The organism is Terriglobus albidus, from assembly GCF_025685425.1.
GTDB classification, from domain to species: Bacteria; Acidobacteriota; Terriglobia; order Terriglobales; family Acidobacteriaceae; genus Terriglobus; species Terriglobus albidus.
Genome location: NZ_JAGTAS010000057.1, coordinates 574,593 through 689,935, shown reverse-complemented (window position 1 = coordinate 689,935; position 115,343 = coordinate 574,593). Strand labels below are relative to the sequence as shown.

General features: G+C 57.2%; 85 protein-coding genes and 2 tRNA genes (2 of these 87 cut by a window edge). 51 read left to right on the top strand and 36 right to left on the bottom strand.

What is annotated here, in order from left to right; all coding sequences use genetic code 11:
* Positions 1–187: the 5' portion of a substrate-binding domain-containing protein gene (locus OHL21_RS19255; RefSeq protein ID WP_263418915.1), read on the bottom strand. The gene continues 974 nt to the left of window position 1, outside the view; 187 of the gene's 1,161 nt are visible here — the first part of the coding sequence; it begins with the start codon at positions 185–187; its stop codon lies beyond the left edge, outside the window.
* Between the two features lie 314 nt (positions 188–501).
* Between OHL21_RS19255 and OHL21_RS19250 the strand changes: the two genes are divergently transcribed.
* The 8 genes from OHL21_RS19250 (at position 502) to OHL21_RS19215 (ending at position 12,153) form a co-directional block, all read left to right on the top strand.
* On the top strand, positions 502–3,771 hold the full coding sequence (locus OHL21_RS19250) for a TonB-dependent receptor (RefSeq protein ID WP_263418914.1): 3,270 nt from the start codon (positions 502–504) through the stop codon (positions 3,769–3,771).
* A gap of 83 nt (positions 3,772–3,854) precedes the next feature.
* Positions 3,855–5,291, top strand: coding sequence for an arabinose isomerase (locus OHL21_RS19245; protein ID WP_263418913.1), 1,437 nt, complete (start codon positions 3,855–3,857; stop codon positions 5,289–5,291).
* Positions 5,292–5,441: 150 nt separating this feature from the next.
* Complete coding sequence (locus OHL21_RS19240) at positions 5,442–6,938, top strand: GH39 family glycosyl hydrolase (protein ID WP_263418912.1); 1,497 nt, start codon at positions 5,442–5,444, stop codon at positions 6,936–6,938.
* Positions 6,939–7,159: 221 nt separating this feature from the next.
* The gene (locus tag OHL21_RS19235) at positions 7,160–7,474 is read left to right on the top strand and encodes an L-rhamnose mutarotase (RefSeq protein ID WP_263418911.1); all 315 of its coding nucleotides are present in this window, start codon (positions 7,160–7,162) and stop codon (positions 7,472–7,474) included.
* Between the two features lie 152 nt (positions 7,475–7,626).
* Positions 7,627–7,821 (top strand): hypothetical protein, encoded by a 195-nt coding sequence (locus OHL21_RS19230; RefSeq protein ID WP_263418910.1) that lies wholly within the window; start codon positions 7,627–7,629, stop codon positions 7,819–7,821.
* Positions 7,822–7,958: 137 nt separating this feature from the next.
* On the top strand, positions 7,959–8,111 hold the full coding sequence (locus OHL21_RS19225) for a hypothetical protein (RefSeq protein ID WP_263418909.1): 153 nt from the start codon (positions 7,959–7,961) through the stop codon (positions 8,109–8,111).
* 252 nt (positions 8,112–8,363) lie between these two features.
* Positions 8,364–9,566 (top strand): S41 family peptidase, encoded by a 1,203-nt coding sequence (locus tag OHL21_RS19220; protein ID WP_263418908.1) that lies wholly within the window; start codon positions 8,364–8,366, stop codon positions 9,564–9,566.
* 73 nt (positions 9,567–9,639) lie between these two features.
* Entirely contained in the window at positions 9,640–12,153 is a 2,514-nt protein-coding gene (locus tag OHL21_RS19215) for a penicillin-binding protein 1A (RefSeq protein ID WP_317889995.1), read from the top strand.
* A 234-nt stretch (positions 12,154–12,387) separates the two neighbouring features.
* Here OHL21_RS19215 and OHL21_RS19210 read toward each other — a convergent pair whose 3' ends face one another.
* Together OHL21_RS19210 and OHL21_RS19205 are read right to left on the bottom strand one after the other, a co-directional pair.
* Positions 12,388–13,020, bottom strand: a complete 633-nt coding sequence (locus OHL21_RS19210; protein ID WP_263418907.1) for a hypothetical protein — start codon at positions 13,018–13,020, stop codon at positions 12,388–12,390.
* Between the two features lie 12 nt (positions 13,021–13,032).
* A complete protein-coding gene (locus OHL21_RS19205; protein WP_263418906.1) occupies positions 13,033–21,516 on the bottom strand; it encodes an MBG domain-containing protein in 8,484 nt (2,827 codons plus the stop codon).
* Positions 21,517–21,972: 456 nt separating this feature from the next.
* Between OHL21_RS19205 and OHL21_RS19200 the strand changes: the two genes are divergently transcribed.
* The 4 genes from OHL21_RS19200 to OHL21_RS19185 all read left to right on the top strand — a co-directional run bounded on the left by OHL21_RS19200 (position 21,973) and on the right by OHL21_RS19185 (position 30,644).
* Entirely contained in the window at positions 21,973–22,335 is a 363-nt protein-coding gene (locus OHL21_RS19200) for a penicillin-binding transpeptidase domain-containing protein (protein WP_399258952.1), read from the top strand.
* Positions 22,336–22,584: 249 nt separating this feature from the next.
* A complete protein-coding gene (locus OHL21_RS19195) occupies positions 22,585–23,385 on the top strand; it encodes a DUF4292 domain-containing protein (protein WP_263418905.1) in 801 nt (266 codons plus the stop codon).
* A gap of 10 nt (positions 23,386–23,395) precedes the next feature.
* On the top strand, positions 23,396–30,079 hold the full coding sequence (locus OHL21_RS19190; RefSeq protein WP_263418904.1) for an RHS repeat-associated core domain-containing protein: 6,684 nt from the start codon (positions 23,396–23,398) through the stop codon (positions 30,077–30,079).
* Positions 30,080–30,095: 16 nt separating this feature from the next.
* A complete protein-coding gene (locus OHL21_RS19185; protein WP_263418903.1) occupies positions 30,096–30,644 on the top strand; it encodes a hypothetical protein in 549 nt (182 codons plus the stop codon).
* 873 nt (positions 30,645–31,517) lie between these two features.
* Here OHL21_RS19185 and OHL21_RS19180 read toward each other — a convergent pair.
* The 4 genes from OHL21_RS19180 to ygfZ are packed head-to-tail and all read right to left on the bottom strand — an operon-like array spanning position 31,518 to position 34,888.
* Positions 31,518–32,471 (bottom strand): bifunctional riboflavin kinase/FAD synthetase, encoded by a 954-nt coding sequence (locus OHL21_RS19180; protein ID WP_263418902.1) that lies wholly within the window; start codon positions 32,469–32,471, stop codon positions 31,518–31,520.
* On the bottom strand, positions 32,468–33,274 hold the full coding sequence (locus OHL21_RS19175) for an MBL fold metallo-hydrolase (protein WP_263418901.1): 807 nt from the start codon (positions 33,272–33,274) through the stop codon (positions 32,468–32,470). Before OHL21_RS19175 ends, OHL21_RS19180 begins: the two co-directional genes overlap by 4 nt.
* A 2-nt stretch (positions 33,275–33,276) precedes the next feature.
* On the bottom strand, positions 33,277–33,900 hold the full coding sequence (locus OHL21_RS19170) for a DUF1844 domain-containing protein (protein ID WP_263418900.1): 624 nt from the start codon (positions 33,898–33,900) through the stop codon (positions 33,277–33,279).
* A gap of 7 nt (positions 33,901–33,907) precedes the next feature.
* Complete coding sequence (ygfZ, locus tag OHL21_RS19165) at positions 33,908–34,888, bottom strand: CAF17-like 4Fe-4S cluster assembly/insertion protein YgfZ (protein ID WP_263418899.1); 981 nt, start codon at positions 34,886–34,888, stop codon at positions 33,908–33,910.
* 56 nt (positions 34,889–34,944) lie between these two features.
* On the opposite strand from ygfZ, the gene OHL21_RS19160 reads away from it, so the two are divergent.
* The 7 genes from OHL21_RS19160 to mpl are packed head-to-tail and all read left to right on the top strand — an operon-like array spanning position 34,945 to position 43,148.
* A complete protein-coding gene (locus OHL21_RS19160; RefSeq protein ID WP_263418898.1) occupies positions 34,945–36,483 on the top strand; it encodes a hypothetical protein in 1,539 nt (512 codons plus the stop codon).
* Between the two features lie 5 nt (positions 36,484–36,488).
* A complete protein-coding gene (gene mtnP, locus OHL21_RS19155) occupies positions 36,489–37,352 on the top strand; it encodes an S-methyl-5'-thioadenosine phosphorylase (RefSeq protein ID WP_263418933.1) in 864 nt (287 codons plus the stop codon).
* A gap of 27 nt (positions 37,353–37,379) precedes the next feature.
* Positions 37,380–38,321: a PfkB family carbohydrate kinase gene (locus tag OHL21_RS19150; RefSeq protein WP_263418897.1), complete on the top strand. Its 942-nt coding sequence runs from the start codon at positions 37,380–37,382 to the stop codon at positions 38,319–38,321.
* Positions 38,305–39,990, top strand: coding sequence for an ArnT family glycosyltransferase (locus tag OHL21_RS19145; protein WP_263418896.1), 1,686 nt, complete (start codon positions 38,305–38,307; stop codon positions 39,988–39,990). Before OHL21_RS19150 ends, OHL21_RS19145 begins: the two co-directional genes overlap by 17 nt.
* A gap of 9 nt (positions 39,991–39,999) precedes the next feature.
* Positions 40,000–40,800 carry a diaminopimelate epimerase gene (dapF, locus tag OHL21_RS19140; RefSeq protein ID WP_263418895.1) on the top strand — a complete coding sequence of 267 codons (801 nt, stop codon included), beginning with the start codon at positions 40,000–40,002 and terminating at the stop codon, positions 40,798–40,800.
* A complete protein-coding gene (locus OHL21_RS19135; RefSeq protein WP_263418894.1) occupies positions 40,797–41,720 on the top strand; it encodes a S66 peptidase family protein in 924 nt (307 codons plus the stop codon). The genes dapF and OHL21_RS19135 overlap by 4 nt, the downstream gene beginning before the upstream one ends.
* The gene (gene mpl / locus OHL21_RS19130; RefSeq protein WP_263418893.1) at positions 41,721–43,148 is read left to right on the top strand and encodes a UDP-N-acetylmuramate:L-alanyl-gamma-D-glutamyl-meso-diaminopimelate ligase; all 1,428 of its coding nucleotides are present in this window, start codon (positions 41,721–41,723) and stop codon (positions 43,146–43,148) included.
* On the opposite strand, the gene OHL21_RS19125 is transcribed toward mpl, so the two are convergent.
* The 7 genes from OHL21_RS19125 to OHL21_RS19095 all read right to left on the bottom strand — a co-directional run bounded on the left by OHL21_RS19125 (position 43,141) and on the right by OHL21_RS19095 (position 48,776).
* Positions 43,141–43,875 carry an SPOR domain-containing protein gene (locus OHL21_RS19125; RefSeq protein WP_263418892.1) on the bottom strand — a complete coding sequence of 245 codons (735 nt, stop codon included), beginning with the start codon at positions 43,873–43,875 and terminating at the stop codon, positions 43,141–43,143. The two genes, mpl and OHL21_RS19125, sit on opposite strands and share 8 nt — an antisense overlap.
* A 98-nt stretch (positions 43,876–43,973) precedes the next feature.
* Complete coding sequence (locus OHL21_RS19120) at positions 43,974–44,630, bottom strand: hypothetical protein (protein ID WP_263418891.1); 657 nt, start codon at positions 44,628–44,630, stop codon at positions 43,974–43,976.
* Positions 44,631–44,663: 33 nt separating this feature from the next.
* Positions 44,664–45,083: a hypothetical protein gene (locus OHL21_RS19115; protein ID WP_263418890.1), complete on the bottom strand. Its 420-nt coding sequence runs from the start codon at positions 45,081–45,083 to the stop codon at positions 44,664–44,666.
* The gene (locus OHL21_RS19110) at positions 45,083–46,615 is read right to left on the bottom strand and encodes a tetratricopeptide repeat protein (RefSeq protein WP_263418889.1); all 1,533 of its coding nucleotides are present in this window, start codon (positions 46,613–46,615) and stop codon (positions 45,083–45,085) included. Before OHL21_RS19110 ends, OHL21_RS19115 begins: the two co-directional genes overlap by 1 nt.
* Before the next feature lie 152 nt (positions 46,616–46,767).
* Positions 46,768–48,354 (bottom strand): ArnT family glycosyltransferase, encoded by a 1,587-nt coding sequence (locus OHL21_RS19105; RefSeq protein WP_263418888.1) that lies wholly within the window; start codon positions 48,352–48,354, stop codon positions 46,768–46,770.
* Positions 48,355–48,666, bottom strand: coding sequence for a DUF3467 domain-containing protein (locus OHL21_RS19100; RefSeq protein ID WP_263418887.1), 312 nt, complete (start codon positions 48,664–48,666; stop codon positions 48,355–48,357). It abuts the gene before it with no gap.
* Positions 48,667–48,691: 25 nt separating this feature from the next.
* Positions 48,692–48,776: transfer RNA gene (locus OHL21_RS19095), tRNA-Leu, on the bottom strand.
* 231 nt (positions 48,777–49,007) lie between these two features.
* Here OHL21_RS19095 and OHL21_RS19090 point away from each other — a divergent pair.
* The gene (locus OHL21_RS19090) at positions 49,008–50,150 is read left to right on the top strand and encodes a phosphatidylinositol-specific phospholipase C1-like protein (protein ID WP_263418886.1); all 1,143 of its coding nucleotides are present in this window, start codon (positions 49,008–49,010) and stop codon (positions 50,148–50,150) included.
* Positions 50,151–50,248: 98 nt separating this feature from the next.
* Here OHL21_RS19090 and OHL21_RS19085 read toward each other — a convergent pair whose 3' ends face one another.
* Positions 50,249–51,970, bottom strand: coding sequence for a hypothetical protein (locus OHL21_RS19085; protein ID WP_263418885.1), 1,722 nt, complete (start codon positions 51,968–51,970; stop codon positions 50,249–50,251).
* A gap of 494 nt (positions 51,971–52,464) precedes the next feature.
* On the opposite strand from OHL21_RS19085, the gene OHL21_RS19080 reads away from it, so the two are divergent.
* Together OHL21_RS19080 and OHL21_RS19075 are read left to right on the top strand one after the other, a co-directional pair.
* Positions 52,465–55,806 (top strand): TonB-dependent receptor, encoded by a 3,342-nt coding sequence (locus OHL21_RS19080; RefSeq protein ID WP_263418884.1) that lies wholly within the window; start codon positions 52,465–52,467, stop codon positions 55,804–55,806.
* A 197-nt stretch (positions 55,807–56,003) separates the two neighbouring features.
* A complete protein-coding gene (locus tag OHL21_RS19075; RefSeq protein ID WP_263418883.1) occupies positions 56,004–57,062 on the top strand; it encodes an alpha/beta hydrolase in 1,059 nt (352 codons plus the stop codon).
* Between the two features lie 26 nt (positions 57,063–57,088).
* Here the strand turns inward: OHL21_RS19075 and OHL21_RS19070 are convergent, their stop codons facing one another.
* A complete protein-coding gene (locus OHL21_RS19070) occupies positions 57,089–58,453 on the bottom strand; it encodes a helix-turn-helix domain-containing protein (protein ID WP_263418882.1) in 1,365 nt (454 codons plus the stop codon).
* A 372-nt stretch (positions 58,454–58,825) separates the two neighbouring features.
* Here OHL21_RS19070 and OHL21_RS19065 point away from each other — a divergent pair, with 372 nt between their 5' ends.
* The 3 genes from OHL21_RS19065 to OHL21_RS19055 all read left to right on the top strand — a co-directional run bounded on the left by OHL21_RS19065 (position 58,826) and on the right by OHL21_RS19055 (position 64,286).
* The gene (locus tag OHL21_RS19065; RefSeq protein WP_263418881.1) at positions 58,826–60,172 is read left to right on the top strand and encodes a glycoside hydrolase family 27 protein; all 1,347 of its coding nucleotides are present in this window, start codon (positions 58,826–58,828) and stop codon (positions 60,170–60,172) included.
* A gap of 176 nt (positions 60,173–60,348) precedes the next feature.
* Entirely contained in the window at positions 60,349–62,304 is a 1,956-nt protein-coding gene (locus OHL21_RS19060; RefSeq protein WP_263418880.1) for a PAS domain-containing protein, read from the top strand.
* A complete protein-coding gene (locus OHL21_RS19055) occupies positions 62,301–64,286 on the top strand; it encodes an ATP-binding response regulator (protein WP_263418879.1) in 1,986 nt (661 codons plus the stop codon). Before OHL21_RS19060 ends, OHL21_RS19055 begins: the two co-directional genes overlap by 4 nt.
* 307 nt (positions 64,287–64,593) lie before the next feature.
* On the opposite strand, the gene OHL21_RS19050 is transcribed toward OHL21_RS19055, so the two are convergent.
* Positions 64,594–65,079 carry a DinB family protein gene (locus tag OHL21_RS19050; protein ID WP_263418878.1) on the bottom strand — a complete coding sequence of 162 codons (486 nt, stop codon included), beginning with the start codon at positions 65,077–65,079 and terminating at the stop codon, positions 64,594–64,596.
* Between the two features lie 95 nt (positions 65,080–65,174).
* Between OHL21_RS19050 and OHL21_RS19045 the strand changes: the two genes are divergently transcribed.
* A complete protein-coding gene (locus OHL21_RS19045) occupies positions 65,175–66,134 on the top strand; it encodes a helix-turn-helix transcriptional regulator (RefSeq protein WP_263418877.1) in 960 nt (319 codons plus the stop codon).
* 124 nt (positions 66,135–66,258) lie between these two features.
* On the opposite strand, the gene OHL21_RS19040 is transcribed toward OHL21_RS19045, so the two are convergent.
* Positions 66,259–66,459, bottom strand: coding sequence for a hypothetical protein (locus tag OHL21_RS19040; RefSeq protein ID WP_263418876.1), 201 nt, complete (start codon positions 66,457–66,459; stop codon positions 66,259–66,261).
* Between OHL21_RS19040 and OHL21_RS19035 the strand changes: the two genes are divergently transcribed.
* From OHL21_RS19035 to OHL21_RS19005, 7 genes are all read left to right on the top strand, one after another.
* The gene (locus tag OHL21_RS19035; protein WP_263418875.1) at positions 66,458–67,057 is read left to right on the top strand and encodes an RNA polymerase sigma factor; all 600 of its coding nucleotides are present in this window, start codon (positions 66,458–66,460) and stop codon (positions 67,055–67,057) included. The two genes, OHL21_RS19040 and OHL21_RS19035, sit on opposite strands and share 2 nt — an antisense overlap.
* Entirely contained in the window at positions 67,054–67,638 is a 585-nt protein-coding gene (locus OHL21_RS19030; protein WP_263418874.1) for a hypothetical protein, read from the top strand. The genes OHL21_RS19035 and OHL21_RS19030 overlap by 4 nt, the downstream gene beginning before the upstream one ends.
* 26 nt (positions 67,639–67,664) lie before the next feature.
* On the top strand, positions 67,665–68,426 hold the full coding sequence (locus OHL21_RS19025) for a DUF4412 domain-containing protein (protein WP_263418873.1): 762 nt from the start codon (positions 67,665–67,667) through the stop codon (positions 68,424–68,426).
* A 287-nt stretch (positions 68,427–68,713) separates the two neighbouring features.
* Positions 68,714–69,202: an Hsp20/alpha crystallin family protein gene (locus tag OHL21_RS19020; RefSeq protein WP_263418872.1), complete on the top strand. Its 489-nt coding sequence runs from the start codon at positions 68,714–68,716 to the stop codon at positions 69,200–69,202.
* A gap of 221 nt (positions 69,203–69,423) precedes the next feature.
* On the top strand, positions 69,424–70,173 hold the full coding sequence (locus tag OHL21_RS19015; protein WP_263418871.1) for a BON domain-containing protein: 750 nt from the start codon (positions 69,424–69,426) through the stop codon (positions 70,171–70,173).
* A complete protein-coding gene (locus OHL21_RS19010; RefSeq protein WP_263418870.1) occupies positions 70,160–70,615 on the top strand; it encodes a hypothetical protein in 456 nt (151 codons plus the stop codon). The genes OHL21_RS19015 and OHL21_RS19010 overlap by 14 nt, the downstream gene beginning before the upstream one ends.
* 158 nt (positions 70,616–70,773) lie before the next feature.
* The gene (locus tag OHL21_RS19005; protein ID WP_263418869.1) at positions 70,774–71,508 is read left to right on the top strand and encodes a YqjF family protein; all 735 of its coding nucleotides are present in this window, start codon (positions 70,774–70,776) and stop codon (positions 71,506–71,508) included.
* An 8-nt stretch (positions 71,509–71,516) separates the two neighbouring features.
* Here OHL21_RS19005 and OHL21_RS19000 read toward each other — a convergent pair whose 3' ends face one another.
* The 5 genes from OHL21_RS19000 to OHL21_RS18980 all read right to left on the bottom strand — a co-directional run bounded on the left by OHL21_RS19000 (position 71,517) and on the right by OHL21_RS18980 (position 76,063).
* Positions 71,517–71,960: a DUF421 domain-containing protein gene (locus tag OHL21_RS19000; protein WP_263418868.1), complete on the bottom strand. Its 444-nt coding sequence runs from the start codon at positions 71,958–71,960 to the stop codon at positions 71,517–71,519.
* A gap of 6 nt (positions 71,961–71,966) precedes the next feature.
* The gene (locus OHL21_RS18995) at positions 71,967–72,524 is read right to left on the bottom strand and encodes a hypothetical protein (protein ID WP_263418867.1); all 558 of its coding nucleotides are present in this window, start codon (positions 72,522–72,524) and stop codon (positions 71,967–71,969) included.
* Between the two features lie 239 nt (positions 72,525–72,763).
* Positions 72,764–73,567, bottom strand: a complete 804-nt coding sequence (locus tag OHL21_RS18990; protein ID WP_263418866.1) for a 3-keto-disaccharide hydrolase — start codon at positions 73,565–73,567, stop codon at positions 72,764–72,766.
* Between the two features lie 145 nt (positions 73,568–73,712).
* Entirely contained in the window at positions 73,713–75,284 is a 1,572-nt protein-coding gene (locus OHL21_RS18985; protein WP_263418865.1) for an acido-empty-quinoprotein group A, read from the bottom strand.
* On the bottom strand, positions 75,281–76,063 hold the full coding sequence (locus OHL21_RS18980) for a c-type cytochrome (protein ID WP_263418864.1): 783 nt from the start codon (positions 76,061–76,063) through the stop codon (positions 75,281–75,283). The genes OHL21_RS18985 and OHL21_RS18980 overlap by 4 nt, the downstream gene beginning before the upstream one ends.
* 52 nt (positions 76,064–76,115) lie before the next feature.
* Between OHL21_RS18980 and OHL21_RS18975 the strand changes: the two genes are divergently transcribed.
* Positions 76,116–76,991, top strand: coding sequence for a TIM barrel protein (locus OHL21_RS18975; RefSeq protein ID WP_263418863.1), 876 nt, complete (start codon positions 76,116–76,118; stop codon positions 76,989–76,991).
* 88 nt (positions 76,992–77,079) lie between these two features.
* Here the strand turns inward: OHL21_RS18975 and OHL21_RS18970 are convergent, their stop codons facing one another.
* Positions 77,080–78,237 carry a ComEC/Rec2 family competence protein gene (locus OHL21_RS18970; protein WP_263418862.1) on the bottom strand — a complete coding sequence of 386 codons (1,158 nt, stop codon included), beginning with the start codon at positions 78,235–78,237 and terminating at the stop codon, positions 77,080–77,082.
* Positions 78,238–78,596: 359 nt separating this feature from the next.
* Here OHL21_RS18970 and OHL21_RS18965 point away from each other — a divergent pair, with 359 nt between their 5' ends.
* From OHL21_RS18965 to OHL21_RS18955, 3 genes are all read left to right on the top strand, one after another.
* Positions 78,597–82,220: a TonB-dependent receptor gene (locus tag OHL21_RS18965; RefSeq protein WP_263418861.1), complete on the top strand. Its 3,624-nt coding sequence runs from the start codon at positions 78,597–78,599 to the stop codon at positions 82,218–82,220.
* A gap of 16 nt (positions 82,221–82,236) precedes the next feature.
* A complete protein-coding gene (locus OHL21_RS18960) occupies positions 82,237–83,685 on the top strand; it encodes a sulfatase-like hydrolase/transferase (protein WP_263418860.1) in 1,449 nt (482 codons plus the stop codon).
* Between the two features lie 91 nt (positions 83,686–83,776).
* The gene (locus OHL21_RS18955) at positions 83,777–85,111 is read left to right on the top strand and encodes an APC family permease (RefSeq protein WP_263418859.1); all 1,335 of its coding nucleotides are present in this window, start codon (positions 83,777–83,779) and stop codon (positions 85,109–85,111) included.
* Positions 85,112–85,484: 373 nt separating this feature from the next.
* Here the strand turns inward: OHL21_RS18955 and OHL21_RS18950 are convergent, their stop codons facing one another.
* From OHL21_RS18950 to OHL21_RS18935, 4 genes are all read right to left on the bottom strand, one after another.
* Positions 85,485–86,006, bottom strand: a complete 522-nt coding sequence (locus OHL21_RS18950; RefSeq protein ID WP_263418858.1) for a GNAT family N-acetyltransferase — start codon at positions 86,004–86,006, stop codon at positions 85,485–85,487.
* Between the two features lie 77 nt (positions 86,007–86,083).
* Complete coding sequence (locus OHL21_RS18945; protein WP_263418857.1) at positions 86,084–87,016, bottom strand: DMT family transporter; 933 nt, start codon at positions 87,014–87,016, stop codon at positions 86,084–86,086.
* Positions 87,007–88,455, bottom strand: coding sequence for a GHMP family kinase ATP-binding protein (locus tag OHL21_RS18940; RefSeq protein WP_263418856.1), 1,449 nt, complete (start codon positions 88,453–88,455; stop codon positions 87,007–87,009). The genes OHL21_RS18945 and OHL21_RS18940 overlap by 10 nt, the downstream gene beginning before the upstream one ends.
* A gap of 43 nt (positions 88,456–88,498) precedes the next feature.
* A complete protein-coding gene (locus tag OHL21_RS18935; RefSeq protein WP_263418855.1) occupies positions 88,499–89,263 on the bottom strand; it encodes a DeoR/GlpR family DNA-binding transcription regulator in 765 nt (254 codons plus the stop codon).
* Positions 89,264–89,528: 265 nt separating this feature from the next.
* On the opposite strand from OHL21_RS18935, the gene OHL21_RS18930 reads away from it, so the two are divergent.
* A complete protein-coding gene (locus OHL21_RS18930) occupies positions 89,529–92,891 on the top strand; it encodes a TonB-dependent receptor (RefSeq protein ID WP_263418854.1) in 3,363 nt (1,120 codons plus the stop codon).
* Between the two features lie 41 nt (positions 92,892–92,932).
* Positions 92,933–93,751: a glycerophosphodiester phosphodiesterase gene (locus OHL21_RS18925; RefSeq protein ID WP_263418853.1), complete on the top strand. Its 819-nt coding sequence runs from the start codon at positions 92,933–92,935 to the stop codon at positions 93,749–93,751.
* Between the two features lie 279 nt (positions 93,752–94,030).
* On the opposite strand, the gene OHL21_RS24640 is transcribed toward OHL21_RS18925, so the two are convergent.
* On the bottom strand, positions 94,031–95,149 hold the full coding sequence (locus tag OHL21_RS24640; protein WP_263418852.1) for a hypothetical protein: 1,119 nt from the start codon (positions 95,147–95,149) through the stop codon (positions 94,031–94,033).
* 508 nt (positions 95,150–95,657) lie between these two features.
* Entirely contained in the window at positions 95,658–97,355 is a 1,698-nt protein-coding gene (locus OHL21_RS18915) for a sugar porter family MFS transporter (RefSeq protein WP_263418851.1), read from the bottom strand.
* A gap of 189 nt (positions 97,356–97,544) precedes the next feature.
* Between OHL21_RS18915 and OHL21_RS18910 the strand changes: the two genes are divergently transcribed.
* The 3 genes from OHL21_RS18910 (at position 97,545) to OHL21_RS18900 (ending at position 100,642) form a co-directional block, all read left to right on the top strand.
* Positions 97,545–98,591, top strand: a complete 1,047-nt coding sequence (locus OHL21_RS18910; RefSeq protein ID WP_263418850.1) for an SIS domain-containing protein — start codon at positions 97,545–97,547, stop codon at positions 98,589–98,591.
* 2 nt (positions 98,592–98,593) lie between these two features.
* Entirely contained in the window at positions 98,594–99,532 is a 939-nt protein-coding gene (locus OHL21_RS18905) for a carbohydrate kinase family protein (protein WP_263418849.1), read from the top strand.
* A 63-nt stretch (positions 99,533–99,595) separates the two neighbouring features.
* Positions 99,596–100,642: an amidohydrolase family protein gene (locus OHL21_RS18900; protein ID WP_263418848.1), complete on the top strand. Its 1,047-nt coding sequence runs from the start codon at positions 99,596–99,598 to the stop codon at positions 100,640–100,642.
* 125 nt (positions 100,643–100,767) lie between these two features.
* Here OHL21_RS18900 and agaR read toward each other — a convergent pair whose 3' ends face one another.
* Entirely contained in the window at positions 100,768–101,559 is a 792-nt protein-coding gene (gene agaR, locus OHL21_RS18895; protein WP_263418847.1) for a transcriptional repressor AgaR, read from the bottom strand.
* Positions 101,560–101,888: 329 nt separating this feature from the next.
* Between agaR and OHL21_RS18890 the strand changes: the two genes are divergently transcribed.
* Together OHL21_RS18890 and OHL21_RS18885 are read left to right on the top strand one after the other, a co-directional pair.
* Positions 101,889–102,902, top strand: a complete 1,014-nt coding sequence (locus OHL21_RS18890; protein WP_263418846.1) for a carboxypeptidase-like regulatory domain-containing protein — start codon at positions 101,889–101,891, stop codon at positions 102,900–102,902.
* A gap of 246 nt (positions 102,903–103,148) precedes the next feature.
* The gene (locus OHL21_RS18885) at positions 103,149–103,622 is read left to right on the top strand and encodes a DinB family protein (protein WP_263418845.1); all 474 of its coding nucleotides are present in this window, start codon (positions 103,149–103,151) and stop codon (positions 103,620–103,622) included.
* Between the two features lie 162 nt (positions 103,623–103,784).
* Here OHL21_RS18885 and OHL21_RS18880 read toward each other — a convergent pair.
* A tRNA-Met gene (locus OHL21_RS18880) sits at positions 103,785–103,861 on the bottom strand.
* A 150-nt stretch (positions 103,862–104,011) separates the two neighbouring features.
* Between OHL21_RS18880 and OHL21_RS18875 the strand changes: the two genes are divergently transcribed.
* The 4 genes from OHL21_RS18875 (at position 104,012) to lysA (ending at position 107,841) form a co-directional block, all read left to right on the top strand.
* Complete coding sequence (locus OHL21_RS18875) at positions 104,012–104,563, top strand: hypothetical protein (protein ID WP_263418844.1); 552 nt, start codon at positions 104,012–104,014, stop codon at positions 104,561–104,563.
* A 129-nt stretch (positions 104,564–104,692) separates the two neighbouring features.
* Positions 104,693–106,060, top strand: a complete 1,368-nt coding sequence (locus tag OHL21_RS18870) for a BON domain-containing protein (RefSeq protein WP_263418843.1) — start codon at positions 104,693–104,695, stop codon at positions 106,058–106,060.
* Between the two features lie 123 nt (positions 106,061–106,183).
* On the top strand, positions 106,184–106,519 hold the full coding sequence (locus tag OHL21_RS18865) for a PspC domain-containing protein (RefSeq protein WP_263418842.1): 336 nt from the start codon (positions 106,184–106,186) through the stop codon (positions 106,517–106,519).
* Positions 106,520–106,524: 5 nt separating this feature from the next.
* Complete coding sequence (gene lysA / locus OHL21_RS18860; RefSeq protein WP_263418932.1) at positions 106,525–107,841, top strand: diaminopimelate decarboxylase; 1,317 nt, start codon at positions 106,525–106,527, stop codon at positions 107,839–107,841.
* A gap of 157 nt (positions 107,842–107,998) precedes the next feature.
* Here the strand turns inward: lysA and OHL21_RS18855 are convergent, their stop codons facing one another.
* Positions 107,999–109,423: an APC family permease gene (locus tag OHL21_RS18855; protein WP_263418841.1), complete on the bottom strand. Its 1,425-nt coding sequence runs from the start codon at positions 109,421–109,423 to the stop codon at positions 107,999–108,001.
* A 143-nt stretch (positions 109,424–109,566) separates the two neighbouring features.
* Here OHL21_RS18855 and OHL21_RS18850 point away from each other — a divergent pair, with 143 nt between their 5' ends.
* Entirely contained in the window at positions 109,567–110,595 is a 1,029-nt protein-coding gene (locus tag OHL21_RS18850) for a metallophosphoesterase (protein WP_263418840.1), read from the top strand.
* Positions 110,596–110,876: 281 nt separating this feature from the next.
* On the opposite strand, the gene OHL21_RS18845 is transcribed toward OHL21_RS18850, so the two are convergent.
* The 3 genes from OHL21_RS18845 to OHL21_RS18835 all read right to left on the bottom strand — a co-directional run bounded on the left by OHL21_RS18845 (position 110,877) and on the right by OHL21_RS18835 (position 113,859).
* Complete coding sequence (locus OHL21_RS18845; protein ID WP_263418839.1) at positions 110,877–111,515, bottom strand: LysE family translocator; 639 nt, start codon at positions 111,513–111,515, stop codon at positions 110,877–110,879.
* Positions 111,516–111,533: 18 nt separating this feature from the next.
* A complete protein-coding gene (locus tag OHL21_RS18840; RefSeq protein WP_263418838.1) occupies positions 111,534–112,169 on the bottom strand; it encodes a LysE family translocator in 636 nt (211 codons plus the stop codon).
* 91 nt (positions 112,170–112,260) lie between these two features.
* Positions 112,261–113,859: an ArnT family glycosyltransferase gene (locus OHL21_RS18835; RefSeq protein ID WP_263418837.1), complete on the bottom strand. Its 1,599-nt coding sequence runs from the start codon at positions 113,857–113,859 to the stop codon at positions 112,261–112,263.
* 74 nt (positions 113,860–113,933) lie between these two features.
* On the opposite strand from OHL21_RS18835, the gene ypfJ reads away from it, so the two are divergent.
* Both ypfJ and OHL21_RS18825 read left to right on the top strand, forming a co-directional pair.
* Positions 113,934–114,839 (top strand): KPN_02809 family neutral zinc metallopeptidase, encoded by a 906-nt coding sequence (gene ypfJ, locus OHL21_RS18830; RefSeq protein WP_263418836.1) that lies wholly within the window; start codon positions 113,934–113,936, stop codon positions 114,837–114,839.
* 25 nt (positions 114,840–114,864) lie between these two features.
* Positions 114,865–115,343, top strand: partial view of an SGNH/GDSL hydrolase family protein gene (locus OHL21_RS18825; protein ID WP_263418835.1) — the 5' portion only. Its footprint extends 361 nt past the window's final position; the window shows 479 of its 840 coding nt (coding positions 1–479); it begins with the start codon at positions 114,865–114,867; the stop codon falls past the right edge of the window.

Here is a 115,343-nt window from a genome sequence, read left to right as displayed (position 1 = left end):
TCATGCCGCACGCAACCAGCGTGGACAGCAGCCGATAGGCACTTGGCCGTGGGAGAGCCGTACTCCTGCAGACGGCGTCGAGGCTTACGTCGGCCGAGGATTGTTGAAGGTATTTCAGAATCTCGCAGGCGCGTACGACCGATTGGACAGCACCATTGCGCGTGGTGGGTTCGTGTTTAGGGGACATGGAAGTTCTTCCGCAATGCAAAATATCATTTTGCGAAACGAAACCGCCAGTGGGAGGTGTTGCATCAGAAAATCAGCTGAAAATTGCCCGATTTTGAATTTCGTAAATTTCACAATGTGAAATTCATGCCCCGCCAGACTTTCCTTTGGTGCAGTAAAGATTTGCATGGCTAGGATGTTCGCCATTCTCAGGTCTACCGCATGTCATGCCTGAGCCAGGAGGCGAACATGTTTCAGAAAAATCAGCATTGCTTCGAGATCTTCAGGCCATGGAGACGCGTGAATTTCGTGCAGCAGGTCAGGATGGTTGGCTGTTTGTCCCTATGTCTTCTCTCGCTGGTTCTGGCTTTGCCATGCGTTGCGCAGTCGACAACTGGCGACATCATCGCGTCCGCCACGGACCCATCCGGCGCGATGGTCCCCGATACGAGTCTTGTGCTTACCCAGTTGGAGACGGGGCAGCAGACGGTCCTGAAGACCGATGCGAACGGGCTTGCCGTGTTCAGCTCGTTGAGGCCTGGCAACTATAAGCTTGTCGCCAGCCGCGACGGTTTCCGCAAGGCAGAGCTGAACGGCATCACTGTCGTCATTGGGCAGCGTACCAATCTGGAAGTTCATCTGCAGGTCGGCGACAACAGTGAGTCCGTCACCGTATCGGCGACCCAGGCTGCGATGCTCAATTCGGAGAGTGCTGCTGTTGGGCAGGTCATCAATCAAAACAGCATCCAGACGTTGCCGTTGAATGGCCGCAACTTTGTGCAGCTCACACAACTCACTACAGGAGCAGCGCCGATCGGCAACGGTAATTCACCCGCCACCACATGGACCGGCCGCAGCGATACGACGATCTCTATTGCGGGCCTGCGGGAGAGTGACACCAGCTTTCTGGTGAATGGCATCGAAACGCGTAATTCGCGCTTTGGCAACACGGGAATCCGGCCATCAGTGGACGCAATCCAGGAGTTTCGCGTGCAGCGCACGACCTTTGGTGCGGAGTTCGGCCATGCCGCCTCCATCGTGAATACGGAACTTCTGGCGGGTGCGAATCCATTTCATCTGGTGCTATTCGCGCTCAATCGCAATCGTGCCTATGCTGCGAATACCTACTTCGCGAAGCAGGGAGGGCTCTCTCAGCCCGCGCTGAACCAAAATAACTTTGGCGCAACCTTCAGCGGGCCGGTATGGATTCCGAAGCTCTACAACGGACGGAACCGCACGTTCTTCATGTTCAACTTCGAAGGCTTCCGTCTCATTCAGGGGCAGACATTGACGGGACTTTATCCTTCCTTCGCGCAGCTTCAAGGAAACCTGGCTGACGATAGTGCAGGCACCGGACTCTTTCCGACCTCGTCAGCGTTCTGTGCTGCTAGTCCAGGGTCCGGCAAATGTGTGAACATCATTAATCCTCAGACAGGCCAACCGTTCACCGGGAATGTCATCCCATCCAATCAATTGGATGGGACGGCGATGAAGGCCTTGCAGTTCATCCCCAGGCCAAACCTTACTGTGGGCGGCGGTGTGGGCTTTCCCAGCTATAACACTGTTGCTTCGCCGCGGAACACGCAGACAATCAACCAGTACAACGCCCGGCTCGATCATCGCTTCTCAGATCGCGACAGTCTGTATGCCACATGGTCGAATAGCAATGACAATCTGTTCAACGCTGCAATCAACCCGCTGGGCGGCAATGCCGTTCCGCTCAACGATCATCTTTGGACAGCTACCTATGTGCACACCTTCAGGCCAACGCTCGTGAACGAGTTCCGCTTCGGAGTGAATGACTCTGCGACCTTCCGTAACTCTGAGGGAGCCTACGGGCCGAATTATGCTGGTGTTTTATTTGGCCTTCCATATGCCAACAATGAGAATCCGGCGACGTATGGTGTGCCTGTCTTCGGTATCGCCGGCTTTGGGCCGGTGGGTTCTATTGCTGAGGTGATTGGAGCAGACGATAAGTATTACCAAGTCTCCGACAATCTGACGTGGACGCATGGCAAGCTGACGTCAATGAATGGTCTGCAGTACCTTCATGAGAACTTTACGCAGATCACTGACTTTGCATCGAATCCAACTCTGGCCTACAGCAATGGGTACTCCACGCGAAACGCGGCAGGGCAACGTGTGAGCAGCATCGGTTTGAGTGACTTTCTGCTTGGCCTGCCATATGAGGTTACGGCCGCCAGTGGCGACTCGACTCAATATCTGCACAGCTCCTACTATGGTTTTTATTCGCAGAATAACTGGAAGGTCTTGCCTTCGTTGACGGTCAATCTTGGCATTCGTTATGAGTATGCCGGTTCGCCGATCGAGTCTCGCAACCGCAGCCAGTTTTTCGATACCGCTACCGGGCAGTTTGCCTATGCGGGCTCTTCGATCCGGCGGTCGATCGTCAAGCCTGACTTCAATAATTTTGCTCCGCGTGTCGGCTTCGCGTGGAGACCGTCCTTCCTGCCCAACACTGTAATTCGCGGAGGTGTGGGAACGTACTACGCAACGGACAACTTCAACGAAGAGCAGTTCAAGAATCAGGGAAGTCCCTTCTATACCTCGCGCAGCAACACACCCAGTACGTCGACGCCGGTATCGATCTTCAATCCCTTCGCTGGGACGTCGACGGCATTTCCGCCTGCCCATGCAAATATCTTCACGCTGGACCAGAACAACCGGACTCCCTATATCAACCAGTGGGGGCTGGATATCCAGCAAGCGTTCGCTTCGGACTATCTGTTGGAACTCGAATATGCCGGCTCCAGCGGTCAGAAGCTGGCGCAGCGCAAGAACGCAAATATCGGAGCAATTGACACGACAGGAACTATCCCGCTCGCTTCGCGCAAACCGTTTCCTCAGTATGGCTTCATCCTGGTGAGCAGCAACTATGGGCGCTCAAACTATAACGCCCTTACCGCCAAGCTGGAGAAGCGGATGAGCCATGGCAACTCGTTCCTCGTGGCATATACCTACTCCAAAGCCATTGATATCGGTATCACCGATGACTTCTCGGCACTGTCGCGTGACTTCTTCCGTTATGACCGCGGCGTCTCCGATTATCATGTGCCGCATCGCCTGGTCGCCAGCTATACCTATCAACTGCCGTTCGGCCGCGGTCAGCGCCTCTTCAACAGCGCGCCCCTGGGCGTGGAGTATCTGATTGGCGGCTGGCAGTTGAACGGCATTACAACGTTCAGCTCCGGGCAGTACAACACGCCTACGCTGGCCGGCGACAATCTGAATATTGGTGACTTCAGCCAGTCTCGGCCGGATGTTGTGGGTAATGTCAGTGCCGGTAGACATGCACCTACGCAGTGGTTCAACGCTGCTGCCTTTTCAAAGCCGAGTTATGGCACTCCAGGTAATGCGGGTAGAAATTCGCTGGAGCAACCGGGCTATCAGAACTGGGATGCCAGTCTCTTCAAATCGCTTCCGCTGGGTGAGCGCGCCAGCTTCCAGCTCCGCATGGAGGCGTTCAACGTCTTCAACCACACCCAGTTCGGGCACGCCAGCACCTCGCTCGGACCGGGATTCGGAGCCATTACGTCCACGCGAGCAGCGCGGATCGTACAGATCGGAGGGCGGCTTGTGTTCTAGACGGGTGTCTCTCTTCAATTTGGTTGCGCAACAGAATAAGGTGGCAACGGTACGAATTCTCCCCGAAGTACGGAGGACACACATTGCAGCGTTTTGATACTCAGCTTCGCGTCGGCTTGATCGGTCTTGGCCTGGACAGCTACTGGCCGCAATTCGAAGGTCTGAAGCAACGTCTGGAAGGTTATCTGGATCTGGTTTCGAAAAAGATAGAGGAGAGCGGCCGCAGGTCGATTTTGCTGGGACTGATTGATACACCGGAGAAGGCGGTGGACGCGGGGCATGCCTGCAGGAGGGAAGACATCGACATCCTGCTGGTCTATGTCACGACGTACGCGCTCTCTTCTACGGTGCTGCCGGTTATTCAGCGGGCGAAGGTGCCCGTCATCCTGCTCAATCTGGTTCCCGCGGCGGCGATTGACTATGTGAAGTTCAATCGTCTTGGCGATCGTACTGCGATGACTGGGGAATGGCTGGCCTTTTGTTCAGCCTGCCCCGTGCCTGAGATCGCCAACGTCCTGCGCCGTCTCGATATTCCATTTCAGCAGGTCACCGGCATGCTCGAGAACGATCCTCAGTGCTGGAACGACCTTGAAGGATGGTTAAAGGCAGCCGACGTGGTGAAGGTAATGAATCATTGCCGGCTGGGCCTCATGGGACATTACTACAGCGGCATGCTCGACATCGCGACGGATCTCGCCCAGGTAAGCGGCCGTTTTGGGACGCTGATTCATATCTTCGAGGTCGATGAGCTAAGCGCGATCCGGCGAGGCGTTACGCCACCAGAGATTGAGAAGAAAGTCGCTGACTTCCATGATTTCTTTGCACTTGATGAGGATTGTCCTCCGGACGAGTTGACCCGCGCCGCAACCACGGCGGCCGCGCTGGATCAGCTCGTGCGCCGTAAGGGACTCGACATGCTGGCGTACTACTACAGCGGTTCCGGAATACCTGAGAACGAGAACACCATGAGCTCCATCATTCTTGGTACGTCCATGCTGACGGGCAGGGGCGTTCCTGTTGCGGGCGAGTACGAGGTGAAGAATGTCCTCGCCATGAAAATTCTGGACGAGCTTGGCGCCGGAGGATCGTTTACCGAGTATTACGCCATGGACTTCACTGACGATCTCGTCCTGATGGGACACGATGGCCCAGGACATCCACGTATTGCCCAGGACAGAATCCGCGTGCGTCCGTTGCCCGTGTACCACGGGAAAGTGGGACGCGGTCTCTCCGTAGAGATGGCGGTGAAGCATGGGCCGGTCACGCTGCTCTCTGTTGTGGAGGATATGCAGCATGGCTTCCGTCTTCTGGTTGCGGAAGGTGAGAGCGTGCCCGGTCCCATTCTCGAGATCGGCAACACCAACAGCCGCTACCGATTCCCGATCGGCGCTCGCGGATTTTCTGAGGCATGGAATGCCCAGGGGCCGGCACATCACTGCGCGATCGGTATTGGTCATTTAGGAAATCAACTTCGAAAGCTGGCAGCCCTGATGAACCTTGGTTTTCACCAGGTCTGTTAGAGCATTTTCCCTGTTGCTGGGTATACCGGAAGAGGAGTGCAGCAGCGTTTTCATTACGGAAAAAGCCCATAGATGCGGAAGCCCTAGACCACACCTACAGGGAAATTGCTCTAGGTGCTTCCTTAATAAGAGTCACGAACAGGAGGAATCATGAAGAATGCTTTTGCGGCCGCTGCCCTGATAACTGCTTTTGGCTGCGGCCTGCTGCACGCACAAGAGGCTACGGTCTCCGGCATCAAGATTGACTGGACAAAGACCACTGTTACATCGAACTCTACGCCTGCGTATCAGGTTGTGGTGAACCCCATGCTGGAGCGAGGAGCGAAGATGCACGATGGCAGTTTCAAAGCAATCGCCACCATTGGTGCGGACTACGTCCGCTATGTCCCATGGTTGCCGTATCCCAGGCTTGCCGTCGCGGAGCTTGAACCTCCGACGAAAGAGAAGACCTCGTGGGATTTCTCGCTGATCGATCCAATGGTGGAAGACCTGATGAAAGCTACGGCCGGACACTCGGTCATCATGAACTTCAGCACCATGCCGGCATGGCTATGGAAGACAGAGAAGCCGGTGACTTACCCCGCCGATCCGAACCAGGTCTATTGGGACTATACGCAGGGCACCGAAATCAAAGATCCGACTTATAAAGAGGCGGCTGACTATTATGTGCGTCTGCTCTCATGGTATGAGAAGGGCGGCTTTACCGACGAGAATGGCAAGTTCCACAAAAGCGACCACCACTACAAGTTTGCGTACTGGGAGTTGCTCAATGAGATCGATTTTGAGCATCACTGGACCCCCAAGGAGTACACCCGCTTCTTCGATGTTGTGACTACGGCGATGCGGAAGGTTGATCCGGATCTGAAGTTTGTCGCCTGTGCGTCGGCGATTCCGGCGAAGCACGGAGAGATGTTTCGCTACTTTCTCGACCCGAAGAACCATGCTCCGGGAACAACGATCGATTTCCTGAGCTATCACTTTTATGCTTCTCCGCCGAAGGGAGAGCCATTCGAAGCGATGCAGTACACCTTCTTCGACCAGGCGGACGGCTTCCTGAATACCGCGAGATATGTCGAGCAGATCAAACACGAGCTGTCGCCCGGTACGAAGACAGATTGGGACGAACTGGGAGCCATCTTGCCTGAGGATGATGCGAGCAATCATGGTGAGAAGACTCCGCAGGAGCCGGCGTTGTATTGGAACCTGACAAGTGCGATGTATGCCTATCTTTACATTGAAGCAGTCAACTTGGGTGTTGATGTTGTTGGGGAGTCTCAGCTGGTTGGATATCCGACACAGTTTCCGAGCGTGTCGATGATGAATTACAACACCTCCGAGCCCAATGCCCGCTTCTGGACGCTCAAACTGCTCAAAGATAACTTCGGGCCGGGTGATCATTTCGTAGCAACGTCGGGAGGGAACAGCGATATCGCCATTCAGGCGATTCAGACATCGAACGGCAAAAAGATCCTGCTGGTCAATAAGCGCCAGAAGGCAACAACGGTAGAACTCCCCCCGGGAACGGCGGTGCGGTCGATTACTTACACGGCTCCATTAACCGGCGATCATGCGGCTGGGACGGGAAAGCCGCAGGGGAATGCGGTCTCGCTTGAGCCCTTCGAAGTTGCTGTCGTCGCACTCCAGTGAGTCATCGGGCGGCTATCTCTGGGGAGATTAGAGCATTTTCCCTGTTGCTGGGAATCCCGGAAGTGGCGTGCAGCGGCGTTTTCATTGCGGAAAACGCCCCATAGCTGCGGATGCTCTGGATTACGCCTACAGGGAAATGCTCTAGCCGCCCGCGAGATACAATTTGCCTCGTCAGAGCTCAAATTCGAGTACTGACGACTACGAGAAGGTGACTTAAGTAAATGCAGCGTGTGTGTTTCACCTTGAAGCTTCGCGCCGACAGGTTGGATGAGTATATTGAGCGGCACAAGCATGTCTGGCCAGAGATGCAGGATGCTCTGCGCGCAACAGGATGGAAGAATTACTCACTGTTTCTTGGACCCGGAGCAACCCTGATCGGCTACGTCGAGGTCGAAGATTTCGCGAAGGCTGTAGAGGGAATGAAGGCCTTTGAGGTAAATGAGCGCTGGCAGGTTGAGATGCTGCCATTTTTTGAGGCGAGTGGTAAGGCGGATGACGCAATGCGCCCGCTTGTGGAAATCTTCCATCTCGATTAGAGCGTTTTCCGGGCAACAGGGAGATGCTTTAGTTATCTCGTCTCAACCGGAAGCGATCCAGCCGTACTTACGGCAATCCATGTTTTCACATAAGTTCAACATTATTTCGTTCCCGAGGTGCATAATAAAAAACCTGGTGGAGGTAGGGTCCCATGGCAAAACTGACAATCGAATTCGCAGGCTCCGTTCAGGTGCTTACATGTGAGTGCGGTTACAGTGCCGGCAGCATGCCGAAGGAGTGCCCCCGCTGCCATCGGCAATTTGATCGCGTAGAGATGTGGACTCCGCACGGTGAAGTGCTCACCGCTGCCTCTCTGCCGACGTCCTCGCATCTGCCTTCTCGATAACCCTGATTAATCCTGGCTAACGTCAGGTAATCCGAATCTAGTAGGTAAACGTTAACGGTAATTTGACCGTGAAAACGTTTTGTCCTTTTTCGGCCTGCATTTACCTTACGTGGATGGCGGCCGGGTACGAGGTACGAATGACGGTGGGCGAGTATATTGCTTCACTGCTTGAAGCCGAGGCAGAGAGCTTTTCGTTCAGTGAGGAAGAGGCGGAGTGCCTTCGAGATCTCGCCCGGCTTCACCGCGAGATGAAAGACGTGAAGGCCGTCCGCATCTGGCGCGAAGCTTAGAGCATTGTCCCTGTAGGTTGTGACTCGGCCGGTACAAGATATTGCTGAGTCCCATTTTGGCTCTTCGTAGCTCGCGAGTCTCTTATTTTCAGCGATTTGCGGCTCCAGACTTAAACCATTCTGGAGGTCGCATGGAGAAAATTCTGGTTTCCTCGGGGCCATGTAGCGGGAGTATGCTATTTCTACCCCGCGGCGTCTAACAGCCAAGCGCGCGGTCAGCTCGTATCGTTTTTTGCCGGAGAAGGTTCCCTAATGCCCCGTATCCCTAAGATTTTGCTCCTCCTTGCCTCAGTCGCACTGGTGTTGACTGTCTTCCTGGGCGCGAACGCCACCGGCGTAAGCGCGGCCAGCGACCCGCAGGAGAATGCTTACCGGCAGATCAATGTTTACAGCGAAGTTCTGAGCCATATTCAGTCGGACTACGTGGAAGAGCCGAATATTCCGTCCGTGACCAACGGCGCGCTGCGCGGACTGGCGGAATCGCTGGATTCAGAGTCCGGCTACCTCTCGCCGGAAGAGAACAAGTCCTACAAGACATTAAAGGGAGGCAAGGCGCAGGTTGGGATTAACGTTTCCAAGCGCTACGGCTATGCCACCATCGTCAGCGTGGTGCCGAACAGCCCAGCGGACAAGGCTAATCTGAATGACGGCGACATCATCGAGTCCATTGGTGACAAGTCGACTCACGAGCTCTCCCTGGCTTCCATCGAGATGATGCTGCGCGGTGAGCCCGGCACGACGGTGACCATCTCTGTCGTTCGTCCTCGCAAGGCGGCTCCGGACAAGGTTGACCTCACCCGCGCCATCACGCCGCTGGCTCCGGTGGCGGAGACACTCTACGAGAACTCGACGATTCTGTACCTCAAGCCCGGCATCCTGGACCACGATCATGTCTCGCAGATTGAGGGCAAGCTGAAGGGCCTGAACAAGGGTGGCAACAAGAAGCTGCTCCTGGATCTGCGTAATGTTGCCGATGGCGACATGGCTGAAGCGCAGCGTCTGGCAAATATGTTGCTGAAGTCCGGGACCATCAGCGTGCTGGAAGGGCAGAAGTTCCCCAAGCAGACTGTTACGGCCGATCCCTCGAAGACCGTCGCGGAGAAGGCGCCTGTGGTGATTCTGGTCAACCGGGGTACCGCTGGTGCAGCCGAACTGGTAACGGCGGCGTTGCAGGATAACAAGCGTGCCGAGGTTGTCGGCGAGAAGACCTTCGGCATCGGCAGCCAGCAAAAGACCTTTGACCTGCCGGATGGCGGAGCTCTTATCCTGTCGGTGGCCAAGTACGCCACGCCCGCGGGCAAGAAGATTGAGGATGACGGCGTGACTCCCGGTGTCCTGGTTGCCGGCGCCATCGATGATGGTGACGACGATAATGCCGCCGCTCCGGCGCGCAAGGACCAGGTGGACGATCAGCTCTCAAAGGCGTTGGAGATCCTTAAGAACAAAGCCGCTTAGATGAGTGCCTGTGTTATCACGGGCGGCATCCCCCATTTCTATGGGATGATCTCCCATAGGCAGTGCTACGTCCGTGAACTCCATCTTTACTGAAGACCCGCGGCAGACACGCCGGCCGAACCTGCGGACGCGTCGCGTCGCTGCGCGTACACGCGCTGTCATCCGGCGTAGCGCCTTTATCGGTCTGTTGGGCATCTCCGCCCTGTTCGGATCTCTCTGCGGCCTGATGCTGGTTTACTCCGTTGACCTGCCGCAGATGCAGGATCTGGAGCGGTATCGTCCCAACACGACGACGGAACTCTACGACATTCACGGCAAGCAGTTTGGCTCCTTCTCGCTGGAACGGCGTGTCGTTGTGCCATACAGCGAGTTCCCGCCCGTTCTGCGCAAGGCCATCCTCTCGATCGAAGACAAGAGCTTCGAGAGCAACTGGGGCGTGAACCTGTTCCGCGCTATCGGCGCGGCGTACCGCGATCTGCATAGCAAGGGCCGAGCGCAGGGAGCCAGTACGCTGACCATGCAACTGGCGCGTAACCTCTTCCTTTCACCGGAGAAGACCTTCAGCCGTAAAGCGCAGGAGGTTCTCCTGACGCTGCAGATCGAGCGCCACTTTACCAAGGAACAGATCTTCGCGCTGTACGCCAACCAGATCTACCTCGGCCGCGGCACCTATGGATTCGAGGCAGGCGCACAGTATTACTTCTCCAAACACGTCCATGAACTAACGCTGCCTGAGGCAGCGTTGCTGGCCGCTCTGCCCAAGGGGCCGGAGTATTACTCTCCGGTGCGGCATCCAGAGCGGGCGCTGAAACGCCGCAACCTGGTGCTAAGCGAGATGCGGCAGGATGGATGGATTACTGAGGCAGAAGAGGCTCGGGCCAAAGAAGCTCCGTTGGGGTTGAAGATCGAAGCTCCCGCCAACTCGGTCGCGCCGTACTTTGTGGAAGAGGTGCGCCGCCAGCTCGAACAGCAGTTCGGCGCGGAAGAGGTGCATGGAGCCGGCCTGCGCGTCTACACGACACTGGATTATGACCTGCAAGTGGCTGCCAACCGCGCGGTACTCAATGGTGCGGCTTCCTATGAACGCCGTCACGGTTGGAAGAACCGTGTACAGAACATCATTTTTGCCGGCCAGGATCCCGCAACCTATGTGCATCCCGACTGGACGATGCCTGTCGAGAAGGACGCGTACTTCCATGCTCTGGTAACGGATGTGAGCGAGAAGGAGATCCGGGTACGGATCGGCCAGCGTGAAGCCTATCTCGAGCCCGCCGACTGGGCATGGACGCAACTCAAGACCGGCGACGCTCTGCTGAAGAAGGGCGATATCGCTTATGTCCGCATTCTGGCAACCGAAGGGGAGAAGGGAATCCACGCCGCGTTGGAACAGGATTCCGGAGCACAGGCCTCCTTGATGGCTATGGACAACTCGAATGGCGAGGTGCTCGCGATGGTGGGCGGCCGCGACTTCGCCCTGTCACAGTTCAATCGTGCGACCCAGGCGGAGCGCCAGGTGGGCTCTTCGTTCAAGCCATATGTCTATACCGCAGCGGTCGAGGCCGGCACCAAGCCGACGGACCACGTGCTTGACGTTCCAACGACCTTCTCCACACCGAGCGGACCGTATGCGCCGCACAACTACGAACCCGACTACAAGGGCTCAATGACCGTGTTGGAAGCCTTCGCGGAGAGCCGTAATATTCCGGCTCTGCGGCTGGCGCATCAGGTTGGCATCCAGAAGGTCATCGATGTCGCCCAGCGCTTCGGTGTCACCTCGAAGATTCCGGCGTTTCTTCCGGTCGCAATCGGCGCTGCGGATATGAAGCTCTTTGATCAGGTGGGAGCCTACGCTGTCTTTCCGAACGATGGCATCCGCGTTGAGCCGCATTACATTCGCCGCGTTACTGCCTCAGATGGTCTGCCGATGGACGAGCCTGCACCGAAGGTGAGCGAGGTCACTTCCGTGGAGACGGCTCGCACCATGATGACGCTGCTCAGGCAGGTCACCATCTCCGGTACAGGAGCAGCAGCATCACAACTGCATCATGCTCTTGGTGGCAAGACAGGAACAACGAATAACTATACGGATGCCTGGTTTCTGGGCTTCTCTCCGTCAGTGACCTGCGGTGTCTGGATCGGGTATGACGATCGTCAGTCACTGGGAGAGAAAGAGACCGGCGCCCGCGCTGCGCTACCCATCTGGATGGAGTTCATGAAGGTGGCGATTGCCGGCAAGCCGGACGAGCAGTTCGCCACTGGCGGCGAGAAGAAGCAGCTCGAAGTAACGGTAAACTCCGACGCCCGCTCGGTGACCGAAGAGCAGAAGAAGAAAGAGGCGGAAGAAGAAAGCGACGAGGACCGGACCTCGGAGACGATCAAGCCTGTGGATCGTGCGCCGGCTCCGAAGATTCCGTCTCCGCCACCGACGCAGAACCCGGCCGAGACGCCGAACCAGCAGCAGCCTGCATCGCCGAATCCGGCGCCGCAGAACAATGTGCCGAAACCAGTACCAGTGCCGGGCCTGCCATCGCAATCGCCGTCAGCGGCTCCGGCGTCGCCTGCTCCGGCGAAGCCTACAGAGCCGTAGGATTTGGTTTGTATCCCGAAGCGTAAGCGGAGAAATCTGCTTTTCTGCCTTGGGTATCCAGACGGAGATAGATAAGAAGCAGGATTGCTTCGGCATGATGTTCCTGTGTCCAACCATCCTTTCCGTGAGATGGGAAGAAAAGGGCGCAAACTGCCAAAGCTCGCTCAACGCCTTTAGGAGAACTGCTCTAGTCGTTTCGGATAGCAGACCGGGCAGGAACGCTCGAGGCGATAGTTATTCAAGTTTGCAGCGCGATTCGACGCTCCAGAAATCAGTTCCAATACCAAGTTGCTTGTATATGGATCTCGTCATTCGCGCCGAGTAATTGCTGCTCAAGCGTTCTATCTTGCCCGCATCTGTGTACTGAACAAACGAAAATGGAACGGCCTGCAATATGGCGTGATCCTGGCCGTAAAGCACGAGCGTGTATTTACAGAGCAAAAACTTGTAGGAGAGTGAATCCGGATTGTTCTCAAGGATGCGGTGCGGGATAGCATCGACACTATAGCGGAATGTTCCGCTGTCCAATCCTGGATCCGCAATCCATTCTGTCGTCAAGGCGAAGGTCGTCGGAGGCAGTTCCGCCAGTTGAACAATGTCTTTGCTGCCTCGCTTTTTAGAGCGTGCTAGTTGAGCATCTTCGGTCGTTATGGAAAATGCGAAGAACCGCCAGTCAAGGCCAAAAAACAGCAAGATTGCAACAGGCAGGAGCAGCCCAATCCTCGGAGCCTTTCCAAGCCATTGGCGAATACGAGCATTGTTCACAGGGCCATTGGTATAGCACCATATAGAAGTGATTGAGGGCAGATAGCCGATCTTTTTGCTGTTGGCCGAGATTGGCATTGTTCGCGAGACGAGTGAACGCATCTTGATCCTCCACTATTTCGGCAATCCGTATTGGAAGAGGATGGTTGATCCGTCATTTAGCCCAATCGAATAGACGTAGGTCTTCTGTATTGAGAGCGGTTTAGTGCTTATGTTGAAGACCCATTGCTGAGCCGTCGGATCCCATCTAAAGCTGGTGTCTGGTGTCGTGGAAGTAACGGCTTCTTCTACAGTGGTTGTCACCGTACCGCCAATAATTTGGACCAGATTGAAGCTCGTCACCACTCCTGAAGCACCGATGGAGTGCCCTGTGCTGTCACATACGCGGAATTTCGCCGGAACAGTACTTCCTTGCTTGAATGTGCTGCTTCCGTCCGCATTGATCGGCTGCAGGATCGAGTGTCCCAGGTCGCCCAGGCAGGCGCCTGTCGAATAGTTGACGTTGATGGAGACCGTGGCGGTCGCTGCGTTGTAGTTGATCGTTGAAGCAGCATCAACGCGCAGCTGGCGGGTTCCGACACCTAGAACCGTTCCCGCTGCCGGCGTATAGGTAAGTGCTCCAGGTGCGGTTCCACCTTGCACACCGGTGACGGTGGCATTGAGCTGCGTGTTGCTCAGGCTTGTGCCGAAGACGATGGGAGCTGGTGCACTCCACGAGATCTGCTGGTTAGCCTTGGCGATCGTCGCTGTCGTTGTAGCTGTGGAATTTACGGCGTAGTTTCCAGCATCGACACCTGAGAGGTAAAGACCCACAGCAGTGACGGTCTTGCCTACGCCGGCATTGCTATCGCTGAACGTTGCCGTCCCTCCTGTATAGTTCACCGCATCGTTGGAGAGAATGCCGCTCAGCGTACGAGTGGCGATCGAAGCAGTGTTTGTGCCGTCGTATGTTTTGTCCGATGCTGTGATCGAACCGGCGATCGTCAAAGGACTAATCGTCCCACTCGCATTGTGGAAGACAACAGAGTAGTTGTGTCCGCTGTTTCCATCTGCGATGACGATCGAGGGAAGCAGCGAACGAATTCCCACTTTTTTGCTGTCGAAGACCTGAGAGTAAGTGGCGTTGTCTCCTGTTGCAAGCGATCCTGCCGTGATCGAAGGAGATTTGGATGATGTGGTCGTTGCGTCATATGTCTTGCTGTCTGACACCCCCGTCACTTCGATTGCCCGTGGCGTTATATCTGCAGTTGTCGATGCGGTGGTATTTCCCAAGTCATAGTTCCCGACGTCGACGCCTGAGATGGAGATTCCGGTTACGGTCACTGTCTTCCCGGAGCCTGCATTCTGGTCGCTGAAGGTCGCACTTGCCCAGGCTTCGGTCAACAGGTTTCCTTCGACGCGGTTATCGCTTAGGGTGACCGACGCCGAGGTTGTGCCATCGTATGTTTTGTTGGCTGCCGTTGCTGTGACGGTCAAGATGCGCTTGTTGATGGTGAACGCAGCCGTGTTGTAGGTGATGGTGTAGTTGTCCAGCACAGCAGCCGGGTTCAGAACGGCGCTGATGGTGTACGGTCCGCCGGCAACCGTCTCGCCCGCGGCGCGGGTATAGGTTGCCGTCACACAGTCCGCAGCCAGGAAGCCGGTTAGTGTTCCAGTGAGGGCCGGGTCGGCCGTTCCGTAGGTCTTGCTGGCTGCATTCGGAGTCACCAAGGCAACTGCCTTGTTGATGGCGAACTCTGCGGTGCCGTAGGTGATGTTGTAGTTACCCAGCACGGCAGCCGGGCTCAGCGAGGCGCTGATGGTGTACGGACCACCGGCGACGGTTTCGCCTGTCGCACGGCTGTAGGTCGCGGTCACGCCGTCTGCGGCCAGGAAGCCGGTTAGGGTTCCCGTCAGAGTTGGATCGGCCGTTCCGTAGGTTTTGCTGCCAGCGTTCGGCACTACTGACGCGAGCGCCTTGTTGATGGTGAAATCTGCCGTGTTGGAGGTGATGCTGTAGTTGCCCAGTACAGACGCAGGACTCAGCACAGCACTGATGGTGTACGGCCCACCTGCGACGCTCTCTCCTGCGGCACGGCTGTAGGTTGCCGTCACTCCGTCCGAGGCCAGGAAGCCCGTTAGGGTTCCCGTCAGAGCCGGGTCAGCCGTTCCATAGGTTTTGCTGGCAGTGTTCGGGGTCACCGAGGCTACGGCCTTATTGATGGTGAACTCCGCGGTGTTGGAAGTGATGGCGTAGTTACTCAGTACACCGGCCGGACTCAGCGTGGCGCTGATGATATACGGTCCACCGGCCACAGTCTCGCCTGCGGCGCGGCTATAAACGGCTGTCACCCCGTCCGAGGCCAGGAAGCCGGTTAAGGTTCCGGTCAGGGTCGGATCGGTCGTCCCGTAGGTTTTGCTGGCAGAGTTTGGGGTTACTGACGCCACTGCCTTGTTGATGGTGAACGCAGCCGTGTTGTAAGTGATGGTGTAGTTACTAAGCACACCTGCAGGACTCAGCACAGTACTGATGGTGTACGGCCCGCCAGCTACGGTTTCGCCAGCTCCACGGCTATAGATTGCCGTCACGCCGTCTGCAGCCAGGAAGCCGGTTAAGGTTCCGGTCAGGACCGGATCGGCCGTCCCGTAGGTTTTGCTCTCAGCGTTCGGAGTCACCGAGGCGGCTGCCTTGTTGATAGTGAACTCCGCCGTATTGTAGGTAATGGTGTAGTTGCTCAGCACAGCTGCAGGGCTTAGCGCGGCGCTGATGGTGTATGGTCCCCCTGCTACAGTCTCACCAGGCGCACGACTGTAGGTCGCCGTCACTCCATCTCCAGCCAGGAAGCCGGTCAACGTTCCTGTCAGTATCGGGTCCGCCATTCCGTAGGTCTTGCCCGCAGCGTTCGGAGTTACAGAGGCTAGGGCCTTGTTGATGATGAACGCACCCGTGTTGTAAGTGATGGTGTAGTTGCCCAGCACACCTGCAGGGCTCAGCACAGCACTGATGGTGTACGGCCCGCCAGCTACGCTTTCGCCAGCCGCACGGCTATAGACTGCAGTGACGCCGTCGGCAGCCAGGAAGCCTGTTAAAGTTCCGCTCAGGGCCGGATCCGCAGTTCCGTAGGTTTTGCTGGCGGAGTTTGGGGTCACTGACGCCACTGCCTTATTGATGATGAACGCAGCAGTGTTGTAGGTGATGCTGTAGTTACTAAGCACAGACGCAGGGCTCAAAGCAGCACTAATGTTGTACGGTCCACCGGCGACGGTTTCGCCTGCCGCACGACTATAGGTCGCCGTCACGCCGTCTGCAGCAAGGAATCCGGTTAGGGTTCCGGTCAGGGTCGGATCGGCCGTCCCGTAGGTTTTGCTGGCAGAGTTTGGGGTTACTGACGCCACTGCCTTGTTGATGATGAACGCAGCCGTGTTGTAAGTGATGGTGTAGTTACTAAGCACACCTGCAGGACTCAGCACTGTACTGATGGTGTACGGCCCGCCAGCTACGGTTTCGCCAGCCCCACGGCTATAGACTGCCGTCACGCCGTCTGCAGCGAGGAAGCCGGTTAGCGTTCCTGTCAGAGTCGGGTCCGCTGTTCCGTAGGTCTTGCTGGCGGCGTTCGGAGTCACCGATGCGACCGCCTTGTTGATGATGAATTCCGCTGTGTTGTAAGTGATGGCGTAGTTGCCCAGCACAGTTGCAGGGCTCAGCACAGCAGTGATGGTGTACGGCCCGCCGGCTACAGTCTCGCCTGCCGCACGACTATAGGTCGCCGTCACGCCGTCTGCAGCAAGGAATCCGGTTAGGGTTCCGGTCAGGGGCGGATCGGCCGTCCCGTAGGTCTTGCTGGCGGCGTTCGGAGTCACCGATGCGACTGCCTTGTTGATGGTGAAGGCAGCCGTGTTGTAAGTGATGTTGTAGTTGCCCAGCACACCTGCCGGGCTCAACACCGCAGTGATGGTGTACGGCCCGCCGGCCACAGTCTCACCAGCCGTACGGCTATAGGTCGCCGTCACGCCGTCTGCAGCAAGGAAGCCGGTTAGCGTTCCTGTCAGAGTCGGGTCCGCTGTCCCGTAGGTCTTGCTGGCCGCGTTCGGGGTCACTGACGCCACTGCCTTGTTGATGATGAATTCCGCTGTATTGTAAGTGATGGCGTAGTTGCCCAGCACAGTTGCAGGGCTCAACACCGCGCTGATGGTGTACGGTCCACCGGCCACAGTCTCACCAGCCGCACGGCTATAGATTGCCGTCACGCCGTCTGCAGCAAGGAAGCCGGTTAGCGTTCCTGTCAGAGTTGGGTCCGCTGTTCCGTAGGTCTTGCTGGCCGCGTTCGGAGTCACCGACGCGACCGCCTTGTTGATGGTGAACGCAGCCGTGTTATAGGTGATGGTGTAGTTGCCCAGCACAGATGCAGGGCTCAACACCGCGCTGATGGTGTACGGTCCACCGGCCACAGTCTCACCAGCCGTACGGCTATAGGTTGCCGTCACGCCGTCTGCAGCAAGGAAGCCGGTTAGCGTTCCTGTCAGAGTCGGGTCCGCTGTTCCGTAGGTCTTGCTGGCCGCGTTCGGAGTCACCGATGCGACCGCCTTGTTGATGGTGAACGCAGCCGTGTTATAGGTGATGGTGTAGTTGCCCAACACAGATGCAGGGCTCAACACCGCGCTGATGGTGTACGGTCCACCTGCCACAGTCTCACCAGCCGCACGGCTGTAGGTTGCTGTTACGCTGTCCGAGGCCAGGAAGCCAGTGAGGGCGCCTGTCAGGGCCGGATCGGCTGTTCCGTAGGTCTTAGTGGCCGCGTTCGGGGTTACTGACGCGACCGCCTTGTTGATGGTGAAGGCAGCCGTGTTATAGGTGATGGTGTAATTGCCCAGCACACCTGCCGGACTCAACACGGCAGTTATGGTGTACGGCCCGCCGGCCACAGTCTCACCAGCCGTACGGCTATAGGTCGCCGTCACGCCGTCTGCAGCAAGGAAGCCGGTTAGCGTTCCTGTCAGGGCCGGGTCCGTCGTTCCGTAGGTCTTGCTCGCGGCGTTCGGCGTTACTGACGCAACTGCCTTGTTGATGGTGAATTCAGCCGTGTTGTAGGTGATGGTGTAGTTACTCAGCACAGATGCTGGGCTCAGCACCGCAGAGATGCTGTACGGTCCACCTGCCACGGTCTCACCCGCCGCACGGCTATAGGTCGCGGTCACTCCGTCTGCAGCCAGGAAGCCGGTTAAGGTTCCGCTCAGGGCCGGATCTGCCGTTCCGTAAGTCTTGTTGGCGGCGTTTGCAGTCACCGAGGCGACTGCCTTGTTGATAGTAAATTCCGCCGTGTTGTAGGTGATGGTGTAGTTGCTCAACACTGCAACTGGGCTCAGAGCGGCGCTGATCGTATACGGTCCCCCGGCCACGGTCTCACCAGCGGCACGGCTGTAGGTCGCCGTCACGCCGTCTGCAGCGAGGAAGCCGGTTAGGGTTCCGGTCAGGGCCGGGTCCGTGGTTCCGTAGGTCTTGCTGGTGGCGTTCGGAGTCACCGAAGCGACTGCCTTGTTGATGGTGAATTCAGCCGTGTTGTAGGTGATGGTGTAGTTGCTCAACACTGCAGCAGGGCTCAGCACCGCGCTGATGCTGTACGGCCCCCCGGCCACTGTCTCGCCTGCCGCACGGCTGTAGGTCGCCGTCACGCTGTCCGCAGCCACAAACCCGCTCAGGGTTCCGCTCAGGGCCGGATCTGCTGTTCCGTAGGTCTTGCTCGCGGCGTTCGGGGTTACTGACGCAACCGCCTTGTTGATGGTCAAGGTGCCATTTACAAAGCTGAAGCTATAGTTTGCGGCAGCGAGGGTGCCGGTTGCCGCAGTAATGGTGTAGGTGCCAGCATTCATCGGGGTTGCCGGACTGGTGCTAAGCGATGCGCTGCCTGTGACCAGGCTCTGAGATTCGCCATTGACGAAGCCCGTGATCGTGCTCGTGTAGGCAGGAACCGCAGCCCCGTACACCGTGTTTAGATCGTTGGCAGTCACCGTCAACGTCGCTTTGCTTATGGTGAGTTTGGTGCTGGTGTCCGTGCTCGCAGTGAGATTCGCGTCCCCGGGATAGGAATAGCTGATCGTATACGGGCTTCCGGACACAGGAATGGTGTGAGTGTCGAAAGTCCCGCTAAAGCTCCCGCTGCTTCCAACGATAGTCATAGGAAGGGACGTGCCGTTGATCGTGACTGTAACCGTCTCCCCGCCTGCTGCAAACACTGTCTTTGTCGCATTCGCTACCTGGCCGGAGATCGAAATACTCGCCTGGCCATAGGTTATGGCAGCAGATGGAGGAACAAGAGAGCTGAATACTGCATTTCCTTTTACCAACTGCGCCACTGCGCTGGATGTACTTGTCGTGAAGTTAGTGTTGCCTGAGTACACAGCGGTAATGGAATGGTTCCCATCGGTGAGTGTCGTCGTTGAGTAGGTCGCGACTCCAGAACTGTCAGTCGTTCCGGTGCCTAAGGTGGCAGATCCATCCTTGAAGCTGACTATCGATCCGGGGGCTACGGGGCCCACGCCGGGTGAAGTAACAGTCACAGTCGCCGTGAACGTAACAGATTGCCCGGAGACGGAGGGGTTCAGCGAGGAAGTCAAAGCAGTCGTAGTGCTGGCTGCGTTTACCAGGTGCGAGGTTCCACTTGACGTGCTGGTGGCGAAGTTCGCGTCGCCGGAGTAAGTCGCTGTAATGTTCTTGGCGCCTGAACTCGTCGAAGCGAGATTGCAGGTGCCCGCGCTCACACTGGCAACACAGCTCACTAATCCATCGCTCACCGTGACGGTTCCGGTCGGCGTTCCGGAGCCGGCTGCAACGCTATAGGTCACCGGATACACTTGACCCACAACAGTTGCTGTCGCAAGAGCACCTGTGTTTGTGATCGTAGTCGTCGTGGCGGTCTTAGCTCGTACTACGAGGTTAGCCGTGGCGCTCGGATGGCTGCCTTGGCAGCCCGCGCTGGTGTTTGTGATGGATGCGGTAAAGGGATATGTGTTGGGCGTTAGACCGGCAGTTGTGGCGATAGTCAGTGTTGCGTTTACCGTATTGCCAGTGGAAGTTGCAGAGGCTGGACTGAATACACCACTCGCTCCAACCGGTAGTCCCGAGACAGCAAAGTCGAAAGAGCAAGCATTCGCATTGCCGTTGAACGTGAGACTTACGGCATACGTCGCGCTGCTTCCCACGACTACAGGATTTGGTGTTTGAGCCCCAACCGTGAACACCTGTGGGTTCGAATCCGTGAACCAGTTGAAAGCCTGTGCCTTCGAACCCGCTGCAGTTAATCCGAACGATACATTGAGGTCATGCTCGTCGGTAGCGTAACTGTCATTGGAAATGTTGCCGTTCGCATCCGCTATAGCCGAATATGGCCCATGAGTATCAATCAACGGCGACTCTAGCAGAGTAAGAGATACCGTTTCCCCGGGTATCCAGCCTGAACCGAAGATATGAACGGTTGACCCCGGCGGATAGTCTGAAGCGTCAGTTTTTACCGTCGGGAATCCATAGAATTCCGTACTGTCTAGATTGCTTCCCCCCACGACTACAACCGCACCATCGGTTTGCAACACACTGGCAGCTGCACCCTCTCTCGCGGAGTTCATCGCAGATGTTGTGACTACTGTCGAGTTCCAGGATTGATAGAGCTCGCTCGAAGAGAGCGGAGTGGAGGACAACGTTCCGCCCGTTATCAATACACTATTGTTATTGGGCAATAGCAGAGCAACATGACCGCTTCGAGCGGTGGCCAAATGCGCTGAAGCAACCGTCAGGGTGTTGGCTGCTGGATCGAAGATCTCCAGGGACGATAGATCGGCAGTACCATTGTTTCCGCCGGCCACCAGTACCGTTCCGTCAACGAGCGTAGTCGATGAATGGGATGAGCGGGCTATATTGAGCGCAGGACCCGGGCTTACAGCGTTGGTCGTGGGATCGTAGAGCTCTGTGGAAGCAAGCGCAATCGTCGACCCATCATTTGCGACGCTGCTACCGCCAGAGATCAGCACGCGGCCATCATGCAGTACAGAGGCGCTGTGAGACTTCCGCGCAGTCGTCAGGTAAGTCTGATACTGAAATGTCCCAGTAGCGGAAATAAATCTCTCAATGCTTGAGGTGGGCCCCGTTTCACGAACCCCACCCACAAGCAAAAGGTCTCCTCCCTTCAACTGGGACAGCGTAAACTGCGCCCTCGGTTCGACCATTGAAGACGGTACGGGGACCCAGGTATTTGTATTGGGATCGAAAAGCTCCGCGCTGTTCAAAACAGCCCCACCACTGGCGTACCCGCCTGCTACGAAAACACGGCCATCCTGCAACAGGATTGCGCTGTGGCCGTATCGCGCGGTGAGCATCGGTGGCGTAGTTACGATAGTTCCGTCGGTTTGGAGTACATCCGCGGTAGCCAGCGCGTTTCCGCTTCCATCCTTGCCGCCAACGATCAAAACGCGACCGTCATTCATCAGAGTGGCTGTAGCTCCGGTGCGGGGAGTGGAAAGAACTGCGCCGGCCCGCCAGGTACCGCTTGGAATCTGATCGGCGGCAGCCTTCAGATTGAGAACGCAAAGCAGGAAAAGCAGTGGCAATAAAACAAAGAGACGTACTTTCATCACACAAGAGTCCTGGCCGGCGTGGGATCACACAACGCCGACGTTTCTCGACGAAAGCAATCCGAACGCCATACATGGCCAGGTCAAGACCGCGAGCGGACCTTTCCTATTGGTAGGCCTCTTAATACAAGGCGGCGGCAACAGATAGGAACCCGTCGCGGAACTGAATGAGTTGCGGGGTTTGGCTAGGAAATCAGCCGTTGAGACACTTGCACGTTGATGTTCGTGAAGGTACTGGCGCCCGTACTTGACGGGCGATCTGGCTGCCAACAATAAAAAAGATGTATTCGAACCGAACTATCGGTTTCTCAACTCGGAAGGTAAACATCCGTATACGGCTGTCCACTTACCATTACAGTTGAGCTGCTTATGGCGGGTTACTTCCGTTACTTGCTCCAGGTAGAGTATGTACGCAATTGCACACTGCAGGTTCAGCCGACCATACGATCGTGATAGATCGAGTGGCGGAAGCACGAACAGGTCTTCTCTACTCCTGGCGGACCCTATACACCGCACAATTACGAGCCCAATTACAAAGGCTCAATGACCATGTTGGAGGCCTTCGTCGAGAGCCGTAATATTCTGGCTTTGCGGCTGGCGCACCAGCTTGGCATCCAGAAGGTCATCGATGTCGCCCAGCGCTTCGGTGTCACCTCGAAGATTCCGGCGTTTCTTCCAGTTGCGATCGGCGCCGCAGATATAAAGCTCTTTGATCAGGTGGGGGCCTACACTGTCTTTCTGAACGCCGTCAGCGGCTCCGGGCATTACCTGCTCCGGCGAAGCCTACAGAGCCATAGAATTTGGTTTGTCATTTCATAGCGTAGCGGAGAAATCTGCTTTTCTAGCTTGAGATTTGACTCGGAGATAGACGGCAAGCAGATCCCTGCAGGTAAAAACCTGGACTCGTGACCTATCTTTAGCGCAGCTCCATGTCTAGGTTAAGCTTGACAAACTACCCGTTGCCTTAGATTCTGGCATTGCCTTTCCTACATTGTGACTGGCAAGAGCGGCTATAGACCGCAGCAGTATTCTCTATTCTCCAAGGTCCTGATTTGAGAGGGACTGTGCATGTCGATCTGCTCTGGTAAGTGGCGCTCCTTCGGGGTCGTTAAGGTTTTTGTATGCATCATCACACTCTGCGGAAGCCCATGCGCCTATCCACAGGCTGGCCCGACTCCTCTACCTATTCCCGCAGCCACCGATAAGCTCGGGCGATATGATGCTGCAGCCGTTGCGGAGGTTCTGGCGCATCTCAAAGTGGTCGGCACTGCTCCCTGGACAGGGATGCAGGGAACAGGAACTATCACCTACGGAAGTGACCAGAATTCATATTCAGCTACTTTGACCATCGTCGGCAGCAGCAGATCCCGTCTCGATATACAGACTGCTACGGGATCTATCAGCACCCGAATCAACAGCCGTTTAGGCAATATTCAGCATCCTGATGGAAAAAGCTTTCCGCTCGCTCCTGAGATAGCAGCATCAGGAATCGTGCAGTTCGAGCTTCCACGCCTCGCTGACCTTCAGACCAGATCATCGGTCCTCGATCATGGCGTGACTGTCATTGACGGGATGAATCTGCATCGGGTGACAATCGAACAACCGCTTACCCCGAAGAAGAATATTGCAACTGATCTCTATTTCGACCCCGAGACACATCTCCTGGTCAAGACTGCGAATGCCATCCGGCCCGATGGATCTCAAAGTGAACTTCTGCGTGTCGTTACCTATGGAGACTATCGGGCGGTAGATGGCGTAATGGTTCCGTTCCTCTACAGGCAGGTTCTCGATGGGCAGAAGCAGTGGACGATTCAATTCTCGGAAGTCCAGCTCAATCCCAATCTCCAATCGAATTACTTCGAGTTCTAAGGACGCCACGATGAGAACCGTTCGTTTGTTTCTCTTTATCTTCCTGTGCCTGATTGCCGGTCATTCCTTTGCCCAGGACTATATCTATGCCATAGGCAATCCGGCATTCGCCGTCGATATTCCTGTCGAGAATGGGTTCATCAACATCACGAACGGAAATTTGCATATGGAATTTCCGCTTGCTACGCACAAACAGCGCGGTGCGCTGCAGCTTAATGAGCGGCTTGTCTACGATAGTCGCATTTGGAGAATTCTTCCGCCTGGTTCCAATCCTTATTACGGATTTTTCCCGAGCAATATCCCAAATGCTCCAGATCTTCAGGGAGGATGGAGGCTAGTCACAGGAGCCGAAACTGGCACCTTGACATATACGCTAGCCTCTCCGTCGACCTCCTATGCTTGTGCCGGGGGAATGGGCGGCGCCCAAACCACCACTGTCTACAACGTATCGTGGAGCGATCCTTCAGGGACTGTGCGCGATTTTGGTTCCGCTAGAGCGATCATCCAGGATGACTGCGCCGGCACCTATATGGATACGATCGGCCCGAATTACGCATCAGATGCCAGCGGTTATCTACTGAAGACGGATGCAAATGGAAATCCTCTTATTCTGGATAACAACGGCAACCAGGTTTATCCCAAGGTAATCGATCGATTTGGTAACTATTGGTCCAGCGACGCCAATGGCAATCTCATCGATGATGTGGGGAGAACTCCCGTGATCGTCACGAAAAACGGGAGCGTTACCTATTATGACGTTCTTGCCCCAAACGGACCGATCAGCAACAACGGCACGCGCGTTCGTTACACCGTCACCACATCGCCCCTCTATGTTTCCACGCTGTTCTATCAGCCTGCGGTTTCGGAATGGGTGGGGAATTTTTATCCTGTGCAGAGCATTCAATTGCCCGATGGAAGCTCGTATTCCTTTACATACGACTCCTACGGGGAGATGACATCGGTCACTCTGCCCACAGGTGGTGTCATTCATTACGGCTGGACCAATTTCCAGGATTCATACAACAACATGAATCGCTGGTTAACGAGCAGGACAGTTGGTTCCGACCCGGCGATGACCTTTACTCCATCGGTCATGACGCAATGTGCAAGCAATGGAACAGGCTGTCAGGAGAAAGTGGTCGTCCACAAGCCAAGTGGTGACGAAACGGCTTACGAAATGACGCTAAACAATGGCGCCTGGAATACAAAGGTGTCAGTCTACACCGGCGCCGCGAGCGGCACCCCTATTGCCACAACTACAAACGGGTATTCATTTCAATGTTCCGGGTGTGGTTCGAGCTACATCACGCAATCATCATCTGTCACAACACTTGCCGGCGGGCTACAGAGCCAACGACAGTATGTATTTGATGCGCCGTGGCTAGGAAAGCCTTCAAAATTGAAGGAGTGGGATTATTACTCGGGCACCCCATCGACAACCCCGACGCGAGAAACCGACTACTCGTACAGTGGAGTCGATCTTCATCAGGAAACTGTGTTTGGAAACGGAACCCAAGTCGCCCAGACCACTTACGACTACACGACTTCCGCAACAGCAACGTCTGGTGTGTCTCAGCACGGGACGACCAATGCAGGTGGGCCGTACCTTCAAAAAGTGACAAAGTGGTTGAATGGCGGCACGTCGCCCTACACGACGTACATCATGGACGATACGGGAATGGTTACGAGCATCACTGATCCCAACCAGAACTCCGCGACCACGATCAGCTATCAATGCTCAAACTCACTACCTTATCAGGCGATCAATCCGATAGGGCATACAACAACATTTGGCTATGACTGCAGCTCGGGAGCGATCACAAGCGAGAAAGACCCGAACGACAGTGCTGCAAGCCGTTCTGGAACAACTTATGCCTATGAGTCTGCGGGCAGGTTGTCCTCCGTCACCCGACCGGATTCTGGGGTAACAACTTATTCCTATCCATCTTCGACCGAGATCGACACTACGGTTACCGCTACCCCCAGCCCAAGCATCTCATCGCAAGACATTGTGGATAGCCTTGGACGCCCATATCAGCATGTTCAAGCGGGTGTATCTACTGAGACGACGTATGACGTTAATGGGAGACCGTACTGCACGACTAATCCCCATTTGTCTTCATCGTCTTCTACAGACGGAAGTACATGCATCACCTCGTATGACGGATTGGATAGGCCGAAGATGCAAAGTCAATCCGACGGTGCTTCATCCGTATCCTGGGACTACAGTGGCAATACTGTAACGTTCACGGACGAAGCCCAACATTCCTGGCAACGGACGTCTGACGTCTTCGGAAACCTGACGTTTGTTGTTGAGCCCGGTGGCCTAAAAACAAGCTATCAATACAACGCGTTAGGAAAACTAAATTGCGTCGACCAGTGGGAGGCAAATACCGTTGGTACTCCCTGTACTAGTTCGCGTTGGCGATCCTTTATCTACGATTCACTGTCACGTCTGACGCAGTCCTACAACCCTGAGTCTGGCACCATATGCTACGGGACTTGGAGCGGCGGAAGTATCGGCAACGGCGTGTGTCAGGGAGGCTACGATGCTAACGGTAATCTAAAGTACAAGACCGACGCCCGCGGTGTTGTGACAAGCTATAGCTACGACTCGTTGAATCGGTTGACCGGCAAATCGTATTCGGATGGTGTAACGCCCGCGGAGTACTACACGTATGACACAGCGCCCGGGTGGATGTCGGATCTGCAGAACGTGGTTGGCCGTCTCGCAAACTACAGCAATGCATCGGGAGGGGCGAGCGCGGCGACTTTCAGCTACGATGCGATGGGCCGCGTCAAGCGCAAATGGCAGCAAACGCCGTCGAGCGCACCAGGCGGTTATTTCGCGTATGCGGATTACGATCTTGCCGGCAATACGATAGCGTTGACCTATCCGGATGGTCGGCGCGTAAAGCAGGACTTCGATAACGCCGGCCGGCTGTCCGGCGTCAGTTATGACAAGTGGAGCGGCACCAGTATCGGGACCACCTATCTTTCAGGTGCAAGCTACGATCCAGCCGGACACTTTGTAGGCGGTACCATGGGATCCCGGATCCAATACACGGCGTCTTATAACAACCGTCTTTTCCTGGCCTCAAGTGGCTATTACGTCAACAACGGCGGATACCTCTGGACGAAAGGGCTGAGTTGGCAGCCAAATGGCAACCTTGATTCGGAGACGAATTGGATTACAGGAATCAAACGGCAGTATGGGTATGACAGCCTGAATCGCTTGGTCTCGGCGACCGATGTTGTTGGCAGCGTGGCAGCAGGAAATCAGACGATCAGTACGCAGCAGGGAACGACGAATGCCACAAGCAACAACCTGCTGAAGGACGGGCCTTCTCCTGGAAGCTTATGGGGCAAGAGTCAGATTGGTATTGCCGATAATGCCGCTGCAGCTCCAGATGGGACGCAGACCGCGAGTACAGCAACAGCAGACAGTGGCGCAACCGACGCATTGATGACATCCGACATCGTCAATCCGACGGAATACAGCAACTCCACGCTAACCGGTTCGGTGTGGTTGAGAACTGATTCGGCGCCGTTCACAATGCGCGTTCATATCGTCTACAACACTCCGAGTGGTTGGGGTGTAGCTGGCTGGATTCCAGCCACTGTGACCAACCAGTGGCAGCAGTTCAAATTCAGCGGATCTCTTCCCGGCGAGTTGACCCGAGTCTTCCTGCAGGTAGGAGGCGCCGGATCGATCACCAGCGGGCAGAGTTTCCAAATCTGGGGATCACGGATCGAGCCGTCGCCTTCGATGAACGGAACGGTGACGAACTTCCTGACCTACTCACAGCGATTTACGACGACTGCATGGGGGCAGAGTCAGGTAACTCTTTCTGATAACTCTGCGGATGCCCCCGACGGTACTCATACTGCCGGAACCGCAACTGTTAGTGCTGGCGCGACAGACGCACTTTTCGACGATCACATCCCTACTCCTGCACCGTATAGCAACATCCCGGTGACCGGATCGATCTGGATGCGGGTGCCGTCGGGCACCATCACCTTCAGTATCTTTATGACGGAAACCGGTGCTTCCGGTTGGAGCGTACTTGCAGCGAAACAAGTCACACTGACAACAAGCTGGCAGCGTTTCCAGCTAACCGGCAATACGCAGAATGCACTCACGATGCTGAACCTCCAGATTGGAGGAGCCGGTACTCTGACCTCCGGGCAGTTCCAGATCTGGGGGGCGCAGATGGAGATGGGATCGACGGCCCATACCTATGTTGCCACCGGAAATGCTGCCGCCTCGACAGGTACGAACTTTACCAATCTCCTGCCGTATTCGAACCAGTTCCAGGCTTCCACATGGGCGAAGAATCAAGTTACTTTGAGTACGGCCTCCGATGCGGCTCCGGATGGAAGCATGACGGCGACCCTGCTCCAGGGACCGAGCGGGAGTGGTGACGGTTATATCGCAGGGAACGTGCAGAATCTTGCGCTATATAGCGGCCAAACTGTTACGGGATCGGTCTACTTGAGGGCCGTCAACGGAAATCCGTCTATCGACGTGTATATGTTGCATGACGGCGAAGCTGGATGGGGAGGTACGTCGACAACGATTACGCTCTCGCAGAACTGGCAACGTGTCCAGGCAACGCTTAATGTGCAGCAGGCTCCGAACCGCTTGTACTTCCAGGTTGGAGGTTCAGGAAAGATTGCGAATGGCCTGAATATTGAGGTCTGGGGTGCTCAGGTGGAAGCAGCAGGTAATGCCGGCAACTATGTCGCTACCGGCGCTACACCCGTAACCAATGGGTCAGAGTACGCGAATATCCTTTCCAATTCCCAGACTTTAACCGGCAGTACCTGGGGAATATCGCAGGGAACAATACAGCCCACCTCCGCAACCGCACCTGACAATACCAACACTGCGGCGACGGTAACTTCCAACTCGACGGCGAACGACACCTACGTCATTGATTCGGTCGTAAACCCGTCTCTGTATAGTGGCTCGACCGTAACAGCGTCGGTCTATCTCCGGGTGCCAAGCGGCAGCGTTTCGACGAGAATCTATCTGATCAATGTCGGTACCTCCGGGTGGTCGATTGCCAACTCGTCACTGATTACACTCACGACGACCTGGCAGCGATTTACTGTCACGGGAACGAATCAAAATGGTCTCACCCAGCTTTCCTTGCAAATCGGAGGAGCGGGGGCATTTACAAATGGCCAGGTGCTACAGGTGTGGGGAACCCAGATGGTGCAGGGGACCGATCCCGGTACTTATGTGGCGACGTCTAGCGGCAGTTCGACCACAACATTAGGGCAGCCAGGAGCTTTGGTCCCGAATGGCCTTTTCCAGACCTACGCTTACGACTCATTCGGCAACATCAAGCAGTCTGGCAACTTCACCTTCTGGCAGACCTATTTGCCGAATAACCGGCTGTCAGGCTATCAGTACGATGCCGCCGGCAATCTGCTGGCTGATGGCATCTCCAACATCATGACCTGGGATGCGGAGAACCGCATCCGCTCCGCAAATGGGACGACGTATGTCTACGATGCCGAGGGGAACCGCGTCTCGAAGTCCGGCGTGGGCACGACGGAGACGGTTTACTTCGGCGGCAAGCCCGTTGCCCGACTGCAAGCGGGGCAGTGGACCGATCTGATCTACGGGCCGGCTGGGCTGCTGGCGGAGGTGCCCGGCACGCAGAATGGGTCACCATCGTATCGGCTACTTGATCATCTAGGGACACAAGTTGCGACCACGGATGCGAGTGGAATACTGAGCAGTGTGACCGACTCAGCTCCATTCGGGCAGATCTTTACGGGCGGATCGAACGATCCGTACAAGTTTACCGGCAAAGAAAGAGACCAAGAGTCAGGGCTCGACTACTCCACATTCCGAATGTATGCGTCTACGGTGGGCCGCTGGATGTCTCCCGACCCGTACTTGGGGAGCATTGATCTTTCTAATCCGCAGAGCCTCAATCGCTATGCCTATGTGGGGAACTCGCCGCTTACGACTATAGATCCGACTGGACTCGATGGAGTAGGGGCTGCCGGCGGAGCGGGAGGGTGCCTAGGAGCCGTGGTGACTGGCGGCGCCAACGTCGGGGCGGATGCGAGTTGCGTTTTTGGTTTCTTAACTCATTGGCTATTCAGTGGCCCGAAATTCAAGGGAAGTCTCGAACCTCGACCAAGCAATGGGAATTGGGATGAGCAAGGAGCGTATCACCACAGTCCATACTCTAGTATTGCTTCCATGATTGGAGATGTGGGCGGTTTGAGCGCGCCTGGATGCGATTTCGGAGCGTGTGGCGGTGGAGGCTTCGGGTTCCAGCAAAGTGGGAATTATCCAAATGTCGGCGTGAACTGCCGTGGCATTGAGACCTATCATCTAGGCGCGATTTTGGCGCAGCATTGTGACGCGACCGTGTCAATCGGAGATGGCTGGTTGTATTCACTTTCGGCGGGACCGATTGATGGTCGTCTTAGGGGATTTGTCACTAAAACACACACTCTCCCAACGGGGGCTACGAATTTCTGGAGGGGGCGGGAGTCGCTCGGCCTTGCTAAGTGCTTGATCGGTGCTGCCTCGGCGAGTCAGGCATCTCCGGATGCACCTGAATATCATCCGGTATACGGGCCGAATAGCAATATCTGGCTTAATGGCATATTCTCCAGTTGTGGAGTGAACCTCGGGATAAAAACTCATGGCCCATACTTTTAGAGGAGCTGTTCCTTCCATGCTGGTGAGTGTGCTGTCTGCCGTGATCTTAATAGGCTGCCGCGATACAAGTGTCGGGAGTTTGCCGCATGATCAGGCGGTGGCTGCGCAACTATGTCAAGCCACGCAGCATCTCACTATAGGTTTCCCCTCCGATGGGCATTTGGTTGTCCTTAACCCCTGCAATACGGATATCAATCACAGCATCCATTTCGAGACGGCTCCGAATGCTGCTTCCGTTTATGACTACTCTGCTACCGAATCTCCGGATCGTAAATGGGTTGCCAAACAAGAGAACAAGCAACTCGTTCTCCAACACGCGCCACCATCGGGACCGGGCGTGAACATACAAACAACACGACTGCTAACCGCCCCTCAATGGTCCCCGGACAGCGCGTTCTTCTTCTTCTGGGCCGCCGAAGATCGCAAGCGAGGCCGGTCGCTTGCCGAATGCCTAGATGATGTCTCTGATCTCTATGTGTTCAGTACGAAGTCTCGTACTGGCACATTAGTGGGTAGGGTGTGTTCTGGTGTTCCCTTAGAGGCTTTTAGATGGTTGTCTCTGTGAGTAGTTACGCCGCCTTAATCCATGCTGCTGAACATCGCTATTCCACCCTCGGTGGAGACGAGGCGCGTTACCCTAGATGGGAACTGCGGAGGGGCACGCGCAATGACGGATTTAGACGGCATCATCCAGATCGCGACGCAGGCGATGTGCCAGCAGAATTTTAGGGACGCAGATGCGGTTCTTCAACGGGGATTACAGAGCAGCAATGACCTAAAAGAGAAGAGATTATTCTTCAACATCTAGTTCATCTTTATGAACATCCCCTAAACGAAATTTAGATATAGCCCAAGCCTACATGTCTGAGAGGGAGTCTCTTCGTCCATGTGCGTATACCGCGTTGACCAACGCCTACTTCCAGTTACATTCGAAACGTGATAGTCATGGCGCACGTAGCTGGCCCGAGACGGCTTCTCGGCGTGCTCTTGAAGAGCATGATTTGAGTACGCTCTATTCAGCTAGTGCGGTCGAGGGACTTCTTGCGGCGGGTGATAGAGACCAAACCGCGACAAGAGCAGCGTTGAGTCGCATAGAAGGTCTTCTCGGTAGTGCCGACCAGATGATCTGTTACGGGGACGCAATTGTTTTCTTAGAGCTGTTGGGAACCGGAGATGACGACATGGCGGCAAAAGCGAGACGCCTGGCCGGTTTAATAGCCCCAAAAAGAGAAGACGCCGACTTTCGCGCTCGGGCAGAAGCCGTCGCCAGGAAATCTGGGGAGAGACGGGACGTAACCAGATAATTTGTGGCGATGGGCAAGATTGAATAATCTTCCGCACTCGTTAACACTACTAGTAGCTATCCGCCTAATGTCGTATAAAGCAGGTCCTTCGCTACGCTCAGAATGACAACTCTGAGTGAAGTCGGATACCTGTACTACTGCATCAACCGTCGATAACCACGTAGAAAACGCTGTGCGCGAGCGATATCTTTGCCGATCTGTGTCTTCAGCGCTTCGGGAGAATCCCATTTCATCTCTGGCCGCAGATGCTTGAGGAAGGTGAGCCGCAATGGTGTCTCTTCCGTCATGTCCACGGGATGGAAGTTGAAGAGATGTGTCTCCACTGCATAGCTGTCCGGCCCAAAGGTTGGCCGGTTGCCGGCGTTGGTGACGCCCTCGAAGACTGGACCATCGTTGCCAATCTGCAGTGTGGTGACATACACGCCATTGGCTGGAAGCAACTCGTTATACGGCGCCAGGTTGATGGTGGGCACAGCGTACTTCGTGCCATATCCACGGCCTCTGGCCGGCGCGCTGCAAATACTGTAGGGCCTTCCCAGAAGCACACGAGCGGAGGAGAGGTTTCCTGCGAGGATGAGCTGACGAATGCGGCTTGAGGAGATGATGCCGCCGCGCATCGGTACCGGTTCGTAGATCCTTGCTGAGAAGTCGAGCTTGTTTCCCAGCTCCGCCAGGCGCATGACGTCAGCCTGTGCCTGGTAGCCGAACCGGAAGTTGCTGCCGACATGTACCTCGGTCGCACGCAGGCAGTTGCAGATGACGGTAGAGATAAAAGCCTCGGCAGAGGTCTGCGCCAGCTCCTGCGTAAACGGCAGAACGAGCGTTGCGTCCAGACCTGTGTCGGCGAGCAGCCGTAGCTTCTCTTCGATCGGAGAGATCATCTTCGTCGGCGAATCGGGACGCAGAATGCGTACGGGATGAGGATCGAAGGTGACTGCAACCGACTTCGTTCCTGATTCGCGGGCACGCGCAATAACCTCCGAGATCACCCAGCGGTGGCCACGGTGGACTCCGTCGAAGTTGCCAATGCTGATGATCGAGGGGCCGAAGTTTGCCGGGACCTCAGCAATGGAGCGGAAGATCTTCATGCCGTGTCCTCCGCGGCAATCTCGAAATCGAGGCACATGCCGTCATAGGACATGCGGATATTCGGCGGCAGCTCGGCGTTGATGGCGTCGTGGTCCAGATCGTGCGAGATGTGGGTGAAGAAAGCCCGCTGTGGCCTGATGCGTTCCACCAGCGCGATGGAGTTCTCAAGGTTCGAGTGCGAGGGATGCGGCGCGCGGCGCAGGGCATCCACAATCAGCACGTCGAGGTCTTCGAGTAAGGAAAAGCTCTCCTCGGGCAGAGAAGACAGGTCGGTCAGATAAGCAGCTTTCCCGAAACGCCAGCCGGTGATGACCTGCCGGCCATGTTGTACCGGGATGCGTTGGAATACCGCTCCGAAGAGCTCGACCGTGGCGCCCGGTTCGGTGCTGATGCGGTGCATCTCCACGCGGGCCGAGGTCATATAGCGATCCCGCGTGCGGAAGGTGTACTCGAAGATGCGCTCGATGACGCGTGCGGTCTCGTCGTCGGCATAGAGGGGAATGGGGTTCGCAAACGAGAGCGGACGCAGGTCATCCATGCCGAGAACGTGGTCGGCATGGCCATGGGTGTAGAGCACCGCGTCGACATGGGTGACCTTCTCGCGTATCGCCTGGAAGTGGAAGTCCTGGCCGGTGTCGATCAGCACGGTTCGACCGTTGTAATCCAGCCGCACGGAAGCGCGGGTGCGGCGGTTGTGCGGCCGTGTGCCATCCATTGCAGAGGTGCACACGGCGCAGCCGCAACCAAGCGTCGGCACACCCATGGAGGTGCCTGTGCCGAGAAATGTAAGCGTCGCCTCCATCGTTAGCGGACGATGCGCGGACCTCCGCCCGGCGGTGGAGGCAACGGAGACTCAGGCTGACGAGACGCCTGGCGGGCCAGCGCCTGCGTAATCTCCAGGAAGGCCATACGTACCTCGAAGAGAGCGTTTTCAAGCATCCGCGACTCAGCCTCGGTCAGATTGCCCTTGCTCTTCTCCTGTAGTACACCCAGCATGTCGATCGACTGGCGAGCTCCCAGAATATCGACCCGCGCCTGCTCGCCTTCCGGCGTTCCGCCGCCGAGCTGCATGATCGCGGTCATGTAGATGGACTGCACCAGGCGGTCGAAGTTCACGGGCGGCAGTTGTTCCATGCCCGGGTTTGCGGCGCGGATAGCCGTATCCAGCCGCTCGGCGGTCGCCTCATAGGCTGCCTTCGAACGTTCTGCCTGCTCTTCCGTAAGCTTCGGCAGCTCTTGCTCTGTGGCCTCAGGCTCCGGCTCTGGCGCAGATTCGGACGCCGGCGGTTCCGGCGTTGCGGTGACCGCGGCCTTGGAAGCCTCGCTCTGCTCTTCGTCGTGAGGGCGTTCAGATTCGGGCCGCAGTTCTCCTTCTGTAGTGAACTTGCGGCGATCGTTGACAACAAATGGGGTAACTTTATCTGCCATAAATCCTTTATTTGATGCGGAAGGGAAGCGGTGACGACGCCAGAGCGCCCCCTTCGTATGTAAGCGCCTGACCGCGTTCCACGGCCTCGCGGCGAATGAATCCAAGAGCGATCTTCAGATCGGAGTCTACGCTGGTCAGCTCGCCAACCGAGGCGCCATCGGCCAGGATCGCTGCGCCCGTTGAGGGGACAACCCCGCTGAAACGGAATCCGGCAAAGGTGCGATGCAAATTGCCGCGGGAGCGGATGCGCTCCACGATCTCCTGCCCCAGGTAGCAGCCTTTGGTGAAGTGCAGGGCGCGGGTCTGTCCTGTCTCCTGCGGCAGCTCCTTTTCGCGAAGATCCTTTCCGATAGCCGGAATGCCTTCAACGATGCGGAGAGATTCGATGGCCTTGCTGTCAGCTTGCGGGAGAGCGTTCAGGGCCTCTGTAAGCTGTACGACATTTTCCGCCCACAACTCAAAACGCGGCGTCAGGGGGCTGTATTGGGCCACAACCCAAACCGTTGAGCCGCGCCATTCGAATGCGCGGGTAGAAACAGGGGCCATTCCGGCCACATTTAGGCCGGTCGCGGCCAAAGCTTCCGTGGCTTTGGGGCCGGCAATGCCCAGTCCCTGGTGCTTTGCGGAGACATCGTCCAGCTCGACGTCGTCCATGATGATGAAGTGGTCGAGAGCTGCCATAAGCGCCGGAACGCGCTCGCGGGCGGTCTCCAGAAGAATCTGTCCTTCCAGCAGGAAGGCGGTGGCGTCGTGCTGAATACGCCCCTGGGCCGAGAGCAGGAAGTTGTAGCAGCCTTCTCCAGGCTTCAGATCGCGAATGTTGTTGGTCAACATGCCATTCAGCCAGCGAACACGGTCTTCGCCGCGAACCCCGATCCACCCAGTGGCGTCCAAGGGATAGATAGCCGCCGTGGACAGGAGTGCTTTCAGGGCGAGATGATGGTCCACTGAAAGCGCCGGAGCTTCGTTGTGTGCAAGTGTGCTCATAAAACGGCGTCTATCCTAAGTATACGTTTCGTTGGATGATGGGAGACCCCCGTTTGATGCGCCACCCTTATCGCGCTGCTTTTGCTGTTACCGTTACACTTCTGCCGCTGGCTGCGTTTGCCCAGACCCAGACGCCCGGACCTCCTCCGGGCAGCTCCGATGCTGGGAAAAAACCGGAAGTCCACATCACGCCCAAAGAGGCGGAGGCGCTTTTTAAGAGCGTCGACGAGATCCAGGGTTTTGCCGCCAAAGACTCCGGCCTGCATTCCAGCCGTCCTGTGAAAAAAGTACTTATTACCCGCGATGCGGTGACGAAGTATCTGAAGCAGAAGTTCGACGAGGATGAGGGCGCTAAGCGGATGGAGCGCAGTGAGATCGTCCTGAAAAAGTTCGGCCTGCTCGACCGTGACTTCGATCTGAAGCCCTTTCTGCTCAGCCTCCTGACCGAGCAGATTGCCGGTTACTACGACAACAAGACCAAGACCATCAACCTGCTGGACTGGGTGGATGCCGAGACCCAGAAGCCGGTAATGGCGCATGAGCTGACGCACGCTCTGCAGGACCAGCACGTCGACCTCACTAAGTGGGGCGACCAGGGGCTGAAGGACATTGCGAAGAACGTGCAGCAGGACAACGCCCATATCAAGAACGATGAGGTCGACACCACCCGCGAGGCCGTGCTCGAAGGCCAGGCGATGGTCGTCTTTGTTGACTACTCCATGAAGGACACGGGCCGCACGCTGGCGGATGTTCCCGAGGAGCTGATGGGGCGCATGAAGGATATGCTCAGCGGAACGGAGAGCTCGCCAGTGCTGGCACGTGCTCCGCTCATTCTGCAGCAGAGCCTGCTCTTTCCGTATGCGAACGGCCTGACCTTCGAGCAGTCCATTTTGCGGCGCTCCGGTGTTCAGAAGGCTTTTACAGGCGTTCTTGATGATCCACCGGTGAATACGTCGCAGATCATGCATCCGGAGAGCTACCTGACAAAGGCTCCGCAGCCGCTCATCCATCTGGCGGATATCCATCCTGTGATCGAGAAGGACTATACGCCGTACGACGTCGGCGTGCTTGGGGAGTTCGATGTCCACATGCTTGCCGAACTCTTCGCGGGGCCGCAGATGGCCGATGCTCTGGCACCGGCCTGGGCCGGAGGCGTGTACTACGCGGCGCTCAAGAAGAATGCCCCGGCAACGACCGGCAATCTGGGCCTGCTCTACTACTCGCGCTGGAAGAATACTGACTCCGCGGAGAGCTTCCAGAAGCTCTACACGGCGCAACTGGCACGCAAGTACTCCGGCCTGCAGCGCCGCAAGGACGATGAGAAAGAGGGCGAGGAGGTCTACTCGACCAGCGAGGGGGATGTCCTGGTCTCGACCATGGGCTCCGGTGTCTTTACCTGCGAAGGGTTCCCATTGGAGATGGCCCGTAAACTGCGGGAGCAGATCACTTCCAATCAGGGAGAAGGACCCACGCGGCTCGCGCTGCAGCCGCTTTCGGCTCCGCTGGTCACAGGGTTCGCCCGGCTGGGAGCGATGAAGGCGGGAATCCACGCTGCTGAACGATATACTCAGAGTTTGGCCCCCACAGGAGAATGAACGCGTTGCAGCAGGCAGAGATCGGCATCATCGGCGGCAGTGGACTGTACTCCATGCCCGGCTTCACCAACATCCGCGAAGAGAAGATCACCACCCCCTTCGGCGATCCAAGCGATCCGCTGGTGCTGGGTGAGCTTGAAGGCAGAAAGGTGGCTTTCCTGGCCCGCCATGGGAAAGGGCACCGCATTCTGCCGACGGAGTTAAACTTCCGCGCCAATATCTACGCGATGAAGCAGCTTGGCGTAGAGCGCATCCTTTCCGTTTCTGCGGTCGGTTCGCTCAAGGAAGAGCATAAGCCGACGGATTTCGTGATTCCTGACCAGTTCATCGACCGCACCTTTGCCCGTACGGCCACCTTCTTCGGCGATGGCATCGTCGGCCACGTCGCCTTCGGCGATCCGGTCTGTGCCACGGTGACGAAGGCTTTTGAAGCCGCATGTAAAGAAGTAGGTGTCGTCGGAAAGCGCGGCGGAACCTACGTCTGCATGGAAGGTCCGCAGTTCTCCACCCGTGCGGAGTCCAATCTCTATCGCTGCTGGGGAGCGGATGTTATCGGCATGACCAATCTGCAGGAAGCTAAGCTCGCCCGCGAGGCAGAGATCTGCTACTCCACCCTGGCCATGGTCACTGACTACGATTGCTGGTTTGAAGGGCACGACGATGTCACCGTCGATCAGATCATTGCGGTGATGCACACCAATTCAGCGAATGCCGCCAAGGTGGTTAAGGCGGCGGTTGCGGCCATGCCCATAGGAGAGCGCACCTGTGCCTGCTCCTCAGCCCTGAAGTATGCCGTTATGACCGACAAAAAAGTTATTCCCCCGGCCACACGTGCAAGGCTCGCGCTGTTGCTCGACAAGTACGAATAAGATCCCGATCGAAGAGGAACAAGAACATTGGCAATTCTGGTAGTAGGCTCCGTCGCCTTCGATAACCTTGAAACTCCCAGCGGTAAGCGCGAGAACGTTCTGGGTGGTGCGGCAACGCACTTCTCTCTGGCCGCCAGCTTCTTTACCCCGGTACGGGTCGTCGGAGTCGTCGGCGAGGACTTCCTTCCCGAGCACGAAACTGTGCTCACCTCGAAAGGCATCGACGTCGCCGGCATCGAGCATGCCGCGGGTAAGAGCTTCCACTGGACCGGCTCCTACGTCGAGAACCTGAACGAGGCGAAGACGCTGGCGACCGATCTGAACGTCTTCGGAACCTTCGCCCCCAAGATCCCTGACAGCTACCTCGACAGTGAGTATCTCTTCCTGGCGAACATCGATCCTGTCTTGCAGTTGCAGGTGCGCAAGCAGTTGCCGAAGGTAAAGATGGTTGCCGGCGACACCATGAACTATTGGATCGCCGATCATCGCGCCAACCTGGAGACGGTTCTGAAGGAGCTCGACGTCTTGCTCATCAATGACGGTGAGGCGCGCATGCTGGCCGGTGAATCAAACCTGCTGCGTGCCGCACGCAAGGTGATGGAGATGGGGCCGAAGGCCCTGGTCGTGAAGCATGGAGAGTACGGCGCATCCGCCTTCTTCTGTGACCGCAGCTTTGCGGACACAACGCACCTCACGTTGCCATTCCGGGCTCCCGCTATGCCGCTGGATGAGGTTGTGGATCCGACCGGCGCCGGTGACTCATTCGCCGGCGGCTTCTATGGTTACATTGCATCGCAGCCGAAGCTCACACCTGCGGTCTTCCGCAAGGCGATGTTCTACGGCGGCGTGATGGGATCGTTTGCTGTAGAGCGTTTTGGCACGGAGCGTCTGCAGCACACGACGAAGGACGAGGTGGAGGAGCGCTTCCGTCTCTTCCAGGAGATCTCACACCTTGAGCTTGAGGCGTAAGTACAACCAACGGGTGCGTCAGGAGAGCGGCGACGCTATCCCCAATGATGAGGGGACCATTGCGGCGCGCATGGCCATCAAGCCGGCGAAGCGTGAGGAGATGTTTCCCATTGCGCTCGCGTCGATGATCCTGGCCTTTCTGGCAGTGCTCATCTCCGCTTCGCGTGGATACCTTCTGCTCTACGGCGACGCGGTGGCTCACCTCGCCATCGCGCGCCGCATTATCGATTCCGTGAATCCGGGGCTGCCGCAGATCGGCAGCGTCTGGCTGCCGCTGCCGCACCTGCTACTGGTGCCGTTCGTCTCCAAGATGCAGTGGTGGCAGACAGGCACTGGCGGAACCTGGCCTTCCTTCGCCTGCTACATCCTTGGCAACGTCGGCTTTTACCGGCTCGCCCGCCGCATGCTGCCAATGCACTGGGCCTTCGGCGCGACGCTGTTCTATGCGCTGAATCCGAATCTTCTCTATCTGGCGACCACTGCCATGACGGAGCCTCTGTTCCTGGCGATCTTCGTCTGGTCGACCGTCGTTGTGATGGAGTGCATCGACGCTATCCGCGATGAGCAGATCCGTGTGGTCAAGGGAAGACTTGTCAGCGCGGGCATCCTGTCAGTACTCTCCGTCTACACACGGTATGACGGCTGGATGCTTGCCGCCTGCGTCTGGCTGATGCTCACCATCTCGCTGGTGAAGAACAAGCGCGTCTTCGAGCAGGTGCGTTTTGCGTTCGTTATTCTCACCGTCCTGACGGTACTGGCTCCGGTCGGCTGGATGGCGCACAACTGGCGCTATACCGGCGATCCGCTGGACTTTATCCGCGGACCGTACTCGGCCGCGGCCATCGAGCGCAAGACAGCTCCTCCGGGGCAGCACTATCGCGGCTGGCATAACCCTGCCTGGGCTTTGCTCTTCTATACAAGGACCGCGCAGGTGGATGCCGCAGCCTGGGAGACGGGCTTCCTGTTGATGGCGGCTGCAATTGCCGGTACCTGGATGCTGTGGAAGCGTGGCCTGGCGCGGGCGGCGATCCTTCTGTGGATGCCGCTGCCGTTCTATGTCTATTCGGTCTCGTTCGGATCGGTACCGATCTTCATTCCGCAGCTCTATCCGCACTCGTACTACAACGCGCGATATGGCATGGAACTGCTTCCGGCTCTCGTTGTCTTTGCCTTTGTCGTGGTCGCCTGGTTCGAGAACCGAATCATTCGTACTCGGCCTGTGCAGGCGGTTTTCCTGCAGCCCGCGGTGATGGTGCTTGCGATCGCGAACTGCGTCGCCATGACCTGGTTTACGCCGCTGGTGCTGAAGGAAGGTATCGTGAACTCCCGCACGCGGATTCCGTTTGAGACCTCTATCGCCCGGGAGCTCCTGGCAATGCCGCAGGCGCTGCCGGTGATGATGTACACCTCAGATCATGTCGGAGCTATTCAGCAGACCGGAATTCCGTTGAAGCAGTTCATCTCCGAGTCGGACTATGACAGCTTCCATCGCGCCCTGGCTGAGCCTGCGAAATATGCTGCGTATGTCGTCGCTATTGACAGGGATCCGGTCGCGGATGCGGTCAAAAAGAACTCCGCCAACCTGAAAGAGCTGACCGTGCTCTGTACGACAGGGCAGCCCTGCGCCCGCATCTACGAGTCCGAGATCTATCAACCGGCAAAGAAGTAGAGAAAGAACATGATTCCTTTTGTAAAAGCACATGCTTGCGGCAATGACTTCCTCGTGGTGGAGGAGACGGTGGCTCACGGCAAGCATGCGGAGATCGCCCGTAAGCTCTGCGCCCGCAACACGAGCGTAGGCGCCGACGGTGTTGAGTTCCTCGAACGTCGCGACGACGGCAGCTATTTCATCCGCCTCTTCAATGCCGACGGCTCCGAAGCAGAGCTCTCGGGGAACGGCACCCGTTGTGTGGCTGCGTGGCTGGCCTATAGCGATGGGTTGAAGCAGGTAACGCTTGGGACTCACGGCGGACCGCGCGCGTGCACGACCATCTCCTGCGAAGACACGAGTTTCCTGATCGAGACCGGAATGGGAGTGCCTCAGGTGCATCCGCAGATGGTCCAGGTCGAAGGCGTCGGCGCTGTGGAAGGAGCGAATGTCAACGTCGGTAATCCGCACTTCGTCATCTTTGTGGACAGCGATGACTTCTCTTCGCATGGACTTGCCTGGCAGGCTCTGGGTGAGAAGATCTGCTTCCATCCTGATTTCCCGAAGCAGACCAACGTCGAGTTTGTCCGCGTATTGGCGGCGGGCCACATAGCTTTCCGCATCTATGAACGTGGGGTAGGGCCAACCACCTCTTCCGGCACAGGCACTTGCGCCTCCTCGACGGCAGCGATTGCTTTGCGCGGCTGTAGCACGAGCCTCGAAGCGACTGCCGAAGGCGGAACCCAGCGTGTGGTCTGGCCTGCTCCAGCGGAAGAGATGCGCTTGACGGGGCCTGCCGAGATTATCTGCATTGGGAAGGTTACTCTGTGAGCACCAAGCCGAAGGCGCTACGCAAAGGCGCTCGATTGGCGGTTGTCTCGCCGGCAAGCACACCGCAGCGTGCTCTGGTAGAGAAAGGCGCGGCAGTGCTGCGCGAGCTCGGCTATGAGCCGGTGTTGTATCCGCATGTCTTTGGCGGCGGCCCGCTCTACTACGCCGGTACCGCCGAAGAGCGGGTCAGCGACCTCCATGCAGCCTTTGCGGATAAGAGCATCGAGGGCATCATCGCCGCGCGCGGCGGCTGGGGAACAGCGGAGCTGCTGCCGCTGCTCGATACTGAACTCATTCGAGCCAATCCGAAGGTCTTTATTGGTTACAGCGATCACACCTCGCTGCATACTTACTTCCAGACGTACTGCAATCTGAATACCTTCTACGCCCCGATGGTAGCCGCAGATTTTGCCCGCGACAATGGCGTGGATTGGCCGAGTTGGTGCTCGGTCTTCGAAGGCGCCTCGCAGTGGAGTCTAAGCACTACGGACGGTCTACGTGTGCTGCGTCCCGGAAAAGCAACCGGAGTGCTCCGTGGTGGTTGCATTTCGATCCTTGGGCAATCGCTGGGGACGCCTTGGGCGGCGGAGACCGGCAACAGCATTCTCTTCCTGGAAGACATCGGCACCAAGCCTTATCAGTGGGACCGTATTCTGCTGCATTTGCGCTGGGCAGGGCGGCTGGATACAGTGCGGGGGATTGTCTTCGGAGATATGAAACAGTGTGTCATTCCGGAAGATATGCAACTGCTCGAGGATGCCATCCAGCACTCGCTCCGTGACTTCGCCGGGCCGGTGGCGATCGGTCTCCGCTCAGGTCATGTCTCAGAGCCGAATATCAGTCTGCCGCTGGGTGTGTCGTGCATGCTCGATTGCTCCGGGGAACCGCAACTCAACTTTCTGGAAAGTGCTGTCGTCTAGATGCAGGGACTCAAACACATCCATCTCATCGGTATCTGCGGCACAGCGATGGCTTCGCTAGCCGGTATGCTGCAGGCACAAGGACACAAGGTAACGGGCTCAGATGCGGCAGCGTACCCGCCGATGTCGGATCTTCTGGCATTGCTCGGTATTCCGATCGCCGAGCCGTATGCCGAGAAGAATCTGCAGCCCACTCCTGATCTTGTGGTCGTCGGCAACGCGATCTCACGGGGCAATGTCGAGCTGGAGTATGTGCTGGAGCATCGTTTGCCGTTCATCTCGATGGCAGCGCTGATCCACGACGAGTTTCTTCGTGGCCGCGACTCGCTTGTTGTCGCCGGGACCCATGGCAAGACTACGACCACCAGCATGCTTGCCTGGATCTTCGAGGTGGCCTCGCGCCGCAGACCCGAGCTTTCTCCCAGTTTCCTGATCGGTGGCGTCGCCGAGAACTTCGGCACCAGCTTCCGCGTACGTGGCACCAAGCCCTTCATCCTGGAAGGCGACGAGTACGACACCGCTTTCTTCGATAAGGGACCCAAGTTCCTGCACTACTTCCCGCAGGCGGCGATCCTGACGCACGTCGAGTTCGATCACGCCGATATCTACGCCGATCTCGCCAGCGTTAAGACTGCATTCAAACGCTTCGTGAATCTGGTGCCGCGCAATGGAATCGTCGTTGCCTTTGACGGCAGCACGAATGTCACCGAATGCGTTGCCCGCGCCTTCTGCCGCGTAGAGCGCTATGGACTGGCCGAGAGCTCGCACTGGAAAGTGACCAATCTCCGCGATGAGAACGAAGGTTCACGTTGGTCACTACTTCGCGGCGGTGAACCCTTTGCCGAGCTCTACCTGCCGATGGCGGGCGAACATAATGCTCTCAACGCAACTGCCGCTGTCGCCCTGGCGGCGACGCAGGGAATTGATGCTGCCAGCATTGTCGAGGCTCTCGGCAGCTTCCGCTCCGTAAAGCGGCGGCTGGAGGTGATCGCCGAGACGCGTGGTGTCACCATCATCGACGACTTTGCGCATCATCCGACTGCGATCCGCGAGACACTGCGTGCTCTGCACGCAAAGTATCCATCGCGGCGTCTGATTGCTGTACTGGAACCTCGATCGAATACGCTGCGCCGCAATGTCTTTGAGAAGGAGCTGGTCGATTCGTTGGCTCTGGCCGACTCCATTGTCTTGGCCGCTGTCTTCAAGAGCGAGAGCATCCCGGTGGAAGAACGGCTGCACCCGGAGAGTGTCGTCACTGGCCTGAAGTCTGCGGGTAAACCCGCGGAGTTGCTGCCGGATGTGGATGCGATCGTCGCAAAGATTGTGAAGGAGATGCAGCCGGGCGATGTCGTCGCCATTCTGTCCAACGGCGGCTTCGGCGGTATCTATGACAAGCTGCCTGCGGCTATTGACGCCGCTGCTATTTGACGATGGCGTTATAGCCATCTGATAGCAAACGCTGACGCATTGCCTCCGCGTCTTTGCGATTGGAGAACGGCCCAAGCTGCACGTGGATCAGGTGGTCGGTCGGAGCTGAGGTCGTAAAGACCGCATAGCCGCGCCGCTTCAATGCGCTCAGCAATACCTCAGCATCTTCCTGGTGCGAGACTGCGGCAACCTGCACAATGGCCGGTCCCTGAGGCTGCGTCGTTGGCAGTAAGACAGGCTGCACCGCCGGGACCTGGGGTTGGGCAGCGGTAGCAACAACACGCGGTGCGGGGGGGGGCGCGGGTACCGTCTCTGGTATGGGAGTCGATGCCTTTACGGGCTGAGAGGCCTTCGAGGTGGTGTCAGCATTTGCGACCGTTGTCACAGGCTGCGTCTGTGCACCGGTGTTAGCGGCGCCGTAATACTGCTGTGTGCCGGTATTTGCGTTGGCGTCTGCTGCCTGCTTTGCCGAGAGATAACCGGGGACCGGCTGAATGGCAACCGCTCCAGGTGCCGGTTTGAAATTACTGAAGTTGCTGCCGGCTTCAGTCTGCTCGGCAGGCGCGGCAATCGCCGAGCGGCGGCCGGCGGTGTAGCCGAAGCCGAAGAACAGGGCACAAATTAAAGCAGCAGCAAAAAAGATTCCCAACACCGAGCCGGTGCTGAGATGAATTTCGCGATCTTTCCGCGCGGGTTGCAGATCCAGGTCGTCGACCACGGTGCTCATAACAGGAGAAGATATCCACCGGGCTTACGGCGTCAGCCATAGCCTACAAACGCGATGATAGGCCAACTATCGCGCGGTGGATATCCCCCTAAAGTTACCTAGAAGTGTACGTAGAAGCCGAAAGCCGGCTCGATCGTCATGTTCTGCTTCTGGATCGTCAGGTAGTTCTGTCCGAAGTCAGGCGCTTTATGAAAGGCCTGGCGGAATTGAACGCGAACGCCAATGTTCGGTGTAAATACCGGCATCTCCCCGCCGAATCCATAGTAGTAGGTGGCGCGCGCCTGCGGCTGCAGGCCAACACCGCCGTAGCGGGTTGGTTTGTACTCGGTCGCGCCGGCGCCTGCCGAAGCGAAGGTCTTGATTCCGGCAATCTCCGGCCCATGATAGACATAGCCGAGAGTGAACTCGTTCGGTGTCGACTGAACTGTCAGGGTGTTTGCGTTGGAGCGTACGTAGGTCTGGGTCGAGCGGCTGTAGTTCCAGTTGAACTCAAATCCAACCAGAGGACTCTTGGTGTAGCGAAGTTGCACCAGCGCGCCAAAGGTCGTACTCACGCTCTGATCGACCTTTTGGTTCAGATAGTTGGTTCCATTGACGCTGGTGTGGCTGACGTACGCGCCCTGAAGGGCGAAGTCCATGCGGTCAATGTGCTTAGCCAACCGCTTGGTGGTGGACGTCTGCGCGTATGCGGAGGTGGAGACGACGGAGGCGAGACCTAGACCTGCGATCAGAAACGCGCGGCAGAACTTCGACATGAACAGCGGTGACTCCTTACAAAAACGGTGTTTCTAGTGTACCGTGAGGCGCTTAGCGCGGCGCGCCCGTAGTGCAACTGTGGCCAGATAGCTGGTGGTGACACCCAGAATCCCGCTGAGCAGAACTCCGGCGATCGGATTCGGTTGCGCCGATCCGTCATAGAAGCGTGCGATTCCGGCCGCCATGCCCCCTACCCCTGCGGCTGTAGCCAGCCAGCGGATAGGAATCCACGCCTGCAGGACACAGAGAAGGAAGCCTGCTGAGAGAAGTCCGGCCGAAGCGAGACGTACGGGCGGAGTGAGCAGGGCAGGCAGAGGAGCCAACACCAGCAGAAGCCCGATGCAGCCGGGAACGATGCTGCCCGGCCGGTTGGCCTCGGTATAGATCAGCAGCACCCCGGTAAAGATCGCAGAGAAGAGGACCGTCGGATGAGAAGCAAGCGCAATCAACATTACTGCACCGGCTGTCCCCGGCTGATGATGGTCTGTTTCAGTGCGATGGCTGCGGCGTTACTCGGTTCAATACGCATGGCATTACTTACGTCGTTCGCCGCCTGGGGAAGTTGTCCGGCGCCTAGTTCGATTCTTGCAAGCACCAGATAGGCTGCAGCGTTGGGCTTGAGCTTGAGAGAGGCTTCGGCCTCGCTGCGGGCTTCGGCGGTGTTGCCGCTGCGTTCGCGTACCTGTGCCAGGCCAATGTGCGCGGCAGCCGAGGTTGCGTCCATCTGCAGCGCCGCCTGAAACTCACGCTCGGCCTCCAGCACCAGTCCCTGTTGCAGATAGTCCTGGCCCTGCTGCACAAGCGCCTCAGACTGTTTTGCCGGAGGCAGAGTGGCCGACTGCATGGCCCGCATCTGTTCGAGTTCGAAGGCCGCCTGACGGAATCCGGACTCGGAGTAGGTCCGGCGGATACGTGGCAGCGCCTCGAAATCAACAGACGGATCATCGATCTTCTGCAACAGCAACGGAGCTTCGGCATCAGCCGGTTTCAGGCTGAGGGTCTTCTGCAACTCGGCCTTGGCTCCGGGAAAATCGCGGCGCTGAAAGAGCGCGGTCGCGGTGTTGTAGTGATAGTCGGCCTCCTTCGGATCGGCAGTGGAGGCGCGCTGGAACAGAGCGCCGGCATCTTTCCCCTGGCGGCTGGCCGCAACTCCCTGGTTGTTCACGACCTCGGGAAGAGGCAGGCGGCTTGCAACAAAACCGAACGCATTCTCCGCTGCGGCATATTGGCCGGAGTTGAAGTTGGCCAAGCCGAGGTAAAAGTTCGCCTCCAGTGCCAGGCGGTTGCTCTGCGGCAGCTTGGTCAGCGTAGCCGCAGCCTCTTCAAACTGTCCTTGCGCGTACTGCGCCTTGCCCAGCGCCAGGATTGCGGCTGCATAATCGGGAGAGATCGAGACGGCGGTCTTCAGGCGCTTCAAGCGTTCTGAGGGAGTCTGCGCCGAGACGCCCCGAACGTAGCTCTCAAAAGCTTCCAGCTTGTCATTGGCGCTTTGTGCCAGAAACGTCTGTTCAGCCACAGGAAAGGACGGATCTACATCCTTCACAATCTTCCAGGCGACCGCGTTCTCAAGATCGAAGAAGCGGTTTTTGTCGACCGATTCTTCAAGCGGTTTGGACATCGAGAGCTTGTTGACGTCCAGCACCTGCGCCTGCGCTGCCAGCCGGTCACCCTGCATGGTGAAGCTGCCGATGACGATGAGATCGGCGTCCAGGGTCTGTGCAATCCGCAATGCCGTGGCGCGGCTTGGCTTCAGATCCAGGGGATAACCGAGATGATCGAGCGCATACATCCGGTCATCGCGGCTGATGGTCAGAAAACCGGAAGACGAGAGACGCTGGTTCAGCATCTCGGGAAAGGAATCGCCGATCCAGTTCAAACCCGTCTGCCCTGAGCGGTTGTCGAACGGCAACACCAGCACGACGTGGCCATGGGAGATGGGTGCAGCCGGTGCCGTCACGGCGCCTGCAACCGAGAGAAGACCCAATAGAGCAATTTTTCTGTAGGTGTAGTGCAGGGCTTTTGAATTTATGGCCGTTTTCCTCAATGAAAACGCCATCGCACGCTGTTTCCGGGATACCCAGCAACAGGAAAAATGCTCTAGAATGCGACGTTTCGAAAACATCATCACCGGCCTGATTATAGGTGTTTGGACGTCTCTGGAGCCTCGATGGCAGCGTCCACGGCTCTGGGGAAACGGATCACCGCCGCCCACTCACCATTCTTCTGCGCCTGCCACACGACTACGCCGTGCAGCACGGCGGCGGCTTCCGCAGGCAGAAGGTCGCGATGGAAGTCGAAGTAGCGGGTCGCCTGACCTTCGAGCGGCCGCCCGAAATTCAGCTTGCCTGTCGCGGGCTCGTATTTGGTGCTGAAGATCAAGGCTGTGTCGTATTTCTCAGGATGCCGCGCCGCAGCCTGTACTTCTTCACTCGAGAAATTCTGGATCGGTACGACTTTGACCGGCTGCTTTACATAACCCAGATCCGGATGCATCAGCTCCGTCCATGCAGGCCATGCTGTAAGGACCGTCGCCTGGGGATAACGCTGCGTAATGACGTTGATGGCCTGTTGATGCAGCATCACGAAGTCGCGGTAGGTCAGGTTGTCTTCGGGAGCGAAGGCGTATGGTGGATTGATGGTAATGGCTGCAGCAAATCCCGCGAAGCTGATGCCTGCCAGCAACCACCACTGCCGAAAGTGATGCCGCCAGAGACTGACATACACAAGCAGCAGCAGGGGAAAGCAGGGCAGGAGGTAGCGGGTCAGCAGCGCTCCGCCAAGGACCGAGAACTCAAGCAGATTCGCCAGGAGGACAATGGTGATCGCCGCCAAGACCGGCTTTGCAATACGCCGGGTGCGCTCCGGGGCATAGGGCGTCAGCAGCAAGGCTCCGGTTGTCAGCACCGTTGCTACCCACATGTTCATATGCACTACCAGGTGCAAGATGCGGTGATAGAACGAGAGCGCGATTCGCCTGGCGTCGAGCGTTGCCGTCGCGTTGTAGCGCACAAACTCCGGGTTGCCGAACATGTAGCCGGTCTTGTGCTGATGGTAGAGGTACCAGGTAATGAGCGGGAGTACAGGAAACGCAAGCGCCAGCACCCAGGCCCACCGCATCTTACGAGCGCGATTGCCGGTCACCAGCTCCCAACAGGCCAGAGCTACAGGCGTCACAATGGCCGTCTCTTTCGCGAGAGCCGCTAAGCCAAATAGAGTTGCTGCCCAGATGGCATTCCGGGTGGGACTCATCCGGACGAGGCTTTCGAAGTAAAACGAGAGACCCCACAGGGTAAAGGCCGTGGCAAAGATATCGGCGTGCGCCAGCGTGCTTTGCGCAAACCAGATGGAGTAGGCGGCAGTCAGGAGCACGGTTGTGGCTGCAACTGCGGTTCCTGCCAGCAGGCGTGCTGCCCGAAAGACGCCCAGCAACGCAGCGGCGCTGACCATGACCACCAACGTGCGCGTTGCCGACGGAACGAAGCGGGCAATGTGCCACCAGCCGGCCATCAGAATCGACGGCAGGGGAGGATGTGCATTGGTCACGGTGGTGAAGGGAATCAGCGTGCCGGTACGAAAGAAGTCCAGCGCGGCGGGAATGTAGTATCCGGCTTCGTCCCAGAAGTAGGGAAGGCGCAACAGCGTGATGTGCGACAGGTAAATCCCCGCGAAGAGCAACGGATAGATCACCCAGAGCGGCAGCTCAGCGTTGCGATTTGGCAGCACTTAGTGAACAGGTCCCGGAGGATTGAAGTTCGGCTCCAGAGCGATCTGTCCAAAGGCTCGCTCATACTGCTGCACATTCTCGCCCAGCACGCCCAATAGGGCTTTGGCCTGCTGCGGGCTAAGGTATACGCCCTGGAAATTACGCACCGTCACCTCATCGGCGGCCTGCGGATGCATGGTGCCGAAGATCAGCTGAAAGTCCCAAACCGACATCCGCACCTGCACGCTGTTGGCGTAGCTGTCACGGTAGTCTTCGGTCTTTTCCAGGTGAAGCGTGGTGCTGTTTTCCGCGGGTTTGTTCGGCTGGCTCATGATGCCTTTCAGGAGTGGAGAAAATTGGTGCGAAAGGGGGGACTTGAACCCCCACGGGTTGCCCCGCCAGATCCTAAGTCTGGTGCGTCTGCCAATTTCGCCACTTTCGCACAGGAGACGCTATATACAGATTCTAAATGACTGGCCGTCCTGTGTCCTGCGCTCTCGACGATCTTTTCGCCGGGACTGCCTGAAGATTCCGGCGTCCTTCCGGGAAGCTCAAACCTGGCTTGCATATACTCTGTTCATCACCCCAGCGAACGCCTTCGCTGGAGACTTCGATATCTGCTGCAAATGAGCCGATTCATCGTGCGGCAACACGGTCGCTTTACAAGGGATTCATGCGGTCTTTTCTCGTAACTCTGTTCGCCGTTGCGGCTGCACCGGCTGCCTTAGCGCAGCACGCCCTGGGAAATCAGGACAAACAGATTCACATGAACCAGATCCAGGTGATCGGTTCACACAACAGCTATCACAAGGGCTTTGCTCCCAGTGAGGCGAAGTGGCTGGAGCAGCGGAACCCCGATTCCTTCCGCAGCCTGGACTACCGTCATGCTCCTTTGGCCGATCAATTGGATGGCGGCGTCCGCCAGTTGGAGATCGATATCTTCGCCGACCCCAAGGGCGGCAAGTATGCCCATCCGAAGGTTGTGGAATGGGTCAAGGCCGCGGGACTGCCTGCTGACCCCGACTTTGACCCGGATCACGAGATGAACAAGCCAGGGTTTAAGGTCATGCACGTTCAGGACCTGGATGAGCGTAGTCAGTGCCACACCTTCGTGAAGTGCCTGCAGCAGGTCAAAGGCTGGAGCAAAGCCCATCCCAAAGCACTGCCGGTTTTTCTTTTGATTGAGACCAAGGAAGGCGCAGTGCGCGGCCTGCCGAACGCAGAGGTCGCCTTGCCGTTTACAACGGAGACGTTTGACGCTGTGGACGCAGAGATCCGCAGTGTCTTCTCTGAGGACGAGATGATTACGCCCGATATGGTGCGCGGCGAGTATGCGACGCTGCCTGAGGCGGTGAAGGCAGGGAACTGGCCGACGCTTGATAAGGCACGCGGCAAGGTCGTCTTCCTGATCGATCAACGCCCCAAGGAAGAGACCTACGTTGCCGGACATCCTGCGCTGAAGGGCCGGGTCATGTTTACCAATGCCGTACCGGGCCGTGATGACGCGGCCTTTACCGAAATGAACAGCGGATCGAAGGAAGAGATCGATGCTTTAGTGAAGCAGGGCTATCTCGTTCGTGCACGCACTGACGATGGCACAACCGCGGCGCGCACCAACGACACCACGCGGCGCGATGAGGTTCTCGCCAGCGGGGCGCAACTGGTCAGCACGGACTATCCGCCATCAGAGCCGGCAAGCTGGACGGGATTCTTTGTTGGCTTCCCCGGTGGCCTGGTTGCTCGGTGCAATCCGGTCGATGCTCCAGCTTCGTGTGACAGCAAGGCCCTTGACGGCGCGCTACGCGCACGGCACTAGAACTTATAAGGAAGATTTGCGAGAAAGAATCTCATAGATGGATGTGCTCGCTATGTCGACACGGGAGAAGACACAGCGAGCACCCCGTTTCTGCGAACTTATTGACTTAGTACATTCATGATTGCCTGGTACTTGGGTGTTGAAAGAATCCGATAATCCTCGGTGGCGCCCCAGTCTCCATTTCTACTGTAGTAGCCGGCAAGGCTGAAGTAGCCGAACATATCTCCGCCCTGTCCAAACCAGTTATCGACGATATGGTGCTCCACAAGCGGCCCCATTCCGGCATCTCGATTCGCTTCAATTTGTATCCCGATATTCGAAGTGGTTCGGTTATCGGGTCCTCCTTCGTAAGCGAAAAGCTTCAGGCCGTAGAGATTTGCCGTGGCTTTATTTTGCTGTGTCTTGGTCACCGATGCATTCGAGGATGCAAGCATGTTGGCGAGCACGTCGGGAATGGTCGCCGTCGTCGATGGCGAGGTATCGCTGAAGTACGATCCCTGCGCCATGGCGTAGAAGTAGTTGCTGGGCGGTCCATAGGTCGTGTTCATCCACGCCAGTGTTTTTGCGCCCGTAGAGTTCGGGCCCTCCTGAAGGTTCCACCAGGCATAGACGGGACGGATGGTGGTATTCAGCGATCCGGCTCCAAAGACCGCTTCAAAGATCTTCGCGATCTCGTACAACCGCTTGGCATGACGCCGATAGGCCCAGTCGAGCTGAACGGTATCCCCATCGTTGTTCAGCGGAGATCCACCTTGGCCGACTTCATCAACGGCAGCGAGCCGGTTCCAGGTGTATTGAGAGAAGCCTGGGTTCCAGACCTCGTTGCTATGCTCGATATAAATATGCAGCCCCGGATTGAGCCCGTGATTGCCCGTAAAAGAGTCCCCATTCTTCAGCAACTGCGCAAGTTTGTAGATGTAACTGGTCGTGTCGGTCGGGCTTGAGCCTGTGGCGCTGACCGGTATGTTGATCCAGATATCTTTATTCGCTTCGTTTGCCAGCAGGATCACATACTCCCATGAGACCCCTGTCGCGCCGGCACGCACAGCGGTTCCCATCCCCTGATACGCGTCGGAAGGAAGGCTGCGGTCCGCCCAGTTAATGAGGTGATGTCCGGGGTCGCCGTAATATCCGGCCGAATAATTTGTCCCGGTCCAGTTCATGAAACGCAGATAGGCAAACGGGGCCAGGGCGTTGATGTAGGCAGGATCGAAATGGCTTAGAGTGCCGTTTGGATACAGCCCTGGACGAAATACTTTCAGATAGCGGATGCCGGTATTTAATCCCGATGTCTGCGTTCGCTGAGTGTTGGTAAAAAGGAGTTCCATCAGGGATGGTTGTCCTGGCGGTAGTGTCACGTAGGCGATGGAAAAGTTGTTGACCGGGTCGTAGGTCTGGTTCGAGATCGTAAGATAGGGGGAGTCCGGTCCCGGAGACAGCGTTGCCTGTCCATAGAAGGACATCAGGTACCTTCCACTGCAATCCGGCTGTACGGCATCCGGATCATCCATCGGCGGATTCCACGCCAGGTAGGGTCGCTGATCGAAGATTACCGCAAGTCCATCCGTCGTTGGCCAGCCGTTGGCGTCGTAAGGGGCCTTCGCGGAGCCATCTGTCGTAAGAAAAAGCCGCCCCTGGTGGACGAAGGCATCGCGGAAGCCAGTTGGCCTCTCCGAGACTTCCACCCCGATCTTGCCGGCATATGTGCCCTGGGCGATTGCCCCATGGGCACTTGCAAGAAGAAAAGCACCTAGAACAAGCCGCACCCATCGCGGTGTGGTGCTTGCCGATACAGCTTTACGAGTGATAGCTACCAACATGTTTCCTCCATCCGCCTGTTAGTCGACGATCGTTTGCATGCATCTTGCCCGTAGTCACTACGGGTATCTCAAGACGCCATATCGCTGTGGCACGCTTGCCGCAACGCCTTATCCCGGCCATGTGAACTGTTTTCAGAACGCGTGAGCCACTGGTCTGGGAACCGGTGAATCGTCGTGCCGCACGCCGACGAGGCTCAAGTGACTTAACTGTCTAAGAACACGTCTTTACGTAAATCGGTCACTTTCCGCTGCGGTGCATGAGGCCGGAATGCGTTCTCTATGCTGTTGCCATTCGGAATCATCTTTCTGCGATTCGGCTGGTGTTCAGAGTTCAGGAGATGGCGGTATGTCGCTGAGTCTAAAACGGGATTAACGTAAACGAAGGTTCACTTACGTTAAGTCTCTTGACGGAGCAGAAACCTGACCCCGAGGATTCGCGTTGCGCCGGATCGGGCATGATGGCATCCAGCCTGCCGGCAGCCTCTGGGGGAAAGATGAGAAGCAGGTATCTTCGGGTCATTAGTCTGTTTGCACTGCTATGGAGCAGCATCGCAATAGCTCAATTCAGCGGGACGGTTCAGGGTACGGTCTCGGATCAGACCGGCGCGGTTGTTCCCGCTGCCTCTGTCGTGCTTCATAACCTGGCCACGGGAGGCGACCTCCAAACGGCGAGCTCTTCGTCCGGAAGCTTCTTTTTCCCATCCATTGCTCCTGGTTCGTATCAACTCCGGATCAGCGCTCCAGGTTTTTCCACGAGCCAGATCGATGTCCAGGTCGGAGCCAATGAAGTGCGTGGTGTCAATGTAGAGCTCCGGATCGGAGCGACCGACACACTGGTGGATGTCGCTACCAGCTCCGAAGGCATCAATCCCGATGAGACCCGGGTACAGGCCACTTTGACCAGTGAGAATATCGGTCTTTTGCCGCTTCCAAATCGTGACACCACGATGCTGGTTCAACTTGCACCAGGGGTGGGTGGCTTTGTCGATCCAAGCAACGGGATTGGTTACGGCTCGTCCATATTTGGGAGCGGCACCTTTCAGCCAGGGTCGAATTCTTCTATTTCCTCCCCCATCACCGCAAATGGTCTGCCCGGCGCATCCAATCTCTACCTCATCGACGACCTGCCAGTGATGAGCACCACGACACGGGGCAACATAACCATTCTGCCTAATCCGGATATGATCGATCAGGTCAGTCTACAGACGCAGACTTATTCGGTTGAAAACGGACAGAGCTCTTCCCTCCAGACTGCGTTCACGACGAAGTCGGGCGCGAACAGATTTCATGGCAGCCTGGACTTCACCTACACAGGACGCTTCCTGAGCGCGTCGAAGGTCTTTTCTCCTTCGAATTTCAACTTCCATCGGCAGAACTTTGTCGCCGCGCTTGGCGGGCCCCTATGGAAGGATCGAACCTTTTTCTTTGGTTCCGTGCAACTGCTTCGCTCGGCGGGCGCTGGTGGTGGTCTCGACACCTGGCTGGCTCCGGAGCTGGTGAAGTGGGCGCAAACGGCCTACCCAACAGCGATGGGGCCAAAGGCTCTCGCCATGGCGCCCCCAACGAGGGTTTACAACGGTGTTCCCGTTCTGGCTTCCGCCGCATTTCCGCACACCGCAACATCAGGCTGTGAAACACCTGCGACCAATAATCTCCCGTGCAGTACTCCAGTGCGTTATGTCGGACAGTCGGCGCAGACCAACCCATATAACGGCACACAGTGGAACATTCGTCTGGATCAGCTTTTCCGTGGGGGGAAAGATCGCATCTACGGGCAATATATCCACCTCAACCAGACCTCCGGATTTCTTTCGGACCGCGCATTCTTCGATTCCGCATCGCCCAGCGTGACCTGGTATTGGTCGATCAACTACGTTCGCGCTTTTTCATCGCGTCTGGTGAATGAGGCCCATTTCGGCGCTGCCCGTACCTGGCAGGCGATTGAAGCAGCGAATCCGATCTCGCAATCAGTTCCACCAACCCCTCGCATTAATACCGGATCGAACATTCAGACGACGCAAAACGGCACCAGCACGCGCGAGCATCCGCTGAATGTTCGCGATACGGTGAGCTGGAATCTTGGCGCCCATAGCCTGCGATTCGGATACCAGTATTTTCACGGCGATTCCTACTCGCGGCAGGATCGCTATGCTCGTCCATTCAGCACCCAATTCACGAACGAATTGACCTTCCTGCAGGATCAGGCGACGAATGCGTCTTACTTCTCGATCGGCGGTGACGGCAAATATCAGCCGCAGATCTACGGATCGCAGGTTAGTTGGAACGGCATCTTCGTGGAAGATCAATGGAAGATCCGTCCCCGTCTTACGCTTAATGTTGGCGTTCGTTATGACGACTTCGGCAACCCTTCAAAAACTGCCAACGACGCACTGGATTTCTATCCAATCTTTACCGGCTCCGGCACCGATCTGCTGAGCAACGTTCTGAACGCGAGTACCCGCCGCGCAGACAATGCATTTGTCAGCCGTAGAAAAGGAAATATCCAGCCTCGTGGAGGTTTTGCGTGGACGCCCGCATCCAATGGCAAGCTGCTGGTGCGTGGCGGGGTCGGTCTTTATCTTGACTCCGTGCAGCCCGGAGAAGTCTCGGTGAATCTTCCAACGAATCCGCCCAACCGGATCTCCTTATCCGTGTCGACATCCAGCGCTCCGCAATACCAGGCATTTCTCAAACCGATCTCTTATGGAGATTTTCAAACTCCCGTTGCTCCGTACGGTATCCATTTGCCGCCGGTCGTGACCTATGGCACCGATTCGAAAGGAAATGTTTGTTACGACCCTTCTTGCACGACCAAGTTCGCCTCGGGCTTGAATGGATACGACCGTGACCTGAAGTCGCAGAAGGTGATGGTTTACTCGCTTGGTATCGAGCAGGAGACTGCGGGGCGGGCTGTCTTCTCTCTCACCTACGTGGGAAGCCGAGGTTATGACCTGTATTACGGCGGCGACTACAACCTGCTTCCTGGTGACCTGATCGTGAACGGATTTCAGAAACGTCGCACGCAGGATTGGGGACAGATTACGTTCTATCGCAATGGCCTCACGAGCAACTACAATGGTGTGATCTTTGCCATCCGACAAAGCCATAAGGGGTTGTTCTGGAAATCTTCCTATACCTGGAGTCATGCGCTGCAGGATGCGCCAAACGCCGGGCAATCGAACACATCGACAACACAGTTGATGGCCAATGTGATTGCTCCCAAGCAGTACTATGGCAACACTGCGTTCGATCGTACCCATGTGTTCTCGCTGTCAGGTGGGTATACGGTCCCGAAATTCGGAGAAAATCGTCTTCTCAACCTGGCCGCGTCGGGCTGGCGCCTGGGCACTATCGTTACCGCCGAGTCGGGGACGCCGTTCACCGTAGTCAATACAACGGCCTACACAGCGCCCTCTGCCTCAAATCCACTCGGTGGCGGATATATGGCCGACGGCAATAACTTCGGTATTCCTTCGTACAACGGGAGCCGTCGTGGCGCCTTCAGCCGGGAAGAGGCCCGGAATGGGGCCTTTGTTCTTTCCGACTTCAGTGCTCCCGCGAACTACACCAAGACACCCGGCATGGGAAACCAGGGAGCGAATATCTTCCGGAACACAGGCTACTTTACGGCGAATGCAAACCTGGCCAAAGGCTTCGCCATTCCCTGGATTCGCGGAGAGAAAGCGACCTTTACGCTGCGAGGTGAAGCATCAAACCTGCTGAATCGCGCCAACCTCGGCCCGATCGGGAATGTTACCAACAACTCGTTCTTCGGGAAGAGTTCTACTTCGTTCAATCCACGTTTCCTGCAACTGGGAGGGCGGCTCGAGTTTTAGTGGAGCTGCTGTCCAGCTGGGTCTTCCATCGGTTACTCTTCCTTGGAATCGGATCTATGGAGATGAAAGAAAACAGCCCCGAAAGGTTTTCCATGAGGCTTTATGCCCGTCATTGCAACAGGTGTGCGTTTCTCTTCTTTGTGTTCTGTTCCAGCACTGCACTCTGGCCTGAGCAGAGTGCCACGACAGCACGCACGGTGGTTAAGCAGGCTGGCGATACTGTTGAGGTTGGTGAGCTCGGAGGCGCGCCCTATCGCATTGACCTTCCGGAGAAGTGGAATCACAAGCTGGTAGTCATGCACCATGGCTACTCCGTAGGTCGGATGCAATTCAATCCGAACGATCCGCCGCGGCCTACTATGAGCCAGTTCCTGCACCGTGGGTATGCGGTGATTCAGAGTGCCTATTCTGAGACAGGGTGGGCGCTCAATAGCGGTTTTAGCGATACCGAGAAACTCCGCGAATATTTTGAGCGTACGTACGGTACTCCCTCGGAGCGCTATGTCACTGGAGCCAGCATGGGCGGCGCCCTGACGATGGAGACCATGGAACGTAATCCGGCTCCGTATATGGGGGCTCTCAATCTCTGTGGGGCAGTCGGCTCAAGCATCGTCCACGCCGGCAGGCGGCTTGCACAGCGCGCAGCATTCGACTACTACTTTCCTGGCCTCCTTCCACCCTTGGACAACATCCCGACCGACTTTGCCGGGACTCCAGAGCTGGGTTCCACGCTTCAAAAAGCGCTTGATAGCGATCCTGGCGCCGCATCTGCCATGAGGAATATCACCACCCTGCCCACCAATTCCGAGGTGGTGCGGATGATGATCTTCTATACGGTCTTTCTTGGAGACCTGGAACGCAAATCGGGAGGTCTTCCGGTCGACAACCGAAACACGGTCTATGGAGGAACTTCGGAAAACATCGACACTGACTATGCCCTTAACGATGGGGTGCGGCGATACACCGCCGATGCCGCAGCGAGGCAATATCTGCTCAAGTACTACGAGCCCTCAGGAAAAGTAACCAAGCCGGTGATTGCGCTGCATACCGGTTATGACGCGAATGTGCCGGTAAGCCAGCTTACCGCTTACCACCAGGCCATCGATCGGGCAGGATACGGCCAGAACTATGTGCAGCAATACGTCCATCGCAAAGGCCATTGCCTGATGACGCCGGAACAAATCGGCAGGGCCTTTGATGAGCTCATAGACTGGACGCATGGAGGGAAACCTCCCTCGCCGGGCCTGCTTCCTTAGCAGACACAGGCGTCGAGATATGAGCTTTAGGCGGACGCCACTCGGAAGGTTACAATTTCGAACCGATCATTGGACTCTCCGTCGAGGTGTGATCCTTTGAGAAAGATCTCCATCCCATGAAAATCCTTGCGATGCAGTTCGTCCTGAATCGCTTTGGGAAATTTTCCCTCCAGGACAAACCGAACCGCCGCCTCGTTCGCCTGAGAATCTGAGCCGTTGATCAGCAGCGCAAATCCCTTCTCTCCTAAACTGTGAACCAGCGCCACATTCACATAATTGATGTCCTGGTTGGCGACATGGTGAGGAATATAGCGCGTTTCTTCGCCGGCGAGTGGATGATGATTGACGAATGAGTAAGTGTGGGTCTCCGTGCTCTCGATGAATTGGAAGTTTGTCCGCGAGTCGAAAAGTGACATCCATGGATTGCTTCGCCGGCTGCCGATCAGTACGACATTCCCGTCACTCAGATCGCGCACGTGCAGGTCCCGCGAGTAAAGAAGATTCCCATGCATGCCGGCTTTGGATAAGGTCTCCATCCACTCCAGCCCGAGCCGCGTTTCGCTGAAGCTTGTCGTCTTTCTTATGCCAAGAAACATCAATGTATTTCGCAGTTCGGGATCGGCCACCTTACTCACCTGGTTGCGGGGAAAGTCGCTCTCGATGTACTCCAGCGGACCGATTTCGGTCTTAAGCATCTGCTGAATGATCATCAACGACAAATCGGGAAGCACTACCGCCACGTTGTTGCCCTGTTGCAACATCGGTAGCAGGATCAGTGGAAGATTTTGTTGTGAACGTTGCCCGATATTCCACCGGATACCCAATCCAATCGCCAATGCCAGAACAGCGGTTCCGAGAGAAGCCCAGACCATGGGCAATCGGCTGATCCCGCCAACGGAGGAAGGTACAACACCTGGAAGTTTCAGGAGGTCGTGAGTCGTCCCCTCGGGCTCTATCGATTCAGGATAGTGAGTCGTGTGTCCGTCGAGGGTAGCGCCATTGGGATGCCGTACCGATTCGAAGTGCGGAAGGTAGCTTCCTTTCGGAATCTCGATAAGCATCGTCTCATCTTTGCCTTCGTCGGCAAAATACTCCGCCAGCTTGCGGCGGAGGTGGCTTACCTGAACGCGAACGATGTTGTCATAAGCTGGGTCGAAATCACCGCGCCGGCCGAGTGCTTCGCGAGCGATATCATGCTCGCGCAACTGCTCTTCTGTTCCCGCAATGGCGAACTTTGAAATGTAGAGCAGAATCGCACGAAGCTGCGCCGCCCGTTGAAATCCTTTACTTCGGACAATCCGCTGAATCAGAAGCCAGCGTTCATCGTGTGCCAGAGTATCGTCCTGCGAGTGATTCCCGGTTGCGGGTAAGGGCATATTTGCTATCGACATCTCGAAGTTCCAAGGTGTATCGGTGAATTCTGCGGCCGTTGACGTTAACAGACGTTATTTGACGGTTAATGCACTTGTCTGAGCGGTTGGCGCTGCCGATTCTTACGAAAACCTATGTACTTGCTTGAGCGCAAATATTCCACCACGAAGACCGTATGGATGGCAATCGGTCTTAAGGTATTTCTGATTTTGATTTGGCCTGTCCACCGTAAGGGAAGAAGCGTCGCTTTATTAGTCTTTCTGGTTATGCTGTCGTTCTGCCGAATATGCGTTCCGAATACAGTCTCGCGGCCGGCAGGAAGAGCTTGGTGGAAAGCGACGCGAAGGCTAAGGGACGGCTCGAGCCGCCCCGTGCTGTTCGAGTTCAGGCAGGTGGATCGTCGTCTCATGGGGACGGTTCGGTTTGACTGGGGTGATCTACCGATCCATGACGGTCGAGATGAAGGCGATCAAATCGCTTTCCAGGCCGGTACAACATTTCAGTTTTCTGGAGCCCGCACCACAACCGGCTTTGAACTTCTGTTTACGGGCAGTCATGAGCCCGACCAGATCCTGCTCCTTTCACGCGCGGATCAGCGCGATCTCAGGATTCCAGTGGATCGTCCGCCCCTGCCCCCCATCCGTGCTGTCAAGGCGCCTCCGGATTTTGCGAGAAGGCCCCCTATGGGATGGAACAGTTGGAATTACTTTCACCAAAATGTGAGTGACGCGATCATCCGACAGGTCGCGGATGCAATCGCCTCCAATGGGATGAGGGAGGCGGGCTACTCTTACATCGTGATCGACGATGGCTGGCAAGGGCAGCGGGACGCGAACGGACGTCTGCATCCAAACGAACGTTTTCCCGATATGAAGGGACTCGCTGATTATGTCCATGCAAAAGGCCTGAAACTTGGTATCTACTCTTCTCCAGGGCCACAGACCTGCGGAAACCATGAAGGAAGTTATGGGCATGAAGCAGAGGATGCGAGGACCTTCGCGGCATGGGGAGTCGACTTCCTGAAGTATGACTGGTGCACGGCTTCTCGCGTTTATCTGCCATCGGAGAGTCAGGCAGTCTTCCAGAAGATGGGTGCTGCGTTGCAGGCTACCGGCCGGGAGATTCTTTACAGCCTTTGCCAGTACGGTATGGAGGATGTTTGGTCATGGGGCGCCGATGTAGGCGCCAGTATGTGGCGTACTACGGCGGATATACATGCCGATTTCGCGACGATGCATCAAAACGCACTCACGCAACAGATGGCAGCCCCATTCTCCGGACCTGGTCACTGGAACGATCCAGACATGCTCGAGGTGGGAAATGACGGCATGAACGATCTTGAGAAACGTTCGCATATGAACCTCTGGGCCATGCTGGCCGCACCCCTTTTTGCCGGCAATGATGTACGAACCATGACCGAGGCCACGCGAGGCATTCTTCTGAACAGGAAACTCATCGCCATCGATCAAGATAGGCTGGGACGGCAGGCCGTTCTGAAACGTAAGCTCGGCCGCTTTGAAATATGGGAACGTCTCCTTGAAAACGGCGATCGTGCGGTGCTGTTCCTTAACGTGGCAGAGATGCCGGAAAGTCACGAGTTCTCCTGGCGATCGATCGACGTTCCACGTCCCACGTCGATCCTTGATCCATGGTCTACAACCGGTATCCCCGCAACCTCTCACATCAGGATCGATCTTCGGTCCCACGAAAGCCGGCTGCTTCTCCTGTCTTTCCGGTGATGGCAGGATAGCGTTCGCATGTCCGCTCGGCCATTGAGCTTCGCCGCAAGTATTTCCCATTTCGGGAAGTAACCATAGTCCAGTGACTTCAGGAGCATTTGGGGAACATCCCTGCCCGGATACGATCAGAGCCAGGATATCCAAACGTAGTACCGAGCAGTAGATGGGTAAAAACAATGCTTCCAGGACGTGACGTGCGGCCAGAGGAGTTGCACGCAGACGAGTCCGCTCGCCTCAAAGCCGTGCGTTCTCTCCTGCTATTTGAGATATCGAGGGAATTTGAGGAAGTGTTGGCCCTCGCCGGCGAGATCTGTGAAGCCCCGATGGGCGCAATCACGCTCGTCGAAGACCACTGTGTCATCTGCAGGTCAAAGATCGGGATCGAGGCAAGCGAGCTTGCTCGCTACCAGCCGATCTGGAGACACGTTCTGGAGCAGGCTGATCTGCTCGTTATTAACGACACAGAGCTGGACCCGTATTCTCGTGATCTTGCGCATCGGGTTGGGAACGGAGTTCGTTTCTATGCGGGCATTCCATTTAAAGCTCCCACTGGAGAAACCCTCGGCGCTTTGTGTGTTTTGGATACCCGTCCCCGCGAACTCGGAGCCGTCCAGGTGCGCTCTCTTCGTGCGCTCGGCCGGCAACTCGCCCTGCAACTCCGCCAACTGACGGACGAAGCCGCCCTGGATCAGGCCATGGGCGAGATTCAGCGAAGAGATCGTGTCTTTCGCGGTTTTCTCGATGCACTTCCGATTGAGGCCCACCTTAAAGATCACCAGGGGCGGATTCTTTTCTATAACAAAAAGCTCGCGGAGCGATTCGGTATTTCGCAGACGGAGTGGCTCGGACGCAGCAGCGTGGACCTGTGGCCGGATACGGTAGCTCGCATGATTGCTGAGGAGGATGAACATGTCCTGCGTTCCGGCGCCACCCTCGATCAACGGGTGGAGACCCGTGATGCTTCAGGTAAGCCAATGTATTGGCGCGCGATCAAGGTGCCTCTTGAAGGATCGGTAGACGATCGCATGGTGGCGGGCATCTCGGTGGAGATTACCGATGAGGTCAGAACCACCCGGCACATGGAAGAGCTTCGCAACGAAGCAAGTGCATCCGTCATTGCGGCGGAAACCAGCCGGCTGCGCTTCGAAGCGTTTATGGACAGCAGCCCCTTTCTGGCCTTTATCAAGGATGCAGAGGGGCGCATGCAATATTACAACCGGGCGTTTGCGGAGCTCTTTGATATCTCGCGAAGTGAGTGGATCGGGAAGACCGATCATGAGCTATGGCCGCGCAAGGCGGCGGATTCCTATCGTGCAGTAGATCTGAATGTGCTTGCGACTGGTACTCCCGTGGAGGTGGAAGAAACGACCTCCGGAGAGGATAATGGGCTCGAATATTGGAGAACCCATAAATTTCCGCTCCACGGCCCTAACGGAGAGCTCTTTCTCGCTGGTGTCGCCATGAACATCACCGCTCATCGAGAGCAGGAATATCACCTGGCTCGTTCGCTGAACGAGAAGGAGGTGCTGCTGCGGGAGATTCATCATCGGGTGAAGAACAATCTGGCGGCGATCTCCAGCCTTCTCTATCTTCAGTCTCTCGATGCAAATGATCCGGCAGCCCGGCAGGCGCTTGAACAGAGCCGCAGCCGCGTGAAGTCCATGGCCCTTGTCCACGAGTCGCTCTATCGTTCCGGTGAGCTCGATGCGGTTGAGTTCGGTACCTATACCAGAGAGCTGGCCGAAAACGTCCATATCAATCACAGCGCCGGCGCTCATATCCAACTGATTACGCATGTGGAACCGGTTGAGATCTCCATCGATCGAGCTGTCCCGGTTGGCCTGATCATGAATGAGCTATTGACCAACGCGTTCAAGCACGCCTTCAAGGGAAGAATGCATGGCGCCGTCACCGTTTCGGTAACGATCAAGCCGGAGAACTTCATGCGCGTCTCCGTTGTCGACGATGGCGTGGGAGCATTCCATGCATCATCGCCTGACGGTGCTCGCTCTGTAACCGAAAACACGGGATTGAGCCTGGTCCGGTCTCTTGTGAAACAGGTGAATGGTGAGTTTCAGATGAGCCCGCTTCACCCGGGCACCTGCGCAGAAATCGTGGTGCCGCTTCGATGAGAGAACCCATCTCCAACACGGAAACGGCAGGCCTCCCTCTTAATGTTCTTGTCGTCGAGGACGAAGCCCTCATCGCCATGGAACTCCGGGCGCGACTTAGCAGGCTGGGGCATCGCGTTGTCGGAGTCGCGGACACGGGCAGAGATGCGATTGAACTTGCCAGAATTGAGAAACCTAACCTCGTGCTGATGGATATCCATCTCAAGGGCGAGATGAACGGAATTGAGGCGGCAAGCCTCATCAACAAGGATGGAGAAGTACCCATCATCTATCTCACTGCGCACTCTGATGCCGCGACAGTGAGTAAGGCGAAACAAACCTCTCCCTTTGGATACCTGTTGAAACCTCTCGATGAGCGGGAACTGCTGATTGCGATCGAAGTCGCGACACAGCGTTCCCAGCTGGAGCAGCGGCTGCGCGCCGGCGAACGCCGGTATGCGGCAACCCTCTCCTCCATTGGCGACGGAGTTGTTGCGACGGATGCAAACGGGATGGTCACCTTTCTCAATCCAGTGGCGGAAGCGCTGACCGGATGGACGCTCGCAGAAGCATCGGGCGTTCCAGTTGAACAAGTGCTGACGTTTATTGATGACGACGCCAATGCGGTTCTGGAGAATCCGCTGCAACGGGCTCTGCGTGAGGGCGAGACGCGTTATCTCAAGGGAGACACGTCTCTCATGACGCGAAACCGCCAGCTTATCCCGATCGATGACTCATCAGCTCCTATCAGGGATGACGATGGCCATATCGTAGGAGCCGTTCTGGCTTTTCGTGACGCCAGGCAGCGCCGTCTCTCAGAAAGTGCGCTTCGTATTGCGACCGACCAGCTCAATCGCTCCCAAAGACTTGAAAGCCTGGGCCGGCTGGCCGGCGGCATCGCTCATGACTTCAATAATCTCCTGACGATCATCAATGGCTATTCGCAGCTTCTGCTCACAGAACATCCTCTGGATGCGGCACAGCATGAGTTAGTCACCGTAATCCTGGACGCGGGGGATCGCGCGGCGAAACTGACACAGCAGCTTCTGGCTTTTGGAAAAGGCCAGCTGATCCGGGCCGAGCGCATTCGCCTGAATGACGTGCTCGCGCAGACGCATGATCTTCTGCGCCGCATTATTGGAGAAGACATCCGCATTGATCTCGTATTGTCAGAAAAGGTCGGTGAAATCTTCGCTGATCCAACCCAGGTCGAGCAGGTGGTGATGAACCTCGCCACCAACGCGCGTGATGCGATGCCTCTGGGCGGGATACTTCGTCTCGAATCCAGGCTGACACGCATATCGGAATCCGCCGCAAGACTATCTCCAGGGCTCAAGCCCGGTGTGTACGCGCAACTTATCGTCTCGGATACCGGAATAGGTTTCAGTGATGAGGTTCAGCGCAATATCTTCGAGCCCTTCTTTACGACGAAGTCGAGTGGAAAGGGAACCGGCCTTGGTCTGGCCATGGTCTATGGCATTGTCAAGCAAGCTCAGGGCTACATCTCCGTGTCCAGCAAGGTGGGCAAGGGAACTCGCTTTGACGTGCTGTTTCCCGCACTCAAATCTTCCGGGGAGGAGACCTTTGCAGCGCCGGTAGAGAGCCCGGTGATTGAGGAAGGGCCGGTCGCGGGAAGAACTGTCCTCATTGTCGAAGACGAGCCGGCCATTCGTGCCTACACCGCCGCCGTATTAAAACGCGAGGGATATACCGTGCTGGAAGCATGCGATGGGCTCGATGGGCTCAGGGTCGCGGAGGCGTACGATGGCGAGATCGATCTGCTGCTCACCGATGTGGTGATGCCGAACCTGGGAGGTCGAGAGCTTGCCGAGAGACTGCAAACGACGCGGCCCGTGCTGAAGACGCTCTTTCTTTCCGGCTACACCAATGACAAGGAAGCTCGCGAGGGCTTTCACAAAGGGCAACTGGAGTTTCTGAGTAAGCCATTCAAACGCAATGACCTGCTGCAGAAGATCAGTGACCTTTTCTCAACCGTGCACTAGGTATATCGAGGAATTTGCTTCCCCTTTAGTCAGGAGTTATGGGTATTCCTGGCCCACCCTAGCGTTGCGAGGGTGGGGCAACCGGGCAGATCGAATTGTCAATAGGCTCCGGATCGCTCTGCAGCGACTGACGATGCAGCATGGTAGGTCAGGAAAGGCCCAGGGCTAAACCCATTTTTTTGAGCTGGTAGACCGTGGGCTAAAAGCCCACGGCTCCCACTGGTTCGAGCTTCGCTCGAATGCCCCACTCACGCTTTGCGTGAATGGGGCATTCGGAGTAGTGATTCCTGAGCTTGTTGATATGAGCTTAGTCTCGCTCCCAGAACGGTGGCGGCTCAATACCAAGCGCGCGCAGATAGACATATCCCTGGCCCCGATGATGAATCTCGTTGTCGATCGCGTACTGGATCGTGACAATCCCAGGCATCTCCCATTGGCCGAAAGCCTTATCGACTTCGTGGAAGCGGTGTGGAGGAATCTCCGGGAACTTCTTGTCCAAAGCTGCCGTCTGCTCGTCCCATAGACGAAGAATCTCGCTCTTGGTCGTGGGCTTCTCGCCCTTGTTGAACTCCTCCCATTTGCCGGTGGCGACTCCGTCCACGATCGGTACGGCCATGCGAATGAACTCCCACGCCATGTCGGCAAACGGCCTCATGCCGCCCACTGAAAACTGAAAAAGCTTGTCCTCCGGAAATGCGTCAATCACGCGTCGCGTGAGGCGCCGATGTCCTTGCCAGCTTTTGAGCAGGGCGTCTGCCGTCACTACGTTCACGGTTGCTGTCTCGGTTGCCATGTCGATTCCTCCAGGTGGCCTGTCCAGGCTCAGGAGAAGATTAGCGGGAATTCCCGACAACCTCTGTCGTAAATTTATGCCAGACTTAAAATCGAATGTACGACCCCATCATGCGCGTCCTGACGGTCCTGGAGATCCTGCAGGCGCGTGATCACGTAACCGGAGCAGAGCTGGCCGAGCGCCTGGAGGTCGATCTGCGTACGGTGCAGCGTTATATTGTCCGGTTGAAGGATCTGAGCATTCCTATCGATTCTTCCCGCGGAGTCGGCGGAGCCTACCGTCTGCGGCCTGGCTACCGCCTGCCGCCGCTGCTGCTTACGAATGAGGAAGCCTTCGCTCTTTCCTTGGGGCTACGTTCGCTCAGCCAGATGGGTTTGTCGGCATTTGCTCCAGCAACCGAAGGGGCATTGGCCAAGCTGGAGCGCGTGATGCCGCACTCGCTCAGAGACAGTATCCGTACGGTGGAAGATGTGGTGGCCATCGAGCCTGGGCCGTGGGTCGTATCCACGTCCGTGGAGTGCCTGATTCGCGCGGCGTCTGCCATCCGTGCCCACCGGGAGATTCGCTTCTCGTATCGCTCTCATGACGGAGCGGCTTCCCGCAGGAAGATTCGCCCCTATGCGGTGCTCCACACCGATGGCCGCTGGTATCTGATCGGCCATTGTTTATCGCGCAAAGCACTGCGCACGTTCCGTCTGGACCGGGTTGAGGCACTGGAGGTATCTACCGGCGGCTTCGATCCTCCGGCGCGCTTCGATGCGAAGCAGCATATGAGGGAGCACATGCCATTTGTGCAGTCGGACTACCAGATCGACGTCTGGATCGATATGCCGATCGAGGAGGCAGAGCGAGCATTTTCTCCCTGGAGGATTGCGACGGAGCAACAGGATGGGGGAACCCGTCTGCGCTGCGGGCGTGACCGTTTGGAGATGGTTGCTGCGATGCTGCTCAGCCTGGGGCGCCGCATTATGGTCCATAGTCCGGTAGAACTGCGTGCAGTCTTTCGTCGCTTGGCACAGCAGGCGCTGCAGGCGGCGGAGGACGGGTTCCGATAGCGCGTCGATAGGACGCATCAGGGCTAGCCACGGAATTGGGTGCCCCATCCATTGCATCGCAATGGGTGGGTTGTTCGAGCGTTGCTCGAACCCGGGCGGGAGCCGTGGGCTTTTAGCCCAGGGCCTAACGATTGCCCGTCCACTTTTTGACCTTTATCAGCGGGCTGAAGCCCGCAGCTCCCACCCGTTTTAGCCATGTTTTGAAACCGTATAAGCCATTTATCCCTTCGACCGCTTGTATTGACACGTGCTTTTCTCCCCTGAATCCGATTTTCTCGTTCTCAGGGAACTCTTTTGCCTGCTCGCGGTAATCATGAATAGCCATGTTCAAGCGATACAGAGTTCCTCGCGATCGTGATTCCGATGCGGCACTGGTCCGGGCTGCCTGTCTCGGCAATGGAGACGCGATCGCGGAGCTGTATCAACGGCATGGGGCCATCGTCTACCGATTCACTCTTCGCATGTGCGGAGATGCCCCTATGGCCGAAGAGATTACGCAGGAGACATTTCTCGCGTTTCTTCGACAGCCACATCACTTCGAAGAGGAACGCAGCGCTTTTTCAACGTGGCTTTGCGGTGTTGCACGCAGGCAGTTGTGGAAGCGGCTGGAACGCGACGAGCGTTTTGTTGAACTGGACGACAGTAAAGAGCCTGTCGAAGCTCCGTCCTCAGATGCTCCGGATCAATGGTTCAGCCGCAAAGAGGCTATCGAGATGGTCCGTAAGGGAATTGATGAGCTGCCGTTACTGCTGAAGGAGGTCATCATTCTCTGCGAGCTGGAAGAGATGACTTATCCGCAGGCTTCGCTCATCCTCGCTGTACCGATCGGCACCGTTCGCTCGCGATTGCATCGCGCCAAGGTAAGGCTCGCCACATTGTTGTCCCCGGTTCCGGCAGGCGCGGAAAAAGGAATACGTCCATGAATCGTCCATTGCAGGAAGCGCTTTCGTCTTTACGTCAGGAGCATCAGGAGATCGCCGCTCCCGATTCGATCAAACGCGATCTGGTCATGCTGGTGAAGGCAGGTGTCGACTCCAATAGATCTCAGCAAGGTTCATGGTTTCGAGTGGCAGCTTTGGGAGCGGCGGTGGCAGCATGCATGGCGGCGGGCATCTTCTATCGATACCAGGCGGCTCCAGCGTTGCCGGTACGGCCAGTAGCTCCCGCGATTGTGCCAGATGTGCCGCTTGTGGCTACGGCTCCTCAACAGCAGTCAGCCTCACATGTTTCCAAAGGCCCCTCCCCGGTGCTGCATAGGAGAGCAAGGCAGAGGGCGGCCGCTGTCCCGGCCGTCAATGGCACTACGGATCCCTTCATCGCGCTGCCATCGAGTGAGGGCCTGCCTGCGCCATCGATGGCGACTCTCGTCCGTATGCAGATTCGCCGCGACGAGCTTCGTCAGTATGGTTTCGATGTTTCTCCCGCTGACGCTTCGGAGATGGTTCTGGCGGAGTTTGTCGTGGGCCAGGATGGCCTGTCGCGCGCTGTTCGGTTTGTTCGTTGATTTCCAGCTTAGAAAGGACTACTTCAATGCAATATGACCGTATCATCTATACCGCTCTTTTTTCGCTTACATTCTCTCTCCTGCCTGCCGCCAACATGGCTCAACAGCCTGAGCGGCATGAACAGGACCGCGCTGTCGAAGTACTTTCCATCGATAGCAAATTGATCAAAGGCAAACCCTACGTCGCTGATTCCACCACGGAGACGGTTCAGACACTGCCCGACGGCAACCGCATCGTGCGTCACTCGGTCAGCAGGTTTTATCGCGACAGCCTGGGCAGAACAAGACGTGAGCAGACGTTTGGCAACATCGATCCTGCCAATCCAGCTCCTCACGAGGTGAAAGTCTTTATCGACGATCCGGTAAGCAATATGGCTTATGTGTTGGACCCAGGTCAGAAAGAAGCGTTGCAACTGCCGCGGTCTCGCAAGTTCCTCGATGAGCGTGAAGCTGAGAGCAATCCCCCGTTGCGCAAGCTTCCACCGCTCGATGAAGCGCGCAGCATCACCCGGCAGGATCTTGGCTCCAAGACGATCGAAGGGATTGTTTGTAATGGACGTCAGCAGACCATTACGATCCCTGCCGGGCAGTTAGGCAACGAACGGCCCATCGCCATCGTTACAGAGACCTGGGTTGCTCCGGGTATCGACACCATCGTGCAGTCGTCCACCAACGATCCGAGGTTCGGCGAGACACGATATCAGTTACACAATATTCAACTTGGAGAGCAGGCAATCTCGTTGTTTCAAGTTCCGTCAGGTTATCGTCTGGAACAGCCCAGACAGTAGTTCGTATAACCGCCATCACATGAGGCCCGGCGCGCTGAAGTCAATCAGCCCGCCAGGCCTCCATTTTTGCCTGAGTTGCTAACGTCGCAGAGCCGTCTGCCCAAAATATAGTTCAAGGTTCCTACCAGGCCGGCGATCCGTGGTTCTCAGGCAGCTTTGGCACGGTAGAGGCCTGCACCTGCGAGCTGCAACCCGGATAGCAGGCCCTCTGCTAAAACATGCAACCGATCTTGCAGTCTGCTGCGTCTATCGAATTAGATCGGGTATCTCCCGAGAGGTGAATAGCTATGACTGCTCTGTCCGTATGGCAGCCGTTCCGCGACCTCACTTCGTTGACGGAACAGGTTGACAAGACTTTTCGCAGCTTTCTTCCACTTACAGATTCATTAGAACAATCGCTTCTAACAGCGAGCGCCGTCATTCCCAGAGCCGACATCTATGAAGAAGATGATCGCGTCATGATAGAGCTCGATGTGGCCGGTATGAGTGAGGATGACCTCGACATCTCCCTTGAGGGCAACAACCTCTCCGTCACGGGGGAACGAAAGCCCTCCAGCCACAGCCGGTATCAACGTAGGGAGCGTTCGTATGGCTCTTTTACGAGGACCTTCACTCTGCCCGCGACCGTCGATCCTGCCTCCATCCAGGCAAGATGCGAACACGGTGTTCTGTATATCGCGATGGCGAAGAAGATGGAGGCCAGAGCGCGCAAGATTCCTATTGGTGAGCAGGTCTCGGGTTCGATGGTGAAGCGTATCTCCGCCAGTACGGCGTGATGCTTCGATGTTTCCTTGACAAACAGTGAATGTGACCAGTCCGGAAGAAGTCTGGACCAGATGCAGCATCGCGCCCAGATGATTCCGGACTGGCAGCGAATTGTGGAGGAGTCATGAGGTTGCGGAAACAGATCATTGTTTGCCTTGTCTTTGGTTACTTGATATCGGCTCACCGTCAGATCTTGGCAACTCAAATGGGCAGAGCTTACGAAAGCACCTATATGTCGATCAAAGACGTTCAGCGTGCGGTTCAGCAGGCGTTCAATCGAAATCCCCACCTGCTGGATGTCTCCGTTTCGAGTTCTCGCGGAATGGTATCTCTCGAGGGAACCGTGGCGCACTATCAGGATAAGGTCGATGCTGAGACGATTGCGACCCAAACGCCAGGGGTACGGTCGGTGCGAAACGGGATCGTTGTGAGGACCCCTGTTATGGAGGATCCGGAGATCGAGCGAAAGGTAGAAGAACGGCTTCGTTTCGCGCGTGCTGATCTGGGGCTCACCTTCCCCCAGATCGCGGTGGAGGCCGTCAAGGGCGTCGTGTATCTGACCGGCCCGGTAAAAGACTCGATCGAGCGTGCAGTCGTACTCTCACTTGCCGGCAGCACGGATGGGGTCTTATCGGTCAAAGACAGGCTTTCGGTAGAGCCTGACCTGCTGGCGGATGAGACTACCCGCACAAGGGTCAATAAAGTTATCTATTCCGATCCTGAACTCTCCCGTTCTGCCGATATACCGATTAAAGCCTCCTTTGCCAACGGTACTGTCACGCTGATGGGGTCGATCTCGGACCCGCAGCGTAAAGACAGCTTGTTATCCAGGGTGCGAGATGTCTACGGTGTTTCCTTCGTAGAGGATGCACTTGTCGTCCGCGGACAACCGTCCGCCATACAAAGCAGTTTGTCACGGTCGATGTCTCCATGCGGAGAAACGTCCATATCACGTCAGGAGGTTGCGCATGCAGGTCATTGAAGGACAGATTTTTCTGCGGCAAGGTTCCAGAGTCCCGGCAGAGATCACGCGTGAGGCGATCTCCTGGGACGCCAAATGGCTCCAGCTCGCGGGCAACGCAAAAGCCATCGAGCAGAACGTGAAACGGCTGGACTGGCATCTCTTCCGGCTCACCGACCAGGTGGCGAAGTGGGGCATTGGAAGCAGCAGCGATGCGGCGCTGCGCCATGCTCTGCAAAATGCTCTGGCTGCCGTGCCTGCATTGAGAAATGCGGCGGAAATCATTGAGATCCGGCAGATCTCTTGCGGCAGTCTTTTTTTCTGCCAGGTACGGATAGCAGTGCGCCACATCCAGGAGGAGATGATTTTAAGTTTGACCCCAAGCGTGGCGATGATCTCTCCTGCCATCGTCGAAGGAAAGCTGCCCGGATTTGCGGGGTTCAGCAAACAGGCGATTATTTAATCTAGAGGCTTTTCCCTGTTGCTGGGTATCCCGGAGGGGAGTGCAGTGGCGTTTTCATTGCGGAACGCCCATAAATGCGGATGCTCTGGACTGCGCCCCCAGGGAAAATGCTCTAGCGGACAGACGGCGGTAATTCGTCCGCCCTCATCTAAATAGAGATGGATGCGGGCGAAGTTCTTACGCAGGCCGGTAATCGTCCGGTTCCGTTGCCGCGAGTGCCATGGATCATGCAGCAGGGTTGGTACGACCTGCTCTTCGCTCACTGGGAGATGCCGCTCTCCTCAGTCCGTGACCTTGTGCCTTCAGAACTGGAGATTGACACCTTCGGAGGACGGGCATGGATCTCAGTGACGCCCTTTGAAGTGCGTATGCGCCCTCGCGGTATTTCTTTTCTCGGTCACCTCTGGACCTTTCCAGAATTGAATCTTCGTACCTACGTCCGCTATCGCGGCGTTCCGGGGATATTTTTCTTCAGTCTTGATGCGGATAGTTCTCTCGCGGTGAAGGGCGCGAGACTCCTATATCGGCTTCCTTACGTCAAGGCGCAGATGCGCTTGCAACGTTCAGCGCAGCAATTTCATTTTGAAAGCCGCCGAATGGATGGGGCCGCTGCTCTTGACGTAACGTATCGGCCGGCAGCCGCATCCCACACTGCTCAACCGGGTACTGCGGAGTTCTGGCTGGCTGAACGTTACCGTTTGTATACGGTGGTAAAGCATACTGTCTTTGTCGCGGACATTGATCACCGCCCCTGGCTGCTGCAGCCCGTTGAAGCTGGCTTTGCAACGAACAAATTGGCAGCTTTTGCGGGATTGTTGATCAACGCATCTCCCGATCTCACTGGCTATTCCCGGGAACAGGAAGTGTTGATCTGGCCCTTGCTCAAGGCGTGAGCGACTTGTCACGATGCTTTGATAATGCTGATATCTCCCTTGCGTTCGAGCACGGCGTATTTGATCTGATCCTCGCGCTCCAGTCCCTGAGCCCGGGCAGCCGACATGACGTCAGTCTCCTGTACACCATGATGTTTCATCCGCTCTCGGTGCCACTCCCCATTCTCAAAGATCAATACGGGAGTTCCATCGATCACTCGACCGAACGCAGGGAACCACTGCTTCAGCGCAGTCACCAGCACGTGCATCAGGGCAACAGTGGCGACCGCGGTGAAGGCGTTGGTGATAGAGCGATCATCGACGACAACGGCTTGAATACTGATGCCACCGATAAAAAAGATCAGAACAAACTCGAATGGTGTGATCTGGCCACCCGGGCGACGGCCAATTGCCCGTACCACGATGATGAGAGCCCAGTATGCAAGAATCGCGCGAAGAATTGTCGCCATCATCCGCTCCTATGGAAGAATCAGTGCTCGCATAAAGATGTCATGCTCCGGATCGGTCTTCACCTCTTCCTCATAGAGGCCTGGTGCGGCCGGTTCTTTTGCGAGATAAATCAGGGTCGGCTTCGCGGGATCAGAGATCGGAAAGAGATATCCGATCCCGTCTTCGCCCGGTATGGAAAGCGCCGGCTGCGGAATGATACGTTGCAATCCCATGCGTTCCACAATCGCGCGGTTGAGCCAGACATAGGCTCTTCCGTTGCGATAGAGCTTTGGATCGAGGCGAATGGTCATTGCTTCCGGCGTCTTATAGCGCGTAATCCGCTGAAAATCGACGGTGAGCGCTCCGTCTGCGCTGCCAATCGTTTTGTGCGCCATGGGTCCCCGGCCAAGAAGTCCCATAACTCCAAGGAGCAGGATTACAGTGAGGAAGCTCCACAATCCAACTTCAATACGCCACCACTGTTTTTCGAAGTCGCGATCATATCCCAGCGAGAGTTCGTCGTTGACGCGCGCGATTCCGCCTTCCTGCACCTCTGGTTTTCCGGCTTGCTCTTGTATCTCTGCCATTTGATACCTGTCGTAAGCGTTCCCGCCCTCGAAGCCGGTATGCGTGCAAATTCGATCGCATGCTACCGCAGTAAGATCCTGCTTCCTTCGTGGGAACTTGGATGCCGGGGCAGAGGACGGCGCAATCATGTGTCCCCGTGACAGGCGGAATATGGCGCAATGGCCAGGTTCTTTCCCCAATAAGATGTGTCTACGAGGTGTTGCGTGATCACTCGCTATGCTGCAGGCGGAGAGAGAATCTACGGTAGGGGTTTCAGCCAGACGTTTCGAAAAGAGATCCTTACCGATCCTGGTCCGGCACACTGAAGCCCAATCACTCCGCTGGGCTTCCACTTTGCCGTGTCGTCATCGATCAGGATAGCGACCGTTCGCCCATTGATCCTCTGTACGACCGTATGTCCGCGCACGATCAGGTGAATGCTATTCCAGTCGTGCGGTTTGAAGAAGCTGCTCAGATCTTTGGAGGATGCGAGTTCTCCCAGGAGCTGTGGTGTTTTGCCGGTCTGGGTGTGAACGATCTGGCCGCGTTCTCCGATGATTCCGCGTCCGCCGCCTTCGGCCAGGATGCCGATGTTGTTTCCGTCGCGTTGGAGGCTCAAATCAAACTGCAGGCCGGCAAGGTTCCACTTCGGGTCCTGCGGAAAGACCGGTGCGCCTGGATGTGGCGTGACTGGCTGTGCAGGGTAGCTATGATACTGAATACCGCTGTCGGCCTGTTCACCTTCAAGCTTTACTTCCAGTTTGAGTTCGAAGTCTGCCGGCTCAGCTCCACGATAGATGGCGAAGGTTTGCGGATTGCGCGTGCCTTCCAATGACGTGTACTCGCCGACCAGGGCGCCATCCTTGACGCTCCAGACAGCTGGATTCGCATCCCAGCCTTTCAGGCTGGAACCGTCAAAGATCTGCGTAAAACCCTCATGATCGTTGGGATCCACATCGACCGGCAGAATGCGCAGCGGTCCACGCGTAGCTGCGGTCTGCGGCTGCTGCGAGAGAAGCACGGTGGAGACAACGAAACAGGTGACGGCAAGCGTGTGTTTCATCACGACCTCGGCAGAGTTTTGGAAGCGCACCCTACTCTACAGCGGCGCGACGAAACCTGAGAAGAGCGCCTTGGAATGCACGTTGCAGGATTAAGCAAAGATGGAGCGCCGCTGGCGCTCCATCTTTGTTCAACTCGATCCTTTGCTAGCGCAGCACCCAGGCATACAACGTATCGCCAGCCGCTGCGGTGATGTACTGCAAGCCATCCAGCTCAAACGTCGTCGGTCCGTTGGTGACGGGAGCATTCAAGCCTGCATGCCACAGGATCTCGCCGGTAGAGGAGTTGAAAGCAATCAGGTTCGCCGACGGGTCGCCAGTGAAGAGCAGATTGCCGGCAGTCGTCAGAATGCCGGAGCGGGCGCCGGTCGTAGGCCATTCGTGATTCCAGCGGACTTTCCCGGTGCGATAGTCCATGGCGCGCAGGGACGCCGAAGACCAGCCGCCACGATCATTACCGGCCCAGCCCTCAGGCTTCTTGTTGTTGTCGTAGATGTAATAAACGCTGTAGGCGTCATACGCCGGAACGTAGAAGAGGCCGGTCAGCGGACTGAAGCTTGGTGGATACCAGTTGGCAGCGCCTGCCTGGTTCGGAGCCGTCAGGGTGCCGTTCTGTTTTGCGACGACGGCGGGATCGGGAATCGGCTGGCCCTTCTCATTTACGCCCTTGGCCCAGTTCTGCTTGGCAAATGGAGTGCTGGTGATGGCCTTGCCGTTCGTCCGATCCAGAAGGAAGTACCATCCGTTGCGGCTGGCCTGGGCCAGAAGCTTACGCGGTTTGCCTTCGATAGTCCCGTCGATCAGAACCGGTGTCTGCACCGCATCCCAATCGTGGGTGTCATGCGGGTTCGGCTGGAAGTACCAAACCAGTTTGCCGGTATCGGGGTTCAGGGCGCAGATGGTGGAGGTAAAAAGATTGTCGCCGGGGCGTGCCGCGCCATTGATGACAGGCTGCGCGTTGCCGGTACCGAAGTAGTAGAGGTTCAGATCCGGATCATAGGTACCGGCCACCCAGGTCATGCCGCCGCTGTGTGTCATGGCCTCATCGTTCGGCCAGGTCTTGGCTTCAGGAGTCCCGGGTTCCGGGTGGGTGTACCAGCGCCATTCCAGCGCTCCGGTATCCGCATTATGCGCCTCCACGTAGCCGGGGATATCGAAATCGTCGCCGCTGATGCCGACCATCACATGGTTCTTGACGATTACTGGAGCGACGCTGCCGAAGTAGAACTGGTCAGGATTACCGATGGAGGAGTGCCACTTCTCCTTACCGGTGTGAATATCGATCGCCACCAGGTTGCAGTCCTCTGTCTCGAAGTAGAGCGTGTCACCCTTGATGGCAGCGCCGCGGTTGCCGATGGTCTCGCCGCCTTTGCTGGCCCAGTCAAACTGCCATAGCTTCAGACCGGTGCGTGCATCCACGGCCCAGGCATGGCTGGGGACAGTGAAGTACATCACCCCGTCGACCATCAGCGGTGTGGCAGAGATGCGCTGTCCGCCGCCGGTGGTGGTGTTGATGCGATAGGTCCAGGCAAGCTGCAGCTTACCGACCGTGGCGGTATTGATCTTGCTTAGCTTGCTGAAGCGGCGTCCGCTGTAGTCACCGTTGTATGTTGGCCAGTCAGTCTGCGGCGCTTGCGCCGGATTTTTGGCGGCAGCCGTCTGCGCGGACAGGGGCAGTGAGAGCATGGCCAGGGCGGCCAGAGAAAACAGATGCTTCATGGAATCGTCACCAAATATGCGGTCAAGTTGTGGATGTCGGCATCGGTGTAGCGGTTCAGCAGCTCCACATGGCCTGCATACGGATCAATCGTCTTTACCTTGACGCCGGCGATGCGGTTGAACGACTGCACACGGCCGTCCTTATCCTTCAGGGAGACGGTGAAATCGTCGATATGCACCAGGTCGCCGGTAATCGTTTTCCCACCGATTACCACTTCAACCTGCGTTTTGCGCTTGGATCCAAAACCTGTATTGGGAAAGAGGAAGCGCTGCTGAAGGGAAGCGACGCTCAGGCGCTTGGAGATGCCGGCAAGGTCGCCGCTGGGCGAATGGCACTTGTTGCATCCGCCTGCTCCATTGAAGTACGCCTCGCCCGCCTTGGCATCGCCACTCAGCAGGTTCTTGGGCTCGGCGTCGTAGCCGCTGCGCAGGATCTTGTTGACGGAGAGCGAGAGGAAGTTCGAGAGGTCGGCCGCCTGTTTGGCGTCGAGCTCAAGCTTGTGGGGAGCATCCTTCAGATAAGGCGCAAGCTCCTTACCTTTCAGGTTCTCCCGGCGATCGTGCAGCACCCGCAACGAACGGATCAGGTCGGGCGCCGTCTGTGTCCCGCGCACATCATCACCGTGGCAGCGTGCGCATTGCTGTTCGTAGAGAGTCTTGCCGCGTTCGGCTGCGGCAGGGTCTATGATCGACCGTGGAAACTGCGCCAGGGCTGGAGTTGCTATGCTGAGGCCCAGGGCAAGCAGCAGTTCAGAACGAGCGAAGAGGCGAAATCTCATCGTTCCTATTTATACTTTGTTCGCACGACGAACAGAAACTGAGATTCGGACTATGAATCGCCGACACTTTTGTCATCTCGCAATGGCCGGTACCGCACTATCCCTGGCCCCGCGCGGTTTGTTTGCCGCTCCCCCTGCCGCTTTGCCGAAGTTTTCGTACATGATCTGGGCTTTTCCCAAGCCTATGACCATCGATCAGCGGCTGGAAACCGTGGCGAAAGCCGGTTATACCGGCGCTGAGCTGGTGACGGAATGGATGGCCTGGTCACCGGAAGAGCGCCGTCGCGTCGCGGGAGTGGCCAAGTCGCTGGGCATCACCATCGACCTGATGTTCCCCGGCCGGGCGCCGCTGGCTGATCTCGCATCGCGAGACATCATCCGGGAGCAGCTTGCCAAGGCAATTCCTGTGGCGCGTGAGCTCGGCTGCCCGCAGTTGGGCTACGCCTCTGGTCCCAGAATACCCGGTCAGTCGCCTGAGCAACAGATCGCCAACATCACGGAGAACCTGAAGGTTGCCGCCGAGATTATGGAGAAGGAAAAGATGGAACTGCTTCTGGAGCCCATCGATCTGCTCGAAGACAAAAAGGCGGCAGTTAACTCCGTCAGCGAGGCATTTACGATTACGCGTGCCGTCGGCAGCCCATCGATTAAGGTGTTGTACGACTTCTACCATGAGCAGCGCGGCGCCGGAAATCTGATCGAGAAGCTGGAAAACAACTTCGACCAGATCGGCCTGATTCACGTGGCTGATGTTCCCGGGCGCCATCATCCAGGCACCGGCGAAATCAACTACAACAACATCTATCGACGCCTCGCCGCGTTGGGATACAACCGCTACATCGCTATGGAGTTCTATGCGCAAGGCGACCCGGTAGCTGAGTTGAAGACTGCGAAGGAAGAGGTCCTGAAGGCTTTTCAACAGGCTTAGAGCATTTTCACGGCCTGTGCCCAGGCTGCAGATCGAAGACAGCGAAAAGCCGCGCATTTAGATGCGCGGCTTTTCATGTCCAGCTCGTCTACTTCGCCTGATAAGTCTTTGCGAAGCCGTTGCGTCCATTGGTTACGGTGAAGCGTCCATTCGCATAGGCCTCGACCGTAATGCTGTTGCCCGCATCATCAGCGTGCGACGTTGGCCGAGGTAGCGGTTTACCCTCTGCCAGTACCTTGGCGGCGGCCTCGCCATCGGGCGACAACAGGTTCGCGATCATTGCCTTGCCGGTGTTGTGCTGATCGCCACCCTCCAATGCATAATGCAACTGCCACAGGTCGGGCTTGCTTGGAGTTGCACGGATAGTATCCAACACCGGCACATAGCCACCCTTGCGCTCGCCATTGTCCATAATCGCTACCTGAGGGCTGATGCCATCAATCAACGCCGGGCTCGAACTAGGCTTCGAACCATGGTGCGAGACGACCAGCAGGTTGATGTGGCCGATCTTGTTGATGGGGCACATCAGCAGACGTTCCTTGTCCCAGGTCAGGTCGCCGAGGTCGAGAATACGCAGCTTGCCGAAGTTCATCTCAAAGCCTGCGGACTGAGCGTTCTCCGCCTGGTCCGGTGTATTGATCCCTTCCGGCATGTTGTCCGGAGCAGAGCAGGCCGCATTTGCCTGTCCTGCGCCTGGAAGGGGCTTATCCAGAACTTCGCCCGCCGCACTTAAGAAGGTGAGGTCCACGCCCGGAATCGGCAGCTTGTCGCCCGGTTTGACGACGATGTGCTTGTACTTTCCGGACTGCAGCATCGCCTGGTAGTTCTCATAGTTGCGCACGGTGCCCGGAACGACTGTCTCGCGATTCTCGCCGTGGTCGATGAAGGTGCCCACTGGAATCTTTGTAACCAGTTCCGGCACGCCGCCCAGGTGGTCCAGGTGATAGTGCGTGAGCAACACGTAGTCGATCCGAGAGATTCCCGCCTTTTTGGCTGTATCGACGATGCGTTGCGAGTCGCGCCCTCCATTGCCCGGGAACCCGGTATCTACCAGCAGTGAGGTGTGATCCGGCATGACGAACAGGGTCGACTGCCCGCCTTCCACGTCGATGAAGTAGATGTGCATCGGCGCAGTCTTCTGCGCATGCAATGTCGCTCCGGTTGCCATAGTACTGGCCAGCAACACACCGGCAGTGCAGGCGAGAGTGCGTTGCATACAGAAGCGGAGGTTGGAGAACAAAGTCATTTGGGCTCTCTTTTCAGCGTGGAGATTAAAGGATGTCAAACGCGTTACCTAGATACTAGAACGGCTTCCCGACTGTCAAAGATTGTGCAGAACGCCAATGTCGTTTGCTGGACGCATCCTTCCGTTCTCGTTATCATCAGCCCATGCGACTTTCTTCCGTAGAACTGGTTCGTCTGTTCCGGCAGGACTGTTGCCTTTGTTGTTGTCGTTGATCGCTGCTGCACTCATCATGCAGGAAACACACTTCGTGTTCCTCTCGCGGTTACGCTTCTTCCCCACAACTGAATCAACGCAATGAGACACGTGTAAGAGTTCCGTCTCGACACGTGCCTGCTCATGCCATAGGAGCACCTGTGTCTATGCACCTCCGCGCGGCCGCTTTGCGCCGATATCGCCTGTACGTGACTCTTCTTCTGTTGTTGACCTGGCCTTTGGTCTTGTCGAACGCTCTGCATGCCCAGGTTGATACCGGCTCCATCAGCGGGGTGGTTGCCGACTCCACCGGAGCCGTGATCGCCGATGCTGACCTCGTTCTGCGGGAAGAGAAGACTGGCATTGTCCTGCACCTGCACTCCGGGCAGGACGGTTACTTCAACTTCAGTCCCGTCAAGTTGGGTACCTATACGCTCACTGTTTCGCAGCAGGGTTTTAAACAGAGCGTCACCGAACACCTCGAGGTCACCATTCAGTCGCGGCTTGAAGTCCACCCGCACCTTGAAGCCGGCTCAACCTCCGAAGTCGTAGAGGTTACCACCGAGAATCCGCTGCTCGATACGCGTTCCTCCAGCGTGCAGCAACTGGTGAGTGAGCACAGCATCAATGCTCTGCCGCTCAACGGCCGCAATGCGACCTTCCTGGCGCAGCTTTCGCCGGGCGTGACCTTTGCACAGAATGACAGCCGCAACCTGCAGGCGAGTGGCTCATTCACTGCCAATGGAGCTCGTCGCACCCAGAACAACTATCTGCTCGACGGCATGGACGACAACGCCGCTATCGCGGACCTGGTCAACCAGGCGCAGTATGTCGTACTCCCGCCGCCGGACGCCATCCGCGAGTTCACCGTGCAGACCAGCACCTACTCGGCCGAGTTCGGCCACTCCGCCGGGGCTGTGCTGAATGTCAGTACCAAGTCCGGAGCAAACAGCCTGCACGGCAACGTGTGGGAGTATCTGCGCAACAGCGCACTCGATGCAAAGGACTATTTCGTATTGCCCACACAGGGCAAGCCGGCATTCCGTCAGAACCAGTTTGGTGGAACGCTGGGCGGACCGGTCGTGATTCCGCATCTCTACGACGGACACAACCGTACATTTTTCTTCCTTGATTACCAGGGAAGCCGCATTGCTCAGGGCCGGACCTACACGCAGACGGTTCCCACATTGGCCGAGCGCAATAACAACTACACCAATCTGCAGGATCTCATCGCACTGCAATCCGGCTCACGTAGTGATGTGCTCAACCGCAGCTTCCCTGTAGGTACAGTCTTCGATCCTTCCACGACACGTCAGCTCCCAGCAAGCGGCGTTGATCCGGTCACCGGTCTTTCCGGCACTCCTGGTGGCTATGTGCGTGATCCGTTCTATAGCGGATCGCTTGTCGGCGTGACCAACTTCACCACTGCCGCAAACAAGGCACTTCTGAATCAGATCCCCCGCAGCCGGCTCGCGGACAACGCGGTTGCGCTGCTTAATCTCTATCCGCAGCCGACGAGCGCTGCTCTGCAGAACAACTATGTCACCAGTCCCATCAATCGCACGACGACCGATAGCGGTGATATTCGCTTTGATGAAGCCTTCAGCTCCAAAGACACGGCCTTCGTGCGCTACAGCATCGTCAATACACAGCAGACGATCCCCAGCCCATTTCCCGGAGTGGCCGATGGTTCGGCCTCGCGTCCCGGCAATGGCAACACTCAGTCGCAGAATATTGCGTTGAGCGAGACGCATATCTTCAGCCCGCACATCGTGAACGAAGCCCGCGTCGGTTACAGCCGCGTGCGGGATGTCCGCTTGCAACTTGGAGCGAATACGCTTGGTATCCCGGCGCAGTACGGCGTCCCCGGTATCCCGCAGGTGCAGGGCAATGGAGGCCTGCCGCAGTTTACCTTCGGTCAACTCTCATCACTCGGTGCACCTGGCACGCTGCCCAGCGACAAGTCGAGCAAGATCGCACAGTTTACCGAGAACCTGACGATCGACAAAGCTCGGCACCAGATCCGCACCGGCATTGAATACCAGTACATTGCCTTTCCCACGCTGACGCCGAGCACCTCCCGCGGCAGCTTCGCGAACAACGGTAGCTATACGTCAGTTGTAGCCAATACAGACGGCTCGACGGACCGTGCGCAGTTCCTTCTGGCTCCGCTGGCGCCTACACCGGGAACGCTGCGCAGCCTTGGAGGAGCGAATACCGTCTCGGCTTCCAGCTTCTCGCCGATCTTCAACCTGGTGCGCCAGTATGTCGGCGCCTATGTGCAGGACAGTTGGAAGACCACCGATAAGCTCACCCTCAACTTCGGCCTGCGCTGGGAGTTCCTTGGTATTCCCACTGAGACCGATGGACGCTTCGCAAACTTCGTTCCGGCTCAGACACGGGATACCAGCGATGGTGTCTCACGTTTCTATATCCCGCAATCGCAGGTCGCCAATGTTCCGTCTGCTTTCCAGAATCTGCTGGCAACGGATGGCATTGCTTTCACACCGATCCCTGATAAGGTCATGGGTTACGCATCAAACAAGAACTTTGCACCTCGTGTGGGCTTCTCGTATCAGGCACGTGAGCGGCTGGTGATTCGCGGCGGCTATGGACTCTTCTTCCAGGGCTATGAGAATCACGGTCTCAGCATCAGCCCATGGGTAAACTTCCCCTTCCAGGTCACCACCAGCTATACCGCCGGCAGCTCGATTTCACCGGTTACGGCTGACAATTCTGTAGGGCCGCTCTCGCAGGGCCTGCAGAACGTCCCCCTCAATCCGGCATCGGCAACGCTCGGTTCCATCTCACTCTTCGGCGAGCCGCGTAATCCCAAAACCACATACAGTCAGGCTTTCAATCTGCAGTTCCAATACCAGCTCACACCCAGAACCATCGCCTTCCTCGGTTATGTGGGCAGTAATGCGAAGCACATCCAGTCGAGCTTTGCTACCAATGGTGTTAGCACGATCCTTGCACCGACTGCGAATACGAAGTCGAACGCCTTCTTCAAAGACTTCGCCGTAGGCGGCAACTACAACGCCCGCAACGCCTCGCAGAACTACAACTCGCTCCAGGCCGGCGTGGAGCATCGCTTGAGCCGTGGCTTCAGTCTTCTGGCCAACTTCACCTATTCGAAGTGCCTGGGGACGGCGCGCGACCTGCTGGATAACGGTGTCGGCGGATACCGCGCGCCGTATGTCTCCGGCTACGGCATCGGGGCAGACTACGCGTCCTGCGATATCGACGTCCGCCGCATCTTCCACACCAGCGGCACCTATGAGCTGCCCTTCGGCAAAGGCAAGCGCTACGCGACCACCGGGATTGCGCGGGCACTTGCCGGCGGATGGTCTGCCAACTGGATCTTTACCGCTCAGGACGGTCAGCCGTTCTCCGTCGCCTGCACGACGACCACAGCCGCCGGTCTGGGCTGCTTTGCTTTGAAGGTGCCAGGGCAGGATCCTTATGCCGGCCCGCATAACGCAAGGCAGTTCCTCAATCCGGCGGCCTTTGCCAACCCGGCTGTGGGCAGCCTGGGCGGAGCTCCAGCTCAGGTTTCCGGCCCGCCGTTCCGCAGGCTGGACTTCTCCGTCTTCCGGAGGTTTAGTCTGTCAGACGTCCGTTATTTCGAGTTCCGTGCGGAGAGTTTCAACCTCACCAATACGCCCAACTTTGCCCAACCCGGATCGCTGAACTTTACCTCGCCCAGCACCTTTGCCCAGATCAGCGCCACACGCGACAATCCGAACGATCCGCGTGAGCTGCAGGCGAGTCTCAAGTTCTACTTCTAAGGAGAAAGAAAGTCGCATGAATCGTCGCCAATTCCTCCGCAACACCTCTGCTGCCGCCGGTGGCGCGGTCCTCAGCTCGGCTGCCTCTGTCACCGAAGCTCAGGGACAGCGCACTACGAGTTCGGCTGCGAAGTCGAAGCCGAACATCATCGTCTATCTCTCCGATCAGTTCCGCTGGGATTTTGTCGGCGTGAATGGAGCCAACAGCTCCACCCGCACACCGAATCTTGACGCCATGGCGCGGCGCGGCAAGAACTTTACCCACGCCGTGACCAATCAGCCCGTATGCGCACCGGCGCGTTCTGTGCTGATGACCAGCCGCTACGCTACCGAGACCGGTGTGTGGCGCAACGGCCCCGGCCTGAAGTCGGAGCTGCCCACACTCGCCGGAGAGTTGCGCAAAGCCGGCTATACCTCCAATCTGATCGGAAAGTGGCATCTCTCGCCCGCAGCCGCAGCGCAGGGCGGTGGCCCCGGTTATGTTCCGCCGGAGTATCGCGGCGGTTTCCTTGATCTGTGGGAGGGCGCTAACGCTCTGGAGCACACGTCGCACCCGTACTACGGCTCACTCTTTGACGGTGACGGGAAGGAGATCAAGTTCGAGAACCAGTACCGTGTCGATTTTCTGACGGACCGCGCAGAGCGCTTCCTTCGGCAGAAACATGACAAACCCTTCTTCCTCTTCGTCTCGCAGCTTGAGCCGCATCAGCAGAACGACGAGAATCGCATGGTCGGTCCGAAGGGATCGGCAGAGCGGTTCATCAATGCCCATGTGCCACCCGATCTTCGCGCTTTCCCCGGTGACTGGCACCAGCAACTACCTGACTATTACGGCGCCTGCGAAAGCATCGATGCCTCCGTTGGCCGTCTGCGCAAGGTGCTGCAGGAGACGAGCCAGGCTGACAACACGATCTTCGTCTTTATGAGCGACCATGGTTGCCACTTCATGACCCGCAATCAGGAGTACAAACGGTCCACGCACAACAGCTCGATCCGTATTCCACTCATCATTGACGGCCCGGGTTTCAACGGGGCACAACAGATTCCGGAGCTTACCGGAATCATCAACATCGCACCCACGCTGCTTGAAGCTGTGGGCGTGCCGGCGCCGTCCTCCTGGAAGGGCCGCAGCTTCCTGCCGCTGTTGAATGACACGGCAGCACGCGAGGCCTGGCCGAATAAGGAACTGGTCCAGATCAGCGAGTCGATGACCGCCCGCGCGATCCGCACGCCGGATTGGACCTACTGTGTCGCGGATATCTCTGGAGCAAAGAAGTCTGAAAGCCCCACCTACCTTGAGTGGCAGCTCTATGACCAGCGCAATGACCCGCACGAGCTCGTCAATCTCTCAGGCCGCAAGGAATATGTAGAGAAGGCGAAGGAGCTTAGAGCGGAGCTGCAGAAGCTGCTTGAGTACGCCGGGGAAGGCTCGCCGGAGATCAAGCCGGCGACTCTCTATCCGTAAAGAGACTGTGGCGAAGGCCTATCCAGCGTGTTCTGGGTAGGCCATCCGCCCTATCGAATCTGCCACTGCGGATACGGGATACTGAGACCACATGGCAGACACACTTACCGCGAACCAGACTGCTGCACCTGGACTTAAGCGCGCTTTGCGCTTCCGTGATCTGGTGCTGTACGGTCTGGTGCTCATTCAGCCTACAGCGCCAATGCCGTCGTTCGGCATCATCTATCAGCAGACGCATGGTCACGCTGTTACGGCAATTCTGCTTGCCATGATCGCCATGCTGCTGACTGCCGTCAGTTATGGCCGTATGGCCCGCGCTCATCCGCACGGTGGTTCGGCGTTTCTCTATGTCGGTAAGGAGATTCATCCCAGCCTTGGTTATCTGACCGGCTGGTGCCTGGTGATGGACTACATCCTCAATCCACTGATCTGTGTCATCTGGTGTAGCCGTGCAGCGATGAACTTTATTCACGGCATTCCTTACGTCGTCTTTGTAGTCTTCTTCGTCATCCTCTTCACCGCTCTGAACTGCAATGGAGTAGAGACCTCGGCTCGCATCAACGCCCTTGTCGCGGCGCTGCTGGGCGCCGTCATCGTGCTTGTCCTGGCCGCCGCTGTTCGTTGGATCGCCATGCAAGCACACCTCCCACTGGGAGCATTTCTTCAGCCCTTCTATGACCCTGGAACCTTCCGTATGGACGGCCTGTTGCGCGGCACCTCGATTGCGGTGCTGACGTATATCGGCTTCGACGGCATTTCTACATTGACCGATGAAGCCAAAGACCCAGCACGCAGTATTCCGCGCGCCATCGTCTTCACCTGTTTCATCACAGGAATTCTTGCTGCCATCGAGGTGTACGCCGCGCAGATCATCTGGCCGCGTGGCCAGGCGTTTCCCGATCTCGATACGGCGTATGTCTACGTCTCCGGTCGTGCCGGAGGACCGCTGCTCTTCTTCATCGTGAATGGAGCTCTACTTCTCGCGAACATGGGATCGGGCATGGCCTCACAGCTTGGGGCGGCACGGCTCCTCTATGCCATGGGGCAGGATGGCGCTCTACCGCATCGGTTTTTTGCTGCAGTCGACTCCCGTAACCGCATTCCGAGAAATAATGTGTTGCTTATCGGCGTTATCTGCTTGGTTGGTGCGCTCTGCTTCAGCTATCAGCTTGGGACAGAGCTCTTGAACTATGGGGCGCTGCTTGCCTTTGCAGGAGTGAACCTCTCTTCTATCCTTTACGGCTGGCGTCATGGCAAGCTGCATCAATGGTTTCCCATGCTGCTGTCTCTGGGCGGACTCATCACCTGCATGTTTCTCTGGGGAAACCTCGGACGTCTCGCACTGGCGGCGGGCACGGCATGGGCGCTAGCAGGCATTCTGCTCTGGGTTGTTCAGAGGAAACCGGGCATAACAATCGAGGCCTGAGTATCTTAAGGCGTATCGACAAATTAGATCGTTCTGTGCCCTGTGGGGAATTTGTGGGTGTCCCTTGCCCCACCCTCGCGTTGCGAGGGTGGGGCACCCGGGCAAGAGAAGCGCTGAAGGCGCGCTCTATACCCAGGCCTGGGGCAAAGCCCCAGGTTTCGGGCAACATTGAACCATCGAGGGCTGAAGGCCCGCTCTATATTTCTACCTCTCGATGCAAGGCGAAATTCGTCGCTATGCCGTAGAAGCCATGTGCGTGCCATCCGAAGAATTCCGCCTGGGAGAATAAAGCCCGGCCCATGTCCCTTGGGGACCCCGGACACGGGGCTCCCGATGCATGGGCTCTATCGCATTTATCGGCACGTGACCGTGATCAGAGTTCGAACGGCTGATAGACCTTGTCCAGATAACGTTCCATATACCAGTCGGGATGAGCTGCGAAGTGGAAGTCGAGGCCGAGATAGAAGCTCTGCGCATCGTGGGTGATGAGAGAGATCCGCTTCAACGATTTCAGGTCAGGGTGTTCAAGGACAGAGCGGATCAACCAGGTTCCAAAGCCCTGCCGGCGGCGTTCTTCGACGATGAACACATCGCAGAGATAGGCGTAGGTCACGTAATCGGTGATGATGCGCGCAAGACCGATCTGACGGCCTTCTTCCAATAACGAAAAGCAGATTGAGTGACGCAGCGCGCGGTGCATTGATTCCGGAGTGAGATTTGACCACCATTTGGCTTCGGCGAGAAATCCATAGACCGCTTCGGGGTCAAGAGAGTTGGGGTCGGTAGAGATAACGAAGCGTCCCCTCTCCCTCCGAAAATAATTAACACCCTCCCCGCCCTCTTTTGGTAGCAAAAGAGAGTTATCCGTTTCGGGGTATGACCGTTTAGCCTTCACAAAATAAGAGCATAGACGTCTTTCCGTCTCTTGGGTGGAAGGATGTTAATTATTAACAATCCCCACTCTGGGGGTCCCTAGAGTGCGTAGTCGTAGCGGAAGAGGATCAGCGTGGCAAAGAGCACGATTCCCGAGCCGAGCAGGGCGTGTGGAGCGATACGTTCTCTGAGGATAGTGAAGGCCAGAGCTACGCCGAAGATCGGCATCAGGTAGAGCGAGGCGGAGGCGAGGATGGTATCCACCGATTCAATAGCGCGGAGGAAGAGCACCATCGAAACGCCGTAGAGCAAGATGGCGAGATAGCTGAATGCACTCCACTGTGTCATGGTCAGCCGAGACAGATTCCGTACGCAGTCCGGTTCCAGCAGGAAGAGTATGGGCAGGCTGAAGACCGTCGTGGACAGGTAGCTGAAGAACAGGGTTTCGAGTCCGTTGAAGTGCTCGAGCAGGCGCTTGGAATACACGTTGTAAAACGCGGAACCGAAGCATCCGATGGCGATCAGCCAGTTGCCGGCGATCTCGTGAACGCGGGTGCCGGGGCTGGTGGCGCGGTGAATCGGTGATAGCAGGATGACTCCGGCAAATCCCATCAGCAGAGCGCTTACACGAAGTAGCGACAGCCGCTCACGCAGCAGCCAGACGGCAATGATGGCGCCGAAGATCGGAATCAGCAGACTCAGGATCGCGCCGTTGGAGGCCGTAGACCAGCTGACGCCGAGCGTCATGCCGACCTGTGCCATCAGTTGTCCGCAGATGCCTGCAAGAAAGAACTCGCGGCGATATCTCCAGGCAGCACGAAACCGTTCCGTGAGATTGCCATGGATGGCAAGCAACCCTGATCCGAGAAGGGTAATGCCGTAGAGCGGAAAGAGTGCGATTGCCAAAGGCCCGAGCCTGCCGGAGAGTAGTTTGACGGCGACTCCCTGGCCGGCCCACAGGAGATTGGCGATTAGCAGCATCAGGATGGCGCCGAGAAATTGGCCTCGGCCGAAACTGCGTATTAGAAACACACCCATCCCTCGCCGGCTTTGAACTGCAGCGTACGTATGCCGAAGGTATCTGCCCCGTCAGAGCTGCCCTCAAATAGGTGCGGAGCCGCGCCGCAGTCGAGGGCATACTCTTCCGCGAGTCTGAGAAGTATTGGGCGGTCCGATGCGCGGCCCAGAATTGCCACAACGCCTCCAGCGCCTCCGCCAGTCATCTTCGCGCCCGGGAAACCCGCTTTCAGCGCGCGCTCCACGAGATCGTCACACTTTCTCGATCCGAGCCCGCATTCTGTGTAGGCGTGGTGTGACTGGTAGAGGATCTTGCCGATCAAGCGGAGGCAGCTCTCCGATGCATCCCAGGAGGTGGCTTCCAGCAACGAGCTCACCATCCGTACGCGAAAGTTCTCTTCTGTGGCATAGCGGACGGCTGCGCGCACGGGATACTCGCGTGAAGGCTCAATCGTCGTGAATGGATCCAGGTGTTCTCCATAACGCTCAATGAACTCGCTGCCCGTTAGCCTTTCGGGGAGCCAGTACTCGTAACGTAAACGAAACTCCGGATGAGGCAGATTGGAAAGGTAGCCGTTCCACCGCGCATCCACCCAGCGTGGAATGCCTGAGCTTTTATCAGCGATGACTGTAAGTTCTTCCTTCTCGCAGAGCATGCGGTATCCCATGAATGCCGCAGCGCGCGCAGTTGCATATGCCGTGTCTGTGGTGGAACGGGGCGCCAGCGAGTCGATACCCCAAATACAAAGGTCGTCAGGCAGAGCGATGGCAGGGGAGGGAAGGCACGGTTGGCAGAGCAGAGGCAGGAGATGGCTGTCTTTGCCCAGCACAATCGCGGCCTGGTCCATGATGCCGCATGCGGCTCCGGCCACGACGTTCTCAACCCATTGCCCCGCGATTGCCAGGGCAACACCGCTCAGTGGAATCTCCCAGGCGGCAGATATGGCTTTGAGTGCGGCGATGGTCAACGCTGCCGAAGAACTGACGCCCTTGTTGGGAGGAAGGTCGGAGTGGAGGAACAGGTTGAGGCCTTTTGTTCCAGTGCCCTCGAATTGACTAATGACGAAGTAGACGGCTCCAAGAACGTAACGTCCCCAGAAGCTGCCTTCCTCTGCGTTGCATATCGTCTGTATCGCATCCTCATCGCGCAGCGCGCTCAGACTGACCTCGAAGCTTGTCGTCCAGCCGTAGCAGGAGGCGCCCGGATTGAGCACACGCACGGTGTCGTCAGAGCGAGACTGGCAGGCTGCCCATACCGCTTCCCGCAATAATCCCTGCAGGACAGCGCCGCCGGTGTAGTCGACGTTGCCACCCATCACATCCAGTCGTCCGGGAGCACGCGCAAGCATGATGGAATCTTCGGGGATGAAGAAGCCGTGCACCGCCGCAAGTGCCGCCGTGACTTGTTCTTCGACGCCGTGTGATTCCGGTTCGCTGCTGATTAGCGATGGCATTCTGCCACAGGCTACCGAACGGCTGTACAAGGAACGTTAATATTTAGGGCGTTGCCACCTGAACCTTCGTCATCTGTCCCAGGCGCGCCAGATCCTCCGGCGAAATTCCCTTGTCGGTAAGAATCAGATCGCAATCCTCGATCCCGCAGAGGCGATAGGTCGCCTCGGTTCCGATCTTGCTGCTGTCAACGACCAGGATCTTGCGTTTGCCGGCCTGTAACAGCTCATGCTGCGCATCGGGATCGTGGACCATGATGCCTCGACTGAATGAGACGGCCGCGGCGCCGAAGATCACCGTGTCGGCAAAGATCGAGGTGAGGCTTTTGGCTACCGCATGGCCAATGAGGTCATGGCTGCTGGAACGGTAGACACCTCCGGTGAGTTCTACCCGGATGCCCTCGGCGGAGGTGAGTTCCTCCAGCACTGCCAGGGAAAAGGTGAAGACCACGACATTCCGGCGTGCACGCAACTCGCGCGCAACGTGGAGCGTTGTCGTTCCGGAATCCAGCACCACGGATTCTCCGTCGCGGACCATGGCCGCCGCTGCCGCACCAATGCTGCGCTTGGCGGGCGACATCTTCTCCAGGCGCTCGAAAAAGCTACGCTCGGCTCCACGCCAGTGCTCGATGCGCGCCCCGCCCGGAATGCGAATGACCTGTCCCGCCTCGACCAGCTTTTGCAGGTCGCGGCGTACGGTCATCTGCGAGACGTGAACCGTCTCCGCGATCTCAGCGATGGACGCCGATGTGTTCATTTTTAACAACTGGATGATCGAATCAAGTCTTGAATGTTCAGCGGTTTCGCTCATTCCGGTCCGGCAATCCTGTAGGAATTCGCATGATTATACCGCGATCTATGCGGTTGGATGCAAAAGGCAAGCAGGGCTCCGCAGCAGTTGTGTTGGCCTGAGTTGTGAAAATAATTCACATATTTTGGGATTATTTTGTCGCCTATTAACAACTTCTCGTTACTGTTCCCCTCATCGACCCTGAATCTTCCCGCGTCTTCGAGAGCAGCGGGATCTTCTCCACGTTTCGCCTGCGATGACGAACACCGAAAGTTTTGGAGACTTTATGAACCGCACCATCTTTTTCTCCCATGTACTCACCCGCCTGCACCACCGCTCCCGAGAGGGCGGCAGGAGACCGGGGATGCTTCTCGCCTCTGTGGCGCTGTGTTGCACGCTCTTGCTGAGTGGACCTGTCTTTGCCCAGACCTTCTATGCCTCAATCAGCGGTCTTGTTAAAGATGCGGATGGAGCCCTGATTCCTGATGTTGCCGTTACTGTCCATGAGAACAGCACGGCGACCGACTACAGAACGGTAACGAATAAGTCTGGAGCCTATCGTGTCTCCTTCCTGAAGCCGGGCAGCTATACCGTCCGTTTCGAGAGGAGCGGCTTTGCCCAGTATGTGACGAACGCACAGAACCTTGTCTTGAACCAGGAACTTGTCGTTGACACCGTACTCAAGCCGGGAGCCACCTCTGAAGTGGTGACGGTAACCGGCGACGCGAATACGCTGAACACTGTGAATGCACAGATCGGCGGCGAACTGAGCGGACAGGAGCTGGTCGATCTACCGGAGGCGACGGGCAGCAAGGGCGCGAATGAGTTTCTGATTACCAAGACCTTCGCGGGCGCCTCAAGTACCAGCCAGAATTACTCCAACGTGAATAATCTTTCGCTGGGCGGCGGCCGGCCGGTCTCGAATCCCATCATCATCGATGGCTTGCCCAGCAACATGGGAGTGGATGGCACCTACGGTCTGATTCCTACTCCTGACTCAACGGAAGAGCTGCAGGTACTGACGTCTCCGTTCTCAGCACAGTATGGCCAGACGGGCGGCGGCGCTATTCTTACCACCACGAAGTCAGGGACGGACAAGTTTCATGGTTCGGCCTTTGAGTCCTATAGCTCGCAGGCATTGAATGCGCGCGGATACTTCACGGCTCCAAACGCGGTGATTCCGGCGCAGTCATTCAACTACTTCGGCGGCTCGCTCGGCGGACCGGTATGGATTCCGAAGGTCTTTGACGGACGCAAGCATCGGTTCTACTTCTTTACGGACTGGGAAAACACGCTGAACAACGCAGCCAGTACGTTGAATACCAACGTGCCTACCGCGGCAGAACGCAATGGTGATTTCTCTGGGCCTTCCGCGTTGGGCGGCGCTACACCGACCATTTACGACCCGAATACGACGGTTGTCACCAACGGCAAGATCAGCAGGACTGCGTTCAAGGGCAACATCATTCCAACCAACCGGCTTGACCCGGTGGGCATGAGCATTCTCTCCTTCTTCCCTCAGCCGAACTGCAGCTATACCGTTGGCGCTGTGACCAACAACTACTGCGTCAACCCGGTGGCGCACAGCAGCTATCTCTACAACGCGGATCGTGTCGACTTCAACTACTCGGACTATGACCACATCTGGGCGAAGTTTTCGCGTGACGGTCCAACCAACCAGCCGGTTCAGTTCATTCCGAATGCGGCGAATACTTCAGCGATCAATGGATGGGTTGACGATCATTACGAGATGTCCTGGAGCCATATCTTCTCTCCGCGTATCTCGAACGAGGCTCGTATTGGCTACGTCTCGGAAGAGAACTTCAGCCGGCCGCAGCCGGCGCCTGCCGAGATCGGTCTGAAGGGCGTGCCGCTGACCCAGTTTCCCAGCATCTCCACGACACAGTTCGCCAGCTTCGGCGCGGGTTCGTATGCCAAGACCAGGGACGGTCACATTATTGTGAACGACGCGGTGGCGCTGCAGCTTGGCCGTCACACACTCTCCATCGGCGGCGAGGTCATGCGCTACGCCTATAGCTACTACACGCCCGGAGTGCTCTCCGGCAGCTATGGATTCACAGGAACCTTTAGCACCGCGAATGGCCAGTCGGGTCTGGGGATTACGGATCTGGAACTCGGTCTGCCGGCAAGCGCAAGCATCAGCACCACCAACACGATCTTCCACGAGAATCTCAACTACTTCGCCGCCTATATCCAGGACGACTACCGGCTCTCAGAGAAGCTGACCATCAACCTCGGTCTTCGTTATGAGTTCGACGGTCCGTTCTCCGAGAAGCACAACAACATGTATACGTTCAACCCGAACATCACCGATCCCACGACCAATAAGCTCGGCGGTATCCAGTTCGCGGGATATAACGGCGCTCCCCACAGCCTGATTCCGAATATCTATACGGGCATTCTGCCGCGTGCCGGCTTCAACTACCGGCTCTTCCATAAGACCGTGGTTCGTGGCGGATACGGTATCTATCAACTGCCCAGCATCGGTTACGGCACGGCAGGACTTACTTCGGCTTCGACGGTTGCGGTCAGCTTCCAGAGCTCCAACCCGGGTGTTACCGCACCCTTCCAATTGAGCCAGGGTGTTCCTCCTTATAGTCCGAATGCGGATGCGAATGGAAATCCGCTGATTCCAACCAGCCTCACCAAGCCGTCCTTCAGCCCGACACAACTGCCTCAGACGGCTGTGCTGCCTTATCTGCAGCAGTGGCAGTTCGGTGTCGAGCATGACCTGGGGCATGAGTGGATTGCGGAGGTCGACTATGCCGGCAATCACGGCGTGCATCTGCCGATCAGCGTGCCTATCAACCAAATTCAGCCGTCTGCAAACTGCTGCTTCGGTTTGAGCACAGCGCAGAGCCTGCGTCCCTACCCGCAGTTCCTGACGGTAACGGCGCTGAAGAATGGAGGCGCCACCTCCTATGCCGCGATGTATGCGACGCTGAGCCATCGCTGGAACAACGGTGTCTCTGTGCGCGCCGCTTATACCTGGGCGCGTTCGCTGGATGACGTGGACGGACCTTCGCGTGCGAATGCCGTGGGAGTACAGAACTATTACAACCTGCGGGCGCAGTGGGGAACGGCCATGAACAATATCCCTCAACGCTTCTCGCTGTCTGCGGTCTACGCGTTTCCCGTGGGCGCGGGAGGGAAGTACCTGCAGAATATCCCGGTGTTATCACAGGTAATCGGTCACTGGAAGGTAAGCACGGTGGCTCAGTTTCAGAAGGGTTATCCGTACTTCATCACGCAGGCAAACCAGTTGGGTATCTTCTCGGGTGCCCAGTATGTCACCAAGGTCGGAGATCCCAACATCTCGCGAGGTTCGCGCACTGTTCAGAAGTGGTTCAATACGTCTGCCTTTGCCATCACTCCACCAAATACTCTGGGCAACTCGCCGCGGGCGGCACTCTATGGTCCGGGCCAGAATGTATGGGACCTCAGCGTAATGCGGGAGATTCCTTTACGTGAGCGTGTGGTGTTCGCGGTTCGCGTGGACGCGCATAACGCCTTCAACCATCCGCAGTTCTCTGGACTCGGCACCAACATCAGCAACGCGAACTTCGGTCAGGTAACAGGAGCACAGGATCCACGTTCGCTGCTGATCGTCGGCCGCCTGCGCTTCTAAGGAAGACAACATCAGTTATGAAAAAGGATTGTGTAAGAACGATGCATACATCATTAGGAAAGCTTCTTCTCTGCTGTATCTCTCTCAGCGGTATCGCTGTGGCTCAAACCGCATGGCAGCCGCTGGAGAGTGATGGCAAGATACGGGTGATCGCTCATCGCGGGGAACACCTGCTTCATCCCGAAAATACGTTGGCTGCGTTTCAAGCCGCTATCGATGTGGGTGCGGACTATTTTGAGCTGGACGTTCGCACCACCTCAGACGGCAAACTGGTGCTCATGCACGACAGCACGCTTGATCGCACTACCAACGGAGCGGGCGAGGTACACAAACATACCTTCGACGAGATCCGCGCCCTGGACGCGGGCTCAAAGTTTTCACCTGCGTTTGCTGGGACAAAGGTGCCGACATTCGAAGAAGCCCTTGATCTGGCTCACGGGAAGATCAACATCTATGTCGATACCAAGTATGCCGATCCGCAGCAACTTGTAGATACCATCGTGAAACATGACATGCAGGATCACGTCGTGATCTACGGCAATCCGTTTTTCCTGTATGACGTGCGGAAGGTTCGTCCTTCGCTGAAAGTCATGCCGGAGGCCATTACGCCGGATATCTGCAAGTTCCTTGTCCGTGGTTTGCAGCCGCAGGTCATTGCCTTCGACGCCAATGATTTCAAGGAGCCGGTGATCGACTGCGCAAAGGCAGCACATGCCAGCATCTTCGTGGATCGGTTGGGCGATGCGGATACGCCGGAGGTATGGCAGAAGGCGATCGATCAGGGTGCAGCAGGGATCCAGACAAATCGCCCGGCGGAGCTGGCCGATTGGCTGCGCCAGCACAAACTTGCAACGCACTAGGGCGTAGCGGCACGTTGTGGGCTTTGCAGTGCTAACGAAGCAATCTTCTTTGCTGCCCATTCTTCGCGGTCAACCGCGAAGAATGGGCATTGCGTTAGGCGGCTATCGTTTCACCGGCCCAGAAGAGTATCGGTAGCGAAGCAGATTTTCTTCGCTACGCTTTTACCCCAATCAGCAAGCTGGCTGGGGACCCTGCTCGCTCCGAAATGATAAAAAAGTAAGGGCTTCAATCTGCTATCTCATCTCACTTCGCAGTGTCTGGCCGCATGGACAATCGCGTCAGAAGCCTTTTCCACGGAAGAGATAGATCAGCTCTACGACCAGAATGATGACAACCGTCAGTTCCAGCAGGAAAGCTCGGCTCTGATTGAACTGATCCACCATGAACTGGTAGAGATCCTCCGCGACATGGATCTTCGCTGTGACGATGTTCCGATAGTCGGAGACGCCAACCCTCGTGGCAGCCAATCGATACAGACGTGCGGCAAACATGTCGCTGAGAAACTTGATGGCGTTATCGACGCGTTCGGTCAGTTCGGAGACCTCTAGTAGCGTTGTTTGCAGCCTTGTGGCGGAACCAGCCATTCTCCATCGCGCGAAGGTTCCGGTTTTTCTCTCAAGCTGTTTATAAACCTCTGCCAACTCCTGCGTGAGCAACTCATCGTAGTAGCGAAGCTCAAGTAACTGGGAGTTGGCATATTCCAGTAGTTGAACCGCTTCCTTCGCCTCTGCTGTTGTGTCGTAGACGAATGCTGCATTCCAGCCAATCACGGCCAGATCGGTGGCGTAGTAGGAGATCTGCGATCGCAAGACCTCAGTGATTTCGCCTTCGGAAAGCTCACCGCTGTCGCCGCGTACGACCTGGGCGATCCGTGGACCATGTTGTGAGAGCATCTGCGCCGCGTTCCGGATTCCGGAGATAGTCCTGGTATGAAAGATGACGTACTCTTCACTCAGGTAACGTTTGTATGCCTTGATCATGCAGGGTGTCGCGCGAGCGATCTTCTCATGCACAATGCGCTCGGCATGTGCAGCAAGATCTACCTCCCACATCCAGTGGGCGGTTTGTCTGATAAGTGAGGACCAGTCACCACTGAAGGGCAGGTGAATCAGGACGCTGAGGACACCGTAGTCGTAGTACTTGACCTCACCGCTGAGCTTTCCTTCGCCCGGGAACAGCACATCCTCGAATGGTTCGACGAGGGGAGGTCTCTCGTATCTCCCATAAACCGGTGAGGATTGACGCAGACCGGACTGCGAAACTGTTGGGATGCCGAGAGTCTGGGCTAACGAATCGATCTGAATCTCATCGCAGATGTCGAACTGCACCAGCAGCAGCAGCGTGCCAGTCAGTGAGGGCTCCAGGTCTGGCGCGTTTTGGGTGCTGATTTCAGGCATGCAGCTTCGCCCCTTCCAGCAGCCTGCGATGGAACCGCACAGGACAGCGCTTCGATAGCATAGAGCAGCTATCGCTGAATTGGGTGTGAAGTTAGAATCCCAGGTTTGATCTGGTGGCAATGTGTGAAACCAGCCCACAAGAGAAAAGGGCTGCGACGGAAGGCAGTCATCCGTTTGGTTGGCTTGTGTTCACCGAGTCAGTCAAGGTGGATCACTGCCATCGCAGCCCTTGGGTGAGCACTATTTTCATAGTTCCAGGCCTCGACGGCATCTCGCGGATGCGGTCGATTTTTTCGGGTCTGGTCGTCCTCCAGGTTGCCCCGGCTGACGGTTCACTCGGTCTATTTCGGGGTCGCTTAGGTGTTGCACCCGCAATCCCTTTTCGACCATCGATGGAGGTACTGTATCGAGTCCCGGCTCTTCGATCTGTGATGCTGGTCACAACTGTTTGCTTAAGAAGAAGGGCGGCAAGATGCCGGCCCTTCTCCGTTCTGAAACGCAGTTGTGGTTATCGGGCTGTCTCCGGCAGTTCGGCGTGCTTCTCTCCGGCAAAGATGGCCTCGATCTCTTCGAGAGTCCGCCCCTTTGTCTCCGGCAGGAAGAAGGTGGCAGTCAGGAAGTAGACCAGGCTGCACGCCGCCCAGAAGAAGAACATGGCCGCATAGCCATGTGAGGAGACGACCGGCAGGAAGACGCCAGCAATCGTAGTGGAGACGCCCTGGTTGATGAGAAGTGCAATGCCCATACCGACGGAGCGAATCCGGGTCGGCATCAGTTCGGACAGAGCCAGCCAAACGACGACTCCCGGCCCGACGGCGTAGCCGGCGATAAAGAATGCCAGGCTGAGGGCGATCAACCATGCGGTCTGGCGCGAGGGTAGGGGAGCGACGAAGGCGCGGGTGATCGTCAGCGGTGCATCCGGCTTAGCTTTTTCGGGCGCGACCTGGAGCGCCTCCTTGTCGTTTGCGCTCAGGGTGGCGATCTTCTCGCCGTCACCGTAGTTGTAGAGCACCGTCAGACTGCTATCTCCGCCTTGATTGCGGACGAACTCGGGGGTGACGCTGAGATGGTTGCCCTGCACGAGCGGACGCACCTGGTCGGCGACTTCAATGCGCTTCGCCTCGGAGCTCCGGAATAGCACACCGCCGACACCCAGCGCTATAACAATGCAACCGGTTCCAAGCATTAGCAGGAACTTGCGGCCCTTCCGGTCTACCAGCGCTACGGCAATTACGGTTGTCAGGCAGTTGAGCAGCTTTACCGCGAAATCGCCACGTGTGGCTTCAGTGGCTGACATTCCCGCCTGCTTCAGGATGACCGAGAGATATCCAAGCACGGAGTTGATGCCGGTCCCCTGGTTACAGCCGAGAATGACACAGGCAAGGACAAACGGAACGATGTATCGCCGTTGCAGCAAGGATCCGGCGAAGGCAGGTTTGGACGACGACCCAGACTGCGGCGCCACCACCGAGTCCATCTCTTGCAATTCGCGCTCTGCTTCTGCGGGAGAGACGATCTTTTCCAACGCTGTCCGTGCCTCCTCGCGGCGGCCGCGGGTGTGCAGCCAGCGCGGTGACTCGCTGACGAAGAAGGTGCTCAGCAGGAAGAGAGAACCGGGATAAATGACGGAGAGGAACATGCCGCGCCAGGCATGGTCCTGCGCCGCGTGAACGATGGAGGCGTTGCCATTGGCTGCAGCGATAAGCTGTTCAGCACCACGGCTGTAGTACACGCCGATGCCGGCCGCCACAACGATCCCGAGAGTCAGCAGGAACTGAAAGATGGCCGAACCACGTCCGCGTGTGGAGGGGGGAAGGCTCTCGGCCAGGTGCAACGGAATCACCACTCCGATGATGCCGCCACTGAGGCCCTGCAGAATGCGGCCGAAGAGCAGCGACCAGAAGCCCTGCGATAAGACGATCAGGACGATGCTCAGAACAAAGAGCACGCCGCTGACGATGATCATCTTTTTTCGGCCGAACCAGTCAGCCATGAAGCCGGCGATCAAAGAGGACAACGTGCTTCCGCCAAGGACGGCAGCTACCAGGATGGAAGTTTGGCTAACAGTGAGGTCTACCGTCTTTTCCAGGTACAACAAGGCGCCCGAGATGATGCCAACATCGATGCCGTACAGAAGCCCGCCCAGGCCGGCAACAGACAACAAAAGATAGGTGTAAAAAACTGTCGTGGAATTAGAACGACCCATAGAATCTCCGGCTGACGTAATTGAACAAAATGTTGTCTGGTTGCGCGCTACTCTCATGAATCTCTGAACGGTAGGCTTTTTGTTTCGTTTTATTTCTTAATGTTTCTTTCGATGCTAGCATCGTTGGAGTATCTGGCCAGTTTGCCGTACCGTTGGTGCTGGCCCGTTGTTCTGGAGGAGTTCCTTTGCATGCAGTTCACGATTCAAACACTTACTGAAATCTATCGCCAGCCAAAAGTGTGGCGCGACTGCCTGCAGGCCCTGGCTGCCGCAGATCTGCGTGTGTTGGTGCAGGGGTGTGAGCCGGAGAAGAAGGAATGGGTCTTTGTCGGCTGTGGAACCAGCTTCTATCTGGCCCAGGCCGCTGCCGCAAGTGTGACCTCGTTGCTCGGTGTTCCAGCGCGGGCGGTGCCGGCTTCTGAGATTCTGCTCTTTCCAGCGCTGACGTTGCCGCAGGATGCCTCCCGTTATTTCCCCATTTTGATCTCACGCTCGGGTCATACCTCTGAAGTATTGCAGGTTGCTGCTCTGTTACAGAGCAAAGGCGTCGATTTTCTTGCTGTAACGTGCGACGGTCGCGAATTGGAACAGATGACACCGCGCGTGCTGAAGTTTCCGGTGGCGGAAGAGAGCACGGTGATGACCGGTTCCTTTACCTCGATGGTGCTTGGCCTGCAATATCTGGCGGCAGTTCTGGCCGGCGACGAAGCCTTCCTCTCCGCTCTGCGCGTACTGCCCGATCACCTGGACCGTCTTCTCGCGATCTATGGACCGAAGGTGGAAGCCTTCGCCAAGGTTCCGGTCGACGACTTTGTCTTCCTGGGGCAGGGGCCTCTTTACGCCATTGCGCAGGAGACTGCGTTGAAGGTGATGGAGTCATCATCGAGTTACGCCCAGTTCTTCCACACGCTCGAGTTTCGCCATGGACCGAAGTCCATCGTCGGGCCTGATACGGTTATCGGCGCGCTTCTCTCCGAGGCGGGATTCGAGGCCGAGGCCGCGGTGCTTCGTGAAATGAAGGAGCTTGGCAGCCGTACGTTGGCAATCGTAAACCGGGCAACACCGGAACTGCGGCAGTTTGCCGACCTGATCATTGAACTCGATCTGCCGGTGCCCGAATTAGCTCGCATGATTGTGTATGTGGTGTGGGGACAGTTGCTGGGTAGCTACCGCGGCCTGGAGAAGGGGCTGGACCCCGATAACCCGCGTAACCTAAGCCGTGTCGTGACTCTTTGAAAATGCCTGCACTCGACCTGATCGTTCTCGGTGAAACCAACCTCGACCTGATCCTCTACGGTCTTGAGGAGGACTTGCCTATCGAGCGAGAGGTGTTGGCAAAGGACTTCCGCATGACGCTCGGCGGCTCCTCCTCCATCCTGGCGCATAACTTCGCCACGCTGGGTTGCCGGGTAGGTTTTATCACTAAGGTTGGGGGCGATCCGTTGGGCGTCCTTGCACTGGAGCGGTTACACGAAGCCGGCGTCGACCTGCCGCCCGGCGTGGTGAACGCGCAGTCGCAGACCGGGGTGACGGTTGTGCTCCATCATGGGGCAACGCGCCGCATCCTCACGTATCCCGGAATCATGGGGGAGCTTACCGTTGCGGAGATTGATCGGGACTATCTTCGCCAGGCGAAACACCTGCATATCTCTTCTCTGTTTTTGCAGCGCGGTTTACATGCCGGGCTACCCGAGCTTTGCAGCGAGCTGCGAGCCGAAGGTTGCACGGTCTCCCTCGATACCAACGACGACCCGGACGATCAATGGGGTGGGGTGCTGGACCGTATGCTCGACGTCATCGATCTTCTGTTGCCGAACGACCATGAGGCTCGCCGCATGACTCGCTGCGATGATCTGGAAGAAGCGATCGATCGTCTCGCGCGGCGCGTACCTGTTGTTGCCGTCAAACAGGGACGGTCGGGCGCGATGGTGCGGCAGGGAAGTCAGCACTCGCATGTGCCGGCGATTCCGATAGCGGCAGTGGATACGATCGGCGCAGGGGATAGCTTCAATGCAGGTTTTCTGAAGGGCTTTCTGGCAGGAGAACCGTTGCCGGTCTGCGCGGCAATGGGTAATGTCGCGGCAGCGCTTTCAACACAGCGTCCCGGCGGAACCGAGGCTTTTCGCGATGCGGGGTTTCGGAAGGCATTTCTGGCGCAGCATATTCCCAGAGCCTGAGAGGCGGCATATTTACGGAGCTTGAGAAGCGGCATATCACGGAGTGTGAGAATCGGAGGAAGCATGGCAGGCAGTGACAAGTTCGTCGATATGGTGAGCGCGGTGACGCGCGTCGATCTTCCTCTCGGAGAGTTTCAGCCGCGGTCGTCACTGGTGACGCCAGTACGAACTCCTCTGAAGCCGAAGTTTCCGGTCATCGACTATCACAATCACCTGGACTCTATGGAACCCGCCGAGGTTCTGCGCATCATGGATGTCTGCGGGGTCGAATGCGTGGTCAACATCACCATGCAGGTGGGTGATCGTGCGATCGCCATGCTCGACAAGTTTCACCAAGCTGCGCCCGATCGTTTCGCAAGTATTGGCTGGATGGACTGGCATAGTGTCGATCGCGACGATTTTTCCCAGATTTCCATCGCTCGTCTGCATCGCCTGGTGGAGCACGGCGCGATCGGTATCAAATTCTGGAAAGATCTTGGCCTTTCCGTGCGTGACCGCGATGGCAAACTGCTGCGGATTGACGACGAGCGCCTGATTCCCATCTTTGAGGAATGCGAAAAGCTTCGCTTGCCGGTCATGTTCCATACCGCCGATCCGAGTGCGTTTTTCGATCCCATCGATGCGAAGAACGAGCGCTACGAAGAGCTGGCCGCTCATCCTGACTGGGGCTTCAGCAACTCACCGTTCAGCAAGCGTGAGTTGCTCGAACAGAGAAACCGTGTGATTGCTCGTCATCCATCCATCACCTTTGTGGGGGCGCACTGCGCTGAGTCAGGCGAAGATCTGGCCTATCTCGCAGAACAGATGGACGCGCTGCCGAACCTGATGATCGACATCAGCGCCCGCACGCCGGAGCTTGGGCGCCAGCCGTATACCGCGCGCAGATTTTTCCTGAAGTATGCCGATCGTATCTTGTTCGGCACCGATCTGCTGCCTGAGATCGAGATGTACAGGCTGTACTATCGCTTCCTGGAGACCGACGACGAGTACTTCGAATATCCCTCGCACGCTTCACGACAGGGACGGTGGAACATCTACGGACTCTATCTACCGGACGATGTACTGAAGAAGGTCTATCGCGAGAACGCGCTCAAGCTGTTTCCTCAATAAGCCGGGCTCGCCCTTGTCATTTCGTAGCGATCGGGGTCCCCGGCCAGCTTTGCTGGCTGGGTGAAGCTGAGCGGAGAATCTGCTTCTCTACCGATGCTCTTCTCTTGTGCGACATGTCGCTACTCCTAGGCGATGATCACTTCAATACCCGAAGCCTTCAGCGCTTCCACGTCTTCATCACGGATCTGATCGTCCGTAATTACGGCATGGATCGAAGTCGGAGGCACGATCAGCGCCAGGCTGCGGTGACCGAACTTGGTAGAGTCGCAAACGGCGACCACGCGTGTAGCGCATTTGACCATGGCGCGGTTTACCCGCGACTCAAGCATGTTGGGTGTCATCACGCCGATGGTTGTGTCGAAGCCGTCTACGCCGAGGAAGAGAATATCGGCGTGCACTTCGCGGAACATGTCTTCTGCCTGGGGGCCGACCAGCGAGAAGGAGTTCTTCCGCAGGGTGCCCCCGGTGATGATGACCTCGAAGTCCGTTCCGGAGAGTTCGGCAGCGATGTTGACTGCGTTGGTGATCACTGTTAACTGCGAGAACCGCTTCAGCTCCTGAGCGATGGCAGTGGTTGTTGTGCCGGAGTCCAGAAGGACACAGGTGCCTTCTTCCACAAGCGCAGCGGCTGCCTTAGCAATCCGCTGCTTTTCTTTGAACTGTTTTTTTTCTTTCTCCCGAAAGGAGAGGTCCTGCAGGATGCTTCCCTGCGGAGGAATGGCGCCGCCGTGGGTGCGACGCACCATGCCCTTGGATTCCAGGTAGTCCAGATCTTTGCGAATCGTAATCCGCGAGATGCCCAGTGCGTCAGAAAGCTCGGAAACCAGGACCCGTCCTTCTTGCTGCATCTTGCTGAGGATGTGGTGACGGCGCTCGTCGATGAGCATTTCATTTCCGTCGGGAATCGTTGGCCTCATTCTTCCTTCTCGGGGCGATGAATCTTATTCAACTCTCAATTATGAGGCGAAACCTTCGTTTTGGCATGCATTTAGAGCATTTTCCCTCTTGTCGGGTAAACCCCGAGAGGAGTTCAGCGGCGTTTCATTGCGGAAAACACACATAGATGCGCAAGCCCTACTCTACACCTACAGGGAAAATGCTCTAGTCGGCGATCGCAACTCTTGTCGTTCAAGCCATGCGATATCGGATGCAAATTATTTTGTGGTGTCATGAGCGATCCCACGCATAAAACTGCGCAAAGTCCGCGTCTTTCAGCGCTTTCTCCTCATCTATTTCTGAGACCTATATGCGCCGTTCGCGACAATTGCTCGTCCTGTTCTTCTGTTTCACTGCGGTAATCGCACGTGCACAACTAATGATTGCAGTCCCAGAGGGCCCGGCGCCCCAGCCCGGTACGATTGCCGGTGTGGTCACGGATACCGATGGCGCAGCCATTCCGGGGGCGGAGATCACCGTTGTCCGCGACGGAACGGTAGTTGATGGCGTTTCTGCTGTTTCAGGCGGGAATGGCGTCTTTTCTCTGCCGGGTGTGCCGTCCGGGACTGCGGTGGCATTCAACGTGTCGGTCAATGGATTTGCTTCCTGGACGTCGGCTCCTGTCACGCTGACGCCGGGACAATATATGGAGCTGCCGGAGATCAAGCTCGCAGTCGCAGCGATCGATACCGAGGTTAATGCGATCTTCCCCGAAGAACTTGCGAAGCAACAGGTGAAGGAAGAAGAGAAGCAGCGCGTACTAGGCGTGATCCCGAACTTCTACGTTGTCTATGATCACAATGCGGTCCCGATGACGAGTGCGCTGAAATTTCGCCTGGCGCTGAAGGCTTCTACAGATGTTGTTACGTTTGCCGGGGTGGGGTTTGTTTCGGGTATCTATCAGGCCGCCGACCGCCCTGATTTTCGTCAGGGCGCCGAGGGATACGGGCAGCGATATGGCGCTATTTATGCTGACGGTGTCACCGACATCCTTATCGGCGGCGCGGTCCTGCCATCACTCCTGCATCAGGATCCTCGTTATTTCTACCAGGGTACCGGGACAAGGAAGTCCCGCGTGCTACATGCCCTCTCGAGTCCGTTTATCTGCAAGGGCGACAACGGGAAGTGGCAGTTCAACTACTCCTCCATCGGAGGAGATCTCGCCTCGGGTGCGATCTCGAATCTCTACTACCCAGAATCCAACCGCGGTGCGAACCTTGTCGTCAATACGGCATTGACGGCTGCCGGCGGACGAATGATCAACGCTCTTGCCCAGGAGTTCGTCCTGAAGAAGTTCACCTCGGGAAATCACGACCGGGACTAGTCTGTATCGACAAATCCGGTTGAGTCACTACGCTCGTTGCCACATTCTTCGCGGTTTTATTGCGAAGGTTAGGGTTCCCGGGGAACTTTGTTCGACGGGATTGGCGTGGTATCGCGCTTTGCGCGACCGTTTTTGTCATCCACAGGAATCAGCTCAGCAAGATAATTTGTGTTCCATTGCTCCCGTTTGGCATCGTCCCGACGGCGAAGACATCCAATGGGTATCTCCGCAAAAGGATGAGGAACGATGGACGAGCTTTCTATAAAACTTGTCATAGCTTCGTGGAAACAGGTTGTCAGCCGTCTGGACCAACGTCTTGCTCCACTGGACGACGAACAGCTTCAGAAGCAGATTGCCCCTGACAGAAACCGCCTCTTTTATCTGCTCGGCCACCTCACGGCCGTTCATGACCGCATGTTGCCGCTCCTTAGTATTGGGCAGAGACTCTACCCCGAGCTCGATGAGGTCTACATCGCCAATCCCGATCGCTCGCTTGCTGATCCACTCTCCGCGGCGGACTTAAAAACGGCCTGGGGAGAGGTGAATACTACTCTGATCTCTGCGGTCGAAAAGTTTTCTGCCGACGACTGGTTGAAGAAGCACGCCGCAGTCTCCGAGGAAGACTTCGCCAAAGAACCAACGCGGAACCGTCTCGCCGTCTTTCTCAGTCGCACCAACCACGTGTCGTTTCATGCCGGGCAAGTGGTGCTGGTGAAGTAGATCGTTTAGGTGGATTTCGGAGCCATGGAATATGCCAGGCAAATCCACTAACTGAAGGTTTTGAGAAATCGTAAACAGAAATGACAAGAGCCTCCGGCGCATGCTGGAGGCTCTAACAAACGTGGCTAGTGATACTGCTCTGCCGATCGCTTGATTGTCGAATGGTTGCGGGGGCAGGATTTGAACCTGCGACCTTTGGGTTATGAGCCCAACGAGCTACCGGGCTGCTCCACCCCGCATTCCTATGATGCCATCTGGGGGCCATTAGGTCAACTTCATCCCCTCTTACTGGAACCCTCGCAGAATGGCATTAACCTCCAACATCTTGTTTCAGATAGGAAGCATCTATGTCCATCACAGGAGAGCTTTGACTTTTTGGATGAGGGTCTATGGGCATTCGGATAGATAAGGCAATGACGTCTCTGGTATTGCTGGCATTATGCGGTGTGGCGGGTCACGCGCAATCACGGCGCCACCTGGTGCCCCCATCGGAGGCTGAACGTGCAGCCCTTGAAAAGAAGCTTGATCCAGCACTTATGCCGGCCGGCGCCAGCCACAGGAATATCGACCCCAAACAGATATTTAAACTGATCGGTCCGCACGGCACAGAAGAACTGGCGCTCGCCGCAGTCGACTTTGATGTGCCCAATCCGAATGCTGGCACTGGAATATCGCGGCATACCTGCGGTATCTATGTGGCGCCTGTACAGGGAACTGCATATTTTCTCGATGGAAGCCTGGATGAGGCCCTTCCCGTCCAGTGCTGGAAAGTCGTATCGATACGCGTGGTACGCCAGGACGCAGAGCCTGCTGAAATTATGTTTGTCGGCGAAGCCTCGTTGGCCTCCCATTTATGGCGTCAGGAGTATTTCATTCATCGTGGTGAGGATGGGACCTACAAACTGACAGCCGACTACAAAGATGCTCCCCAAAAACAGTAAGGGAGGACAGGATTACAAAGATTTCGGCCAGCGCACTTACCACTACCAGAACTTTCCCTTGGAAATCGCGTCTGAACAGGCACGGGTCAGTGTCGGTATCCTTCGGCACTGACAGGGGATAGGAAGCATATGTATTGGAAGACTTTTACTTACGCAGTCCTCGCCGCTGCTCTGGTTGCGAGTGCATCTGCCCAGGCGAAGAAGAGCACTGTCTCTGACGCGCAGATCCAGGCGGACGTGCTGAAGCGGCTTGCCGCCGACGCCTCGCTGCAGAATCAAGACATCCAGGCATCGGTTGCCTTCGGGACGGTCACGCTCACCGGTACGGTGACCGATGATAATGCTCGCCGCGCGGCCGAACAGGCCGCGGCACAGACCAACGGCGTCACCAAGGTTGTGGACGAACTTGCACTCGGAGCGGCTCCGGCCAGCACCGCAGCAACCCCGAATCCAGAAGATGCAGGCGCGGCGGCTATTGCCGAAGCGCAAAACGAGCCAGGTCAGGCCCAGCCGCAGCAGTATCCCTCCGTTACTGCCGATCAGCAGGCCCAGAACCAGCAACCCCAGCCGATGGATTCGCAAGCCGCCCCTCAGGCTCAACCGGATCAACAGGCACAACAGCAGCCTCAGAATCCTCAGGCTCAGCCGGGCTACCCAGCTCCCCGGGGCCCGTATCAGCGCCGCGTCTACGGACCGTATCCGTATCCCGGAGCGCCGCCGCAGCAGGCACAGGGTAACTATCCTAACCAGCAGCCTTATCAGGGTGGCGGCCAGCAGGCGGGACGTATGGTCACCGTACCTGCCGGAACCGTCCTCTCTGTCCGCATCAATCAGCCGCTCGACAGCCACAATGCGCAGCCGGGCATGAGCTTTGATGGAACTGTCGTCGCGGATATCGTCGCTGATGGGGCGATTGCCATCCCGCGCGGAGCCACCGTCCACGGCCAAGTTGTCAAGGTATCGAACGCCGGAGCCCTCAAGGGCCGCGGATCGCTCTCATTGCAGCTCACCGGAGTGTCGCTTGGCGGACAGGAGTTTGCCCTCACCTCCGAGCCCTGGACACGCAACGGTGGCGATAAGGCCGTCACCAGCGTGGACAGCACGCTTGGCGGCGCTGCTATCGGAGCCATTATCGGCGGCGTTGCCGGCGGCGGAGCTGGCGCCGCCATCGGAGCGGGCGTCGGTGGTGGCGTTGGCCTGGGCGCGGCAGCCGCATCCCCCAGCGGAAACGTCTGGGTTCCCGGTGAGGCCGTCCTCCGCTTCCGTGTCTCGCAGCCTGCCACTATCGCGACAGTTGACCAGCAGGAGCTCAACCGTCTGGCCTACGGAGCCGGACCCGCCGGCGGACCTCCGACCATGGGACCGCGTCCGTACCCATATCCCTATCCGTACGCCTATCCCTACGGCGCGGTTGTCGTCGGGGCTCCGGGCCCTTACTACTACGGCTACTACCGTCCGTATTATCGCCCTTACTACCGTGGGTACTACCGCTATTAGAGAAGCCCTCCCCCGTTTGCAGCAACAGGAAGCCCGGCATTTATGCCGGGCTTCCTGTTCGTGGGAACGAAGAATCGTTGCACAGCGTATGAAACAATGGAATTCTTCCATGGGAGTGTAACCATGTACTGTTCTCGTTGCGGAAAGCAAGTAAACGCCGGGGCCAGCTTCTGTTCTGCCTGCGGTGCGCCAGTTGCCTCTTTCGGTGATGTTGCAGCGCCTACAAACCCGCCCGTCAACTTTGACGGCATCACGCGACCGCGCTCCGGCCGTGTTGTCGCCGGTGTGTGCCTCGGCATCGCCCGCCGCTATGGTTGGGATGTCAGCATGGTCCGTGTGGCGTGGCTGCTCGCCGTCGTTCTCTTCGGCACCGGCATTGTGGCGTACATCATCCTGTGGATAGCAATTCCAGAAGAAAGTTATGTGCTGCCCGCCGGGCCGCCGACGAGAGTTCCGTGAGCGAAGTGAAGGCCAAGGTAAACGCTGTCTCCCCGAAGTCGACCAACACACAATCCACGAATCAAGCCCGTCCCTTCACCTACCAGGGGCGCTCGCTCGCCTGCAGCGGTGTCGCTCTGGATAGTCTCGCCCAGAAGTTCGGAACGCCGCTCTATGTCTACTCCGGCGATCAGATCCTGGAGCGCCGCAATCTCTTCGCCGATGAGTTTGCCGGCGTCGATCACACCGTTTGTTATGCGGTAAAGGCAAACTCGTCGCTCGCGATTCTCAAGCTGCTGGCGCAGTCCGGCACCGGCTTCGATATCGTCTCTGGCGGAGAGTTGGAGCGTGTTCTGCGTGTATCGAAGGACGCCGCCAAGCGCGCCGTCTTCTCCGGTGTGGGCAAACAGGCCGCCGAGATGGATCTTGCTCTCAAATCCGGCATCCTGATGTTCAACGTCGAGAGCGAGGCCGAGCTTGAGCTTCTGGCCGAGCGAGCCGCAAAGCTGAAGAAGAAGGCTCGTATCGCTCTGCGAGTGAATCCGGATGTCTTTGCCGAGACCCACCCGTATATCTCCACTGGCCTGCGCGAGCACAAGTTCGGGATCGACATCCGCATTGCCCGCAAGGTTTACCGCCGCGCTGCAAAGAAGCAGTGGCTTGAGCCCGCAGGTGTCTCGGTGCACATCGGCTCGCAGATTCGCTCGACGGAGCCTTTTGGCTCGGCCTTGGCGCGCGTCGTGGACCTGGTGAAGCAACTCCGCAAGGACGGCCTCAATATCCGCTACGTCGATGCGGGTGGTGGCCTTGGCATCGAATACGGTAATGGCAACTTCGACCCTGCAGCCAAGGTGCACGAATACGCTAACGCGCTGAAGAAGGCTATGGGCGGCCTGGATGTGCATCTGCTGCTCGAACCCGGACGCTTCTTCGTAGCCCAGGCGGGAACATTGCTCTCACGCGTGCTCTACACCAAGGTGAACGGCACCAAGACCTTCGTGATTACGGATGCGGCAATGAACGACCTGATCCGTCCGGCGCTCTACCAGGCACATCACGAGATCCTGCCGGTGAAGCAGTCAAGCTCGAAGAAGACTATCGTCGCCGACATCGTCGGCCCGGTGTGCGAGTCGGGAGATTTCTTTGCGCGCGATCGCGAGCTGCCTGTGGTCAAGTCTGGGGATCTGGTCGCACTGCTCGATGCCGGCGCGTATGGTATGTCGCTGGCCTCGAACTACAACACCCGCTCTCGTGTTGCTGAGGTGCTGGTCCGCAACGGTAAGGCAAAGCGTATCCGCCGCCGCGAGACGGTCGATGAGATGCTTGCTCAGGAAGTGCTCTAGAACCCAGAGAATGTATCGGGTGCCTCGGGTGCCCAATGTCCGGGGTGGTGTCCCTCGGGGACATGGGCATTCGAGCCAGGCTCGAACCGTTCGATCACTACGAAGACAGATCGCATCATGAAGAAGCGGTGTCAATGCATGCATATCGATGCAGGTTTTACGACGCTTCACTCGCTGGTGCAGTGGGACTGGGCCGCAGGACACCCCAACGTTTCAGCAAAAAGTACAACGGAATACCGCACGCGATAATCATCGCTCCAATGCCCGAGTTTCGCGGCTGATCCACGATTGAAAACACCAGCAGCACAATCGCGCATAACACAAAGATCGCCGGCACCACGGGGTAGCCGGTTACGGAGTAGGGCCGCGGAGCATCCGGATCTCGCCTGCGGAAGACGAAGACCGAAGCCGTCACTGCCGCGTAGAACAGCCACTCCGAAAAGATAGCCAGCGAAAACAATCCCTGGAAGGTATCGATCAGCAGCAGAAAAAGGCTGCATAGCGTCGCCTGCAAAATCAGCGCCGCCGCCGGCGTTTTGAATCGCGGATGTACCCAGGCCAGCCAACGGAAGAACAGGCCGTCGCGTGCTGCCGCAAAGGGGATACGTGCGCCGGTCAAGGACGACCCGATAAAAGTGCTTCCGTAGCCGATGGCCAGCACGGCAGAGAAGATCGTCGCAGCAATCGGTGGAGCGCTGGTGAGCATGGCTGCCACAGCGGGGCGATCCGCATGGGCAATTGCGGTTGCCGGCAGCACAAATTGGATCGCCGCATTCGTCAGCATGTACAACACGCCAACGACGGCGACTCCGGCGATGAGAGCGATGGGCAGTGATCGGCTTGGATTCTTGATCTCACCTGCAGTGTGCGTGACATCGGACCAACCGTCATAGGCCCAGAGAGCAGCAATCAACGCGACCATAAATCCGGAGAAGCCACCCCGCGCGCCGCTGAACGTTGTATGGAAGTTGGCAACGCTGCCGTGTCCGCCAAAGATGCAGATTCCGACGACGCCAAACACCAGAAAGACTTTCATGATGAGCAGCAACCGCTGTGTATTTCCGGCTTTGCGCGTGCCCAGGATGTTCAGGCCGGTGATCAGCCAGGTAAAGGCGATGGCGGCTAATTGGCCCCAAACCACATGTGGAAAGGCTGGTTGAGTAAAGATGTGAAAGACAGCAAAATTTTCCAACACACGCACCACGCCGCTTGCAATCGATGCAATCGACGACGGTTTTGCGATTGTCACCTGCGTCCACATGAAGAGGAAGCCGGTCACGTCCCCATAGGCCTCGCGCAGGTAGGCGTACTCGCCGCCGTAGCGCGGGCGGGTCGCGGAGATCTCCGCATACGTCATCGCTCCGAACAGGGAGAGGATGCCGCCGACGATCCAGACCGCGTAGACCATCGCCGAGGAACCTACGGCCTGCATCATCTCTGACGGTACAAGAAAGATTCCCGAGCCGATGATGATGCCAATCACTAGCGCTGTGGCATGCGATGCTTCAAGTACACGAGGCAGTTCGGCATGGACGGCTGGCGGTGCTGTCTGCGATGGCATGGGTTGAAGTGAGGGTAGCATGCCCTGCCAGACGCTGCCGGATCAATCGTTCTCCCTCTGACTTAAGGGGTACTTAAGGCCGTTCTCTTTCAATGGAGAGACGGGGTCAGCCGGCAATTTAAAAGGTGACGCGCCGGCCGTTTTCTGCGTCTGATGAGGAAGTGATGAGCAAGACAGATTCCATATCCCGGCGAGCATTTTTGAAGCAGACGGTGGCCTTCTCCGCCTTGGCGGCGATCCAGCCGCGCGCCGTCTTTGGCCAGCTTCCGTCCCCCGCTCCGGATCGCAATGCCGCTCATATGTTGATGATCGGCGATTGGGGTACTGACAAGTATCTGGAGCAACAGGTGGCCACGGCCAATGGGATGAAGAGCTATGTCGATGTGCGCCAGGTTCACCCGGAGAGCCTCTTCCTATTGGGCGACAACTGGTACGGCACGCTGAGTGACGATTCACCCCGCTGGCAGAGCCAGTTCGAGCAGATGTATCCCAAGTCGCACTTTCCGGGGCCTGCCTATGCAGTACTGGGCAACCACGATTACGAGTACAAGATCGGCAACAAGGTTGAGATGCAGCTCGGCTACGCGAAGCGCCACGAGGGAACCCGCTGGTATATGCCGTCGCGCTGGTACACCTTTACCTGGCCGCAGGCGAAGCCGATCGTGACCTTCATCTGCCTGGATTCGAATCTTCCTGGGACAAAGAGCGATCCATGGCCGTGGTCCTTCACGATGAAGCGTGAGCATCGCGATCAGCAGGACGAGTGGTTCAAGCAGGAACTCGCCAAACCTCGCACCACGCCCTTCGTTGCTGTCGTCGCGCACCATCCGCTTTTCAGCAATGGCATCCACAAGGACAACCATGTGCTGATCGAGCGCTGGGACGAACTTCTGCGCGACGCCAAGGTGGATTTCTATATCACCGGCCACGATCACGATCTTCAGCATCTGGAGTTTGCTGGACATCCGACATCGTTTGTTGTTTCGGGAGGCGGTGGAGCGGAGCTCGTTGACTGGACGACCGATCCAAAGAAGCGCGGCCCCTGGGGCAGCAAAGTCCTCGGCTTTACCCACTTTGAAGCGAAGGACGACGCCATCATCATCCGCCACCTCGACCAGAACGCAAAAGAACTGCACAGCTTCCGCCGCCATGTCGGCGGAGCGGTCGAAGTGCTGACCCCATTCGCCGGCTAAGTCAAAATTCCAGGTTAGACCATACCCCTGGGTGCTCCAGCCATCGCTACTCACCCAACGAACGAAGTTCGTCGACCCCGATACGCGATGGGTGGGATGTTCGAGCGAAGCTCGAGTCGGTGGGAGCCGTGGGCTCAATGTAGAAATGGGCTTCAGCCCTGGGCTTTTTTACTCACGGAGGATAGGAAGCCTAGGGCTGAAGCCTGTCTACTTTGCGCCTTTATCGGCGGGCTGAACCCCGCTGCTCCCACCAGTTTCGGTCAACCTTCAACTTGCAACTTCTAACTCCTACTCGTTGCTGAGTAGATCAGCTTTCCGCCGAACGTGAACATCGCCGTACCGGCAGTGCGTTCAATGGCGGTCTTAGCGCGCCGGTACGCTGCCTGTGCCTTCTGGGTGGAGAGCAGCAGCGACAGTCCGATGTAGTAACCCGCCTCATCCACAAAGACGATCGCCAGAACAATACCACGCAGCCACAGAGGCCACGAAGGCTGCAGCACCGCTGTAAAGATGCTGGCGAAGAAAATAATTACCTTCGGATTGGCAAGGTTCAGCGTAAGGCCGCGCAGAAAGGCAGCGCCGACCGACATATTGGGCGGTGAGATGGTAGCTGCGCCATTGGCGGTCTTTGACTTTGCATGACGCCACGATTGTATGCCGATGTAGCAGAGATACACACCGCCGCCGAACTGCATAATGCGATAAAGCCACTCCGCCTTGGCCAGAATGATCTGCACTCCGAAGACAGCCGCCGCACCCCACAGAAACGCGGCAAAGCCTAATCCAAAGCCATGTGCTGCGGCGACTTGCCGCCGGTGTTGCATGGAGACGCGCATGGTGGCGACAAAGGCCGGTCCGGGCGAAGCGACGGCGAGCAGATGAACGCCGGCCAGTGCAAGCAGTGCGGCAACATAGTGCATACGTTCCAGTGTACGGAATCAGCTTTCGAGCGCCCGGTAGAAGAGCCGGAGCGCGAAGAGCAGCAGAGCCGTTCCCGCGACCCGGTCGATGATGGGTTTGGCATGCCGATAGGCCTGTTGCGCATGGCGTGTGGAAAGCAGCAGCGTCAGACTGGTGTAGTAGGTGAACTCATCAACAAAGACCAGAAGTGCCGCTGCAAGTCGTATCCACATCGGCCACTCGGGATGCAGTACGGCGGCAAAGACGCTGGCAAAGAAGATCATCACCTTTGGGTTTCCCAGGTTGGTGAGTAAACCTCTCCGGAACAGAGCAAACCTGGTGGTGGTTGCGCCCATATCCGGCGATGCACGTTGACGTGCGGGGACGTTGGCATGACGCCACGCGTTCACCGCCAGCCACATGAGGTAGACGCCGCCAAAGAGTTGCAGCCCGCGAAAGAGGCCAGGCACAGTCATCAAGACACTCTGCATACCTAACACTGCAGCAAGAGCCCAGACGAAGGCAGCGCCCCCCAGCCCCAGCGCATGAAATAGAGCGACTCCACGCGAGTATTGCGTCGAGGCCCGTAGCGTATTCACAAACGAAGCCCCGGGCGAAGCCATACCGAGAAAATGGATCCCCGCAAACGCGGCAAGCGCAAAGAAGTAAGACATGGGAACAGCAAGGACGCTACAGAGTTTCACCAACGATTGGCAAGTCAGGCGCGGTCCGACGGCTTATTTAATGATCTCGTTATTCAATCATTCAGTAATAAAACTTGAAACTCGCCCAGTCCTCAGTCAGGTTTTTCCTCCTGTTCCGGCAGAGGTAGATGTAGCGCCGGTTCTCAAATGGCATCGCGTACGGATGATTCAGATGCCCGACCACGGTGCAGCTCTGGTAGTACTCCAGCATGGCCGGAAGCTTCGCTGCATTGATGGAAAGGACCACTTCGCCGGTAGCGCCCTGCGGTCCCCAAAGGAAGTGAGTATTGTGGCCGCTCACAACAGGCGGAATCTCACCTGGCTTGTTAAGAAAGATCAGCGAACTTGCCTCGCCATAGTTGCCGGCGGTCACTACGGCCTTCCGTTGATCTTCCGGCGGCAATGACTGGTAGGCGGCGCGTATCTTCGAGGAGAGTTCCTCCCATCCAAAACGGTCTGCATAAAACTGCGGCAGCTGCCCGGAGCTATCTGTCTCCGTATTCGTGGAACTGTCGTAAAGATGCGTCGCTTTCATATAACGCAGCCAGGATTCCACCGGAAGCACCGGGATCGCCAGCGGCAGAGAGACGATGGCTAGCAGTGCAATCAAGCCTGACAGTATGGGGAAGGCGATGGGATAGTCCCACTGGACCGCCTTGCGTGTCGCAAAGCGCGTCTCCCAGGCCAGACCCCCGGCTGCAAAGACGACGGGATAGATCGGCACCAGGTAGTAGTCCTTCGCATGCAGGGCGAACATCATGGCGTAGGTAAAGACCCAGGTAAGGCCTAGCCAGCGCCATTGCGCCCGGCGCAGCAGAAAGACAACTCCGGGAATCCACACGAGGGCCGCGATGGGATTCACGTTTTTGAACTGCGCGAGGAAGAAGGGCAGGAACCGGAGCGAAATATTTTTTCCGGCTTTGCGCCCATTCTCCAGAAACTCCAGCGTTGGCCAATGGTGAACTGCCTGCCAGATGACATTCGGGCTCGCGATCAGGAGCAGCAGGGCAATGCCCATCGCCGCATGACACGTGAACAGCAACTTACGCTGCGGCGTGCACAGCAGCGCCAGTCCTACAGCGATCAGGAAGAACATCATCGAGGGCTTGTTCAATAGTCCCAGCCCTGCCGAGAGGCCAAGGACGATCCAAGCTCGTTGTGCTGTCCAGATGTTCCGCTGCAACAGGATCAGAGCCAGCAGGCAGGTCATCCAGAACATCGACTCGAAGGAGTTCATCGAGAGAAAACTGTCGAGGCCCAGGTACTGTGGCGCACACAGCACGCACAGCATTGCCAGGCCCTGGGCCGGACGGCGTCCGCCCAGGGCCCAGGCGAGCAGGCCGGTCACGAAGACGCGAGCCGCTCCCGCCAGGGCTGAAAACATGCGGATCCCAACCAAAGAGTGCCCAAACAAGAGCTCCGCGAGTCTTGCCTGCACGGCGACAACCGGGCCGTGATCCACATATCCCCATGCGAGATGACGGCCGCAGATCAGGTAGTAAAACTCATCGCGAAAGTAGCCATATCCGATCATCGGCTCCAACAGGTTCGTGCCGATATGAATCGCAAGCTTGATGAGCGCGAAGATCGTTGCAAGCCTGATGGCCTGCACGAGCGCAGGATCAGCGGGGCGGACGGTTACGGATACGGATGTTGCCATGCGGCAAGGATACGCAAGGAATGGCACTGCGGTTCCTTGCGATGCATCTAAGATTACGGAGTAGGGGATGATTCATGGACTGGACACCGGGCGGCAACAGCGACGATATCGAAGACCGGCGAGGCGACGACTCAGGCGGCGGAGGTGGCGGCTTCGGCTTTGGCGGTATGGGCGGTGGCCTCGGCATCGGTGGATTCATCCTTCTGCTGGTCCTCAGCCTGGTCACGGGACGTAACTTTCTCGGCGGCTTCTTTGGTGGCGGTCACGCTCCCTCGCAGCCGACGGAGCGGCGCAGTGCAGGTCCTGTCGAGGAGACCCAGGCGGAAAAGCACAGTGTGCAGCTCATCAGTTGGACTCTGGACGACGCGCAGAAGACCTGGGAACAGATCTTCGAACAGAGCGGCAAAACCTATCGTCATGCGAAGCTTGTTCTCTTCCGCGATACCACCTATTCCGGCTGCGGTACGGCGCAGGCGGCTACCGGTCCCTTTTACTGCCCCGTCGATCAGAAGGTCTATATCGATCTCAGCTTCTGGGACGAGCTCCAGCGTTTCGGCGGCGGCACCAGCGAATTCGCACAGGCCTACGTTGTCACGCACGAGATCGGTCACCATGTGCAACGCCTGCTCGGGATTGAGAGTAATGTGCAACGCCTGATGCATGCACGTCCGGAGCAGCGCAGCCAGCTCTCCGTCGCGCTGGAGTTGCAGGCAGACTGCTTTGCCGGTGTGTGGGCGCACTCCGCGGAACAGCGCGGCCACGTTCACACCAGCGACATTGCAGAGGGGATGAAGGCCGCTGCAGCAGTTGGCGACGATCATCTTCAAAAGATGGCCGGGCGGGCCGTCAGTCCTGAGCGCTTCACGCACGGTTCTTCCGCACAGCGGCAGCAGTGGCTGGAGCGCGGTCTGCAGGACGGAACCATCGGCGCCTGCAATACCTTCAAGAACCTCAGCGATGCAGATAACCAGGACTACTGACACGCTGCTGTCGTAGCATGGCGGCATGCATGCACTCCGGAAGCTTGCTCTTGTCCTCTGTCTTGGCGCGATTGCAGTTCAGGCACAGAAGCCGTCACGCCCATACGACCAGCTCTTTGTCTTCGGTGATAGCTACTCCGATACCGGAGCGGGCTACATCGATGGCAATGGTCCCACCGCCGTCTGGTATATGGCCAAAGATCTTGGCATCGATCTGGTCACACCGCTGAAATCATGGGCCGGGGCCAGCGTGAACTTCGCCGTCAGCGGAGCCCGTACTGATGACGGGCTCGGACGTATCAACAAACACGGCGAGATTCTCGGGTATGGCATGCAACTCCAGGTCGGGCAGTTCCGCGAGTTGATGCAGGCTGGTCTCGTAAGCTTCGATCCGAAGCGGACGATGTTCTTCTTCGCCGGCGGCTTGAATGATAGGGCTCTGCCCATCGAAACGAGCGCAAAGGACATCGAGGAGGAGATCGAAACGCTCTATGGTCTGGGCGC

What these genes read in the sequence shown, in the direction of transcription:
- OHL21_RS18990 (WP_263418866.1), bottom strand. Translation starts at nt 73,567, where the DNA reads ATGAAACACACGCTTGCCGTCACCTGTTTCGTTGTCTCCACCGTGCTT.
- OHL21_RS19160 (WP_263418898.1), top strand. Translation starts at nt 34,945, where the DNA reads ATGCGCCACCCTTATCGCGCTGCTTTTGCTGTTACCGTTACACTTCTG.
- OHL21_RS18840 (WP_263418838.1), bottom strand. Translation starts at nt 112,169, where the DNA reads ATGTCTTACTTCTTTGCGCTTGCCGCGTTTGCGGGGATCCATTTTCTC.
- OHL21_RS18885 (WP_263418845.1), top strand. Translation starts at nt 103,149, where the DNA reads ATGGACGAGCTTTCTATAAAACTTGTCATAGCTTCGTGGAAACAGGTT.
- OHL21_RS18930 (WP_263418854.1), top strand. Translation starts at nt 89,529, where the DNA reads ATGAACCGCACCATCTTTTTCTCCCATGTACTCACCCGCCTGCACCAC.
- OHL21_RS19015 (WP_263418871.1), top strand. Translation starts at nt 69,424, where the DNA reads ATGTCGATCAAAGACGTTCAGCGTGCGGTTCAGCAGGCGTTCAATCGA.
- OHL21_RS19020 (WP_263418872.1), top strand. Translation starts at nt 68,714, where the DNA reads ATGACTGCTCTGTCCGTATGGCAGCCGTTCCGCGACCTCACTTCGTTG.
- OHL21_RS19230 (WP_263418910.1), top strand. Translation starts at nt 7,627, where the DNA reads ATGGCAAAACTGACAATCGAATTCGCAGGCTCCGTTCAGGTGCTTACA.
- ypfJ (WP_263418836.1), top strand. Translation starts at nt 113,934, where the DNA reads ATGGACTGGACACCGGGCGGCAACAGCGACGATATCGAAGACCGGCGA.
- dapF (WP_263418895.1), top strand. Translation starts at nt 40,000, where the DNA reads ATGATTCCTTTTGTAAAAGCACATGCTTGCGGCAATGACTTCCTCGTG.
- OHL21_RS18960 (WP_263418860.1), top strand. Translation starts at nt 82,237, where the DNA reads ATGAATCGTCGCCAATTCCTCCGCAACACCTCTGCTGCCGCCGGTGGC.
- OHL21_RS19190 (WP_263418904.1), top strand. Translation starts at nt 23,396, where the DNA reads ATGAGAACCGTTCGTTTGTTTCTCTTTATCTTCCTGTGCCTGATTGCC.
- OHL21_RS19185 (WP_263418903.1), top strand. Translation starts at nt 30,096, where the DNA reads ATGCTGGTGAGTGTGCTGTCTGCCGTGATCTTAATAGGCTGCCGCGAT.
- OHL21_RS18940 (WP_263418856.1), bottom strand. Translation starts at nt 88,455, where the DNA reads ATGCCATCGCTAATCAGCAGCGAACCGGAATCACACGGCGTCGAAGAA.
- OHL21_RS19100 (WP_263418887.1), bottom strand. Translation starts at nt 48,666, where the DNA reads ATGAGCCAGCCGAACAAACCCGCGGAAAACAGCACCACGCTTCACCTG.
- OHL21_RS19035 (WP_263418875.1), top strand. Translation starts at nt 66,458, where the DNA reads ATGTTCAAGCGATACAGAGTTCCTCGCGATCGTGATTCCGATGCGGCA.
- OHL21_RS19220 (WP_263418908.1), top strand. Translation starts at nt 8,364, where the DNA reads ATGCCCCGTATCCCTAAGATTTTGCTCCTCCTTGCCTCAGTCGCACTG.
- OHL21_RS18905 (WP_263418849.1), top strand. Translation starts at nt 98,594, where the DNA reads ATGCCTGCACTCGACCTGATCGTTCTCGGTGAAACCAACCTCGACCTG.
- OHL21_RS19125 (WP_263418892.1), bottom strand. Translation starts at nt 43,875, where the DNA reads ATGAGCACCGTGGTCGACGACCTGGATCTGCAACCCGCGCGGAAAGAT.
- OHL21_RS19070 (WP_263418882.1), bottom strand. Translation starts at nt 58,453, where the DNA reads ATGTCGATAGCAAATATGCCCTTACCCGCAACCGGGAATCACTCGCAG.
- OHL21_RS19240 (WP_263418912.1), top strand. Translation starts at nt 5,442, where the DNA reads ATGAAGAATGCTTTTGCGGCCGCTGCCCTGATAACTGCTTTTGGCTGC.
- OHL21_RS18980 (WP_263418864.1), bottom strand. Translation starts at nt 76,063, where the DNA reads ATGAGATTTCGCCTCTTCGCTCGTTCTGAACTGCTGCTTGCCCTGGGC.
- OHL21_RS18955 (WP_263418859.1), top strand. Translation starts at nt 83,777, where the DNA reads ATGGCAGACACACTTACCGCGAACCAGACTGCTGCACCTGGACTTAAG.
- OHL21_RS19060 (WP_263418880.1), top strand. Translation starts at nt 60,349, where the DNA reads ATGCTTCCAGGACGTGACGTGCGGCCAGAGGAGTTGCACGCAGACGAG.
- OHL21_RS18910 (WP_263418850.1), top strand. Translation starts at nt 97,545, where the DNA reads ATGCAGTTCACGATTCAAACACTTACTGAAATCTATCGCCAGCCAAAA.
- OHL21_RS18890 (WP_263418846.1), top strand. Translation starts at nt 101,889, where the DNA reads ATGCGCCGTTCGCGACAATTGCTCGTCCTGTTCTTCTGTTTCACTGCG.
- OHL21_RS19010 (WP_263418870.1), top strand. Translation starts at nt 70,160, where the DNA reads ATGCAGGTCATTGAAGGACAGATTTTTCTGCGGCAAGGTTCCAGAGTC.
- OHL21_RS19225 (WP_263418909.1), top strand. Translation starts at nt 7,959, where the DNA reads ATGACGGTGGGCGAGTATATTGCTTCACTGCTTGAAGCCGAGGCAGAG.
- OHL21_RS18975 (WP_263418863.1), top strand. Translation starts at nt 76,116, where the DNA reads ATGAATCGCCGACACTTTTGTCATCTCGCAATGGCCGGTACCGCACTA.
- OHL21_RS18985 (WP_263418865.1), bottom strand. Translation starts at nt 75,284, where the DNA reads ATGAAGCATCTGTTTTCTCTGGCCGCCCTGGCCATGCTCTCACTGCCC.
- OHL21_RS18900 (WP_263418848.1), top strand. Translation starts at nt 99,596, where the DNA reads ATGGCAGGCAGTGACAAGTTCGTCGATATGGTGAGCGCGGTGACGCGC.
- mpl (WP_263418893.1), top strand. Translation starts at nt 41,721, where the DNA reads ATGCAGGGACTCAAACACATCCATCTCATCGGTATCTGCGGCACAGCG.
- OHL21_RS19120 (WP_263418891.1), bottom strand. Translation starts at nt 44,630, where the DNA reads ATGTCGAAGTTCTGCCGCGCGTTTCTGATCGCAGGTCTAGGTCTCGCC.
- OHL21_RS19005 (WP_263418869.1), top strand. Translation starts at nt 70,774, where the DNA reads ATGGATGCGGGCGAAGTTCTTACGCAGGCCGGTAATCGTCCGGTTCCG.
- ygfZ (WP_263418899.1), bottom strand. Translation starts at nt 34,888, where the DNA reads ATGAGCACACTTGCACACAACGAAGCTCCGGCGCTTTCAGTGGACCAT.
- OHL21_RS18965 (WP_263418861.1), top strand. Translation starts at nt 78,597, where the DNA reads ATGCACCTCCGCGCGGCCGCTTTGCGCCGATATCGCCTGTACGTGACT.
- OHL21_RS19175 (WP_263418901.1), bottom strand. Translation starts at nt 33,274, where the DNA reads ATGGAGGCGACGCTTACATTTCTCGGCACAGGCACCTCCATGGGTGTG.
- OHL21_RS18855 (WP_263418841.1), bottom strand. Translation starts at nt 109,423, where the DNA reads ATGCTACCCTCACTTCAACCCATGCCATCGCAGACAGCACCGCCAGCC.
- OHL21_RS18925 (WP_263418853.1), top strand. Translation starts at nt 92,933, where the DNA reads ATGCATACATCATTAGGAAAGCTTCTTCTCTGCTGTATCTCTCTCAGC.
- OHL21_RS18915 (WP_263418851.1), bottom strand. Translation starts at nt 97,355, where the DNA reads ATGGGTCGTTCTAATTCCACGACAGTTTTTTACACCTATCTTTTGTTG.
- OHL21_RS19205 (WP_263418906.1), bottom strand. Translation starts at nt 21,516, where the DNA reads ATGAAAGTACGTCTCTTTGTTTTATTGCCACTGCTTTTCCTGCTTTGC.
- OHL21_RS19085 (WP_263418885.1), bottom strand. Translation starts at nt 51,970, where the DNA reads ATGTTGGTAGCTATCACTCGTAAAGCTGTATCGGCAAGCACCACACCG.
- OHL21_RS18875 (WP_263418844.1), top strand. Translation starts at nt 104,012, where the DNA reads ATGGGCATTCGGATAGATAAGGCAATGACGTCTCTGGTATTGCTGGCA.
- agaR (WP_263418847.1), bottom strand. Translation starts at nt 101,559, where the DNA reads ATGAGGCCAACGATTCCCGACGGAAATGAAATGCTCATCGACGAGCGC.
- OHL21_RS24640 (WP_263418852.1), bottom strand. Translation starts at nt 95,149, where the DNA reads ATGCCTGAAATCAGCACCCAAAACGCGCCAGACCTGGAGCCCTCACTG.
- OHL21_RS19180 (WP_263418902.1), bottom strand. Translation starts at nt 32,471, where the DNA reads ATGAAGATCTTCCGCTCCATTGCTGAGGTCCCGGCAAACTTCGGCCCC.
- OHL21_RS19170 (WP_263418900.1), bottom strand. Translation starts at nt 33,900, where the DNA reads ATGGCAGATAAAGTTACCCCATTTGTTGTCAACGATCGCCGCAAGTTC.
- OHL21_RS18845 (WP_263418839.1), bottom strand. Translation starts at nt 111,515, where the DNA reads ATGCACTATGTTGCCGCACTGCTTGCACTGGCCGGCGTTCATCTGCTC.
- OHL21_RS19055 (WP_263418879.1), top strand. Translation starts at nt 62,301, where the DNA reads ATGAGAGAACCCATCTCCAACACGGAAACGGCAGGCCTCCCTCTTAAT.
- OHL21_RS18970 (WP_263418862.1), bottom strand. Translation starts at nt 78,237, where the DNA reads ATGACTTTGTTCTCCAACCTCCGCTTCTGTATGCAACGCACTCTCGCC.
- OHL21_RS18935 (WP_263418855.1), bottom strand. Translation starts at nt 89,263, where the DNA reads ATGAGCGAAACCGCTGAACATTCAAGACTTGATTCGATCATCCAGTTG.
- OHL21_RS18995 (WP_263418867.1), bottom strand. Translation starts at nt 72,524, where the DNA reads ATGGCAGAGATACAAGAGCAAGCCGGAAAACCAGAGGTGCAGGAAGGC.
- OHL21_RS18865 (WP_263418842.1), top strand. Translation starts at nt 106,184, where the DNA reads ATGTACTGTTCTCGTTGCGGAAAGCAAGTAAACGCCGGGGCCAGCTTC.
- OHL21_RS19040 (WP_263418876.1), bottom strand. Translation starts at nt 66,459, where the DNA reads ATGGCTATTCATGATTACCGCGAGCAGGCAAAAGAGTTCCCTGAGAAC.
- OHL21_RS19115 (WP_263418890.1), bottom strand. Translation starts at nt 45,083, where the DNA reads ATGTTGATTGCGCTTGCTTCTCATCCGACGGTCCTCTTCTCTGCGATC.
- OHL21_RS18835 (WP_263418837.1), bottom strand. Translation starts at nt 113,859, where the DNA reads ATGGCAACATCCGTATCCGTAACCGTCCGCCCCGCTGATCCTGCGCTC.
- OHL21_RS18870 (WP_263418843.1), top strand. Translation starts at nt 104,693, where the DNA reads ATGTATTGGAAGACTTTTACTTACGCAGTCCTCGCCGCTGCTCTGGTT.
- OHL21_RS18850 (WP_263418840.1), top strand. Translation starts at nt 109,567, where the DNA reads ATGAGCAAGACAGATTCCATATCCCGGCGAGCATTTTTGAAGCAGACG.
- OHL21_RS19210 (WP_263418907.1), bottom strand. Translation starts at nt 13,020, where the DNA reads ATGCGTTCACTCGTCTCGCGAACAATGCCAATCTCGGCCAACAGCAAA.
- OHL21_RS19090 (WP_263418886.1), top strand. Translation starts at nt 49,008, where the DNA reads ATGCGGTCTTTTCTCGTAACTCTGTTCGCCGTTGCGGCTGCACCGGCT.
- OHL21_RS19025 (WP_263418873.1), top strand. Translation starts at nt 67,665, where the DNA reads ATGCAATATGACCGTATCATCTATACCGCTCTTTTTTCGCTTACATTC.
- OHL21_RS19045 (WP_263418877.1), top strand. Translation starts at nt 65,175, where the DNA reads ATGTACGACCCCATCATGCGCGTCCTGACGGTCCTGGAGATCCTGCAG.
- OHL21_RS19195 (WP_263418905.1), top strand. Translation starts at nt 22,585, where the DNA reads ATGTCGATCTGCTCTGGTAAGTGGCGCTCCTTCGGGGTCGTTAAGGTT.
- OHL21_RS19235 (WP_263418911.1), top strand. Translation starts at nt 7,160, where the DNA reads ATGCAGCGTGTGTGTTTCACCTTGAAGCTTCGCGCCGACAGGTTGGAT.
- OHL21_RS19050 (WP_263418878.1), bottom strand. Translation starts at nt 65,079, where the DNA reads ATGGCAACCGAGACAGCAACCGTGAACGTAGTGACGGCAGACGCCCTG.
- OHL21_RS19030 (WP_263418874.1), top strand. Translation starts at nt 67,054, where the DNA reads ATGAATCGTCCATTGCAGGAAGCGCTTTCGTCTTTACGTCAGGAGCAT.
- OHL21_RS19000 (WP_263418868.1), bottom strand. Translation starts at nt 71,960, where the DNA reads ATGATGGCGACAATTCTTCGCGCGATTCTTGCATACTGGGCTCTCATC.
- OHL21_RS19080 (WP_263418884.1), top strand. Translation starts at nt 52,465, where the DNA reads ATGAGAAGCAGGTATCTTCGGGTCATTAGTCTGTTTGCACTGCTATGG.